Below are 115343 nucleotides of genomic sequence, written 5' to 3'. Positions count from 1 at the left end.
CGCGGCACGGTGCACCTGGTCACGCCGTCGGACGCGCTCGCGTGGCGCCCCATCGTGCAGCCGCTCTACGACCGCTCGGTGCTCGGCAACACCCAGCACGGCCCCGACATCAAGGGCCTCGACCACCAGGAGATCGCCCGCACCGCCCGCAAGCTGCTCGGCGAGCGGCCGCTTTCGTCGGCAGGCCTCGGCGCGGAACTGGCGAAGCATTGGGAGGGCGTCGCGCCGTCGTCGCTGATGCACGTCGCGCGGGCGCTGCTGCCGCTGGTGCAGATCCCGCCGCGCGGTGTCTGGGGCAAGTCCGGGCAGCCGACGTACCAGACCACCGGGGACTGGCTGGGCGCCGAACCGGACCCCGCGCCGTCGCCGGAAGCGATGTTCCGGCGCTATCTGGCCGCGTTCGGGCCCGCCAGTGTGCAGGACGCGCAGGCGTGGGCCGGGATCACGAAACTCGGCGACGTCGCGGAACGGCTGCGGCCGGAGCTGCGAACGTTCCGCGACGAGAACGGCCGCGAACTCTTCGACCTGCCCGAAGCCTCTCGTCCCGATCCGGACACCCCCGCGCCCGCCCGGCTGCTGGGACCGTTCGACCAGACCGTCCTGTCCTACGCCGACCGCACGCGGGTGATCAGCGACGAGTACCGCAAGGTCGTCATCACGCAGAACGGCCTGGTCAAGGGCACCATCCTGGTCGGCGGCCTGGTCAAGGGCTTCTGGGAGATCAAGACGGTGAAGAAGGCGGTTTCGGTGGTGATCACGCCGTTCGAGCGCGTCCCGAAGCGCGATCTGGACACCCTGGAGAGTTCCGCGCACCGCCTGCTCGCCTGGGCCCATCCGAACGCGGAGAACCCCTCCGTGCATTTCGTCCTCTGAATGCGGAGGCGCGTGGCCGAAAATCTCGATTGAGTGGCCGCTCGTGTACTTCCACCGGCGGTGACCGCTGGGTAACTTCGATCGGTATGGGCGATACGAGCGTGCTGATCGTGGGGACGGGCTTCGGCGGGGTCGGGACGGCGATCGAGCTCAAACGCGCCGGGTTCGACGACTTCACCATCCTGGAGAGCGCCGGCGAACCCGGCGGCGTCTGGCGGGAGAACACGTATCCCGGCGCGGGCTGCGACATCCCGTCGCCGCTGTACTCGTTCTCGTACGAGCCCAATCCCGACTGGCCGAAGCGGTTCTCGCTGCAACCTGACATCCATGAGTACCTCAAACGCGTGGTACGCCGCTACGGGCTCGAACCGCACATCCGGTTCGGCGTCCGCGTCACTTCCGCGTCCTTCGACGAGGAACGCGGGCTCTGGCGGGTGGAGACCGCGGGCGGCGAGACGTACGAAGCGAAGGTGTTCGTCCCCGCCGTCGGCCAGCTTTCGCGGCCGGTCCAGCCGGACATCCCCGGCCAGGAGACCTTCGAAGGCGCCAGCTTCCACTCCGCGCGCTGGGATCACGACGTCGACCTCCGCGGCAAGAAGGTCGCGGTGATCGGCACCGGCGCGAGCGCGATCCAGTTCGTGCCCGAACTCCAGCGCCAGGCGAGCGCGCTGACGGTGTTCCAGCGCACCGCGCCCTACATCATGGCGAAACGGGACACCCGCTACCGGCGCTGGCAGCAGCGGCTGTTCCGGCATCTGCCGGCCACACAGCTGCTCGGCAGGCTGCGGATCTTCCTGCTCGCCGAGTACGCGACCTACGCGATGACAAAACATCCGTTGCTGGCCAAGGTCTTCGAGCTGCGGACGGCCCAGCTGCGCCGCCGACACATCAAGGACCCGGCGCTGCGCGAGAAGCTCACCCCGGACTACCCGCTCGGCTGCAAACGGATCCTGTTCACCAACGAGTACCTGCCCGCGCTGGCTCGGCACAACGTCGCCGTGGAGACACGGCGCATCAGCGCGATCACCCCGTCCGGTGTGCGCACCGAGGACGGTGCCGAACACGAGGCCGACGTCATCGTCTACGGGACCGGCTTCGCGGCGACCGACTTCCTCGGCGAGCTGAAGGTGGAAGGCCTCGGCGGAAAAGCGTTGTCGGACGCGTGGAAGGGCGGCGCACGGGCGTACCTCGGCATGACCGTGCCGGGTTTCCCGAACCTGTTCTGCGTCTACGGCCCCAACACGAACCTCGGCGCGGGCTCCATCATCTACATGATCGAACGGCAGGCCCGCTACATCCGCCAGGCCGTCGAACACCTCGCCAAACCCGGAGTGTCCTATATGGACGTCGTCCCGGAGGTCGAGCAGCGGTACGACGAGGAGATCCAGCGACGGCTCGGCCGCAGTGTCTGGACGAGCTGCGCCAGCTGGTACCGCCAGGAGAACGGCAGGGTGAGCACGAACTGGCCCGGTCTGGTCACCGAATACGACCGGCGGACGAAAACCCTCGACCTCGGCGACTACCGGACGGCGGGACCGCGATGAAGTGGAAAGGGCGGAGCACCGTCGCCCGCGCGACGACGGTGCCCCGCCCCGGTCTGGCGGATCATCACGGGAGGCCGGCCAGGCCCGCGCTCACCGTGTTCGACCACGCGTAGCCCTGCGAGGCGTCCCAGTTGATCGACCAGGTCATCGCGCCCCGGATCGTCGGGTACGTCGCCGAGGGTTTGAAGGAGCCGCAGTTGGTGCCCTTCGCCAGGCAGTTCAGCGCGCTGACCGTGTTGCCGGGCGCCTGGTAGCCGCCGCCCGCGGCGGAACCGGAGGCGGGCAGGCCGAGACCGACCTGGTCGGCCCGCAGCCCGCTCTGCAGCTGAATGCACGCCAGCGCGGTGAGGAAGTCGACCGTGCCCTGCGAGTAGACCTTCTGGTCGCAGCCGAGCATCGTGCCGCTGTTGTAGTACTGCATGTTGACGATGGTCAGGATGTCCTTGACGTTCAGCGCCAGCTTGAAGTACTCCGCCGCCGGGCTCTGCATGTCGATCGTCTGCGGCGCCATGGTGATGACCGTGCCGCCCGCGGCGTGGATGCTGCGCAGTGCCTGCGCCATGTACGTCGCGTTGACGCCGTTCTCGAGGTCGATGTCGACGCCGTCGAAGCCGTAGGTCGCGATGAGCGACTTCATGCTGTTGGAGAAGTTCGTCGCCGCGGCCGACGAGTCGACGCGGATCGTGCCCTTCTCACCGCCGACGGACAGGATGACCTTCTGCCCGCGTGCCTGCGCCGTCTTGATGTCGGCCTTGAACTGCGCGTCGGTGTAGCCGCCGAGCTGGCTCGACAGACCGGAATCGAGAGTGAAGCTGACCGCGCCCGGCGTGGCCGTCGCGTCGGCGAAGGACACCGCGATGATGTTGTACTTCGTCGGGACGTCGGCGAGCTTGAGCGCCTTCGCGCCGTTGTAGAAGTTCTGCCAGTAGCCGGTGATCACGTGCTTCGGCAGGTTCCCGGTCGGCGGGGTGCTCGTCGTGGTCGTCGGCGGGTCGCTGGTGGTGGTCGTCGGCGGGTTCGAAGTCGTCGGCGTGGTCGGCGTCGTGGTGGGCGAGCCGCCGGGGCCGTCGAGGTTGACGTCGTCGGCGAAGTACGCGGGCTGGCCGTACCAGCCGTGCAGGTAGATCTCGACGCTGGTGGTGGACGCACCGGTGGTGAAGCTCAGCGAGAGCTGCGACCAGCTGCCGCCGCCCGGGGTCCAGGTGTTCTTGTCACCCGTCCCGGTGCCGGTGACACCGAGGTAGGTGTAGCTGCCCTGCACCCACGCCGAAAGCGTGTACGCGGTGTTGGCCTTGACCGGCACGCTCTGCGAGCACCGGGCGTTGTCCTGCCCGGCCGGGGTGGCGCTGAGCGCGCGGCTGCCCGAATGGACCGGCGTGGTGACGACCGCGTTCGTGCCGGTGCAGGTCCAGCCGCTCGTGGTCCCGAGTTCGAAGCCCGGATTGGTCAGGATGTTGGCGGCCGAGGCGTTACCCGAGACCGCGAAAGTCACCCCCAGGCACACGGCCAGTGACGACAGCAGGGCGAGGAACGCGTGTTTCGGCTTCACTTTCACGACTGGCCTCCACGAACGGGTGATGTCGGCCACATCAAAATGGTACAGACCAATACAACTGTCAAGGGTTCGGTTAGGGGAGGCCATACGAAAGTCGGCTCGGTGCGAGCGGCAGAATGCAAGGTCCGAGAGCACCCGAGGGCGGATTTCAGGAGCGTGGGAGTGAGCGTGCAGGGCCTGCAGACAGTCGAGCAGAAGATCGCCGAAGAACTCGGCGTGCGCGAAGGGCAGGTCAAGGCGGCCGTCGACCTGCTGGACGGCGGATCGACCGTGCCGTTCATCGCCCGGTACCGCAAAGAGGTCACCGGGATGCTGGACGACACCCAGCTCCGCACCCTCGAAGAACGCCTCCGCTACCTGCGGGAACTCGGCGAGCGCAAGGTCGCGGTGCTGGAGTCGATCCGCAGCCAGGGCAAGCTGGACGAGGCGCTCGAAGCGTCGATCATGGCGGCCGACACCAAGTCCCGCCTCGAAGACATCTACCTGCCGTACAAGCCCAAGCGGCGGACGAAGGCGATGATCGCCCGCGAGGCCGGTCTGGAGCCGCTCGCCGACGGGCTGCTGAGCGATCCGAACACCGACCCGCAGGCCGCCGCCGCGGTGTTCGTCGACGCCGACAAGGGCGTCGCGGACGCACAGGCCGCGCTGGACGGCGCCCGCGCGATCCTCGTCGAGCGCTTCGCCGAGGACGCCGACCTGATCGGCGAGCTGCGCGAGAAGATGTGGACGGAAGGCCGCCTGGCCTCGAAGGTCCGCGACGGCAAGGCCGAAGAGGGCGCGAAGTTCTCCGACTACTTCGAGTTCTCCGAGCCCTACACCAAGCTCCCCTCGCACCGGATCCTCGCGATGTTCCGCGGCGAGAAGGAGGAGATCCTCGACCTGTCGATGGAGTCGGAGGAGCCCTCCGACGAACCGAAGACCGGGCCGACCGAATACGAAAACCGGATCGCGCACAAGTTCGGCATCGCCAACGAAGGCCGCCCGGCCGACAAGTGGCTCGGCGACACCGTCCGCTGGGCGTGGCGCACGAAGATCCTGCTGCACCTGGGGATCGACCTGCGGATGCGGCTGCGCCAGTCGGCCGAGGACGACGCCGTCCGCGTGTTCGCCGCGAACCTGCGCGACCTGCTGCTCGCCGCACCGGCAGGCACCCGCGCCACCATGGGCCTCGACCCGGGCTTCCGCACCGGCGTCAAGGTCGCCGTCGTCGACGCGACCGGCAAGGTCGTCGGCACCCACGTGATCTACCCGCACCAGCCCGCGAACAAATGGGACCAGTCCATCGCCGAACTCGCCGCGCTCTGCGCCCGGCACAAGGTGGACCTGATCTCGATCGGCAACGGCACCGCGTCCCGCGAGACCGACAAGCTGGCGGGCGAGCTGATCAAGAAGCACCCGGAACTGAAGCTGACGAAGGCCGTCGTCTCGGAGGCCGGCGCGTCGGTCTACTCGGCGTCGGCGTTCGCTTCGCAGGAACTGCCGGGCATGGACGTCTCGCTGCGTGGCGCGGTCTCGATCGCGCGGCGCCTGCAGGACCCGCTGGCGGAACTGGTGAAGATCGACCCGAAGTCGATCGGTGTCGGGCAGTACCAGCACGACCTGTCGGAGATCTCGCTGTCGCGTTCGCTCGACGCGGTGGTCGAAGACTGTGTGAACGCCGTCGGCGTGGACGTCAACACCGCGTCGGCGCCGCTGCTGACCCGCGTTTCGGGTATCACGACGACGCTGGCGGAGAACATCGTCGCGCACCGCGACGAGAACGGGCCGTTCAAGACCCGGAGCGGGCTCAAGGAGGTCGCGCGGCTCGGCCCGAAGGCGTTCGAGCAGTGCGCGGGCTTCCTCCGGATCCCGGACGGCGACGACCCGCTCGACTCGTCCTCGGTGCACCCTGAGGCCTATCCGGTGGTGCGGCGCATCCTGAGCTCGACCGGCACCGACATCCGCTCGCTGATCGGCAACACGCGGACCCTGCAGGCGCTGAAGCCGACGGAGTTCGTCGACGACACCTTCGGTCTCCCGACCGTGACCGACATCCTCGCCGAACTCGACAAGCCGGGCCGCGACCCGCGACCCGCGTTCAAGACCGCGACCTTCGCCGACGGCGTCGAGAAGATCGGCGACCTCAAGCCGGGTATGCGGCTGGAAGGTGTCGTGACGAACGTGGCCGCGTTCGGCGCGTTCATCGACGTCGGCGTGCACCAGGACGGCCTCGCGCACGTCTCGGCGCTGTCGAAGAACTTCGTCAAGGACCCGCGTGAGGTCGTGAAGCCGGGCGACATCGTCAAGGTGAAGGTGCTGGAGGTCGACGTGCCGCGCAAGCGGATCTCGCTGACCCTGCGGCTGGACGACGAGCCCGGCAAGCCTGCTCGCGAGCAGGGCGGTGGCGGTCGTGACCGCGGCCAGGGCGGCGGTCAGCGTCAAGGCGGTCAGCGCGGCGGCCAGGGCGGCCGTGGCGGCGGCCGGGACCGCGGCGGGAACTCCGGTGGCGGCGGCGCCATGGCGGACGCGCTCCGGAAGGCCGGCTTCGGCAAGTAGGTCTTCAGAAGTACATGAAGGCCCCCATCCTGTACCTAGGCGCAAGGATGGGGGCCTTCATGTACTTGGGTCAGGGATTCATCGCGTAGGCACCGGAGAGGTCACGCACCAGCGACCACACGTGGTCGAAGCGGTCCGCGTCGACGACCGGCTTCCGGATCGAAGCGAGCGCCAGCGCCTGCTGCGCGTCGGTCGAGGACGACTTCCCGTGCAGATCGATCGCGGCGACGCTGAAGTCCTGCACCAGCACGGCGAAGATCTGGTCGACGACCTCGGTCTCGATCCCGGTGATCTCCGCCTGTTCCAGCACCAGCTGCCCGTAGACGACCAGCGTGAACAGCTCGGTCAGCGCGAGACCGAAGTCGAGGTCCTGCTGCTGCGCCTCGTCCGGGGCCGCGTCGGTGAACAGCTTCACCAGCGCCTCGGCCTGTTCGGTGAACCGCGCGACGTTCGGGATCGCGGACGCCTTGGCGTAGGCCTCGCGCCAGTCGTGGAAGCGCACCTTCGACAGCCCGCGCGCGGGGCCCTGGCGGAACAGGAACTCGTCGTCGGCCGCGTCGGAGCGGGTCGGCACCGGCTCGTAGGCCTGCGGCGCGAACAGGTACGCGGGCACGAACTTCGCGATCAGCGCGAGGTTCACCGCCACCGTGCCCTCCAGTTTCGGCAGGCCGTCGATGTCGTTCTTGGCCATCGCGAGGTAGGTGTCGGCCTCGAAACCCTTGGCGGCCACCACATCCGCGACCAGTCCGATGACCTTCTGCGCCTCGGTGGTCACCTTCATCTTGGTGATCGGGTTGAACAGCAGGTACCGGCGGTCGTCCGCGTTCGCGCTGCGGAAGTAGTCCACGGCGCGGTCGGAGAACAGCTTCATCGCGACGAGCCGCGCGTACGCCTCGACGAATTCCCGGCGCACGTGCGGGAAATCGGTGACCTTCTTGCCGTAGAGCACCCGGTTGTGCGCGTGCGTGATCGCCTCGTACAGCGAGTGCGTTGACATCCCGATGCCGCCGAAGCACAGGTTGAACTTGCCGATGTTGACCGTGTTCAGCGCCGCGGAGAACGCCTCGCCGCCGACGTGCAGAATGTCCTCTTCGGACACCGGGTAGTCGTCGAGCTCGAACTCGGCGACGTACATCTGCGACGGCACGACGTTCTTCACCACGCGGTAGTTCGGGTGTTCCGAGTCCGCGTAGAAGAACACGTACTGGTCCGGGCCCTCGACACCGTCGATACGGCCGAACACCGATACGGTCCGCGCGCAGTTCCCGTTGCCGATGTAGTACTTCGACCCGTTCGCGCGGTAGCCGCCCGCGCCGTCCGGGGTGAGCACGAGGTCCGACGAGTAGATGTCGGCCCCGTGCTCCTTTTCGGACAGTCCGAACGCGGCGACGCCGCCGGCCGCGAGCGAGTCCGCCGCGCGTTTGCGGGCGGCCTCGTTCGCGCTCTGCCACACCGGGCCCAGGCCGAGGATGGTGACCTGCCACGGGTACCAGTAGTTCAAGCCGTAGAAGCCGAGGATCTCCGACAGGGCCGCGACCCGCGCGGTGTCCCAGCGCTTGTCGGGGTTCCCCTCGGCGTTGGCGCCAGGTGTGAGGAAGGTCGAGAACACGCCTTCCTTGCCCGCGAACTCGATGAAGTCCGCGTAGAACGTCCGGTCGTGGTAGTCCTCGACGAGCTTGCGCTTGCCACGCTGTTCGAACCACTCGATGGTGGCACGCAACAGGCGACGCGTCTCCGGGTCGAACTGCTGGGGGTCGTACCCACCCGGGTTCAGCAACAACGCGGTCGCCTTTTCGCTCATGGTCACTCCTGGTCAGCCGAAGTTACTACCCGGTAACCGTAGCGCCTCGCTTCGCCGTCCGGCCACCGAACTCGACCGAAGTCACCCGTCCACGCTCGTCGCGCAGGAACCGCGCGGTGGGCTTGCGGGTGTCCGCGGCCGGGGCGATCGCGTCTCCGCCGACGAAAACGGCCTCGAACGGCGGAGGCGACGGGAAGTCCTCGATTTCGGCGACCAGCTGGGCCCAGAGGGCACCGTCCCGGTCGCTGATCACGAACGCCAGGTCACCGGTCTGGTAGCGGCCCAGGTACTCGGCGATATCCGGCTGCGGCACCGGCGGCGGGGTCGCGAGCGGCGGCAGGCCGGCCACGTGCTCCAGGCACCAGTCGACGATCTTGGCGCCCAGCGCGGACCCGCCCGCGCTGTTGGTCAGCACCGTGACGGCGAAATCCTCCTCCGGCAAGGTCACGAACTCCGAGAGCTGCAGGTTGCTCACGTTGCCGCCGTGCCGGACCAGCCGGGCCGCGCCGTGGGTCGTGTGCAGCCAGCTCAGCCCGACCTCCTCGAACCGCAACGCGGCCTTGCGCTGCGGCGCGCGCATGAGATCGCGGGTGGCCTCGCCAAGCGGCGCCTCGCCCTCGGCCTCGCCGGTCAGGAAGAACCGCGCCCACTTCAGCTGGTCGCCCGCCGTGGACCACAGTCCGCCGCTCGCGCTGTCCGCGCGGGTCAGGCCCACGGTGTGCTCGACCGCGGGTCCGCCGTCCCGCAGTAGGTGACCGACGGCGTGACGGCGGGTGAGCACCTCCCACGGCAGGTAATACGACTCGGTCATGCCGAGCGGTTCGAGCAGCCGGGTGCGGACGACGTCCTCGAAGGTCTTGCCGGTCGCCACCTCGACGACCCGCCCGGCCAGCTGGAACCCGGCGTTGCAGTAGGAGAACACCTCACCGGGCGCGAAGTTCTGCGGGAGGTCGCCGAACTTCGCGATCGCGAGGGCCAGCGCGTCGTCGCCCCAGCCGGTGGTGAAGTCCACGTCGCCGAGGAACCCGGCCGAATGCGTGAGCAGATGGCGCAGGGTCACCGTCTTCCGCGCCACCGGATCCGCCAGCGGAAGCTCGGGGAGGTGCTCGACGACGGGCCTGTCCAGGTCCAGCACGCCGTCTTCGACCAGTGCCAGCACGGCGGCCGCGGCGAATGTCTTGCTGGTGGAGCCGATCATGAACAACGTGCCGGGATCGACCGGGAGCCCGGTGTCCACACTGGACACTCCGGTGGCGAACACCGACTCCTCGCCCCGATGCGTCAGCCCCACCACGGCTCCGGGGACGCTCGCGCGACGCGCCTCCTCGTCGAGCGCCCCTTGCAGTTCCTGAACCTTCGACACCCGTGTCCCCTTTCGTCCGGTCAGGCCAGCGTTTCACCGCGACGACGCGTCCGGCTCGTCCGAACCGACGAACATCACCGGGCCGGTGCGGGCGATATCACGTAGCCCGGGAGATCACGACCCAGTACACTGGACGACGCGGTCCGCTCAGTTCTGCCTCGGGCCGCGTTTCGTTGTCGAAGACCACGCGCCGCGGCCCCCCGAGGTCTGCGCCGGGCAGGACAACCCTTTCTATCCTTACGGAGACACCAGGGCGCCCCGCGCCCACACGCTTATGAGCACACCTACTTTCACCGAACTCGGCCTGCCCAAGACGATCGTCGACGCGCTCGCCGAACAGGGCGTCACCAGCCCGTTCCCGATCCAGGCCGCCACGCTGCCGCATTCGCTGGCCGGCCGGGACGTCCTCGGCCGCGGCCGCACCGGCTCCGGCAAGACGTACGGCTTCGTGCTGCCCGTCCTCGCCCGGCTGGCCGACGGCCCGACCCGCCGCCGCCCCGGCCGCCCGCGCGCGCTGGTACTGGCGCCGACCCGCGAGCTGGCGACCCAGATCGAGGCGTCGTTCCTGCCGCTGGCCAAACCGCTCGGCCTCAAGGTCACCACCATCTTCGGCGGGGTCAGCCCGAACCCGCAGATCACCCGCCTGCGTGACGGCGTCGACATCGTCGTCGCCTGCCCCGGCAGGCTCGCCGACCACATGCGCTCGGGCGAGGCGAAACTCGACCACGTCGAGATCACCGTGCTGGACGAGGCCGACCACATGGCCGACCTCGGCTTCCTGCCCGACGTCCGGCGCATCATGGCCGAGACCCCGGAGCGCGGGCAGCGGCTGCTGTTCTCCGCGACCCTCGACGCGGGCGTCGACGTGCTGGTCAAGCGCTTCATGCACGACCCGGTGACGCACAGCGTCGACTCGGCCCAGTCGCCGGTCTCGACCATGAAGCACCACGTGCTGCACCTGGAGGAGACCCACCGGCTGCCGGTGCTGATCGACCTCACCGCCGCCCCGGGCCGCACGCTGGTGTTCACCCGCACGAAGCACCGCGCCAAGCAGCTGACGCGCAAGCTCATGGCCTCCGGCGTGCCGGCGGTCGAACTGCACGGCAACCTCGGCCAGACGGCGCGGACCCGCAACCTGGAGGCGTTCGCGTCCGGCGCGGCGAAGACGCTGGTCGCGACCGACATCGCCGCGCGCGGTATCCACGTCGACGACGTCACGCTGGTCATCCACGCCGACCCGCCGGTCGAGCACAAGGCGTACCTGCACCGGTCCGGCCGGACGGCGCGGGCCGGGGCGTCCGGCACCGTCGTCACGCTGATGACCGACGCGCAGGTCGGCGACGTCCGCGACCTCACCCGCAAGGCGGGTATCAAGCCGACCACGACGCAGCTCGGCCCCGGCCACCCGCTGCTGTCGGAGCTGGCGCCAGGTGAGCGTTCGTTCACCGCGTCGCCGCGGCGGCCGATCGTGGACACGCGGCCGAAGAAGGTCACCGCGTCCGGCGAGGCCATCCCGGCCAAGGGCGACGACGAAGAGCGTCCCGCCGGTCGCGGAAGCGGCGGCCGCGGTGCCCGTGGCGGTCGTGGCCGTGGTCCCTCGGCCGGTGGCCGGGGTGCTTCCGGCGGACGTCGCGGCAGCTCCTCGGACGGTCGTTCGCGTCAGCCTCGCACCGAGGGCGACCGTCGCGGCGCTTCCGCGGGCCAGGGCCGCCGTGGTGCGGCCGAGTCCACCGGACGTCGCGAAGGCGCGCCCAAGGGCGGCCAAGGTCGTCGCGCTTCCGCCGAATCGCAGCCGCGCCGGGGTTCCGGTGCCGCCAAGTCCCAGTCCTCGCGGAACCAGTCCGGCGGCGCTCCGGCCCGCCGTGGCGGTGCCGCCGCGTTCTCCTCGGGGACCCGGGCCGGCTCGCGCCGCTCGCGCTGACCCGTGATCAGACAGACGACACCTGTGATCAGACGGACGACACGCGTGTCGTCCGTCTGATCACGCGTGACGTCCGGCCAGTCACACTCGATCGCTGTCTGATCACGCGTGACGGGCGGCGGAACGGGCTTCGGCAGCCGCACGACGCTCTTCGAAGCGCGACGCCTGGGTGTCGAGGGCCTTCAGGAACTGATCGAGTTCGTCCCGCGCCTTCTCCCCCACCTCGCCGAGCCCTTCGAGCTCGAAGATCTTCCACTGGCGCAGCAACGGCCAGATCACCTCGTCGTGATGGATCCGCAGGTCGTAGATGCCCGCCTTCGCGATCAGCGCGGCCTTCCGCACGAAGCTCGGGATCACCGCGCCCGGCATCTGGAACTGGACGACCTCGTCGGTGATGGCGCGCATCATCGCGTCGGGTGAAAGCTCCAGCGACGCCTGCACCAGGTTCCGGTAGAAGAGCATGTGCAGGTTCTCGTCCATCGCGACCCGCGCGAGCAGCTTCTCGCACAGCGGATCCTGCGTGTACTTCCCGGTGTTGCGGTGCGAGATCCGCGTCGCCAGCTCCTGGAACGACACGTACGCGAAGACGTTCAGCAGCGCCTTGTCGCCACTGTCGTAACCGGCCTCCATGGTCTGCATGCGCGAGCGCTCCAGCTCGACCGGATCGACCGCGCGCGTCACCAGCAGGTAGTCGCGGATGCAGATGCCGTGGCGGCCCTCTTCGGCGGTCCAGCGGTGCACCCACGTGCCCCACGCGCCGTCGCGGCCGAAGGCGCGCTCGATCTCGCGGTGGTAGCTCGGCAGGTTGTCCTCGGTGAGGAGGTTGACCTCCAGGGACGTCCGCGCGATCGGCGACACCCGCGACTGCTCGGGATCCCACGCTTCACCGCCGAGATCGGCGAAGTTCCGGCCCTCGTCCCACGGCACGTACTCGTGCGGCATCCATTCCTTGGCGACCGAGAGATGCCGGTTGAGGTTCTCCTCGACCGTCCCTTCGAGCTCGAGCATCAGCCGGGTGGTTTCGGGGACCGTCATGCGTTTCGTCCTTCCAGGGTACGGAAAACGCTACCTACGACACCGTAACTTACGGTCTCGTAGGTTAGCCACCCGCGGAAGGTGAACCGGGTCTCGCGAGCACTCTGGCCGGACGGCACCTAAAGCGAAGCCGTCAGCCCCCGCGCCCGCAGGACCGAACGTTCCAGCGGACGGAACACCAGCAGCTCGATGCCGACGCCGACCAGCAGGATCAGGAAGATCGCCGAGATCACGGCCTCCATGCTGTTGAACGACGAGCCCTCGTTGAGGTACGCGCCGAGCCCTTTGCCCAGGGCCGGGGACAGCGCGATCAGCTCGGCGGCCATCAGCGAACGCCACGAAAACGCCCAGCCCTGTTTGAGCCCCGCCAGGAAACCGGGCAACGCGGCCGGCAGCAGGATGTGCCGGGCCGACGAGAGCCGGTTCGCCCCCATGACCTGTCCGACACGCGGCAGGATCGGCGGGATCTGGTCGATGCCCGAGACGAGACCGTTCGCGATCGAAGGCACCGAACCCAGCAACACCACGAAGTAGATCGAGGCGTCGTTCAGCCCGAACCACAGGATCGCGGCCGGCACCCACGCCACCGACGGAAGGCTTTGCAGCCCGGTCAGGAACGGCCCGACCGCGGCGCGCACGATGCGGACCTTCGCCACCAGCAGGCCGAGCGGGGTCCCGATGACCACGCCGATCAGGAAGCCCAGCGCCGCCCGGTGCACCGACGTCCAGACGAATTCGAGGATCTCGCCGTCGACGGTGATGCCGACGAGTTCGTCCCATACCGCGAGCGGCGCGGGCAGCATCGCCTCCGGCCAGAACGCGGCGGCCCACAGTGCCTGCCACAGGGCGATCAGCAACGCCAGGAAGACCACCGGCGGCACGAAACCGCGCAGGAACCGCTTGCCCCGGCTTTCCCGGCGTTCCCCGGCCGGGGTGTCGAGCGAGTCGAGCCCCGCGCCGACGGCCTCGTCGGCGTCCACCACCGCGGTTTCGGGGCGGTCAAGCCGCGGCATGGGTACTGATCACCTCCCGGAGGTGACCGGTGATCTCCAGGGTGAGCTCTTCGGCGTCGGAGGCCTGGACGTCGCGCCATTCCCGCACGACCCGGCCCGGCCGCGACGAGAGCAGCACGACCCGCTGGCCCAGCCGGACGGCCTCGCGGACGTCGTGGGTCACGAACAGCACCGAGGTGCCGGTGCTGCGGTAGACGCGCAGCAGCTCACCCTGCAGGACGTCGCGGGTGATGGCGTCGAGCGCGGCGAACGGCTCGTCCATCAGCAGCAGCGACTGCTCCGGGTCGCCGCCGACACGCAGGGTCGCGGCCAGCGCCCTGGCGAGCGCGACACGCTGCCGCATCCCGCCGGACAGCTCGTGCGGCCGTTTGTCGCCCGCGCCGCCGAGGCGGACGAGTTCGAGCAGTTCGGCCGCCTTCTCGCGGCGCTCGGCCCGGCCGAAACCGGCGAGCCGCAGCGGCAGTTCCACGTTGCGGGCCGCGGTCAGCCACGGCATCAGCGCGGCCTCCTGGAACATGACCGCTGGCCGGGAGGTCTCAAGCGTGATCGAGCCCGACGTCGGCCGGTCGAGACCGGCGACCAGGTTCAGCAGGGTGCTCTTGCCACAACCGGAGGCGCCGAGGAGACAGACGAACTCGCCGGGCGCGACCGTCAGGTCCATCCCGTCGAGGGCCACGACGGCGCGGCCGGTCGGCCCGAACGCCTTCCGCACCCCGTCGAGCCGCACGGCGACATCGGTGGACAAGCCGGGCTCCAAGGTGGTCGTCATCGCTGATCCCCTCCGGTCACTTCGTCAGTCCGGGCGCGTTCACGCCGGGCTTGCCCTGCTCGGCGAGCACGGCGTTGAGCGGGCCGAAATCGGCGAACCCCTTGAGATCCACCGCGGACTTCACCACGCCCGCGGTCACCGAGTCCTGCGCGAGCTGGGTGAAGGTCGACGCCACCGGATCGATGCCGAGTTCGATACCGGAGAACGCGCGGTCGAGAACGGCCTCGCTCAGTGTGCTGCCCGCGAGCGCCTTGAGTTCTCCGTTGACCACCTTCTTCGCCTCGGCGGGGTTGGTCTTCGCCCACTCGATCGCGGCGAGTTCACCCTTGAGGATGGCGGTGACGGTCTCCGGGTGCTGCTGCAGGAACTCGCTGCGGACGATCACGACCGTGGTCGGGAACTTGCCCTCCGGCCAGAGGTTCTTCTCGTCCAGCAGTACCTTCGCGCCCGCGTCCAGCACGAGGCGCGAGGACCACGGTTCGGGCAGCCAGCCGCCGTCGAGTTCACCCTTCTTGAAGGCGTCGAAGGTCTTCGGGTTCTCGAGGTTGGTGATCTTGACGTCGGGCAGCTTCTTCTCGGCGATGAACTTCTTGAGCGCGACGTCCTGGGTGTTCGCCAGCGACGGTGTCGCGATGTTCTTGCCGGTGAGCTGCTCGGGAGCGGTGATCTCGGGCTTCACCACCAGCTGCGCTCCGCCGGTGACCGCGCCGGAGACCAGCTGGATCGCGCCCTTGGACTTGGTGAAGGCGTTGATCGCGGGCCCGGAACCGATGAAGGCGATGTCGAGCGAGTTGCCGAGCAGCGCGTTGACCTCTTCGGGTCCGGCGTTGAACGTCTGCGTAGTGAGCTTCGTCGAACCGATTTCCTTGGCGAAGAAGCCGTTTTTGGCGCCGATCAGCGCGGGCGCGTGCGTCACGTTGGGGAAGTAGCCGACACGCACCTCGGCCGCGGCGCCCTGGCTCTTCTGCTCCGCCGGGGCCTTGCCGCTGTCCGCACGTGAACACCCCGCGATCCCGCCGGCCAAGGTCAAGGCGGCGAAGGCCGCGGCCAGCAGACGGGTTCTGTGGTGGGTGCTCACGGAAGGTCGCCTTTCGGAGGGTACGACTCGGCTCGGGTGATGGCGCGAGAGTCGCATGTTCACCCACGTGCCTGCATCGCCATCCGCATGACGGGAAAGATGCTGAGAAAGCTTGACACCTGGCGGAACAGTTGTTCCACATGTCAGGACCGGTGTAACGGTCCGGGCCGAACGGACGAATCACGCTTAGTGGTGACGCACCCTCGGACCGTCGCGATGGCGGGCGTGCTGACCGCCGGGATCGGCATGGGCGTCGTCGCGACGACCCTCAAGATCGCCGACGGCGGGCACACCGTGCTCGACACCACCCTGTCGTCCACGACGGGGTTCCTCTTCCTCCTCGCCGGCGCCGTCGCGCACGTACGCCGCGCCTCGAACCCCATCGGCCTGCTCATCGCCCTGGTCGGGCTCGCGTTGTTCACAGAGGACCTCCAGTTCGCCGACGAGCCGCTCACGCACACCGCCGGCCTGGCGCTGGCGGCCGCGTCCAGCCCGGTGATCGCGCATCTCGTGCTCGCCTTCCCCCACGGGAAACTCCGGTCCCGCGGGGAGCGGGTGCTCGCGTTCTCCGCGTACGCCGTGGTCTTCTCCTCGGCCGTCCTCGGTCTGCTGGTCAACGACGATCCGCGGAACCTCGCCGCGGTCGTCGCTTCGCCGGAGGCCGAACAGCTGGTCAAACGGCTGCTGGAGCTGGTCGGCGCGCTGATCGGCGGCGGGGTCGTGGTGGTACTGCTCTACCGCTGGCTCACCGGGCGGCTTCCGCAGCGGCGGCTGCTCTCCCCCGTCCTCGCGATCGCCGTGGTCGGCGCGGTAAGCACCACGGTCGGCAGCGCGCTCGGCTCCGGGCACCCGCTCTCCGAACCGCTGCTGGACGTGTACCGGATCTCGTTCTGCCTGTGGCCGTTGACGTTCCTGATCGGGGTGCTGCGGGCGCGGGTCGGCAACGCGGAGATGATCCGGCTCCTGCTGGAACGCGACGGCTCCGGGCTGGCCGCGCTCGTGCAGGACGACGAGGTGTGGAAGGACAGCCGGTCGATCGACGCACTCAACGCCGCGGCCGGGCTGGTACTGGACAACCAGCGGCTGGCCGCGGAACTGGAGGAGCGGCTCGTCGAGGTCCAGGCCTCCCGCGCCCGGATCGTGGCCGCCGCCGACGACGAGCGGCGGCGGGTCGAGCGCGACCTGCACGACGGGGCGCAGCAACGCCTGGTCAGTGTCGTGCTGCTGCTGCGGATGGCGGAACGACGGCTCGGGGACGACCTCACCCCCGCCGTGGCGACCCTGCTGAGGAGCACGGTCGACGAACTGCAGGCCACCGTCACCGAACTGCGCGAACTCGCGCGCGGGCTCCGGCCGCCGATCCTCACCGAAGCCGGGCTGATCCCCGCGGTCCGGTCGCTGCTGGACCGGGTCCCGATCGCCGTCGGCCTCGATGGGGCGGACGTGCCCCGGCTCAGCGGCGCGGTCGAGGCGACGGCGTACTTCGTCGTCTCCGAAGCGGTCACCAACGCCTTGAAACACGCGCGGGCCGAGCAGGTCCGGGTGCGCATCCGCGTCGAGGAGGACGGGCTGCGGGTGGACGTCCACGACGACGGCATCGGCACGGCCGACATCGGCGGCGGTTCCGGGCTGCACGGTCTCCGTGACCGGGTCCGCGCGCTCGGCGGCGAACTGACCGTCGCGAGCGAACCCGGCTCGGGCACCACGGTTTCGGCCGTCATCCCGACGGACGGCTAAGCACCTGCCGCGGTCCGGTGTGCCCGCGGTGCGTGTCTGCGGGGACGGCACTGGTGATCAGATGGACGACACGCGTGACTGGATGGACGACACGCGCGCTCGGCCGGGGCCGCCGCGAGTCGTCCACCTGGACACGCGTGTCGTCCATCCGATCACGCGTGTCGTCCCCGCAGTCACGCGAAATGCCCGATCGCAGGTACCCGGGCCACGGCTCCAGACCGAATCGCGCTGACGACCGACTGCGCTAGGCGAGTCCGCGGATCGCGCGCGCGGGCGGGCGTACCCCCTGGATCGACGCGACCATCTCCAGTACCTGCCGGGTGCGCCGCACCTCGTGCACCCGGAACACCTTCGCCCCCTCGGCCGCCGCCCAGGCCGTCGCGGCGAGGGTGCCGTCGACCCGCTCCGCGAGCTCCACGCCGAGCGTCTCGCCGACGAAGTCCTTATTGGACAGTGCCATCAGCACGGGCCAGCCGGTGTCCGCCAGCTCCCGCGCGTGCCGCAGGAGCGCCAGGCTGTGCCACGTGTTCTTGCCGAAGTCGTGCGTCGGGTCGATCAGCACCCCTTCGCGCGGGACACCGAGCGCCACGACGGCTTCGGCGTGGGCCGTCGTCTCCTCGACGACGTCCGCGACGATGTCCGGGTAGCGCACCCGGAACGGGCGAGTACGCGGGACGGCGTTCCCGGTGTGCGAGCAGACGTAGCCGGTGCCGAACTCCGCGGCGACCTCGGCCAGTTTCGGATCGGCTCCCGCCCAGGTGTCGTTGATCAGGTCCGCGCCGGCCTCCGCCGCCCGCCTGCCCACCTCGTGGCGCCAGGTGTCGACGCTGATCACCAGGCCGGGATGCAGTTCGCGGATCCGCTCGACGAACGGGACCACCCGTCGGATCTCTTCCTCGACATCGACGTCCGCACCGGGGCCCGCCTTGACCCCGCCGATGTCGACGATGTCGGCACCCTCCGCCACCACCTTGTCGACGGCGGCGAGCGCGTCCGGATCCGAGAAGGTCGCGCCCTTGTCGTAGAAGGAATCGGGGGTCCGGTTGACGATCGCCATGACCAGGGCGCGGTCCCGGGCGACGCGGCGCCCGCGGAAGGTCAGCTCGTTCACGCAGCGATCGTAGGCGAGCGGACGCCGCGGAAGGAGAAGTGCCGCCCAGCGGGACCGTCCCGGGGACCGGGAGCGCCCATTCGGGTGGCATATCTGATATATGACGTAAGAGATCGGATCTCTCTTGACTCGCCGTCGCGCGGACGAGTAGACGTTGTCCCGCAAGGAAGTTCAGCCCGGCGACCCAGTCGCCCCCACGACTGGCCGGGATGTCGACGGACGGCGGATCGGCATCCCGGCCACCCACTCCCCTGGTTTCCCGGCGCAGGAAGGACCTCGAATGTCACCGGATCCTCTTCGCGCGGCACGGCTCTCCCGGCGCACGATGCTGGCGGGAACCGCGGGCGCCCTCGGCGCGCTCGCCCTGCCCGGCGTGGCCACCGCGGCCCCGGTGGACTGGTCTCGGGCGGTCGTCGACTCGACGATGAAACGCCACACCCCGGCCACCCTCGGCGGCTGGGGCTACACCCGCGGCCTCTACCTCTACGGCCAGTACCTGGTGTACCGGCGCACCGGCGAGAAGTCCTACCTCGACTTCATCCTCGCCTGGTACGACCGGTTCGTCACCGACAGCGGTATCTCCAACGGGTTCACCAACCTGGACGCCATGCGCTCCGGGCAGATGTTCCCCTTGCTGTACACCGAAACCGGGCAGGCGAAGTACAAGAAGGCGGCGGAGCAGCTGCGCGGCCGCTTCCCGTCCTATCCTCGGACGTCCGACGGCGGGATGTTCCACGCCACGAGCAAGACCGGGCAGCTGTGGGCGGACGGCGTGTACATGGCGCAGCCGTTCCTCGCCCTGTACGGCAAGACCTTCGGGGATGCAGGCTACTGCTACGAGGAAGCCGCGAAGAACGTCAGCGTCTACTTCGACCACCTCAAGGAGCCTGCCAAGGGGCTGCTTTACCACGCCTACGACGAAGACGGCTCGGAACCGTGGGCTTCGGGCGCCGGCCGGCATTCGAAGTACCACTGGGGGCGGGCGATCGGCTGGCTCGGGATGACGGCGATCGACCTCCTCGAAGTCCTCCCCCAGGACCATCCGCGACGACGGCGTCTCGTGGACGTCGTCAAATTCCTCGCGGCCGGCTACACGCGCTGGCAGGACCGGGCTTCCGGCCGCTGGTTCCAGGTCGTCGACCGGGGCGGCGACAAGGACAACTGGCTGGAGACCTCGGCTTCGGCGATGTACACCTTCCTGCTCTCCCGCGCGGTGCAACGCGGCTACGTCGGCCCGGAGTACGGACCAGTGGCCGCGAAGGGCTATCGCGGGGTTCTGTCCCAGGTTTCGACCGGTTCCGACGGATTGACCGATATCAAGAACATTTCCGAAGGCACCAACGTCGGCGACACGGCGTATTACTACGCGCGTAAACGCAACACCAACGATTTCCACGGTCTCGGCGCGTTCCTCATCATGAATGAGCAACTCGCCCGCTGAGGTCGCCGCACCGGCCGAAGGGCGCCTTCCCCGCTTCCGACCTGGGGAAAGCGCCCTTCGGTCGTTTTCGGGGCGGGTGCCGGGTATTGACCGGAGGCGCTAACATCGCGTGCTGCGACGCCCACTCCCAGGAGGGACGACCGGATGCGCGAGACGCCGCCCCCGGCTTCTTATACCCGGCTCGAACTCGGTGACACCAGCACGATTCCGGTCGGTGTGACGGTTTCACCGCACATCTCGTTGGTTTCGATGCTCGTCGAGGTCGTCGGCGGGTACGACCGCGGACTGCCCGCCGCCTGCCGCCGTCAGGTGGGCTCGGCGATCCCCGAGCAGGGATACCGCGCGGCGAGCGCGCTCGCCCGCCGCGGCACCTCGGTGCAGCCGGACTTCATCGTCCCGATCAGCCCCGGTGCGGACTCGTCCGCCGCCGCCCAGGCGGAGATGCTGCGCGAACTGTCGGAATCCGACGTCCTGAAAGGCCTGGAAGAGGTCTTCGGCGACCGGTTGCCCGCGCAGTGGCGGCAGGCCGCCGACCATCCGAGACGCTGGGTCGCCTCGCTCGCGGACGCCTTCACCGCGACCAGGCTGGCGACCGAAAATCTCTGGACCAAGGCCCGCCCCCTGCTCGACCGCGAGATCGAACGTATCGGCGTCGCCTCCGTCCGCGGCGGGACGGACGCGGTGCTCGGCCTGCTACGGCCCCATTTCCGGTTCAGCAACGGGTGTCTCCTGCTGCCCGACGCCGAACCGGCGCGCTACACCACCCGCGGCCGCAAGCTGATCCTCGTCCCGATGCTCGCGGGCAGCCGCTCGGTGGTGTCCAACTTCGACGAAGAGGACGCCATCTGGATCGGCTATCCGCTGCCGGGGCTCGACGGGGTGCTCGACAACGGCAGGCCCGAACCGGCTCCCGGTATCGACGGGCTCGACCTGGTGGTCGGCGCCCACCGCGCGAAACTGTTGCGGCACCTGGGAAAACCCGCCCGGATGGGCGAGATCGCGAATCTGCTGTCATGCGCCGCGAGCACCGCGACCTACCACTGCGAACAGCTCGTTTCGGCGGGTTTGATCCAGCGGCACCGCGAGGGCCAGGTCGTCCTCGTGGTCCGGACTCCTCGCGGTGACGCGCTGGTGGACCTGCTCTCCTGACTAGACCCGCTGAAGCCCCGGCTTGCCTGCCTCGACGACGTACGAACGGTCCGCGGCCAGGGTCACCTTCGAGAAGTCGTACTCGCTGGTGTCCGAAACCGTCATGAAGTCCGCCCGCATCTGCGTTTGCGACGCCGTCACCCGGACGTAGCCACGCTTTCCCCGGCAGTACTTGATGTGCGGGTTGTTCGACAGCCAGGTCGACGACGGGTCGGTCGCGGTGTCGCTGTTGCTCGTCACCGAGGTCGTCACGAGTTCCGAACCGAACACCGGGTCGCTGTGGTTGAAGTAGTCGCGGCGCAGATCGGCCGCCCAGTGCCGGTGGACGTCGCCGGTCAGCACGATCGGGTTCGGCACCTTGCGGTCAACGATGCCCTTCGCGATCCGGTCGCGCGAGGCCTCGTAGCCCTGCCAGGAATCAGGGCTTTCGCACGTCGCCTTGTTGCCGTCGCCGTCACGGGTGGCGAAGAAGACCTGCTGGCCGAGGAAGTCCCACTTCGCCGGTTGCGTCTCCAGCGCCTTCAGCAGCCACGCTTCCTGCGTCGTGCCGAGGATGCTGCGCGACGTCGACCGCATATCGGTGCAGGACGGCCCGGCGTCCCCGGAGGGGTCGGGCACCTGCGCGTTGCGGTACTGCCGGGTGTCGAGCATGTGGAACCGCGCGAGGTTGCCCCAGCCGAACTGCCGGTACAGGCGGATGGTCGAGCCGCTCGGCTTGGCGGTGGACCGGATCGGCATGTTCTCGTAGAAGGCCTGGAATCCGGCGGCCTTGCGCTCGGCCGTCGCGGGGCTGGCGGTGCCGTTCCAGTTGTTCATCACCTCGTGGTCGTCGAAGACCACGATCCACGGCGCCATCGCGTGCGCGTTCTGCAGGTCGGCGTCGGTCTTGTGCTGGGCGTGCCGGGCGCGGTACTGGGCGAGTGTCGTGACGTCCTCGGTGAAGGCCAGTCTGCGCGGATTCAGCTCGGCCGCGGCGCGGCCGGACTTCCGCTCGTACATGTAGTCACCGAGGAACAGCACCAGTTCCGGGTTGTCGGCGAGCATGCCCTTGTACGAGTGGTACCAGCCTTCCTCCCAGTGCTGACAAGAGGAGAAGCAGTACTTCAGCTGGTTCACCGCGGCACCGGCGGCGGGAGCGGTCCTGGTCCGGCCGACCGGCGAGATGTAGCCGCTGGTCTTGAACCGGTAGAAGTATTCACGTCCCGGCTCGAGGCCCGCCGGTTCGATGTGCACGCTGTGCCCGGAGGCGCGGGCCGCGGTCGCGGTGCCCCGCTGCACGATCGACGAGAACGCCTGGTCGTTCGCGAGCTCCCAGTCCACTGTGTACGAAGCGTCCGGCATACCGCCGAAACCGTCGGGGTTCAGCGGGGCGGGAGCGAGCCGCGTCCACAGCACGACACTGTCCGGCAGCGGGTCACCCGAGGCGACACCGAGCTGGAACGGATCATGGATGGCGGGCGCCGCCGCCAGCGTTCTCGCGTTCGCCCACGAAGGCACCGTCGACGACAGCGCCGCCGCCGAAACCGCCGCGGCCCCACCGAGGAGTACCGCCCGCCGATTCACCTGGCCCATGAAAATTCAACCTTTCGAAGTGGGGAAAGAACGGGGAGGGATTTCACGCGGCGTAATCGGTGATGCCGCTGCTGCAGGCTTCGAGCGTCGGATTGGCGGCGGCGTTGGCGACGCAGACCTTGTAATAGACCCACGACCCCTTCGCGACCGGCACGGCCTTGTCGACGTGGGTGCCGTTGCCGCCGGAGGCCCAGACGTAGAACGGGCCGGCGCCGCCCTTCAGCCAGTACGCGACCACGGCGGACTTGCCGTCGGCGTCCTTGTCGTAGACGAGGAAATGAGCATCCGATGAACGGAACTGCCCCTCACCCGCGCAGACGCCGGTGGAACATTCGGCGCTGCCGGAACCGACCCCGCAGTCGGGGGCGATCCGCTGATCGGAACCGGTGTAGACGTAGCTGTCGGAGATGTAGCCGCCGAGCGCGGGAACGTAGTCCCACAACGTCGTCGTGCCCAGCGGGCCGGCGACCGAGGTCCCGATCGTCTGGCAGTCGATGGTCACCGTGGCGCCGTTGGCCACCGTGCGCACCGCCGTCGAGGAGGTGCTCGGGGCGCGGCGGACGTTCAGCGGATCACCCGCCGTCTTCACCGTCCCGGTGGCCGCGGCCAGTGCGGGAGTGGCTCCGGCGAGGCCCAAGGCGCCCGCCGTCACCAGCACGAGAAAGAAACCGGCGAGCCGCCGGACACTTGAACGCTTCATGGCTGCAGCGTCGACCGGCGTCGTACACATCACGTACAAACGCCGGCCGGCCGTCTGCACATGCATGCAAATGGATCTAGCCAACCATGGCGGGACGGCAATATTATCGACAGATATGGGGCTCCTGCCGTATTGGCGGTTTAGGTGACTATTCTCGGGTTTCGCGTTCTCGGTCCGCTCGAAGTGGCGGTGGACGGGCAGGTGGTGCCGCTCGGCGGCCCCAAACCACGTCTGCTGCTGGCCGCTCTCCTGCTCCAGCCCAACGTCGTCGTCTCCACCGAACTACTGATCGAGGTCCTGTGGCCTTCGTCGGCTCCCCGTTCGGCGGCCGCGAACATCCGCACCTACGTCCATTCACTCCGCAAACGCCTCGCCGACCACGACCCCGCGCTCGGGGAACGCATCGGGAGCCGGGCGTCCGGATACATCCTCAAGGCCACGCCGGAGGAGATCGACCACATCCGCTTCGGCGAATTGGCCGCCCGCGCGCAGGACGCGCTCGGCGGCGGCGAAGCCGAAACCGCTCTCGGCCTGCTGGATCAAGCCGAAGCGCTGTGGCGTGGAGAAGTACTCGAAGGTCTCCCCCACGACCACGGCTGGGGCGCGACCGTGGCACGGCTGTCGGAACTGCGGCTGGCGGTGCAGGAACAGCGGCTGCGGGCGAGGATCGAACTCGGCCGGACCGCCGAGGCCGTCGCCGAACTGCGCGGCCTGGTCACCGAGCATCCCCTGCGCGAGGAGCTCTGGCAGCAGCTGATCGTCGCGCTGCGGGCGGACGGTCGCACGGCCGACGCGATAGAGGCCTACGAAACGGCCGAGAAGGTGCTGGCCGAGGAGCTCGGCACCGGACCGGGCGCGCGGCTGAGGGAACTACGGGCCTCGCTGGTCCTCACGCCGTCCGCGGCCCAGGACGCGGTGTCCGCCGCTCTCACCCGGCCGATGGCGCCGGTCTGCCAGCTTCCGCTGGACCTGCCGGACTTCACCGGCCGCGACGACGTGGTCGGCGAGCTCGTCGGCCTCTTCCGCGAGCGCCGCGAACAGGGGAAACCGGCGATCGCGGTGCTTTCGGGGGCGCCGGGGATCGGCAAGTCCTCCGTCGCGATCCGGGTGGCGCACGCCGTCCGCGACGACTTCCCGGACGGCCAGCTGCACGTCGACCTCGCCGGGACGTCGTCTTCGCCCCGGCCCCCGATGACCGTGCTCGCCGAGCTGCTCCGCGCGCTGGGCGTCCCCGACGCGGGACTGCCGCGTGATCTTCCCGAACGCGCGGCGCTGCTGCGGTCCCGGCTGGCGACCATGCGGATGTGCGTGGTCCTCGACGACGCCGGCAGCGCGGCGCAGGTCCGGCCACTGCTGCCCGGCGCGGGTTCGTGCGCGGTGCTGATCACCAGCCGGATCCGGATGCCGGATCTGGCCGGGGCCACCCCGGTCGACGTCGAACTCCTGCCCGAGGCCGAGGCCGCGAAGCTGCTCGAAGGCATCGTCGGTACCGAGAGGGTCGCCGCGGAACCGGAGTGCGCGACCGCGATCCTGCGTCACTGCGGGTATCTCCCGCTGGCGATCCGGGTCGCCGGGGCGAAGCTGACGCACCGGCCGGGCTGGACGTTGCGCGTGCTGGCGGACCGGCTGCGGGACGAAAGACGAAGATTGGACGAACTCCGCGTCGGCGATCTCGCCGTGCGCGCGAGTGTCACCCTCAGCTACGACCTCCTGCCCATGTCCGCGGCGACCGCGTTCCGTGGCCTCGGCGGGCTCGGCTCGGTGCAGTTCCCCGGCTGGGTGGTCGCGGCCCTGCTCGGCCGCGAGCACGGGGACGACGTCCTCGACGTGCTGGTGGACGCTCATCTGGTCGAGCTCAGCGGCTCGGACACCGCCGGCGAGCCTCGCTACCGCCTGCACGACCTGTTGCGGTGTTACGCCCTCGAACTCCGCGCGCAGGACATCCCGGCGAAGGCGCACGACGCCACGAAACGGGTGTTGGAGGGCTACCTCGCGCTCGCGCTCGAGTCCGCGGACCGGCTGCCGATCCACTTCTTCGGCCTCTACCGGGACGACACCGCGGCCCAGCCCGCCCTCCCTCGGGGAACCGCGCACCTGATCGAGGATCCGGCCGCGTGGTTCGCCGCCGAGCGGCATACCTGTGTCGCCGCCGTCTCGCTGGCCGCCGACCTCGGCTTCGACTCGCTGGCCTGGCGGCTCGCCGCCGCGCTGGCGCCGTACTTCGACCAGCGCGGCCACCAGGACGACTGGCTGCACACGCACGCCGTCGCACTGGCCGCCGCCCGCCGGTCCGGCGAGATCCGCGGCGAGGCGATCATCCAGCGCAACCTCGGGCAGATCCAGCTGTACCAGGACAGCTACGCCGAAGCCCTGGTCGCCTTCGAGCAGTCGCAACTGCTGTTCGACAAGGTCGGCGACGCGCAGGGCGCGGCGATCGCGCTGGCCGGGCTCGGCACCGTGCTGCGGATCAAGGGCGAGATCACCGTCGCGATGGAGCATTGTCACGCGGCGCTCGACCAGTTCTCGGCGGCCGGTGACCCGCACGGCGAGGCCGTCGCGCGGATCGCGATCGGCGCGGTGTGGCTGGCGCGACACCGGTTCGCCGAAGCGGAACGCTGGTTCACCGAAGCGCTCGAACAGTCCGCCCGGATCGGGGACCGGCATCGGGAGGCGCACGCGTTGAAGCGGCTCGCGATGCTCCGGCAGCATCAGGGCGACCTCGCGGGCGCGCGGGAGGGGGTCGACCGCGCCATCGCCATCTTCAACGAGCTCGGCGACGACCACTGCGTCGGCTACGCGAACCAGAATCTCGGCGAGCTGTACCTGCACAGCGGCGACCTGGCGCACGCGCAACTGCTGCTGGTCAATTCGCTGAGCGTGCACCGGCGCAACGGGGACCGCCGGTCCGAGGCCGAGGTGTCGCAGTTGCTCGGGGAACTGCACGAAGCGCTGAGCCAGCCAGAGCGATCGCGGACCTATTCGGAACGCGCGCTGGCGTTGTGGCGGGAACTCTCCGCGCGGCCACAGGAATCCGCTCTCGCTTCGCGCCTTCAGGAGTCGGCCGAAGCGTCCTACAACGACTCCGCGAGCGCCTGACCTTTTCGCCTTTCGGCACCTGATCGCGGTGTTCACGCACCGCGATCAGGTGCCGACTTGCGTTTGTATCGATCGTGTACAGCCCCCGGCGAAGCTCCCTTCGTAGCAACCGAGAGTGCTCGAAGGGAGACCGGAATGGTCCGGACCGTGAAGGCCCGCCGGGTGATGGCGGCCGTGCTGGCCATGGGGGCGGTCACCGCGCTCGCCGCCAGCCCCGCGAACGCCGCGCCCGAAGGAAGCTGGCGCGCCGACCTGTCCACTGTGGACGGCGATGACGTCAACGTCCGCAGCGACGGCGGAGTACTGAGCCTGGAAAACGCCGCCTGGCACAGAAAACCCGACTCCATCGGCAGCCAGGGTTACCTCCTGCTGGCCGAGCGGCAGCTCGGGAAACAGGTCAACCGCGTCACCGCCCAGGTGACCGCCGACGCGCCGAAGGGCACCGAGGTCGAGGTCGACGTCCGCGGCAAGCTCAACGCCAACGACTGGACCGAATGGACGCCTGCCGAAGGCGGCGCCGCCCAGCTGTCCGCTTCGGTCTCCACGGTCCAGGTCCGCATCGGACTGCGTACGGTGAAGGACGGCGTGACCGCGAAGGTCAGCGACGTCACCCTCCAGGGTGATCTCAGCCCGCAGGTCAACGCGATCGGCGCGGCGGCGGCCCCGCTGACGTACAAGGTCTACGGCACCCGCGAAGGCCTCGTGGGCGGCACCACCGCCAACGGGCACGTGATCAAATCCCGCGACCACTTCGTCGCGCTCCCCTCGGGCCGCGGCCTGGCGCCCAAGAACACCGGCAACTACACCGTCCGCATCTGCCGCACCGACAACAGCCGCTGCGAATACGCGCCGGTGTGGGACGTCGGCCCGTGGAACACCAAGGACGACTACTGGAACCCGTCGGCCACCCGTCAGATGTGGAAGGACCTGCCGCAGGGCAAGCCCGAGGCGCAGGCGGCGTACCAGGACGGCTACAACGGCGGCAAGGACGAGTTCGGCCGCAGGGTGGCCAATCCGGCGGGTATCGACCTCGCGGACGGCACCTTCTGGGACGGCCTGAAGATGACCGACAACGGCTGGGTCAACGTCTCCTACCTGTGGACCGGCTCCGGCCCGACCGGCGTCGTCAGCACGGCGGGCGACCCGATGAACGTCCGCGCGTCGGCGAGCACCTCGGCGGCGATCAAGGGCCTCGCGGCGAACTACGCGAAGGTCAACATCGAATGCTACGTCGAGGGCGAGACCGTCACCGGCAAATTCGGCACCAGCAACATCTGGGACCGGATCGGCCCGGGGCACTACATCTCCGACACCTACCTGCAGACCGGATCGGACCTGCCGGTGGCACCCAAGTGCTGACGCACTCCTGATCGCGAAGGCCCGGCGTACCCCATAGCGCCGGGCCTTCGCCCTTTCGTCCGCCCTTTCGTCCGCCCTTTCTTCCGCTCGTGAGGACCTTGAGCCGGGGCTTCCGCCATCGAGACTTGCGGTAGCCACGACCTGAGGGGGTCCCATGAACACGCACGAAACGGCCACGCTGCGCGAAAAACTTTCCGGCAGGGTGGTCACCGCCGCCGATCCGGGCTACGACGCCGCCCGCGCCGTGTGGAACGGCGACATCGACCGGCGCCCGGCAGTGGTCGCCGAATGCGCCACGCGCGAAGACGTCGTCACCGCGCTGGCCTTCGGCCGCGAAAGGGGCCTCGAAATCACCGTGCGCGGCGGCGGGCACAGTTTCAGCGGTTCCGCCGTGGTCGACGACGGCCTGGTGATCGACCTCGGCGGGCTGCGCCGGATCACCGTCGATCCCGGCGCCCGCACCGCGCTGGTCGGGGGCGGCGCCGTCTGGGCCGACGTCGACGAAACGACCCAGCGGTACGGGCTCGCGACGGTCGGCGGCACGGTGAGCGACACCGGCGTCGGCGGCCTCACCCTCGGTGGCGGTTTCGGCTGGCTGACGGCGAAACACGGGCTCACGATCGACAATCTGCTTTCGGCGGAGGTCGTGACGGCCGACGGCCGGATCCTGCGAGCCTCCGAAGCGGAGCATCCGGACCTGTTCTGGGCCTTGCGCGGCGGTGGCGGGAACTTCGGCGTGGTCACGGAATTCGAGTTCCGGCTGCACCGGGTCGGCCTCGCCGAGGTCGGGCTGTTCTTCTGGACGCTGGCCGACGCGCCCGGCGCGATGCGTTTCGCGAAGGACGTCATCGCGACCCTTCCGCCGGGCACCGGTTCCATGATCGTCGGGATCACCGCGCCGCCCGCGCCGTTCGTCCCGCCGGAGCATCACTTCGCGCCGGGGCTCGCGCTGGTCGTCGCCGGCTTCGACGGCCCCGAGCGGCACGCCAGGCTCGTCGAGCGGATCCGGGGCGGGCTGCCCGCGGCGTTCGACCTGGTCACGCCGATGCCGTACGTGGATCTCCAGAAGCTGCTCGACCCGACAGCGCCACGGGGCATCCTCGCCTACGAGAAGTCGCTTTACGTCTCCTCACTGTCCGAAAAGGTCATCGACGTGATCGCCGCGCGCCTGCCGGACAAGGCGTCGCCGACGACCGTGATGCCGATCGTGCCGCTGCAGGACACGTTCTCGACGGTGCCCGACGACGCGACCGCGTTCGGCGGGCCGCGGACGCCCGGTTTCGTCATCGGCCTCGCGGCGACCGCGCCGGCACCGGAACTCCTGGCCGCCGACCGGGTCTGGGTGCGGGCACTGTGGGAAGAACTCCTGCCGCATTCCAGCAACCACGGCGGCTATCTGAACTTCATGAACGAATACGACGAAGATCGCGTGCGCACGGCGTTCGGCGCGGCGAAGTACGCGCGGCTGGCCGCCATCAAGGCCGTGTACGACCCGGACAACGTGTTCCGGTACAACGCGAACATCCGTCCCGCTGAGTGACGCATTTATTCACAACCATGAATGGACTTCACAAGTCCGTAATCGTCGTGCGAAACTCCCGTGACGCATTCCCACTGACGAATGGCGGGCATTGTGAGCGTTTCCCGGCGAACCCTCTTGACCACCGCGGCCGGTGCCGCCGTCGCGGCGACGACGATCACCCCGGCCGCCAGTGCGGCCGGGGAAGAAGCCGACAGGCTAAGGACTTTCCGCCGAACGGCCGATTACGCGGTGGCCAAGCTGCGAGCCGTCGCACCCGGCGTCACGGCCTTTCCGGAGATCACTCGATTCGAGAAATGGACCTATTCGCAGAACGGTGGCTGGATCGGCGGATTCTGGCCGGGCACTTTGTGGCTCGCCTCGATCCACAGCGGTGATCCGCTATTCCGCACGCTCGCCATGGCGTCGGCGGAAAAGCTCGCGCCACGCCAATACGAGACACGGGACCACGACCTCGGATTCCTCTTCTACCCGTCGTGGGTGACCGGCTGGCGGCTCACCGGCGACGAGAAGTGGCGCACCGGCGCGCTCAACGCCGCCGCGTCGCTCATCCAGCGCTACAACGAAAAAGGGCGGTTCATCCGGGCATGGGGCGCGCTCGGCACCCCGGGCAACGCGGGCCGGGTCATCATCGACACGATGATGAACCTGGACCTGCTGACCTTCGCGAGCAAGCAGACCGGAGACCCGAAGTACCTCGACATCGCCGTCTCCCACGCGAAGACCACCGAGCGGGTTTTCGTGCGCCCCGACGGTTCGACGCCGCACGTGTTCGACTTCGATCCGGACACCGGCACCGAGATCGGTCCGAACACCGTGCAGGGCTACAGCCCGACGTCCTGCTGGTCCCGCGGCCAGGCTTGGGGGATCTACGGATTCACCACGATGTACCGGCGCTCAGGCGACCCGCTGTTCCTGCGGACCGCGCAACGCCTGGCCGACTTCGCGCTGCGCGCGTTGACTCCGGACAACGTGCCCGTGTGGGATTACCTCGCACCGCAGGCGCCGCACGACATCAAGGACTCCTCCGCCGGCGCCGTGATGGCGTGCGGCCTGCTCGACCTGGCGAAGGTCGCGAACCGGCCGCACTACCGCGAGGCGGCGATCCGGATCCTCACCGCGTTGTGCGACACGTGCCTGACCACGAAATCCACACGCGCCGAGGCGATCGTGGCGCGGGGCACGCGCAACCGCCGGGCCGAGGACGGCGTCGAGGTTTCGTTGCCCTACGGCGACTACTACCTGCTGGAGGGCATTCTGCGGGTGCTGATGCCCCAGGAGATCGACCAGGCCATCGATCTGTCGAGCGGCTGAACCGGACGGGCTTCTCGCGACCGCCCGCACACCTCCGCGCGTGCCAGGAACGGTCCTTTCCTTGCAAAATTTGCCAGGAAAGGACCGTTCCTAGCAGTTTGATACTTATCTGTAAGGTTTTCGACCGGGTCGCGGGCCGGGTCCGTGAAGGCCCCCTTCCCTCGGCTCAGCCGAGGAAACTCGACCTTCACACCATCCCAAGTACATGAAGGCCCCCATCCTTGCGCCTAGGTACAGGAAGGGGGCCTTCATGTACAACCCGGCTCACGACCCCTGAGTGCTCAGTGACCACTGTGGTGCGCGTGGACCTTCGCGTGCCCCAGCCCGCGCCCGATCATCCACTTGTTCACCGGCACCGTCAGCACGAACGCGACAGCCAGCGAGAACGCCAGCGCACCCCAGAACAGCAGGCTCCCGAGCCCGGCCTCCATGGCGCCCGGCACCACCAGCATGACCGCGTTGTCGACGATCTCCATGACCGCGATCGACACGGTGTCGGCGGCCAGAGCCACCTTGAGCGCGGCACCGAACCGCAGGCCCGATTTCAGGACGCCGCGCATGGTCAGCGCGTAGCCGAAGACGAAGGCGAGCGCCACCGCGAGGACGATCGTCGCCAGGTTGCCGAGACCGAGCGCCGTGCCGACGACCATGCCGAGTACCTCACCGATCGCACAGCCGGTGAGGCAGTGCAGGGTCGCCGACGCCGCCATCGACCAGCTTGCTCCGTGCCGTGTGCCGTCCATGCGGGCACCATACCCCCTACCCGTATTAAGCGCGCGACGAGTCGCGACACATGGTCGCTCACCGTCACCCCCGAGGGCCGACTGGGTAATCGGCCCAGGTCGATGAACTCACTTCCGTAACCCTTTGCGCTCATCCGGTTGACCGGGGTAACCGGAGAGCCCTAGTTTCGCCGGAGGTCTCCACCGCGCGTAGACCGAACGGCTGGTTCAGATGGTTCCGTGACTATGGGGTGGAGATGCGAGGGCCGACGAAGACGCTCGTCGTTGCCACTGTGCTCGCTTTGAGCATGGTGTTCGGACTGGCGGGCTGCGAAGGCGAAGAACCGGCGGAAACGGCGGCCAAGCCGATCCGGATCGCGTTCGTGCCGAAGGTCGCGGGTATCCCGTACTTCGAGGCGATGAACACCGGCGGGCAGGCCGCGGCCAAGCAGCTCGGTGTCGAATGGACCTCGACCGGTCCGGTCACAGTGGATCCCGCGGCGCAGGTCTCGATCGTGCGCAACCTCGTCGACCAGCGGGTTGACGTCATCGCGATCGCGCCGAACGACCCCAGGGCGATCGCGCCCGCGATCACCGACGCGCGGGCCAAGGGCGTCCACGTGATCACTTCGGACACCGACGCGCCCGGCACCGATCGCGAACTCTTCGTCAATCAGGCGACCCCGGACGGCGTCGGCAAGGCGCTCACCGACGCGCTGATGAAGAAGATGGGGAACGCAGGCAAGTACGCGATCGTCTCCTGTGGCGAGACCGCCGAGAACCTCAACGCGTGGATCGCCGTCCAACGTGCGTATACCGCTACCGCGTACCCCCATGCCCAGCTCGTCGAGACGGTCTACGCCGGCGAGGACAAGGACAACGCCGCCGCGCTGGCCAAACAGCTGATGACCAAGTACCCGGACCTCACCGGCCTGGTCGGCGAATGCACGACGTCCGCGCCCGGCGTCGCCGAAGCGGTCCGCTCGCAGCAGAAGATCGGCCGCGTCTTCACCGTCGGCGTCGGGACACCCCAGGCGATCAAGCCGTACCTGCTGGACGGTTCCGCGTCGCTCTCGGTGCTGTGGAACGTGGAATCGCTCGGCTACCTCACCGCCTGGGCAGGCAAGCAGATCGCCGAGGGCAAACAGCCCGGCCCGTCGAACAAGGTCAACCTCGAACTCCCCGCGATCAAGTACGAGAAGGACACGAAGACGCTGCTGCTGGGCGATCCGCTCCTGATCACGCGCGAGAACGTGGACCAGTTCAAGTACTGACTCATCGGGCCCGCCGGACGGCACCGGCCGCCGCGCCACCGCCGAGGATCAGGACCAGCGCGGTCAGCCCCCAGCGCCGCTTCTCCTTCGTGCGGGCGTGCGAATCCACCGCCGCCGCCTCCTCCTTCTTCCGCTCCCTTGGCGACGCCGAACGAGACGGCTTCGGCACGGAAACGGACGGCGGCGGCACCACCTGGGGAGCGGAAGTGGGCGCCGGGCTCGACGACGGCGAGGGCGACGGCGAGGAAGTCGGCGTCGGGCTCGGCGAAGAAGACGGACTGGGCGACGGCGGCGTAGATGTAGGAGAAGGCGTGGGTGTCGGCGTCGGCTTGGGTGGTTCAGGCTTGGGCGGTTCGGGCTTGGGCGGTTCCGGTTTCGGCGGCTCGGGCGCGGTGAGACAGCCCGCGGCGTCCGAACCCGCCAGCGGCGGTCCCGAAAGCACCACGGTCACCTGTCCGCTCCGGTCCAGGCGGTAGAGCACGCTGCGCCCGCCGATCCGGTTCGCCGTGGCGTACAGCGCACCGTCGCGGCCGAGCACGACCGAGCCGTAGACGTCGGCGGGCGGGAAACGCGCGTCTTCGGCTTCACGGACCTTTCCGGACTCCGGGTCGATCGTGATCACGGCGCCCTTTCCGCGCCAGGTGGTGGAAACGCCGTAGAGCAGTCCGTTGTGGTACGCGAAATCGTTGACGTCGTGGGCGAGCGTGATCGGCCGCAGGAACACCGTCGCGATCACTCGCAGGTACCGCTCTCCCGGCGTCAAGTCCACTGTGTACAGTGTGCCATTCCTGAGCAGGTACCAGGAATTCCCGCCGATCGCGCCGGCGGTCACCCCCGCGACGGGACTCCACAGCGGCAGCCGGTTCCCGGCGCGGGTGATCGGGCCGAGGTCCAGGGTCTTCCCGTCTCGATCGATCGTCACCGCGTGCGCGCCCCGGCTGAGTCCTTCGGCGACACCGAAGACCAGGTTCCGTGTCGCGGAGTAGCCGAGCGCGTTGAGCCGGTAGCCCGGTTCGGTCACCCGTGACGTGGTGCCCGAGCCGACGTCGAGCCAGCGCAGCTTCGACTTCCCGTACGACCCGGTCTCCGCCTGCACCACCAGACAGGACTCGGCGGCCCGCGCGGCCATCGGCGCCAGGAGCGCCGACGCGCCCACCAGCCCGGCGACGGCCACCGTCGCCGCCGTCCGGGTCACCCCGTCCACAGTGCTCACCGGCTCAAGAGATCCTCGCCAGCGCGGCGGTGAAGGCGTCCGGAGGTATCCGCACGCCACCGCCGAACGGGTTCTGCAACTGGTAGATCGCGAACAACAGCAACGTGACCGTGCCGGCCAGAGTGGACACGATCACCAGATGCGCGGCCAGCCGGGTACCGCCGAACAGGTTGGGCAACAGCGCCGAGACGAGGCTGCCGAGAATGAGCGCGAACCAGACGACGCCGCCGACCCGGGAACCGGCGACCGCGTTGAGCCGATCCTGCCGCGCCTCGTAGACCTGCCAAAGCTGGGTGGACGCCTCGGCCTTGCGCTCGCGGAGCCAATCATCGTCCGACGGGGCCTTGTCCACCGCCTTGCGCAACCGGTCGAGCTGCGTCCAGCCGAGATCGGGGATGCTCGTCTGCCCCTCGGCCATCAGCGGCCATTCCTTCCGCTCGACCGTGGTGACGTACTCGGCGCTGAGCTTCCGCACCTCGTCCTTGACCTCGGGCCCCAGTGAATCGGCGGCCCAGACGGCGGCGACCAGGCTGTCCGCCTCGTGATACGAGCCTTCGCGCGCCGCACTCGCGGAGTCGAAGAGGGAGATGAGGATGAACGCCACCAGGACGGCGTGCAGCCCGCCGACGATGGTGAACACCTGGCCGGCGGCGTCGTTGTTGTCGGGCCGTCCCTCGTCCCAGCCGAACCTGCGGACGAGGTAGCCGATGAATCCCGCGAGGACCGCGGCACCGACGACCCAGGCGATACCGGTCAGGTAAATACCCATTCGAGTCCTTCCAGGCGGAGACTGCTGAAACTAGTTCACGCTTCACCGAACGGAAAAGACCGGTTGAATCAATTCATACAAGCGGCGGACGGAGACCAGTCGATCATCACCGGCTCGGCCCAATTTCTCACGACTCGAAACAATTTCCGATACACGCAGGAAAGGCCCGTCACCGGTCGGAGAGCGCGGCTTCACGACCGAGTGAGCGGCCACCACGAGACGTCACCGACCTTGCCGCGTACCGGCATTTCGCGCAGTGATGACACCCGATCGGCCGCATGAGGCCGCGCGTCCGGCCCAATCCGGCAAACAGGTGAACCTCTCCGTGAACCCGATCGAGCTGTTTGACCGGGCATTACGCCTTGCTATGTTGACGTTGCGCCCGCCCACTCGAATGGGTATCCGAGAATTGCGAAAAACTGCAGTTCACCGGGTCGACTGAAAGGGAGTCCGTTGACGACCATCGAGACCCATACCGGCGCCCGGCCCGCTGGGGAAGTACTGACCTGGAGCCGGAATCTTCTCGACCCGGCGCTGCGTGATGCCGTCGACGGATTGCCCGAGTCGATGCGGCTCATCGCCGGTTACCACTTCGGCTGGTGGGACGAACACGGCCGTCCGTCCACTTCGGACAGTGGGAAGGCGCTGCGACCCGCGCTGGCGCTGTTGTCGGCGCAGGCCGTCGGCGGTGACGCCGAAATCGCCGTCCCGGTGGGCGTCGCGGTGGAGCTGGTGCACAACTTCTCCCTGCTGCACGACGACGTGATGGACTCCGACACCACGCGGCGGCACCGCCCGACCGCCTGGACCGTTTTCGGCACCGGCGCGGCGATCCTCGCCGGGGACGCCCTGCTGTGCCGGGCCTTCGAGGTGCTGTCGCCCTTCGGGCAGACCGCGCTGCGGGTGCTCAGCACCGCCGTGATCGACCTGCTGGAAGGACAAAGCGCGGATCTGAAGTTCGAGGAACTCGGTGACGTCGACACCGCCGAATGCGTCCGCATGGCAGAGGGGAAGACCGGCGCGTTGCTCGGGGCGTCGTGCACGCTCGGGGCGCTCGCCGGGGAAGGGAGGGAGGATCAGGTCGACCGGCTGACCGAGTACGGGAGGGCACTCGGGCTGGCGTTCCAGCACATCGACGATCTCCTCGGGATCTGGGGTGATCCGGCGGTGACCGGGAAACCGGTCCACTCGGATCTTTCCAACCGGAAGAAATCCCTGCCGGTGGTGGCCGCGCTCCACTCTGGGACGGAAGCCGGGCGAGAGCTGGATGCCTTGTACCGCAAGGAAAACCTCGACGCCGCGGAATTGCCCCACGCGGCGGAACTGGTGGAACGGGCGGGCGGCCGGACGTGGAGCCAGGAGCAGGCCGACGCGCTCCTGACCGGCGCGCTGCACCATCTCGCCGTCTCGAACCCGGTGCCCCGCCCAGGCGCCGAGCTCGCGGCCCTCGCGAAACTGGTGGTGCGGCGACGATATTGAAGGCGGGCGCGGTAAGGCAGGGGTGGGCGGGGACGAGCCCACCCCTGTCCTTCTCAGGTCAGCGGCCGGGGCGGGTCAAGCCCTGGTCGCCGGCACCGCGGCTGAGAACGACCTCGTCGGTGGCCTTGAGCGCTTCCGCCCCGGCGTTCCCGGCCTGTCCCGCGGTCAGGTCGAGCAGCCGGATCGGCGGGCCGAGCTGGACCAGCGTCGGAACGTATTCGGCCTTGTCGACCTTCCAGCGTTCGCCGTCCCGCACGAACCGGAACCGCGCCGCGGCGCCCTGTTCGGTCGAGCCCTTCGGCTCCGAATGCCGGGCGACGCTGTTGCCGAGGCCGTAGGCGACCCATTTGCCGTTGATCTGCTCGAAGGGCTGCACGACGTGCGCGTGGTGGCCGATGATCAGGTCGATCGAGTCGTCGCCGAGGAGTTTCTTCGCCAGTGTGCGCTGTTCGGCGGTCGGGTCGTGCTGATACTCGGTGCCCCAGTGCAGGCTCGCGAGGACGACCTGGGCGCCGGCCTTCCGCGCGGCCTTGGCCTCGGCGATCACGTCTTCGGCGTCGATCTGGTTGACCAGCCAGGGTTTGCCCGCGGGCACCTTGATCCCGTTGAACCCGTAGGCGAAGGAGATCTGGGCGACCTTGACGCCGTTGACGTCGACGATCAGCGGCTTCTTCGCCTCTTCGGCCGAACGCGCCGAACCGGTGTGCTTGATCCCCGCCTCGTCGAGCTTGTCGAGGGTACGGGTCGCGCCGTCCACGCCCTGGTCGATCGTGTGGTTCGACGCCGTCGAGCAGTTGTCGTACCCGGTGTCCTTGAGCGCGTCGACGATTTCGGGCGGCGCGCTGAACGACGGGTAACCGCTGTACGGCCCGCCTTTGGGCGCGAGCGGGGTCTCAAGGTGGCAGATGCCGAGGTCGGCCCCGGAGATCAGCGGTTTGATCCCGGCCAGCAGCGGCCGGTAGTCGATCTTGCCGCCGCCGTCCTCCTTCGCCTGCTCGGTCAGCGCGGGATGGATCAGCACGTCGCCGGTGGCGACCACGGTGAACGACCCTTCCGGCGCCTGGCTCGCGCGCGGCGCTTCGGACGCGGCGGGCGGCGGCTGTTGCCCAGGGGTGCCGCTGCACGCGGAGAGCAGGACGGCGGCGCCGAGGAGGGCGGCGGTCTGACGGACGCGGGAGCTGAACATCGATTCCCTCGATCGGGTGACAGTCCCCACCATCCTGCCTTACGGGCAGTAGGCGCGACACTCAACCAAAGCCAACAAGAACGATCGGACAAACTTCGGACAAGTTCCACAGGATCGCTCGCGCTGCCGACCGGCGATTAGTACGACCAGAGTCGATGGTCGTGACCGGATCGCGCCTTGACGTCACCCGGAAGAGTGATTAGTAATACAAGTCACACTCTTTCGCCTCGCCCTGGGAGCATTCGATGTCCACAGCTTCGCACAGATCCCTGCCCTGGCGCATTGTTGGTTCTTGTTTGATTGCCGGTGTCGTACTGACCGGCTGCTCCTCCGGCAAAGAGGCCGCCGCACCACCGCAGCAGGCACCCGCGAGCGGCAAGGTCACCCTGTTCTACCTGCAGAAACAGGGCGACCAGCAGTACTTCGTCGAGCAGGCGCAGGGAGCGCAGGAGAAGGCGAAGGAACTCGGCGTCGAGCTCAAGGTCGTCAACCTCGGGCAGGACGCCAACAAGGCGATCACCGAACTCGACGCCGCGGTCGCCCAGGGCGCCAACGGCATCGCGATCGTCGTCCCGGACCAGGCCATCGGCCCGCAGGTGCTCGACAAGGCGAAGAGCGCGGGCATCCCGATCATCGCCTCCGACGACGTGATCAAGGACGGTGGTGGGACGAAGTCGCCGTTCGTGGGCTTCAACGGCTCCCAGATGGGCGACTCGGTCGGCAAGGAGGCCGCGAAGCTGTTCAAGGCGGCGGGCTGGACGGCCGCGGACACCAAGATCATCAGCGCCTACAAACAGGATCTGACGGTCTGCTCCGACCGCGTCACCGCCGCCAAAGCCGCCTTCGACAAGGACGCTGGAGCCCAGGTGCCGGTGATCGAGGTCGGCACCGACAACACCCCGGTCGACGCTCAGAACCGCACCGGCGCGGTGATCGGCTCGAACCCGGGCGTCAAGCATTGGGTCGTCTGGGGCTGCAACGACGAGAACGAGACCGGCGCCGTCACCGCGCTCGCGAACTCCGGCGTCCCCGCGGCCGACATCATCGGCGTCGGCCTCGGCGCCTACCTGACCTGCAAGGACTGGGCCGCGGGCAAGGACACCGGGAACAAGGCGGCACTGTTCATCTCCGGTGCCGAGGTCGGCCGCACGGCGATCCAGCTGCTCGTGGACAAGGTGAAGAACTCCAAGGAGCTTCCCCCGGAGACGATCGCGAAGACCCAGATCGTCACCAAGGACAACTACAAGCAGGCCGGCGTCAACTGCATCTGATCCCGCGTGGAGGCGGTTCCATGGCCACATCCGAACCCACGGCGGTGCTGACCGCCGAAGGGATCAGCAAACGGTTCTCCGGGGTGACCGCGCTCGACGGCGTCACCCTGGACTTCCGGCCCGGCGAGGTGCTCGCGCTGATGGGCGAGAACGGCGCCGGCAAGTCCACCCTGCTCCGGGTGCTCTCCGGCGACCAAGGCCCTGACGACGGGCACCTGCTGATCGGCGGCGCTCCGGTGACGTTCGACAGCCCGCGGGCCGCGATGGCCGCCGGGGTCCGGGTGATCTACCAGGAGCCGGAGATCATCCCGCACGTTTCGGTGGCGGAGAACGTCTTCGTCGGCGAACTGCCCGCGCGGGGACGGCTGGTCAACCGCCGGACCCTGCACCGGATGACGCAGGAAGCGTTGCGGGAGTATGGATTCGAAGGGGTGTTGCGGCCGGAGACGCTCGGAAACAGGCTGTCGCCCGCGCAACGCCAGCTGGTCGAGATCCTGCGGGTGCTCACCGCCTCGTCGCCACCGAAGCTCATCGCGTTCGACGAGCCGACGTCGTCGCTGTCCGAGCACGAGGTCGACGCGTTGTTCGCGCTGATCCGGCGGCTGCGCGACAGCGGGGTCGCAGTCGTCTACGTCTCCCACCGGATGAAGGAGATCTTCCAGCTCGCCGACCGGGTCGCCGTACTGCGTGACGGCGGCCTGATCGGCGTCGAGGACGCCGCCTCCACCGACGAGAACCGCTTGGTGCGCATGATGATCGGCCGCGATCTGTCCACTTTGGAGCGAAGGACCACGCAGGAGACCGGCCGCGTGGTGCTGCGGCTCGACCGGGTCAGCACCGACGACGTCACGGACATCTCACTGGAGGTCCGCGCCGGTGAGGTCGTCTGCCTCGCCGGGCTGGTCGGCGCCGGGCGTTCGGAACTCGCGCACGCGATCGTCGGCGATCTCCCGGTGCGCTCGGGAACCGTCGAACTCGACGGGAAACCGTTGCGTGCCCGCACTCCCGGTGACGCGGTCAAGGCGGGGATCGGGTTCGCGCCGGAGGAGCGCAAGACCGACGCGTTGCTGATGCAGCGATCGGTGCGGGACAACGTCTCCATCGCCGTACTGGACCGGCTGCGCCGGTTCCGGGTGGTGCGGCGGGCCAAGGAACGCGAACTCGTCGCCGAATACGTGCGCGAACTTCGGGTGCGGACGCCGTCGATGGAGCAGGAGGTCCGCAAGCTCTCCGGCGGCAACCAGCAGAAGACAGTGCTCGCGCGCTGGCTCGCGCGGCGCCCGAAGCTGCTGATCCTCGACGAGCCCACCCGCGGTGTCGACGTCGGCGCGAAGGCCGAGATCTACCGGATCATCGACGGCCTCGCCGCCGAAGGCATCGCGCTGCTGGTGATCTCGTCGGATCTGCCCGAGGTGCTGACCCTCGCCGACCGGATCGTCGTCCTGCGCGCGGGCCGGGTCGCCGGCGCCCTCGACCGGGACGACGCGACCGAAGAAGCCGTGCTGACCCTGGCCATCCCCGCCACCGAAGACACTGAGGAGATCGCCTCGTGACCACCATCGCCCAACCGGTGTCGCCGTTCCGCCGGACGGTGACCGCGATCGGCGTGCAGAACTCGAGCCTGCTGCTCACCCTGATCGCGCTGGTGATCCTGATGAGCTCGCTGAACGAGAACTTCTTCCGCACCAACAATCTGCTGCTGATCGGCAGCGCGATCACCATCATGGGCCTGCTGTCGCTGGTGCAGACCCTGGTGATCATCCTCGGCGCGCTGGATATCTCGGTCGGTTCGATGGCCGGGCTCGCGTCGGTGGTGTCGGCGATGGTGTTCACCTCGACCGGGAGTTCCGCGGTCGGCACCCTCGCCGCGATCGGCGTCGGTGTGGTGTGCGGCCTGGTCAACGGCATGATCATCATCTTCGGCCGGGTGAACCCGGTGGTCGCGACGCTGGCGATGCTGGCGACGTACAAGGGCATCGCGCAGGTGATCTCGGACGGCAAGGCGCAGGGCTACACCGGCGCCGACGACCTGTTCATCTTCCTCGCCAAGGGTTCGATCGCGGGACTGCCGACGCTGGTGTGGGTGTTCCTGCTCGTCGCGGCGGTGCTGCACTTCCTGTTGCGCTACACCGACATCGGCCGCAACATCTACGCCATCGGCGGCAACGACACCGCCGCGCGCCTCGCGGGGATCAACATCAACCGCTACATCATCGGCGTCTACGCCCTGGTCGGCGTCGTCGCGGCGATCGCCGGGCTGCTGATCACCGCGCGCACCGGCTCCGGGCAGCCGACGTCCGGCTCCGAAGGGCTCGAACTGCTGGCCGTCACCGGCGCCGCGCTCGGCGGCACGATGCTCAAGGGCGGCAAGGGATCCATCGTCAGCACCGTGCTGGCGGTGATCATCCTGGGCGTGCTCAACAACGGGATGTCCGGCCTCGGCGTCAACCCCTTCTGGCAGAACATGGCCACCGGGACACTGCTCGTCGTCGCCGTCGTGCTCCAGCAGGTCCGTAGCGGGGAACGCCGGGTCGGTCTGCCCGTATGACCCGGCATGCCCGGATCGTCGACGAGCTGGGCAGGCTGATCGTTTCCGGGGTTTTCGAGGTGGGGCGGCAGATCGTCCCCGAAGACATCGGGCGCCGGTTCTCCGCGTCGCGCACGGTGGTACGGGAAGCGTTGCGAGTACTGGAATCCAAGGGTTTGGTCGCGGCACGGCCACGGGTCGGCACCTGGACGCGGCCGCCGGAACAGTGGGACGCGATCGATTCGGACGTCATCGCCTGGCGGGCCGATGGCCCCGAACGCTCCCGTCAGCTCGCGGAACTGCGCGAACTGCGGTGGGCGATCGAACCGCGGGCCGCGAGGATGGCGGCGTGGCATCGCCGCCCGGTCGAACTCGCGGCCCTCGTCGCGGCGTACGGGTTGATGCGGGACGCCGCCGACGTCCGCGCTTTCCGGGAGGCCGACAGCGCCTTCCACACGGCCCTGCTGCGCGCGTCCGGCAATCCCTTGATCGCGCGCCTGCACGTCCCGGTCGTGGCGGCGCTGGACGAGGTCCCCGGTGACGACGTGCTGTCCGCGCATTCGCACGTCCTGGCCGCGGTGCTCGGGAAGGACGCCGACGGGGCGGAATCGGCGTCGCGGCGCTTACTGGACATCGTCACACCCGAGCCGGACGATCTCGCGTGCTTGAACGCCGAACTCACGTGATCAGAGACGGATCTCGCGTGCTTGGAAGCCGCACACGCGAGATCGGCTTCCAAGCACGCGAGTTCCGCCTTCAAGCACACGAGTTCGGCGTCTGAGCACGGCCCCTCAGGCCAGGCAGTCGCCGGGTTCTCCCCGGCGCAGCGCCGGATCCTCCTGCGGGAACGTCCGCGCCACCCCCGGCCCGCTGGATCGCGTCTCGAACCGGACGGTCACCCGGCCATGCCCGGCGCCCTGCACCCAGCCGGTGCCGAACTCGTCGTGCACGACGTCGTCCCCGGGCCGCCAGCTCGACGAGACCGCGGCGGCCACCGGCGCGGGCGCCCGCTCGACCACCGGCACGTCCGGTGCCGGGACCGAGAGCGTGAACAGCGGATCCTGATGCGGCACCGAGAGCCCGGACAACGCGACGCCGGCCAGCCGCACGCCGCCGAATTCGGCCGGGTCGATCAGCAGCCGTTCCGCCATCGCGGCGAGCTGGTCGAATTCGTCGGTGGGCGAGGCCATCGTCTCCGAACGTGTCACCGTGCTGAAGTCGGTGTGCCGCAGTTTCACCACCACCGTCCGCGCGACCCGGCCGGCGTTGACGAGCCGCCGGTGCGCGTGCACGGCGAGGTCGCGGACCTCGCGCCGCAGGCTCGGCAGGTCGATCAGGTCCCGGTCGAAGGTCGTCTCCGCACTGACCTGCTTGAGCTCCGCGCGGTCGGACACCGGCCGGTCGTCGACGCCGGTCGCGAGCCGCCGCAGGTCCCGCCCGACCACACTGCCCAAAGTGGACACCGCGTCGGCGTCGGAGAGCGCGGTCAGCTGCCCCAGGGTCCGGACGCCGATCGCCCGCAGTTTCCCCTCCGCCACCGGGCCGATCCCCCACAGCACCCTGGTCGGCAGCGGGGCGAGGAAGTCGCGTTCGGTGCCCTGGTCGACGACGAGCAGCCCGTCCGGTTTCGCCAGATCCGACGCGACCTTCGCGACCTGTTTCCCCGACGCCGCCCCGATCGACGCCACCAGGCCGATATCGGACCGGATGTGCTCCCGCAGGCGCGCACCGAACTCCCGCACGTCGTCCGACGACGCACCGGCCAGGGACGGCGGCTCCGCGAAGGCCTCGTCGAGAGAGATCCGTTCCAGCACGGGCGCGTACGTGGCGACGAGGTCGAACACGCGGGTACTCAGCAGTTCGTACAGTTTGAACCGCGGCGGCAGGATGACGCCGTTGGGCGGCAGCAACCGCCGGGCCTGCGACATCGGCATCGCCGATTTGATCCCGTGTTCGCGCGCCTGGTAACTCGCCCCGGCGACCACACCGCGCGGGCCCGCGCCGCCGACCAGTACCGGACGCTTGCCCAGGGTCGGCCTGGTCAGCTGTTCACAGGAGGCGTAGAACGCGTCCATGTCGAGGTGGATGACCCACCGGTCATGCCCGCCCATCGCCCGGCACTTCGAGAAGACGGTGCAGGGCCTTCGTGTACTCCTCGAACGCGGCCCGGCCACGGGTGGTCAGCTCGACCAGCGTCACCGGCGTGCGATGTTCGAAGGCCTTGGTGATCTCGACGTAGCCGGCGTCCTCGAGTTTGCGCAGATGTGTCGACAGGTTGCCCGGTGTCATGTCCAGCAGTTGCTGCAACCGCGGGAAGGTGATGCTGTCCCCCGGCCCCAGGCTCGACAGGGCCACCGTGACCCGCAGCCGCGCCTGCGCGTGGATCACCGGGTCGAGCTGGGGCAACCCGTCTTCGCTCATCGCGCCCGCACCAGGAAGACCAGCGACGCCACCAGGAAGCCACCGCCGCCCGCGAGGCTCAGTACGAGGAAGTTGTACGGTCCCCCGGCCAGCACGCTCGCCGCGCCGCACGCGATGATCCACCCGCCGAGGCCGTACTGCAGCTTGCTCTGCCACAGCATTCCGCCGGCGAGGTACATTAGGCCGGTCAGGACGAGCGAGGTCCCGGACCACAGCAACGGGACCAGGTCGGCGTCGAGGCCGAGCCGGATCAGCGCGGTGTTCACCACGGTCAGCCCGCCGAACGCGATCATCCAGCTCCACCCGTACATCGCCCCGACGAGCCGGGACGGGCCGCGGACGCCGCGGCCCGCGCGGATGCCGTAGATCGCCGAGTACGCCACGGCCCCGGCGAAGCCGGCGACGGTGATCACGGCGGCGACCCACATCGGCATCAGGGCGGTCGGCGGGGCGGAGACGTAGATCAGCCCGAAACCGAACAGCCACACCAGACCCCAGACGGCGAGCAGCACGGCCGGATTCGGCCCGATCTCGCGCCGGGTCCGCTCCGACTGCGTGGCGATGAGCGCGAGCGACTCCTCGGGCGTCATCGGCCGCTCGTCGCCGTCCCGTTCATCCTCCACCACTTGGGAAAACTAACACGGGTTCACAGTCTCGCCGTGTCGAGCCGGAACCTCGCCATCACCACGAGCGCGGGTACCACCAGCCACGCCGCGAGCACTCCGACGGCGGTCGGCATGCCCGAGCCGCCGAGCACCGGCGCGCGGCCGATCTCGCCGAGCCAGTACGTCGGCATGAGGTGCCCGGCGGTGTTCATCCAGCCGGGCAGGACCTGCAGCGGGATCCACAACCCGCCGAACATGCCCAGCGGCAGCATCAGCGCGCCGGTCACGGCCTGGACGGTGTCGCCCTTGCCGAACAGGCCGATCATCAGGCCCAGCACGGCGAAGGGCAGCGTCCCGAGCCACAGCGTGCCGAAGATCGTGAGCCACTGGCCGGTTTCGAGCCGGATGCCGCGGATCATCCCGGCCGCGAAGATCACCAGCAGGACGGGCAAGGCGACGAACAGTCCGGCCGACACCTTGACCATCAGGTAGCCGGGCGCCCGCATCGGCGTCAGCCGCAGGGTGCGCTGCCAGCCGTCGGTGCGCTCGGTGGCGACGCGGGTGCCGGTGAACAGCGCGGCGGTCATGGCGCCGTACGCGGCCATGTTCACCATGGTCACCGTCGCGGTCGAGATGCCAGGAGCGATCTCGCGGGCGCCGAAGATCCCGCCGAACAGCAGGAACATAGCCAACGGCATACCGATGGTGAACAACGCGAACTGCGGGCTGCGGACGATGCGCTTGATCTCCAGCGCGAGGTAGTTCAGGTTCATTTCAAGGCTCCTTCGGCCGCATCGGCGGTCAGCGCGATGAAGGCTTCTTCCAGTCCCACAGCGGTGATTTCGATGTTCGCGGCGAGCGGGAACTCCCGCAGCAGGCCGCGGATGGCGGCGTCGGAGTCGGCGCAGTTCAGTTCCGCGTGCCCGGCGCGCAGCACGGCTCGCGAGACCCCGGGCAACGCGGCGAGCGCGGCTTGGGTGGCATCCGGGACGACGGCACGCAGCACCCGCCCGGCGACCGCGGCCCGCACCTCGCCGACGGGACCGTCCGCGACGACCCGGCCGTGCCGCATGAGCACGACGCGGTCCGCGTAATCCTCGGCCTCGGCGAGGTAATGCGTCGCGAAGAGGACGGTGCGGCCCGTCTCGGTGTACTCGCGCATCGACGCCCAGAACCGGCGCCGACCGTCGACGTCCATGGCCGCGGTGGGTTCGTCGAGCACCAGCAGATCCGGATCGCCGACCAGCGCGAGCGCGAACCGGACCCGCTGCTGCTCGCCGCCGGAGAGCTTCCCGCAGCGGCGGTTCGCGTACTCGGTGACACCCGCCCGTTTGAGCACGTCGCGGACCGGCAGCGGATTCCGGTGCAGCGAAGCGAACAGGCCGACGAGTTCGGCGACCGTGGCGTCCCGCAGCAACGTCCCGTTCTGCGCCATCGCGCCGACCATCCCCCGGTCCATCGCCTCGGCCGCGCCGAGCCCGGCGACCCGGACCTGGCCGGCGTCCGGCCTGCTCAGCCCCAGCAGCATGTCGATGGTGGTCGACTTGCCCGCACCGTTCGGCCCGAGCAGCGCCACCACCTCCCCCGGCGCGACCCGCATACTGACGTCTTCTACGGCCAGGACGTCACCGAAGCGTTTGACCAGCCCTTCGAGGCTGAACGCGTCCCCCATGACTTTCCCCCTTCGAGCACTCTGAACTACAAAGCTCACTCGCACTTTGTAACACAAAGTCCCCTGCTCTGAAAACCCCATAGCGCGTGAAGGCCCCCTTCCCTCGGCTGAGCCGAGGGAAGGGGGCCTTCACGCGCATCCTTTAGGCGGGCACCCGGGAGGTGGCGGCCTGAGGAACCGAAGCGGGTGCCGGAGGCGGCACCGGGAGCGGCAGCGGCGCGCATTCGACGTCGGCCGTGCGCCCCGGCTTGCGGTCGGGCAGTGCCCCGGTCGCCAGGTAGTCGGCGATCCGGTTGTCGACGCAAGCGTTTCCGCGCGGGGTGATGGCGTGGCTCGTGCCACCCGGCTCACCGATCAGGCGAGCGCCGGGGAACCGGCTACGCACCTCGAGGCTGCCCTCGTACGGCGTCGCCGCGTCGAGCGTCTCACCGATCATCAGCACACTCGGCACCTTCGAGCCGTCGACCTTGACCGGCTTGGCGGGTTTCGCGGGCCAGTACAGGCAGGGCGCGTTGAACCAGGCGTTCTGCCACGTGAAGTACGGCGCCTTCCCATACGTCCGCCAGTTGTCGCGCTTCCACTGCTGCCAGCTCGGCGGCCACTTCACGTCCGTGCACTGGACGGCGAGGTAGACGGCGTATCCGTTGTCGTCGCCACGTCCGCCGAAGGCCTCGAACAGGCCCTTCATCGTCTGCCAATCGCCCTGGTTGACGAACTTCGCGAGCGCGTCGCCGAGCAGCGTCCAGCGCAGCTGGTAGTACGACGCCTGCTGGAAGACGTCGAGGAGTTCGTCCGGCCCGATGAAACCGCCCGCCGGGACGGCGGCCACCTTCTTCAGCTGCTCGTCGAAGACCTGCTTCACCGCGGCCTGTGTCTTGCCGAGGTGGTAGACGTCGTCGTGCTGAGCGACCCAGCCGAACCAGATGTTCAGGTTGACGTCGAAGGCCACGTCCTGGTTGAGGTTCGCCTGGTACCAGACGTTGCGGGGGTCCACAGTGGAGTCGAGGACCATCCGCCGGACGTGCTGCGGGAACAGCGTCCCGTAGACCTGGCCGAGATAGGTGCCGTAGGAGTACCCGTAGAAGTTCAGCTTCTCCACGCGGAGCGCCTTGCGGATACTCTCCATGTCCTTGACCGTGTCGGTCGTCTTGATGTTCTCCAGCAGCGCGCGGCTGTTCTTCTCCGCGCACGCGTCGGCGTAGGACTTCGAGCGCTGCAGCCAGGTCTTCTCCAGCTGCCGCGTCGTCGGCACGTAGTTCGGCCGGTTGTAGTCCATGTAGTCCGGGATGCACGAAAGCGCGGGCTTGCTGGAGCCGACGCCGCGCGGGTCGAAGCCGACCCAGTCGTAGGCGTCGCCGGCGTGGTTCGGCACACGCGTGCCGCGGGTGGCGAGCAGCAGCCCGGAACCGCCCGGACCGCCGGGGTTGGTGAGCATGACACCCTGGTACTGCGCCTCGGGTGTCTTGTGCTTGACGCGGCTGAGCGCGAGCTGGATCTTCTCGCCGCTCGGCCTCGAATAGTCCAGCGGAACGGACAGGTAACCGCATTCGGCGCCGGCCTTGATCAACGTCGGGTCGGTGCACGCTCCCCAGGTGATCGTCTCGACGGGCTGCGCCGCCTCCGCCGCGACTGCGGGCGCGGTCACCGCGACCGACGCGAGCGTGGCCGCGGTCAGCGCGGTGATGAGAACACGTCTCAAGGTTTCTCCCTTTCCCTCCAAAGGTGAAAGCCCCGAAACCCTATCCACGTCCATGACCTGCGGAAGCCTTCCGGCGAAGGTCCCTACCAACGGCGGGTCCCGATCGCGGCAAACCGGGCAACCGGTTAATCGGTTGGGAGGCCGCGCGGGGCTCGCTAGGCTGTCGATCATGATCTACTTCATCCGCCTGCGCACCGCCTGAGACGGCGTGACCGCAGGGCCGCCCGCGATCGGGAGGCCCCTTTTCTGCACGCCGTCTGACGTTCCTCCACGGATTCAGACAGGACATCATGCAGAAGCACATCGCCATGATCGGCTCCACCGCGCCGAGTCACATCTATCCCTCGTTGGCGATCATCCGTGAGCTGGTCGCTCGCGGGCATCGGGTCAGCTACGCCGTGGGCGAGCCGCTCACCGGGTTGATCGAACCGACCGGGGCCGAGGTCGTCGCGCACCCTTCGATCCTCCCGCTCGGCGATCAATCGGCGTGGCCGGAGGACCCGGCGTCGCAGATGCGGGTCTTCCTCGACGAGGGCATCCAGGCGATGCCGGTGCTCACCGATTTCTACGACGACAACCGCCCGGACCTGCTGCTGTACGACATCGGCGGGCTGCCGGCGCCGCTGCTGGCCAGGCGTTACGGTGTTCCGGCGGTCCAGCTTTCCCCGACCTACGTCGCTTGGGAAGGCTACGAGGAGGACATGGGCGAGATCATCACCGCGATCCGGACCTCACCGTCCGGAAAGGACTATTTCGCCACTTTCACCCGCTGGCTGAACGAGAACGGCATCGAGGCCGACGCCTGGGACTGGATCTCCCATCCGCCCCAGGTGCTCGCACTGCTGCCGAGGGCGATGCAGCCGAACGTCGAACGCGTGCCGTCGACGGTCCGGTTCGTCGGCCCGGCACTGGACCCGGAACGCCTCGCCGACCGGAGCTGGACCCCGCCGTCGAACGGACGGAAAGTCCTCCTGATGTCGCTCGGCACGGCGTTCACCGACCAGCTCGACCTGTTCCGCGCCTGTGTGGACGGGTTCCGCGACTCGGACTGGCACGTGGTCATCTCGATCGGCCAGACCGATCCGGCCGCGCTCGGGCCACTGCCGGAGCATATCGAGGTCCATCGGTTCGTGCCGCAGCTCGCGGTGCTGGAGGCCGCGTCGGCGTTCATCACGCACGCCGGTATGGGCGGCAGCACGGAATCGCTGTGGTACGGCGTGCCTGCCGTCGCGATCCCGCTGGCCACCGACGGCTTCGGCAACGCGGCGAAACTGGCCGAGCTCGGCGTCGGTGAACAGCTCCCGGCCGACGAGGTGACGGCCTCGACGCTGCGCGCCGCTGTCGAGCGGGTGGCCGGTTCGCCCTCGGTGGCCGCGCGGCTCGCCGAGGTGCGGGCCGAGACCCGGGGGAACGGCGGGATCGATCGCGCCGCGGACGCCGTGGAGTCCTTCCTCGCGTAGTCCCTTTGGGATGCTATGAACGGTCCGTTCCTTGCAAATTTTGCAAGGAACGGACCGTTCATGGCACGCGCGTCAGGTGCCCCGGATCTCGTTCAGGTAGTTGTAGATCGTGTACCGCGTGACGTCGAGTTCCCCGGCGAGGTGGTCCACCGAGTCCTTGATGAGGAAGAACCCCGCCTCGTCCAGTTCCCGGACCACGGCCGCCTTGTGCCGTTTCTTCATCAGGTCCACCGGGATCCCGGCCTTGGCCACCGCGCGCCCGACCAGGAACCGCTGCAGGCTGTCGACGTCGGGCGGGAACGTCTCGGGTTCGTGCCCGTTGGCCTTCGGCGCGCCGTCGGACAGCCGGTTGACGCACAGGCAGCCGATCGCGACCCCGTCGGCGTCCCGCAGGAACAACGTCGACGAGCGGATCGCGCGCCCGTCGGGGCCGTGGGTCTCGTAGTTCGTCAGATCCTGCGTGGTGCCTCGGCGAACGAGCCCCAGCAGCAGATCCGTCATCGGCCCGCCGACCGTCCGGCCGGTGAGGTCGCCCGCGATGGCGACGATCGAGTCCGGCAGCCTGCTCAGATCGTGCAGCAGGACTTCGTTGCCCGGCCCCAGCATCGCCGCGAGCGCGTGCACCGCCGGGACGAGCGCGGTGAGCAGATCCACGGAGGCCGCCGTCGCGACGACGGGTGTCTCGAAGACCCGAGCCGGTTTCTTCAGCCGCTCCAACGCCGAACGCACCTGGTCCGCCGCGCTCGCCGGAGTGGACGCGTGCGGCGACAGCCGGACGTGTTCCGGCCGCACGGTCGCCGCGATCCCGGCGTTCGCCAGCGCGGCACCCACCTGTTCGGCCGCGTGCCCCGGCAGCGTGAAGGCGAGGATCCCGGCCCGTCGCTCGACGGCCGAAACCACTTCACCACCGACGGATTTCACGACCTCTTCGAGTTCGCCGACCCGTTCGGCGATCCGGCCGGCGATGGCGCCGACGCCCGCTTCCTCGACCAGTTCCAGCGCGGCCGCGAACGCGCCCGAGGTGATCGGGCTCAGGTTCGAGATCGACCACGCGGCCGCGGTGTCGTCGGCCGGATGGATCTCGTCGTCGAACAGGCCGGGGTCGCGGGCTCCGGTCCAGCCGGAAAGGATCGGCTCCATCCGCTCCAGCGCGCGGTCGGACAGCACGGCGAAACCGGTGCCCCAGCCCGCCCGCAGCCACTTCTGCCCGCCGACGACGAGCACGTCCGCGACCTCCCACGGCGCCTCGGTCACGCCGAAGCCCTGGATCCCGTCGACCACGAGGAGCCTGTCCCCCACCACCTCGCGGATGGCCGCCAGGTCGGCGCGGTACCCGGTGCGGAAGTCGACCGCGCTCACGCTCACCAGCGACGTGTCCGGGGTCAGCGCCGCCTTGACCGCGTCCGCCGTGACGTTGCCCAGCGGCAGCCGCCGCACGGTCAGCCGTCCCGCCTGTTCCGCGCGCGCCCACGGGTAGGTGTTGGCCGGGAACTCCGCCGCCGACACCAGCGCTTCACCGCCCGGCGCGTTGAACGCGGCCTGGAACAGGCCGAGACTGGTGTGCGGCAACAGCACCGTGTGGTCGGTGTCGCTGCCGGACAGCCGCGCGGCGGCGGCCTTCGCCCTGGTCTCCTGCCGCATCAGGTCGTCCACAGTGGACGGACTGGCCTTGGTGGCGGCGTCGAGCAGGCTCGCCGTCGTGTCGAGCACGGCGTGCGACGGCGGGCCGAACCGGGCGAAGTCGAGGTACCCGGCGGGTTCGCCGAACTGCAGCAGGTACCGCGGCGAGATCCGCGTCATGCGAGGACCCTGGCCAGGAACTGCTTGGTCCGCTCGTGCTTCGGGGAGCTCAGGAGCTCCCCCGGCGGGCCGGTCTCGACGACCGTGCCGTCGGCCATGAACACCACCTCGTCCGCGGCCTCGGCCGCGAACCCCATCTCGTGCGTCACCACGACCATCGTCATCCCCTCCGCGGCCAACGTACCCATCACCGCCAGCACCTCGCCCACGAGTTCCGGGTCGAGCGCCGACGTCGGCTCGTCGAACAGCATCAGCTTCGGTTTCATCGCGAGCGACCGGGCGATCGCGACCCGCTGCTGCTGCCCGCCCGAAAGCTGCGCCGGGTACGCGTCGGCGCGGTGCGCGAGACCGACCCTGTCGAGCAGGTCGAGCGCCTGCTCCCGGGCTTCCTCCATGGGGACGCCGAGCACCCGCACCGGCCCCTCGACGACGTTCTGCAGCGCCGTCCGGTGGCCGAACAGATTGAACCGCTGGAACACCATGCCGATGTCGCGCCGCTGCCGGGCGACCTCGCGTTCCTTCAGCTCGTACAGCTTGCCGTCGCGCAGCCGGAACCCGATCGGCTCGCCGTCGACCCAGACCTGCCCGGCGTCGATCGTCTCCAGATGGTTGACACAGCGCAGGAAGGTGCTCTTTCCCGCACCGGATGGGCCGAGCAGGCAGACGACCTGTCCTTTGTGGACTTCGAGGTCGATTCCGCCCAGCACCTCCGTATGACCGTAGCTCTTGCGGACGCCGACGGCTTTGAGCAGCGGCTCAGACACGTTCACTCCTCACCAGCGGCGCGGTGCGCAGGGCCTTGGCGGCGCGGGAGAACGCGCTCCGCGACCGGTCTTCGGAGTCGAAGGCGCGCTCCAGGTAGTGCTGCCCCACCCCGGCGACGGTCACCACGACCATGTACCAGACCGCGGCGGCCAGCAGGGTCTCCATCACCAGCAGGTTGTTGGACGAGATGTTGTTGGCGGCGTGGATCAGTTCGGTCACGCCGATCACCGACGCCATCGACGTCCCCTTGAGCATGTTGATGAAGTCGTTGCCGGTCGGCGGGATGATCACCCGCATCGCCTGCGGCAGCACCACGCGGCGCAGTGTCGCGCCCGGCGACATCCCGATCGACTTGGCCGCCTCGGTCTGTCCACTGTCGACACTGTTCAGCCCGGCGCGGACGATCTCCGCCATGTACGCGCTCTCGTTGAGCGCCAAGCCGAGCAGCGCGGCGGTGAACGCGGTGATCAGCACGTTGGTCTGCTCGTGCAGCAGATAGCCGCCGAAGGGCAACGGGATCGAGATGAACTCGAAGACCAGCGCCAGGTTGTACCAGATCAAGATCTGCAACAGCACCGGAAGGCCGCGGAACAGCCAGATGTAGCCCGCCGCGAACCAGCGCGCCACCGGATTCGCCGAACGGCGCATCAGCGCGATCACGATCCCGATGACGATCGCCGCCCCCTGCGCGATCACCGCGAGCAGCACGGTGTTGAGCAGGCCGACCGCCATCACGCGGTACCAGAGGAACTCGGGGACCGAATCCCACTGGATCTGCGCGTTGCCCAGCGCGATCCCGAGCAGGACCAGCAGCACCAGGATGATCGCGGCACTGACCCAGCGGCCCCAGTGTTTGCGCCGGACGATCGGCAGCGGCTCAGCTTCCGCCATTGAGCTTCGCCTCCTTGAGCGCGCCCTGCTCGACGCCCCAGGCCTGGAGGATCTTGCCGTAGCCGCCGTCGGCGATCAGGGACTGCAGCGCCTTTTGGATCGACTCGGCGAGCGGCTTGTTCTCCTTGTTGACGCCGATCCCGTACGGTCCGCCGTTGATCGGCTCACCGGGGACGACCTCGAAGAACTTGCCCTCGCCCGCGGTCCGGGAGATGTACACCGCGCTGGGCAGGTCGTTGAGGATGGCGGCGACCCGGCCGGTGCGGAGCTGGTTCTGGTTCTGGGTGTCGGAATCGGTCGCGGTCACGGTCAGCGCGGGCTTGCCCGCCTGCGCGCATTTGCCGTTCTGCTCTTCGGCGAACTTCTGGTGGCTCGTCCCTTGCACCACCGCGACGTTCTTGCCGCACAACGTGTCCGCGCCGGAGATCTGGTCGGGGTTGCCCTTGCGGACCATGATCGTGATACCGGACGAGAAGTAGTCGACGAAATCGATCTGCGCCTGCCGGGTCTTCGTGTCGTTCATCGCGGCCATCGTGAGGTCGACACGGCCGGACTGGAGGCTCGTGATCAGCGAACCGAACGCCATGTCCTGGTGGTGCACGGTGACGCCGAGTTTCTTGCCGATGGCCTTGGCGAGATCGACCTCGTAGCCGATCGGGGTCTTGCCGTCGGCGGCGTAGAAGTTGTTGGGCGCGGACTGCAGGTTCGAAGCCAGGTGCAGCATCCCGGCCTGCGCGTACTTCGCGGGCAGGGTGCCGGCGACGGCGGCGTCCTTCTGGACGGCTTCGATCAGCGCGGTCGTGTCCGGGATCGCGGCGGGTGCGCCTCCCGACGCGGGTTCCTGGCCGCCGGCGCCGTCGGGCCCGCCTCCGCAGGCCGCGGTGACGAGCGCGGCCAGGCCGGTGAGCACGGCCAAGCGCCAGGTTCGGTTCAGGGTGAGCGGCGTCGACGGCATGACGGACCTCCACGGTGCCTCGGGTGGTCGCCGACGCTACAACTGGCTGTTGAAGAGGTCAACTACGTGTTGAAATCTTGTCCGGTCAGATGTCATGAAAGGGTCGTTCAGGACAAAAGATGTCCTGAACGACCCTTTCCTGACACTTCAGCGAGCGGGATCAGACCGCGACGTAGTTCCCCGAGAGGATGAGCAGGACCTGCACGGTGATGCCGGTGCCGTAGTAGTCCTTGGCATTCGGCGACCAGGTGGTGATCGAGGTCCACAGCTTGTCCAGCCAGGCCTGGCTGCCCGGGTCGTTCATCGCCGCGATGGCGAACGACGCGGTGAAGCACGGGTGCTGCCCCGTCTCGCCCGGAAGCTTGGCCCCGGACAGCGTGTAGCCGGTGGTGATCTTGGCCGGGTTGCCGCCGGTGTTCTGCTGGATCCAGGTGTTCATCTTCCGCACCTGCCCCTGCGCGGGACTGCCCGAGACGGTGATCCCGTCGACGCCGAGCCGCCACGGGTCACGGCAGGCGTTGTAGGCGTAGTGCGGGTCCTGCTTCTCGAGGAAGCCGTCCGGAGCGGGCTTCGGCGTGGCGTTGGTGTTGACGACGAAGTCCGGGATCAGGCCGGTCTTCGGCGCGTACTTCTCCTGCAGCTGCGTGACAGCCTTCTCCTGCCGGGCCCGCACCTGCCCCCAGAACGAGTCCCCGGTGGCCTTCTCGAACGCGCGAAGGTGCCCCGGCATCCAGTCCGAGGAGCGCGAGCCGTTGACGTACTTGCCGCTGTCGGCCCAGTCCGCCAGCCGCATGAACTTGGTGTCGGGGTTGACCTCGCTGCGCTTGATCGCCTTGATGATCCGCAGCGCCTCGGCCTTGTAGTCGACCGAACCCCCGCTGCCCCAGACCTTGTCGGCGATGAGCAGGCCGTAGGCGATCTCGAGATCGCCATCGGTCGCCGAGTCGCTGCCGTTGACGCTCTTGCAGTTCGAGTCCTGTTCGGCGGCGTGCAGGTCCTTGTCGATCACGGACGGGTGCGCCTTCACGAACTTGAGGATGCCGTCGAAGACCGTGCGCGCCTGCGGATCCTTGGCGCCCATCATGGCCGCGATGGTCATGCCGTAGCCCTGACCTTCGGCCACGAAGGCATGGTCGGCGTCCGGCGCCTTGACCGCGTAAGTGCCCGTGCCGCACTTGGTGGTCAGGAAGTTCTTCTTCCAGTAGTCGTAGTACTTGGCCAGCGCCGCGTCCTGCACGGACTGGGCCACCGAAGGACGCAGAACGCCTGGCAGGTAAGGGGTTCCCTGAGTGGTCGCCGCGGTGGCGGGGGCGGTCGTGGCGACCAGCCCGGCGGTCAGCGCGGCCGCGGCCAGCACTGTCCGAACGGTCTTTCTCATGGTTCCTCCGGAAACGTCGTTGGTGGCGGCGGCGCGTTCCGAGAGTGACATCCGGATCGGGCAAAAACAAGAGAGTTAAGAAAGTTTCCTTACTATTACCTCAAATGACGCCTCTGTGAACAGTGCCCTAGCGTTGGCACCATGAAGATCGACCTGAGCGAACGCGGCGAAGCCTTCCGGGAATTCTGGACCGAGCGGCATCTCGCCACCCTGACCACCGTCCGCCCGGACGGAACCCCGCACGTCGTCGCGGTCGGGGTCACGGTGGACTTCGAGGCCGGGATCGCCCGGGTGATCACGTTCCGCTCGTCCAAGAAGGCCCGCCTGGTCAAGGAAGCGGGCGAAAACGGCATTCCGGTCGCCGCCTGCCAGCTCGACGGGCCCCGGTGGTCCACTTTGGAGGGACGCGCCGTGCTGCGCGAAGACCCGGAGTCCGTGCGCGACGCCGAGAATCGCTACGCCGCGCGCTACCGGCAGCCCAAGCCGAACCCGGAACGCGTGGTCATCGAGATCACCGTTGCCCGGGTGCTCGGCAACGCCTGACCTGACGAGCGTTCTGGTGGACCGGTATTCGCCTACCTGCTGGGCTTGACCTCGTCCCGCTGTCGTGGTGGAGCCGATGTCGGCGAGTGGGGAGGATTGGGGACGTTCAGTGTCCCTAATCCTCCCCACTCGGCAGCGAACCAGGCCGTACGAGCTTCCCCTCGACGACCGCCGAAACGTCACATTCGCCCTGCTCAGACCCCACCCGGCCTTGACTTGACCTTCGGCCCCCACTAGCCGGCGAGCACCAGCCGCGTGTATTCGTCCAGGATCTCGCCGAGGTCGGTGAAATCGCCCGCCGAGGCCACCTGCTGGTAGCCCACCAGCATCGCCAGTCCGAGCGAGGTCACGACCTCCGCGCGACGCCGGTCGGGGATCAGCTCGGCCACCACCCGCCCGACCGTCTTGACCCGGGCGTCGTCGACGCGTTTCTGCGCCACACGAACGGTTTCGTCGTTCGCCGCCCAGGCACGGATCGCCGCCTCCGCGCGATGGCGGAGCCCGCGCGTCAGGCTCATCAGCGCGGCGAAATCCGCCTCGGGGCCGCCGGAACCGAAGTCCAGTTCCCGCAGGATCCGCACCTGCCGCTGCGCCCAGAAGTCGAGCAGGGCAGCGACGAAACCGGGCCAGCCGCCGAAATGGTGGTAGAACGATCCGCTGGTGACGCCGAGGCGTCTGCCGAGCGCGCCGATGTTGAGCCCGGCGAACCCGGACTCGGCGAGGATTTCCAGCGCCGCGTCGAAGTACTTCTCGCGGCTGACAGAAGGCGACATCAGACGGTGCGCTCCCGCCCCTCCCAGTACGGGCGCCGCAGGGTGCGTTTGAGGATCTTGCCGGTCGCGTTGCGCGGCAACGCCTCCACGATCTCGACCGTGCGGGGGCATTTGTAGTGCGCCAAGCGTTCCCGGCAGTACTCGACGAGCTCTTCGGCGTCGACCCGCTCTCCCGGGGCCGGGGCGACCACGGCCTTGATCTGCTCTCCCCAGTGATCGTCGGGGATCCCGATCACGGCGACCTCGCCGACCGCGGGGTGTTCGGCGACGACCCGCTCCACCTCGGGCGAGTAGACGTTCTCGCCGCCGGTGATGATCATGTCCTTCACGCGGTCTTCGATGAAGACGAAACCGCCGTCGTCGACCCTGCCGACATCGCCGCTGCGGACCCAGCCGTCGACGATCGTCTCGGCGGTCGCCTCGGGTTTGCCCAGATAGCCCGCCATCGCCTGATCGGTACGGAACCACAGCTCGCCAGGGGTCCCCAGTTCGGTGTCTTCGAGGGTCGCCGGATCGACGACCCGCATCCCCACCCCGGGCAGCACCGTGCCCGCCGACGCCAGCCGTTCCGGCCGGGCGGGGTCGCGATGCGCGTCCGGACCGAGCGCCGTCACCACCCCGGACAGCTCGGTCATGCCGTAGACCTGCACGAACCGGGTGTCCGGCCAGGCCGCGAGCGCGTTGCGCAGCAACGGGAGCGGCATCGGCGAAGCGCCGTAGCCCAGATACTTCAACCGCGCGAACGCGGCGACGGCCTGCTCCCCCGCCTGCATGATCCCGGCGACCACCGCGGGCACCAGGAACGCGTGCGTGACACCTTCGGCCAGCGCGCCCAGCAACGATGCGCCGTCGGGCTCGCGCGTCATCGTCGTCGGCTGCCCGTAGTGGAAACCGATGATCGCGTAACAACTCCCGCCGACGTGGAACAGCGGCATCGCGACCAGGTTGCGGTCGCCGTCGGCCATCGGGAACCGGGCGCCGGCGTTCCGGCTGTGCGCCAGCAGGTTCCGGTGGGTCAGGACGGCGCCCTTGGGGAAACCGGTGGTACCGCTGGTGTAGATGATCAGCGCGCCGTCGTGTTCGTCGACCTCGGCTGACATCCCGGCAGGCGTCGCCTCGGCCAGGAAGTCCTCGTACTGGTCGTCTTCTCCACCGACGACGATCACGCGCTCGACCGACGGCAGCCGATCGCGCAGCGCCTCGACGGCGGGCAACAGTTCCGGACCGGCGAACACGACCCGCGCGCCACTGTCACCGAGGACGTACGCCAGTTCTTCCGGAGCGAGACGCCAGTTGACGACCGCGTTCGCCGCCCCGAGCGACGACGCGCCGAAGGTCACCTCCAGGCAGGCGGGCGTGTTCTTGTCGACGAAAGCGACCCTGTCGCCTCTGCCGATTCCGGCGGCCGCGAGCGCCCCGGTGACGCGCCTCGCCCGGTCGTCGAATTCGGCCCAGGTGAGCCGCCGATCCTGGAACGAAAGAGCCTCCCGCTCTGGGATCGTCTTCGCCCAATGCGCGAAGAGTTCACCGAGAAGCCGCACATCCGGACGCGCGTCGTCGGGCATGCCGGACCCCTTTCACCAGGTCAGAGCCGCCATAGAGTGCTCTATGGTGACTCTTCACCGGTATGACGTCAAGCCACTGAGCGGGACATTTGATTGACCGGGTGAGCGCTACATCACATCCTGTACATGATGTATGACGCGGCGAAGGAGAGACCATGGCTGGTTCACGGCGGGACTTCCTGAAGACGGCGGGGCTGACCGGCGGGCTCCTCGCCTCCGGCGCGGCCTTCGGTCCGGCGGCGGCCTTCGCGGATCCGTGGGACCAGGTCCCGGAGATCCTCGCCCGGATCGTCCCGCCGAAGTTTCCCGACCGGGTCTTCGACCTCCGTTCGTTCGGCGCCGTCGGCGACGGCAAGAAGGACAACACGAAGGCGTTCGCCGCCGCCATCGCGGCCTGCACCACGGCCGGCGGCGGACGCGTACTGGTCGCCGGCGGCGAGTACCGCACCGGCGCGATTCATCTCCGGTCCAATGTGGACCTCCATGTCGCCGCCGGGGCGACGATCAAGTTCTCCAGCAGCGCTTCCGCGTTTCCGGCGGTCTACACCCGTTGGCAGGGCATCGAATGTGTCAACTTCTCCCCCTTCATCTATGCCCGCGGCCAGACGAATCTGGCACTGACCGGGGCCGGCACGATCGACGGGAACGCTCAGGCCGGGCCGTGGTTCGACTACGACGGCAAGCGCGGGCCGGACTGGGATCGGCTACAGCAGATGGCCGTCGACGGCGTTCCGGTGACGAAGCGGAAGTTCGGTGCCGGGCATTACCTCAAACCGAACATGATCCAGTTCTATGCCTGCCGCGACATCCTGGTCGAAGGGCTGTCACTGCGGAATCCGGCGATGTGGACGGTGCATCCGGTGTTGTCCAAGAACGTCACGGTACGCAACGTCAAGATCCACAGCCGCGGCGCGATGGTCGACGGCGTCGACCCCGAAAGCAGCGCGGACGTGCACATCCACCACTGTTCCTTCGACACCGGTGACGACGGCACGGTGATCAAGTCCGGTCGCGACACCGACGGGCGCCGGGTCGGCGTGCCGAGCGAGAGCATCGTCATCGAGGACAACGACTACTACGGCCGCTGGGGCGCGATCACCGTCGGCTCCGAGATGTCCGGCGGGGTGCGCGACGTTTTCGCGCAACGCAACCGGATCCACGCCGGCTCGTCCTACAAGGCGTTCTACGGCCTGTATCTCAAGACGAACAAACGCCGCGGCGGCGTGATCGAGAACATCAACGTGCGGGACCTGAGCGGCGGACCGGTCGACCGCGGCGCGATCTTCGTCGACATGAACTACAGCCTGACCGGGCCGGGGTTCGGGGATATCGTGCATCCGGTGATCCGGAACATCGACGCTCGCGACATCCGGCTCGACGACTCGCCGTTCGCGCTGAAGATCGCGGGTTCGGAAGAGAGCCCGCTCACCGGCTTCCGGCTCGCGGACTCGGCGTTCACGAATATCGACACCCCGAAACCGCAGATAAGCAACGCCAAGAACGTCGTCATCAGCAAGGTCACGGTGAACGGGAAACCGATCTGAGGCGGTCAGGCGACGAACAGGCTGAGCAGTCCCTCGACCGAGCGCACGATCACCCGGGCGGCGGCGCGTTCGGCGTGCGCGGCGTCGGCTCGTTCCGCCTCGTGCCGCCAGCGGACGAGCGCGCTTTCGGCTTCCGCGTGGATCTCGGCCGGATCCGCGTCGGGTTCGAGACCGAGCCGCTCGGTGGGTGCGAGCCCCTGCGCGCCGAGCAGCCGGACGGCCTCCTCCGCGCTCTCCCCGGACAACGCCGTACGGCCACCGCGGATACCCGCGATGAGCCGCAACTCCCGGAAGTCGTGCGCGGCCGCGGCGAAACGTTCCACGCGGGCGGCGAGCCGGTCACCGTGCGGGAGCGGTTCCGCGGCGAGAAGGCCTTCCACACGCAGCACCGCCGTGCGTGCCTTCAACGCTTCGGCCCTCGCGACGAAGCACCCCGCGAGCGTGTCCCTCAGGTCGCCGAGACCGCTGCGGTGCACGAGTTCGGCCGAGAGTTTCAGCCTGCTCTCGCAGCCGGTGCGGATCAGGGTGATCGCCAGCCGGACCCCGTAGAGCCCGAACCGCGACACCAGGTGTTTCCTCGATTCCGGCGAGACCCGCACCGGGAACGGATCGTCCACAAAGGAATCGACGGACAGGAGATACCGTTCCAGTTCCGGCCGGGAGATCGACGCCAGCGCGCGCAGCACCTCGAATTCGTCGTCCCGCAGCGCGCGTCCCGCGTAGCCCAGTTGCCCGGCGACCGCGATGACTCCTTGGAACCCCGCGCACTCCGGGTTCTCCCGCCAGGCCCGCCGGGCCAGCTGTTTCGCGGTGAGCAAGGCGTCGATCCGGCCCGCGCCGACCTCGTCCGCCCTGCCGAGCACGAGTACGGAGTTCACCGCCGTCTGCCGCGCGAACGCCGAACCGCCCACCGGCCGGGCGCCGGCGAGTTCGTCGGGTTCGAGATGGCGCACCAGGCGCACCGTCGCGTCGACATGTTCGGCGAAGGCCGGAGTGTCGAACAGATCGATCTCGCGCAAGGCCCGCGTCGGCCATTCCGCCAGCGCGGAGACCAAAGTGGACTTTCCGGTTCCCGGTGTGCCGATGAAGCCGACGCGCAGCGGTTCGTCCAGCCGCTCCAGGCATTCCCGCAGCATCGCCACCGCGTGCGGGCGGTCCCGGTAGTGCGCCGCGGCCTCGTTCAGCAGCTCCCGGACATCAAGAGCGGTCACGCCGACAGCTCCCGGCGCGGCGTGGCGCCGGTGCCGAGTGCCCCCGCCTTCCGGTGCAGGGTGGCCAGCCGGTCGATCTCCTTCTTGACCCGCTGGGTACGCCGGTCCCGTTCGGCGGAGCCGGCGATGATCAATTCCCGTTGCCGCGTCAGCTCTTCCGAGAGCTGGTCGGACAGCGCGGCGAAATGGTCGCGCAGGCGCCGCTGCACCTGACGGACCTCGTCCTTGATCTCCTTGCTGAACCGGATGAACACGTCGTCGACATGGCGCTGCGCCGCGGCCTTCGCCAGCGCCTGGCGGCGCTGCAACCGCATCCCGCCTTCGTCGCGCACGCTCTTGGTGGCGAACGCGACACCGGCGCCGAGCGACACCGGGTTGATCAACGGCAGCCCGGCGAGGCTGGTGACCAGGCCGAACATCAGCACGCCGCCGTAGGAACCGCGCAAGCCGGTGAAGAGTTTCTGCCCGACCTTGAACCGCTCGATCTTGGGGGTGCCGACCTCGGGGATCGAGTCCACTCCGGACCCGGTCAGCGGCAGTTCCGGGGCGTGGCCGTAATGCGGCCCGAAAGTCGACGCGACCGCTTGCGCGATCCACTCCGACCGGTCGGACACCCAGTTGTAGTTCGTCTCGACGGCCTCGGCGAGGTTTTCTTCCAGCCAGGTCTGGAAATCCGGCCAGATCTGCACCGGGTCGCCTTCGTCGAAGGTGCGGTCGACATGCCGCACGATCACCCGGGTCCGCTCGCGCAGATCGTATTCGGCGTCGGAGATCAGATCGGTGATCTCGTCGGACAACATGTTCTGCCAGCGGACGTTCTGCCGCCGCAGCTCCTCGGTGCGCCGTTGTGCCTGGTGCAGCAGGGTGACCTGATCGACGCCGTTGTCCTGGGAGACGGCGTTCAGCCGGGTCTGCAGCGTCTCGACCAGTTCGACCGCCGCCGCGCGCACACTCACCGCGGCGGCGAGCGCCCGGGTGCGCTCGATCGGGCGCGCGGCCTGTTCTCCCACCCAGTTCAGGAGTTCCGGGAAGCCGGACCGGCCGTTGAGACCGGCGTCACCGGCCTTCGCGGCGGCTTGACGCACCGTCGCGGACACGGGGAAGACGTCGGCGACGACACCGGTCTCCGACAGCGCGGCGCGGTTGCGGGCGGCGAGGTCCCGCCAGTCCGGGCTCACGTCGATCTTGGTCAGCGCCAGCACCAGCGCCGGGCACCAGGTCCGGATATGCCTCGCCAGCGCGAGTTCGGCGGGCTGGAGTTCCTGTGTCGCGTCGGAGACGAGGATCACCGCGTGCGCGTCGGCGAGGACGTCGAGGGCGGCCGCCGTACGCGGGGACCGGGGATCCCCGATCGCCGGGGTGTCCACCAGCACCAGGCCCGTGCCGAGGAGTTCGCGTGGCAGGCCGACTTCGACCCGGCGCAGCGAACCGGGCGGCCGGACCTCGAGTTCCTTGGCGAGGTCGCCGACCGGCACGTTCTCCCTGGCGTGCCCGACCAGGACGGCGGCGGGGTCGGCGGCGTACCCGATCTCCGTGGGCACGGCGGGCGTACTCGCGTCCCCGACCGCGCAGACCGGTGCGTTCAGCAGCGCGTTGAGCAGGTAACCCTTGCCCTGTTTGGGAAAACCGACCACCGCGATCCGGGTGCCCGGCGCCCGGTGGTCCCGTCTGCGCCGGAGTCGTTCGGCCAGGTCGGCGCGACCGTGGGCGGCACAGGCGTCCAAGGTCTCGTTGAGCACGTCGAGCCAGGCTGGGGCTGTCACGGGGATGCAGTGTTCCCTTAACCAAGCGCGGAATCAATGTGGCATGGGCCAACATGCCGTGCGGGCCCCGCGACCTGGTGCGGTCGCGGGGCCCTGGCACAAATATGAAAGAACTTCAGGTCAGCCGATGTGGATGTCGTTGCCCGAACCGATGTCACCGGTGCCGATGTTGACGTCACCGATGTTGCCGATGTTGTGGCCGATGTTGTTGCCGATCTCGGACACCGTGTCGTGGACCTCGGTGACGCCCGCGACGTTGCCGACCTCGTTGGCCACGTTGGTGGTCACGTCGCCGGCGTGGTGGCCGACGTTGTTGGCGATGTCACCGTTGCCGTAGTTGTTCGCGACGTCGTGCACCTTGGTGGTGACGTCCGCGACGTCGAGGTGACCGATGGTGCTGGTCAGGTCGCCGACCTCGGCGAGGAAGTTCGGGGCGTCGCCCGAGCCACCGTCGGCGCGCGGCAGGTCGCCGGCCAGGTCGCCGACGGCCGGGACCGAGTCGACGGCGGGCAGAGCGGCGGTGTCCACGGCCGGGATGCCGTGGGCCAGGTCGGTCGCGGTGTCGACGGCGCCGGTGGCGAGGTCGCCGGCCTGGCCGACGGAAGCGGCGTCGAGGCCACGCGAAAGGTCGTCGGTCAGCCCGAAGCTGCCGACGGTGTTCTGCGCGAGGGCGGTCACGCCGGCGGCGGCGTTCGACACGTCGGTCACGTCGGAGACGGCCGGGACACCGGGGAGGCCCGGGACGTCGATCGGCAGGTCGCCCACGGCGGGGACGGCCGGGACGGCGGGCAGGTCGCCGAGCTCGGGCAGGCCGCCGAGCTCCGGCAGACCCGGCACGGCCGGGAGACCCGGCACGGCCGGAAGACCGGCCTCGGGCAGGCCCGGCAGGGCGCCGGCACCGGGGACCGCGACCGGCAGACCGGCGGTCAGCGCGGTGAGCTGGTCGATCGCGCCCTGGACGCCGTCGGCGCACTCGCCGTCGGAGCCGTTGACGGCGTTCGTGATGCCGCCGAAGCCCGCCAGGTTGTCAGCGGTGGCCGCGGTGTTCCCGGTGAGGTCGGTGGCGGTGCCGACCGGGACGAAGTCGAGCACCAGCGGGACGACCTCGTGCACGTCGGCGGCGTTGATGTCGCCGAGGCCGGCGTCGGCCAGCACCTGCTGCGGGTCGTTGGCGAACGCCGCGCGGGCCGCGGTGTCGTTCAGCAGGTTCAGCGTGAAGTCGTGCAGGGTCTGGACGGAACCCATGAAAGGACTCTCCTGGGGGTCTAGGTCGGTGGGGCGCGCCCGGCGGCCGGAGGGCACGGCTGAGCGCAGGTCACCGAAGTTAGTGAGCCGGTGCCTATGGGCACATCGGGGATCACTCCTGGTCGTCGCTCACTCAGCCAATAGGGGATCGGTATGCCATCGTTAGGGCGTTAGGGGCTTAACCGAGACGCAGTCGGTTGGGTTTAATGCCAACTCTCACCCGGATGGGTCAAGCCATTCAGGTGAGTGGCCCTATTTGGTCCTTAGGGGCTGGTCAGCGAAGGAGGATGCTCGTTGCCCTACGTCCTCGGCATCGATATCGCCTCGACCCGCACCACCGCCGCCACCTGCGTGAACTCCGGCGACGGCTGGAGCGTGCCCGAGCCGTCGTGGCTCGGCGCGCGCGGCCCGGCGGCGGCGTCGGCGGTGTTCCTCGACGACGACGGCTACCTGCTCACCGGGGACGCCGCGGTCGAGGCGGGCCGGTCCGCGCCCGCCCGCCTGCTCACCGGGTTCCACGAACGGGTCGGCGACGACGTCCCCGTGATCGTCGGCGGTGAGCGGTTCCCGGCCGAATCCCTCAGCGCGGTCCTCGTCGACGCGGCGGTGGACCAAGCTGCCGAACGCTTCGGTGAGAAACCGCACCACATCGTCCTCACGCACCCCGTCGGCTGGGGTCCGTTCCGCCGCGACCTGCTGCGCCGGGCGCTGGCCGAGGCCGGCTTCCCCCGTGCCGCACTGGTGGCGGCGCCCATCGCCGCGCTGCACGCCTACCTCGCGCCGCACGGGGACGTCACCGCCGGTGTCTGCGAATTCGGCCCGGACGGCGCGGTCGTCACGATCGCCGCCGCCGGCGTCAACGGCTGGCAGCCGGTCAAGACGCTGGAAGGCGTCGACCCCGCCGAGGCCGTCGGCAAGGCCTTCGAACTCGCGCACGGCGCCGGGGTCCCGCCTCAGGCGCTGGCCGGCATCGTGCTCTGCGGCGAGGCGCCGCCGGTCCCCGGCCGGACACCGTGCCCCGTCTTCGCGTCGAGCGACCCGGTGCTGACGGTGGCGACCGGCGCGGCCAACATCGCCGCGCGACGTGACCTTCCTCAACCCGGCGGGGCGGGATCGCGCGCCGTCGCGACCATCGAAACCACCCTGCTTCCCAGGGTGGACACGCCGGAAGAGCTCACCGAGCGACCCGAACGGCCGCCGGTCGACATCACCCCGTTCCCCTTGCCAGAACGCACCGGGGCGGCGAAACTGCTCAGCCGACGGAAGCCCCTCGTCGCCGGCGCCGCGGTCGTGGTGCTGGCCGCGACCACCCTGCTGCTCACCCTGACCACTCGAGAAGCCACCGCGGACAAGGGTCCCGAAGCCCCTCCCACCACTTCGAGCTCGTGCGCGCCGCCCACCCCCGGTGCCTCCTCATCCACAGAAGGTCGCTGTTGAACGCACTGCTCGACCAGCCCGGCATCATCCATCCGGGTGCCCGGCGCCTGCTCGACGAGGTGACCACCGCCCCGGAAGTCCCGGTGCGGGTCACCGTCGTCGCCCCCGGCGGGCACGGCAAGACCCATCTGCTCGGCCTGCTGGGGCGTCGCTACGCCGACGCCGGCGTCGAGGCGCTGCTGGTCGACGACGCCGACCAGCTCGACGAGGACGAGATCGCGAAGATCAAGGCGCGGGCGGAGGAAACGACGACGCCCGTCGTCCTGGCCTTCCGGACCGCGGCGCGCACGAAAGCCCTGCGCGCGCTCGCCGATTCCTTCGGCAGATCCGTGTCCTTGGGCGCTTTCGGCGTCGACGACGTCCGGCGGCTCGTCGAGCGCTCCGGCGGCGACGCGGCCACCGCGGCGGAGGTCCACGTCAGAACCGGTGGTGTGCCGGGACTCGTGGTGCGCGCGGTCACCGGACGGCTCGCGGACTTCCGCGGCGAACTGGAGCAGCTGGACGACGACGTGCACCGCTACCTGATCGCGGCGGAGGCTGGCGCGGGGCGGAACCTCGATCTACTGGCCGCGCTTCTGAACCGCGATCGCGAAGGTCTGCCCGAGGTCTTCGACAGTGCCAGGGCGACCGGTCTCCTCGGCGAGGACGACGTCCTGCTGCCGATCGCGGCCGAAGCCATCCGGGCCTGGGGTTCGCCGGGGCGACGGCTGACGGTGTTGCAGCGGCTGGTGGAACTCCAGTTACGGGACGGGCTTCCGGTGCTGGATCTCGCCCGGTCGTTGCTGGGAACGGGAAGTTCGGGCGCGAGCGCGGCGGCGGCCTTCGAAGCCGCCGCGCGCGAGGCGATGCCCGACGACACGAAACTCGCGGCGCGGTTCTACGAGGCCGCGTCCGAGGCCGGTGGGCGCGGCGCGGCGCTCACCGTCGGCTGGGCGCACGCCGCGGCGCTGGCCGGGGACCTCGACACCGCACTGCGGCTCGGCGACGGCATGCTCGGCAGCACATCGGATACGGACGCCAGGGCCGCGGGCGCCGAAGTGGCCGCGACCGTGCTGGCGCATCGCGGCGAACTGGCGCACAGCGCGGAGCTGTACCAATGGTCCGGGCGGGCCGCGTCGAAGGCGTTCGCCGCGATCGCGTTGCTGGGCACCGGAAAGCTCGAGGCCGCCCGGGGTGTGCTCGAAGCTCCCGAGGTCCCGACCCTCTTCGCCGGTGCCGCCTCGCGGATGGCGCGGGCGATCACCGGCTCGGTGTCCGGTTGCGGCGCCGAAACCTTGTCCGCTTTGCTGGGCGCGGCTTCGATGCTGGAATCGGCAGGCGCGCCGGCGCCGCTCCCGGACAGCCCGGCGGCCCTGGCGGCGTTGGTGGGCCTGCATTCCGGCGAACTCGCGCTGGCCGAGTCGGTGTTGAACCGCGCGGCGAACGGCCGGATCGGCGGTGACCTGCTCGCGAAGCGGCACCGGCTACTGCTCGGCTGGGTCGCGATGACCGCGGGCGACCTCAAGACGGCCGCCGAAGCCTTGATGCCGCCGGACGGCCTCGAAGCGCGTGACGAACTCTTCGCCGCCACCCTGCACTTGGGCCTGGCGCGGCGAGCGAGTGATCTTCCCGGCCTGCAACGGTCTTGGGACCGCGCGTATCAGGCCTCCATGCGCCAGCAGCCGGATCTGTATTCGCTGCTGCCGCTGGGAGAACTCGCGATCGCGGCCGCGCGGGGCGGCGCGAGCGCCAAACTGGCCGGGCAGCTGGAGCGGGCACACACCGTACTCGACGCGCTCGGCAACCCTCCATTGTGGACAGCCACCCTGCGCTGGCACGAACTGCACGCCGCCATCACCGTCGAGGATCACGCGTCGGCGGGGGAACATCTGGCCGCGTTGAACGATTTCGCGCCCTGCGGCCGCTATCCCGCGGCCCTCGCCGCCGCCGCGACCGGCTGGCTCGCGGTCCTGACCGGAAGCTTCGACCCGGAATCGATCACCGCGTCCGCGTCGGAACTGCACGAACTCGGGCTCTGCTGGGACGCCTCCCGGCTGGCCGGGCAGGCGGCGATCCGGACCTCCGACCGGAAGGCGATGGTCCAGCTGCTCGAAGCGGCCCGGCAGTTCCAGGGCCGGGCACCGGAACCCGTCGCGGCCACCGGGTTGAACGCCTTGAGCGAACGGGAACTGGAAGTCGCCCGCCTCGTCGTCGGTGGGCTGACGTACAAGCAGGCCGGGAGCGAGCTGTTCATCTCGGGGAAGACCGTGGAACACCACATGGCCCGGATCCGGGGGAAACTCGGGGCCGGGGACCGGCGGGAACTGCTGGCGATGCTGCGGGAGTTGCTCGCGGCAGGCGAGGGCTGACGTCTGGGATCGTGTCGCGAAAGCCACTTTCGGGACATCACACGTCGCGAAAGTGGCTTTCGCGACACGCCTGAGCCGACCAGTGGTCATGCGACTTTGCCTGGCCCTGGCGTCTGGTGCGGGTTGTTCGTTTTCCGGCTGGCTTGGCCGTTGAGCGGTGCCCGGGCAGGTTCGCTCTGTGTGCTGCGCCGGTCCGCTCGAGGCAGGAAGGTAAGGACATGGTCGCCGGCGGCCCGGCTAGCCGGCGGCTGAGCCGGCTCAGCTGGGCCGCTCCAGACTCACCACGGTCCGGACCCCGCCGCGGTGAGCCGACTCCAGGCGGAGTCCCCACCGCCTGGAGTCGGGGTGCGTCGCCCATTCCGGAGTCAGCGATCCTCGCGCTGCAGGGACTGGTAGGGCTGGCAGCCGTATGCGGTGCGGTACTGATGGGCGAAGCGACCGGGGTGGAAGAAGCCCCAGCCGGCGGCGATACCGGTGACCGTGACCCCGGTGGCGGGGTCGGCCGCCAGCAATTCCTCATGCGCGTGCTGGAGGCGGACTCGGCGGAGGTAGCTCATCGGGGTGGTACCCGCGTGCCGGCGAAAGGCGTACTGGACGGCGCGGATCGTGGTGTGTGCGGCGACGGCGACGTCCGCGACCGAGATGTCCTCGCGGACGTGGTCGTCGATGAACGCGACAGCCCGCCGGAGGGTGGCGGGGTGGGAGTCGTGGCGGTCCTCGATGGTGGGCTCGGCGAGACCGGTGTTGGGAAAGGTGGCCAGGATCGTGGCCGCCAGCAGTTGGGTGGCGGTGGAGACGATCAACGGGGAGTCCCGGATCTCCGAAGCCATGCCGACCTGGTCGCGAAGAAACGCGATGGTGTGCGACAGATGCCGGCCGGCGGCCGGGGAAATCGGCCGGTGACCGGTCAACCGGACCGGCTCGCCGGTGTCGCCGGGCGCGGTCGCGGCCACCCGGGACAGCAAGGACGGCACCACCAGGGCGCAGCTGTAGCGCGCATGGCTGACCTGACCGGCGAAGGGCCGGTCGGGCAGTGCGCCCAGGAACACCTCCCCCGGGCCGACCGGGCCGAGGCTGTCCCGCACGCCGCCGACCTCCCAGCGCGGGAAGGAGCCGGACTCCACCCCGAGCACGACGAAACGGCCCAACGGGTCGACGAGGTAGTCCACCTCGCAGCCGAAATCCACCCAGTCCAGGCTGACCGGCCCCAACGGACTCTGGGTGACCCGGACCCGATGCGGCTTTTCCTGGCGGCCGCTGAACCGCGACGATGCATAACTGGCGCTGCAGAACTCCTGGATCTCTTCCAGGTCGCGGCTTTCGAAGTCCATGGTCATGGTTTCCCCGCATCCCGGGCCCGGCCGCGGACGCCACCGGGAGACCGCTAGCTTGTCCCCGCCGGCACGAGGACAACAGATCCGACCGAGTGACCCTCTGTCGGAGCACAGACCCAAGCGATGCGAACGGTCGCCCTCATCCTTTTCGTGGTAGACGCCCGATCACGGGGCGCGTAGGAACGAAGAATGGCTGAGGAAAGGTCCAGACGAGTTTTCCTGTCCACATCGGCGGCGCTCTCAGCGGCCGCCCTGTCCTCCACCGGAACCCCCGCCGTCGCCGAAGAACCGGTCGATCGAGGCCCCGGCGAACGCCTCTTCCCACAACGACCCGACGCGGAACTCCGGGCGATCCTCCGGGAGATAGACGAACATCGCATCGAGGCCACCGTACGGAGGCTCGCGGCCTTCGGAACCCGGCACACGTTGTCCTCGCAGACCGACCCTGTCCGGGGAATCGGCGCCGCCCGCGACTGGATCCTCGCGGAGATGTCGAAATCCGCGGAGAGATCGGGCGGCCGCATGACCGTCCAGGCACAGTCGTATCTGCAACAGCCCGCTCCGCCCCGGATCCCGGTCGCGACCACCATCACCAACGTCGTCGCCACCTTGCGCGGCTCCACCACCCCGGAGCGGGTCTACGTCGTGTCAGGCCACTACGACTCGCGGTGTTCGGATCCGCTCGACGCGACGAAGGACGCGCCGGGCGCCGACGACGACGCCTCCGGAGTGGCCGTCGCGATGGAGCTCGCCCGGGTGCTCGCCACCCGCCGTCCGGCCGCGACCATCGTGTTCGCCGCGGTCGCCGGTGAGGAGCAAGGCCTGTTCGGCGCACGGCATATGGCCACGTTGTTCAAGACGGCGGGCACGAACGTGCAGGCGATGTTCACCAACGACATCGTCGGTTCGAGCCGGGCGGACGACGGGACACGGGACCCGCGCACGATCCGGTTGTTCGCCGAGGGCGTGCCGACGTCGGAAACCCCGGCGCAGGCCGACATCCGGCGCGCGGTCGGCGGGGAGAACGACTCGCCCTCCCGCCAGCTGGCGCGGTTCGTGCGCTCGGTCGCGGAGAACGAAGCGACCGGCATGACCGTACGGGTGATCCACCGGCGCGACCGCTACCTCCGGGGCGGCGACCACATCTCGTTCCTGGAGCAGGGATATCCGGCCGCGCGGTTCACCGAACCGCATGAGGACTACGCCCATCAGCACCAGGACGTCCGGGTGGAGAACGGCAAGCGGTTCGGCGATCTGCCCGAGTTCTGCGACTTCCCGTTCATCGCCAGGGTCGCGCGGGTGAACGCCGCGACGATGTGGTCGCTGGCGACCGCACCCGGTACGCCCGAAGACGTCCGGATCCGGACGAACCGGCTGACGAACGAAACGGATCTGGTGTGGCGGCGCGGAACGGACCCGGACCTCGCCGGCTACGAGGTCGTCTGGCGGGAGACGACGGCGGCCGATTGGACGCACGTCGTCAGGGTCGGCGACACGACCGAGGCTAAGGTGGATCTGTCGAAGGACAACGTGTTCTTCGGTGTCCGCGCGGTCGGGAAGAACGGCCGCCGCGGTCCGGTCGCGTTTCCGACGCCCTTGAGTTGAGGTCGCTGAGCTGATGACCGTCACCCCCGGCGACCTCGACGCCGCGATCACGAGCGTGACCGGCGACCTGCGCCAGGCGTCGGGCCGTGACTGGTCGTCGGCGCCGGGCACCGGCGAGCTGAACGCCTGGCGGACGGCCGAACACCTCGGCGACTGCCTCATCTCCTATGCGGGCCTGCTGATCGCGCGGCCGTCGACACCGCGTTTCGTCTGCTTCGAATCCGTCGCCGACCAGGCCGCGACCCCGTCGGAGATGCTGGAGTTCATCACGGTCGCCGGTGGCATCCTGGGCGCCACGCTCCGCACGGTGGCCCCGGACGTCCGCGCGTACCACCCGAGCGGCCGTGCCGACCTCGAAGGTTTCGCCGGGATGGGCTGTGTCGAAGTCCTGGTCCACGGCGAGGACATGGCCAGGGGGCTCCAAGTCACCCTCGATCCGCCGCGCGACGTCTGTTCGCGGGTGCTCGCGCGGATGTTCCCGGAAGTGGACGTCACCGGCGTCGATCCCTGGACGGCGTTGCTGTGGGCGACGGACCGGACGGAGCTGCCCGGGCGGCCGTCGCGCGCCGGGTGGCAATGGCGGGGCACACCGCTCGACGCTCCGTTCAGCGAGGCGTGAAGGCCACCACAGCGGCCTGAGCGCCGTTCCGCCATGCCACGGCGGGCTCGTCGACCGGCCCGGCCTTCAAGGCCCGCAGGTGCCATGCGGCGGGAGGGTGCCATTCCGCCGAGGTCGAGTCGCCGAACAGCCGGGCCCGTTCCACCACGGCCGGGCCCAGCACCGGATCCGCCGCGACCTGATCCCACCAGACCTCCCAGGAGCCGTCGTCGCTCCCGGACGGCACGGCTCCCTCTTCCGGCATGTCGTCCACATTGGCCACGAATCCACCCGCCCGCACCAGCCCGGCGAGTTCGGCGTACAACGCGGTCAGCCGATCCGGTGGCAGGTAGTGCAACGCCATGATCGCCACGACGGCGTCGTAGCCGCTGTGCGGCAACAGGCCGGTCCAGCCCGGATCACGCAGATCGGCCCGGACCGCCGACACCGAGGACGGCAGCGCCGCGCCGGCGATCGCCAGCATCACCGGGTCGAGATCGACCAGGGTGACCTCCGCCTCGGGGATACGCGCGAGCAGACGGGAACAGAGAGTGCCCGTGCCGCCACCCACGTCCAGCACTCGCGGTGCCGGACCGTCACAGCGCGCCGCGATCAGGTCGATCATCCGCTCGATCGCCTGCTCACGTCCTGGCTGATATCTCGCCATGAGGCGTTCCCAGCCGTCGTTCCAGTCCCCAGTAGTCATAACGACAATGATAATCGATATCACTAGATGCGGCCGATCGGCGCAATTTTGTCACTGACACGTTTGCCACCATGGAGCCCGGGAACTTTTCCGGTATGTCCAGATGGCGAACCACCAGTAGGAGCGACACCGCCGTACGCGTCATCACCGGCATCGGCGCGCTGTTCGCTTTCATCGAGCTGCTGTACATGGTGTTGGTGCTCGCGGGAGCCAACGCGGGCAACGGCTTCTTCATCTTCGTCCAGGCGCTGGCCAGGCCGCTGGCGTTGTTCTGGCCGGGCCTCTTCCCGGTGAGTGACCCGAATCTCGCGGTCATCCTCGACTATGGCCTGGCCGCGGCGTTCTGGGTGATCCTGACGGGCGTGATCGCCCGTTTCGCGGCCCGCTGACCCCCCTGCGGCGACAATCGGTGTCCCGTTCGGCGACACTGGACGGATGAGCGACGGCAGATGGTTCGACCTGAACCCGCTTCCCGAGCTGTTCGGCCTGGCCGCCGCCGGGCGGGCGCTGTTGCCGAACGTGCCCGTGACCCCGGCCGCGCTCCTGAAGACCGTGACCGAGCAGCTGGTCGGGCGAAGGTTGACGACCAAGGTGGACGGGCACGACGTCGGCCTCACCCTGACCGGGCTCGACTACCAGGCCGACAGTCTCAGCCTGGCCGCCACGGGCCGGGTCGGCGACGTCCGCATCGTCGTCGAGGACGTCGATTGGCCGGAAACCCCGCTGGAACGCATCACCGTACTGGCGTCGAACGTCCGCCTCCGCTCGCTCCCGTCCCCGGCCGCCATCCCCGAACAGGTGAAGATGGCCATCCGGGTCTCGCCGGAAGTCCTCCAGGCACGGGTGGCCGAAGTCCGGCCGGGCATCATCGTGACCCCCGGCGAGGACGGGCATTTCCACATCCGCTGGGAAAAGCGGCCACGCTGGGGGCATCTCGCCCTGGAGTCCACTGTGGAGCACGATACCGTCGTGCTCCGGCCGATGTCCGTCCACATCGGACGCCGCCGGTTCGGCCCGCCGTCCCGGCTCAAACCGATCGTGCTGCCGCTACCCGAGCTCCCGCAAGGGATCCGGCTCACGGCGGTCGAGGCGCACGACGGTCACTTGGTCCTGCACACGCTGGCCGAGGAATGGCCGGAGAAGCTGTCCACCATCCCGCTCGGCGATCTGCTCGGCTGGGTGACGACGGCGGTGACCACGTTGACCCTGCCGAAACTCGGCGGACGTTGACGGCCCCGTCGGCGATCGTGTCGCGAAAGCCACTTTCGGGACATTAGATGTCGCGAAAGTGGCTTTCGCGACACACGCCGCGTCTGCCTTTACCCTTCCAGAATCCGATCGCCACTCACGACCGCATCAGCTGTGCAGCGGTCCCTCGGCGACACGCACCGCGGGTACCGGCGGCACCGACGCAGCGGCGGTTTCCACCTCTGCGAGGGCGGACGACCGCACGAGACCGGCCGACTTCCCGCACACCTTCTTCTTCTCCTCCGAAGTCATCTTCTTGCCGACGGTCCTGGTCTGGCCCACGACACCGGGCGCCGGGCCCTCACCGCTGAAATTCCAGACGTACCACTGGTGGTGGCCCCATCGGCGTTTGTCGTACCACATGTCGTACGAACCGCTGGCCACCTTCATCACCGGTGAGCGGTCCAGGCCTGCCCAATAGCCCGGGTTGACCTCGATCCGGGTCTCGACGCTCTCGCTGGTCTCCCAGCCCCATTCCTGGCCCCAGGTGCGCTTGTAGGCGACCGTCCACTGGACGAGGAACTCGAATCCCGCGCTCACACTGAGCTCGTTCGACACCGTGTTCTTCCCGCTGCGGGTGTCCCGCTTGCCGATCACCTGGGTGATCTTGTTGGAGCTGCAGTTGAACACCGTGTCCACGCGGCCCCAGCTACCGTAGAAGTCCTGACCGCGCTGGTCGACGTGGGCGTTGCAGGTCTTGGTGGCGCGACCGCAGTCCTTGAGCAGTTCGGCACGGGACGGCCCGCGCGAGTACACGACGGAGCTGCCGAGGTCGTTCATGTTCGACCCGTAGTTGGCGCTGTCGTTGGCGTACCACTCCTGGCTGGCGCCCTGGTATTCGGCGTGCTCGTACATCGTGATGTAGCAGTTGTTGAAGGTCTGGAACGAGGAGATCTTGTCGTTCCAGCCACCGAGGAAGCCGATGGTCTGGTTCGTCCCCTCGACGCACGGCGATCCGGTGACGGCGACGCTCGCGCCGCCGAAGTTCGCGTGTTCGTAGAGCACGCTGATCACCGTCGCGGACGCGCCGACCTCGCCCGCCGACGCCGCGGCGAGGGACTCGGCGACGCTGTCGAAGCACCGGAACGCTCCGGTGGCCGTGTCGGCGACGCAGTGTTCGTCGCGCTCTCCTGCGTTCGCCGGGACGCCGCCGGCGAGACACATCACCACAGCGGCCAGGAAGGCCGCTCCGAATCTGTACTTGTGCACGTCTGAACTCCCTGGAGAAGACGGAATACCGACCACGACCGGATCGGCGTCACGAGTCCACCACGGGAAAACCGGTTTGCCCATGCAGAAAGACCGGCAGACTGTTTTTCGCTTGCCGCTGAACGGGACGGCTAGCCGGATTCGCCGCGCTCACGCAGATATCGCGTATGGTCGGCCTGCCGATGAACGTCGCCGGCATAAAAGCGTTCCGCTATGCGGTGCACTTCGGTCTCCAACAACGCAAGTTGCGTGAGGAGTTCGTCGGCCGCGCTCGCCTCTCCGGCTGCCCGCCGTTTGGCGGCGAACCACCACGGCAGATTCAGGTAGGTCTCCACCGAAAGCGGCAGATCCGTTCGCGCCAGCCGGGTGACGGCATGCTGGACGTCCGGGTTCGCCGCCCATCGCTCCGGCCGCGAAAGCAGGTCGTCGAGCACCTCGGCGATCCGCCGCACACCGTCCACAGAGGACTCGGGCATCCGCTGTGCCCGCTCGGTCACCTTGCCCACCAACGATTCGAGGTCCGCCCGGAGCTGCCCGGCCTCGGCGGCGGCGTCCGCCGGGACCAGCCGGACCCGCTCGGGCGGCGCGAGCAGGGCGAACACCGCGTACAGCCCCGCGACGACCAGCGGCCACAACCCGCCGACGACACCGGTCAGGTACAGCGCCAGCCCGATCAGCCCGCCGACGCAGCCGGCGAGATTCTTCGTGGAGCCGAGGTACCCGATCACTGGTACCCGCGGATTTCCTGGAACACCTTGGGCAGCACGTCGCCTCGCGCGTCGAACACGTTGCCACCGGTGCGTTTCGCGACCTCGCCGAGTTCGGCGGAATCACCTTCGCCGAAGATCACGGTGAACACCGGGATCTGCCGCATCGCCTCCGGCAACGACGGGAACCTCAGCTGGAAGTCCGAGAACTTGGCGCCGTTCGCGTTCTGCCCGTCGGTCATCAGCACGATCGAGTTGAAGCGATCGGGGTCTCGCGCGACCAAAGGACCCATGATTTCGTACGCGCGCTGAAGGCTGTCGTAGATCGCCGTGCCGCCGTTCGCGTCGAGGCCCTCGGCGAAACGCTTGATCTTGTCCAACGCGGGTTGTGGATCGCCCTCCGGGACGGTGAACGTCTCCGGATTGCCGGGAACGGTGTCGAACGGCAGCATCGTGACCTCTTCGCGGCTGCGGAACCGGCGGTACCGCCCGGTCAGCGAACCGTCGGCGCCGGTCAGCCCGATCAGCGCGGCGCGCAGCGACTCGATCCGGTCTCCCGACATGGAACCGGAGGTGTCGAGCACGTACAGCGTCCGCGACGGCCGCCGGATCTTGTCGAAGTAGGCGCCCAGCAACGCGTCGACCGCTTGCTGCGTCGCGGGGAACGGCAGCTCGACGAGATCCTTCCGCGCGAACTGCTGCCCCAGCTGGACACCCGGCACGACCGGACGGCGCTGCGTGGTCTCCATGATCTTGCGCTGGGTGTCCGGCGTCCGCAGCCGTTCGGCCAGCTTGCGGTGCGCGTCCCGCGCGTCGGAGTTCGCGCTCTGCAACAACGTCAGCGGGTAGTCCGCGGTCACCACACCATCGGAGGGATACACCAGTGTCAACGGTTCGGGGAGCTTCCCGCTCGCGTTCATCGACAGCAGGACGGACTCGTAGTTGATCAGGCCGTCGACCTTCTTGCCGGGATCCTCACCGGTCGCCCGTCGTTGGTAGGCCTCGGAAAGCCAGCCCGACGAGCCCGCCGACATCGCCTGCGCGCTGAAGAACTCGGTCAGTTTCTGGGTGACAGCGGCGATCTGCCGCGCGTCGATCGCGTTGCCCGCCCCCGCGAGCGCCGACGCCACCCCGACGAGCGCCGAGAAACCGGAGTTCGACGCGGACGGATCGGTCATGCCGTAGGTGAAGGCCTTCTTCCCGGCCTGTTCGGCGATCTCGCCCCAGCCCACCGGCCGCCCGGTCCAGCCGAGCCGCTGCGCCGCCGACGCGGACAGCCCGAGCACCACCGGCGAGCTCATGACCTTCACCTGCTCGCCGAGCCGTTTCGCGGCCTCCGGAACCGCCGCCGGATAACGGTTCGACGAGAACCAGACGGCGTCGTACTGGCCGTCCACCTTGCCGTTCGCCAGTGACTCGGTACCTTCCAGCGTCCCGGTGAACTGGAACTTGACCTTGACGCCGGTCGCCGCCGCCTCTTGTTCCAGCAGTGGCTGCAGGTCGGCCAGTTCGCTGCCCGCGAGCACCCGCAAGGTGCCGGCTTCGGCCTCCCCCAGACCCGTCCCGCCTTCGCTCGAATCGCAGGAAACCAGTGACAGCGCGCAGATCGCCGCCACCGTGAGCACTGCCCAGCGTTTCACGATGTCCCCTCGGCCGCCGCCGTCTCGTGAGACCGGCGCAGATGGTCTTCGGCCCGCCGGATCTCCCCGGACAGCGCCTCGACGGTCGCCGCCATCGTCGAGACGGCCCCCGCCTTGAACTCGTCGATCGCGTCGATGCTCCGGTAGATCCGCTCGAACGACTCGCGGATCGTCGCCACCGCCACCGCGGGATCGCTTCCCGCGCGCTGGATCTCGGCGCTGCGCAGTTCCAGCATTTCCGCGTTGGCCCTGATCAGCCCGTCGGTGGTCGCCTGCACCGCCTGGACCTCGTCGAGGACGTCACGCTGCCCGGCGAGCGCCCCGCTCACCACCAACGCGACCCGCAGCGCCGCGACCGTGGTCGACACCGCCCGCTCGATCCCGCGGATCAGCTCGTCGTTGTTGCGCCGCACCAGGTCCAGCGCGAGGTATCCCTGCGCGCTGACGGCGAGCTGGGTCAGCAGGTCCTGGTGCCGCTGCCGGATCGGATACAGCGCGTCCGCCCGCAAGGCCTTGGCCCGCGCGGGGTCGGTGAAGTCGAAGATCCCGGCCTGACGGTCGACGGCCGTGTCGACGGCCTCGGCGAACGCGGCCGCTTCCGACAGCTTGCCGAGCGTCGCCCACAGACGTTCTCGCTCGCCCTTGAGCGCGGCGTTGTCCCGTCGCAGGAGGTCTTGCCGCGCGCGCAGGTCCAGTACCAGCGCGTTCACCGGCTCGTTGGCCGCGCGGTAGCGGTCCAGTGCCTTCTTCGCGCTGCCCGCGACCGGGATCAGCCCCATCAGCTTGCGGCCGGTGATCGGCAGCTTCGCCGGATCGATCTCCGCCACGGCCCGCCGCAGCCCCGCGAGGCTCACCGTCGCCTGGTGTTGCGGTGACCCGATTTCCGCCAGCGCCCGCGTCGACCGGTCCAGCAGCGCGCCGGCGACGGTCGCCGCCGCGCGCATTTCGGACTCGCCGACCGCGAGCAGTTCGTCCAGGACGCGCGTGAAGTCCGGCGACCGGACGTCGAGCGCTTCGAGGCGCCGGGCGAAATCTTCCGCGCGCTTCGCGATCTCGGCGTGCACCTCCGGCGCGAGGGTGACCAGGCCCGCCGCCCGCTCGGCCGGGATCGCCTCCACCGGTTCGGGTGGAGTGAGCGTGAAGTCGTCCATCAGTACTGCTTCTTCACCGCGTCGAGCAGACGCTCCAGCGTTTCGTACGACGGCGGCTCGACGGCGTCCACCAGATCGGCGGGCACCGGTGCCTTGGCCGCGGCGACCACGTCGGCGAACAGGCGCGGGTCCCCGGTGCGGAAACCGAAGGTGGCGGCGAGTTTCCCCAGTTCCGGGTCGGTCGCGAGCAGCCTGCCCACCTGGTCGCCGTTCGGTTTCAGCGGTACGAGCGTGTGCTTGGAGTACACCGTCGGCGCCGTGTAGAGCAGGCGCATGTCCGGCCGGATCGAACCGTCGGCGCGGACCAGCCTGTCGACGAACTGCGACTCGTAGATCAGCGCCATCGGCGTCTTGCCCATCCCGGCGGCGAGGTAATCCTCGAACGGGCCTTCGGTGCTGTTCTGCGTGTAACCCTGGTCGATGAACAGCTTCGACACCTCGGGCAGCACCTTCGCCTCGGCTTCCGGCGTGCTGACCACGTTGTTCCCGTTGGCGACGAAGGAAACGATCGACAGGTACATCGCCGCCGAGTTCGATTCGCGCGGGTCCGTGGTCGTGACCAGCACGTTCTTGCGAGCGGGGAACGCCGTGTTGCCGGGAAGCTGATCCCAGCGCGTGCCCTTTCGCGCGGCTTCGAGGTACTTCGCGATGTCGAGCACCTGGTACTCGCCGGCGCCCTTGCGCACGATCCCGTTGGCGCTCAGGAGGTTCACGATCGGCTCGAAGGTCGCGACCGCCATCGGCGACTGGAACGGCGTGTGCACACCGGTCACCTGGTGGTCGCGCTGGATCCGCTGCGCGGCGGGCGACGAGGACGGGAACGCGAACTCGTACTTCCCGAGGTCCATGCTCGCGATCTGACGCGAGCCCGCGGTGTCGGCCTCGACCTTCAGCCCGTGCTTGGCGAACGCGTCCGCCACCCGCTTGTCGGAGAAGAAGGCGAGCTTCTCCGAACCGATGACCCCGCGCACCGTGGTCAGATCCCCGCCCCGCGCGGTGTTCTCGTCACCGTCGCGGCCCCAGATGATCACCGCGGCCACGGCCAGCAGCAGCACCACGGCCAGGCCGATCGACAGACGGCGTTTCACCGGCCCACCCCCTCGTTCACAGGCTCGATCTTTCAGCCCGTTCGACTCTTTTGACGCGCGGGCGAGCCATTTCGAAGTGAACGATCGATGAACGGAAGCCGTCGGTAGTTTCTGGCGAAACGCTGGGGGATAAGGGAAATCAGATCACGGACTGCTCCGAGACCGGCAGGCACACGGTGAAGCGCGTGTCACCCGGCGCCGAGTCGACCCGCAGATCGCCCTGATGCCGTTCGACGACGATGCGCCAGGAGATGTCCAGGCCGAGGCCGGTCCCCTGCCCCACCGGTTTCGTGGTGAAGAACGGCTCGAAGATCCGCTGCCGCACCTCCGCCGGGATACCGGGCCCGGTATCGCCGATCTCGACGTGCACGTGGTCGTCCACCCTGGCCGTCCGCAGGGTCAGCGTGCCCTCGGCCCCCATGGCGCCGAGCGCGTTGTCGATGACGTTCGTCCACACCTGGTTCAGCTCGCCCGCGTACGCCGGGATCCTCGGGATCGTGTGGTCGTACTCCTTCACGACGCGGATCCCCGGCGCGATCTTGCCCGCCAGCATCACGAGGGTCGAGTCGAGCCCTTCGTGGACGTCGATCCACTGGTGCGGGGCGCGGTCCATCTGCGAGTACTGCTTGGCCTTGCCGACCAGCACCGAGATCCGGGTCGTCGAATCCTCGATCTCGCCCATCAGCATCTCGGTCTCGAGCGCGTACGCGAGCCAGCGGACGGCGCCGTCGAGGAAGGTCTCGCCGACCGCGTCGAGCAGCCGGTCGAGATCCGGCACCGTCAGCCCGGCACGGACGTAGATGTCGGCGAGATCCCAGCCCTGGTCGATACCGTGGTCGTCGAACCAGTCGCCGATCTCGTCCTCGCGGTCGGCCTGCTGCATCGCGGTCAGCTTCGGCGCCGACGCGACCTGTTTGACCAGCTGTTCCTGGATGTCGAGCAACTGCTCCAGCAGCGTCGGGTCGACGTTCTTCTTCGCCAGCATCGCGAGCTTGTGCCGCATCCCGGCGACCCGCTCCCGCAGCGACGCCGTCGCGCGGACGGCGGCGGCCGCCGGATTGTTGAGTTCGTGGGTCAGCCCGGCGGAAAGCTCGCCGAGCGCCAGCAGCCGCCGCCGCGAACCGATGACGGTGTCGCTGTTGCGCCAGCCGAGGTACATACCCTCCAGCAGATGCGTCGCCATCGGGAACCAGCGGCGGAATTCGGTGGCGAACTCCGCCGCGGGCAGCGTCAGGAAGGTGAGGTCGCTGACCGCGTGCACCGAAGCGCCGTAGGTGTGTTCGGTCTCCTGGTGCACGAAGAACTGCGTCGCGCCGCAGTAGGCGCCGCGCTGATCGGACCGGATCGTCTCGACCTCGGTGCCGCCGACGAGCCGCGTCATCCGCAGCGCGCCCGACAGCAGGAGATAGAAGCAGGTGGCCGGTTCACCCTCGCGCATGACCGTGGTGCCGCCGGTGTACTGCTCCAGCACGGCGTGCTCGTCGATCCAGTCGAGCTGCTCCTCGCTGAGGTGCTCGAAGAGGAAGAGCCCGCGCAGTTCTTCCCTGGGCAGAACGCTCATTGTTCCTCCAGATACCTGTGGACCAGGGTGACCGCCATGGCGCCTTCGCCGACGGCCGACGCGACGCGTTTCACCGACGCGGCCCGCACATCACCCGCCACGAAAACCCCCGGGATGGACGACTCCAGGTAGTGCGGGTCGCGGTCCAAGGGCCAGCCCGGCGGCGGACCGCCGTCGGTGAGCAGATCGGGCCCCGTCCGCACGAAACCGTGGTCGTCCCGCTGGATCTCCGTGCCGAGCCAGTCGGTGCGCGGTGCCGCGCCGATGAAGATGAACAGATGTCCGGTGGGCACGGTCTCGGTCGCGCCGCCGTTCTCGCACAGGGTCAGCCGTTCGAGGTGATCGTCGCCGTGCGCCTCGACCACGGTGGTCCGGGTGCGGACGTGGATGTTCTCGATCCCGGCGATCTGCTCGATCAGGTAGTGCGACATCGACGCTTCGAGCGACTGGCCGCGGACGAGGATGGTGACGTCGGCGGCGTGCTTGGAGAAGAACACCGCCGCCTGGCCCGCCGAGTTCGCGCCGCCGACGATGTAGACGTGCTCGCCCTTGCACTCGGGCGCCTCGGTCGCGGCCGAGCCGTAGTACACGCCGCGGCCGGCGAGCTCGGCGACGCCGGGAGCCTCCAGCGCCCGGTACGTGACGCCGCTGGCCAGCACCACGGAATGCGCGGAGATCTCGGTCCCGTCGCCGAACATGACCACGCGCGCGGAGCCGCGTGCCTCCAGGCCCACGACGTCGCGGGCGGTGAGCACCTCGGCGCCGAACTTGAGCGCCTGCCGCCGGGCGCGATCGGTGAGCTGGGCGCCGGAGACACCGTCCGGGAAGCCGAGGTAGTTCTCGATCCGGGAGCTGGTGCCCGCCTGCCCGCCGGTCGCCTTGCGCTCGACGATGACGGTCCGCAGTCCTTCGGACGCGCCGTAGACGGCCGCCCCGAGCCCGGCGGGCCCGCCGCCGATCACGATCAGGTCGTAGAACTCCTGGGTGGGCCGGGTGGAGAGGCCGACGGCGTCGGCGAGTTCCGGCCCCGACGGCTGGCGCAGCACCGTGCCGCCCGGGGTGACCAGCACCGGGATGTCGTGCGGCGCCGCGTCGGCCGCCTCCAGGATCCGGCGGCCCTCGTCGTCGTCGACGGAGTACCAGCGGTACGGCACGGCGTTGCGCGCCAGGAAGTCGCGCAGGTGGAACGACGGCGAGGAGTACCGGTGGCCGATGAGCTTGATCTCGTCGACCGGCCGCTCCCCCACCGCACGCCACGTCTCCACCAGCGCGTCGACGACCGGATAGAGCTTCTCCTCCGGCGGGTCCCACGGTTTGAGGAGGTAATGGTCGACGTCGACGACGTTGATCGCCTGGATCGCGGCGTCGGTGTCGGCGTAGGCGGTCAGCAGCGCGCGGCGCGCGTTCGGGAACAGGTCCATCGCCTTCTCGAGGAAGACGATGCCGTCCATCTGCGGCATCCGGTAGTCGGCGAGGATCGCGGCCACGGCGTCGCCGCGCAGCTTGATCTCGCGCAACGCGTCGAGGGCGTCGGCACCGGAATCGGCCCGGATGATCCGGTAGTCCTTTCCGTACCTTCGGCGCAGGTCACGGGCGACCGAGCGGGACACGGCGGGATCGTCGTCGACGGTCAACAGGATCGGCTGGCTCACCGGATCAGCCTATTACGTTGAGGCCATGCTGACCGAAGCCGAAGAAGTGATCCACGCCCGTGCCGCCGTCGCGTGCGAGGCGGCCACCGCGGCGGGGCTTCCCGGCCGCTTCGAGGCTTGGCGTGAAGACGGTCTGCTGGCGGTTCTGGCCACGGCGCCGGACCTGCGGTTTCTGCGCACGATCACCGGGGTCACCGAAGAGAACCTGCCGCGGGCCGTCCGGCTGGCCGGGGCGTCGTGCTGGGACGGCGCCGCGCCGACGCTGGTGCTGCCGGAGGGCTTGATCCCTCACGGCACCGGACTCGTGCCCGCCGGTGTCCGTCCGATCGCGACCCTTCCGCTCACCGATCTCGCGGCAACGGAGCCGGACGTCGACGACTCTCCCGACATCGACGTCTTCCTCCGCGTCCTGCTCGACGGATACGAAAGCGGAGACGCCGTGACGGCGTTCATGGCCGCCGAGCACGCCGACCCGCGGATCCGCCGGTCGCTGCTGACCGAAGACGGTGTGCCGATCTCCGCCGCGGCCCTGAGTTCGCACGGGCCCGGCGTCCTCCTCGGCGGCTCGGCCACGCCACGAGCGCACCGCGGCAAGGGCGCGCAGGCCCGGCTGCTGCTCCACGGACTGGCAGCGGCCGCCCGCGAAGGTCACCGGTTCGCCGTCGCGACCGCGGTGGAAGGCTCGCCGAGCCTGTCGAATCTGCGCCGCGCCGGAGCGCGGGTCCACTCGCGGCGGGCTTTCAGGCTTGGGTGAGTTTCCGCAGCCGGAAGGCCAGTACGAGCAGCATCACGCCGTACAGCAGGGCGTAGATCCCGATCAGCAGGGCGATCCCGTACGCGCCGGCGATCGGGTTGAACACGATCACGATGCCCGCGATCAGGGAGAGCGCGCCCGCCGCGATGAGGAACGCCTCGCCCTCGATCTGCTTGCGCAACCGGATCGCCGCGACGATCTCGACGATGCCCGTGAAGATCGCCCAGAAGCCGACCAGGAGGGCCAGTACCAGCACCGTGATCCCTGGCCAGATCAGGACGAGGACACCGGCGATGATCCCGAACGCGCCGAGGACTCCATAAGCGGCACGATGAGCGGCGTCGCCCGGCCGGAAGGCCTGCATGATGCCGCCGATGCCGTCGAAGATGGCGTAGATGCCGTAGAGGATCGCGAGGGCCAGGACGGTCGTTCCCGGCCAGATCAACGCGAGAATGCCGAACAGGATGGCGAAAACCCCGCGCACGGCGGCGAGCGGCCAGGCCAGGCGGGGTTCGACGACGGTGAGACCGACGAGAGGCATGTCCCGAGTATCGGAGCGCCCGCGCGGGAGCGCGCGGCACGCCACCCGTTGGGGTGAGGCCGGTGCGCGCCGCGACCGCCATCACGGCGCGCACCGGGGTCATCAGGGATAAGCGACCAGATTGGCCACGTTCGATCCGGAGTTGGCAGGCCCACCGCGGTCGTTGATCACCCGGGCGATGGTCCCGTTCCCGCCGAGGGAGACGGCGACCATGCTGCGGAACCGGACGTTCGGGTTGTTCGGCACCTCGATCGCGCGATCCGCCACCACGCTCGGATTCACGTTGAAGTAGCAGTAGCTGCCGAGCCCGTAGGCCTCGTGATTCGTCACCGAGTTCGCCACCTTGTAGGCCGCGTAACCCCGCGTCGAGCCGTTCATCCAGGCGGCCTGATTCGGTGGGTCGTAAGGCATTTCGTTCTGGTAGAAGTACGTCCGGCCGCGTTCGCCGTTCCAGATCGTCTGGTACTTCTGGTAATGCTCGACGAACAGGCCGTACGTAGTGACGTCGTCGCCGTTGACGATCAGGCCGGTGTCGGCGGTGTTGGTGTTCCATCCGACGCCGCTTCCGTGGTCGGCGCGCCAGATCCACAGGTGATCGCCGATGACGTCGTCGCTGTTGACCACGAGGCTGTTCGTGGCCTTGCCGACGCCCGCCCCGCCGATGCGGAAGAACACGTCGTGCAGCGAAGTCGGGTTGGCCGCGTGGTCCTGCGCGGAGTTCGCCGGGCCGACCTCCATGAGCGTGTTCGAGTTCGTGGTGCCCGCGTCGATCAGCACTCCGGCGACCTTGACACCGTCGACGTCGGCCACCGTCATCGCGGTGATGCCGTTGTCCGGGATCAGCGTCGCCAGGCCGAGGCCGAGCACGACGGTGTCCGGCCGGGTGACCCGCAGCGTCTCGTTGAGGTGGTAGACGCCCGGCGTGATCAGGAGGTCCTTGCCTTCTGCGAGGGCCGCGTTGATCTGCGAAGCCGTCGTGCCGGGCTTCGCGATGAAGAACCGGCTGATCGGCAGCGAAGCCCCTGGCTGGCCGGCGCCCCACGTGATCCCGGACGCGTTGGTGCGCTTGGAAGGCACGAAGACCTGGTACGCGCCCGCGGCGTCGACGTAGAGGAACGGCTTCTCCCGCACGACCGGTGTCGTGTTCACCGTGGTGTACGGCGGGTTCGGGAAACTGGTCGACGGCGCGCCGCCGACTCCGGCGAACACCATGTTCCAGTTGGAGCCGCTCCAGCTCCCGAACTGCGAGTTGCGCGAGATCCACTGCTGCTGCGAGCCGGACCGGACCTGACCGTCGACCTTCACGTCGGACATCCACCCGCCGCTGGACCAGCCGCCGTCGTCGAGTTGCAGGTTGCCGCGGACATGCATGCGGCGGTACGGCGCGGCCTGCGAAACGGCCCACCGATCGGTGCCGCCGCTGGGGTTCACGGACAGGTTTTCCGCGCCACGCCAGAAGTTCTGTGTCGCGTTGCCCTGGAACCAGTCGGCCTCCGCGTGCACCGCGCCGTTGATCGTCACGTTATCGGGAGAGAGGCCGAGCCCCAGCACCTGCGTGTAGAACCCGACGTTCACGTCGACGTTGTACGAGCCCGGCTTGAACAGCAACGCCTTCCGGTTCGAGCCGAACTGACTGGTCTCCTGCTGCGAGAACACGCTGTTCACTTGGGACTGGATCGCCGACTGCGGCATGCCCGGATCGAAGACGAGCACGTTCGGCCCGAGGTCGGGGTTCGCGGCGCCGGAGACCGGGGTGAGCCGGAAGGACTGGGCGCCGGTGCCGTTGCAGGCGTACTGCTGGAGCTGGGTGCTGTCCTGGGTCGAGAGACCGGGGATGTCCAGGCACTTGCCACTGTTGCGGCTCACGAAGTGGTACGCCCCGCCCGATTCCTCGACCGGCTGCCACTGCTGGTTGTTCCCGCCGCCGTAGGCCCACAGGTGGATCAGCCCACCGTCGGCCGTCGACACCTCGGCGACGTCCCACACCTGCGCCGGGGCGTTGCGCGTGTTGACCCGGTAGTAGCCGTCCGAAGTGGGCTGGAACTGCCACTGCTGGGAAAAGGTCTGGTTGCAGGCGTACTGCTGGACGACCGTCCCGTTCGCCGTCCCGGCGGCCCGCGCGTCCACGCATTTCCCGCCGGCGGTGAACACGGTGTACCAGGTATCGGGAACGATGGCCGCTTGCGCTGCCGGAGCGACCACCAACAGTGCTCCGACCAGGGAAAACAGGGCTATCAGGGCTGCTCTGGCCCTCATCAGGATCTCCTCCGCGTCATTCGGGCAGGGCGAGCTGAGGCGGAGCCCAGTGGAGACGCGGCGTAGCGGGCGGGGACCTCGGCGTCACGATGCCCGAAAACGTAACGGCGGTCACACGCGGAGTCAATACACGGCTAAAAATAAGTCACAAAGATGCAGGTCAACGGCGTTTGCCGGGTCCACGGCCGCATAGAGTGACCCCCGCGTGAACCGCCTTCGCGGGCGGTGTAATGTATGGACACACGAGATGCGGAGAACAAATCCGCTCCGGGGCTATGGCGCAGCTGGTAGCGCACCTCACTGGCAGTGAGGGGGTCAGGGGTTCGAGTCCCCTTAGCTCCACAGCACGAAACACCGCCCACCTGGCAAGCTTGCCGAGGTAGGGCGGTTTTTTTCGTTCCTGCTCGCCTTGAGAATCGACTCACCGAACGTCCATTACGTCTGCTTGAGCGAAGTACCCGACCGGATAGCGCTGCCTTGCCACGCCGCGGATTCGCCGGTTGTTGATTCCACGTTGATGCCGGCGAGCGAGCCTGGCCAGTGCGCCATTACGTGCATTGGCGTACGAGGCTGCCCGGAAACGGTGTCGCTGCCCCACCGCCGGGGCGAGAACAGAGCTGAGCAACGCGACGTGGGCGGATCGGTGCGTCGGACAGGAATGAGGGGAAACCGTGACTGTGGTCAACTGCCGTGCTGGGCGGGCGAGGTGGAAGGCGGGAATGGCGGCGGGGTTACTCGTCGCCGGGGCGGCCATGGCGGGATGTTCATCGGACACCGGCGCCACGACCGGCCAGGCGGCGCAGGCGAATCCGGCGGAAGCGGGCAAGGAGTACAGGCCCTCCGGCCCGCTGAAGGCGGACACCGGGTTCCGGCCCGACAAGGATGGCTTCGGGTTCCAGAACTACGGGAACGAGGACGGGATCACGAACCTGACCTCGAACGAGATGCGCAGGTTGTTCGGCGACAAGGTCTGTGCCGACGCCGCGGTGGGCAAGTGTGATCTCACGCCGGAAGCCCAGATGTGGATGGAACAACAGAACATCGGGATGAACGGCGGGCACTGCTACGGCTTCTCGGTAGCCAGTCAGCTGTGGTGGAAGAAGACGCTGAACCCGGCGGACCTCGGTGGCCTGCCGACGGTCGAGGTGGCAAGGGACAGCGCGTCGGCTCAGAAAGAGATCGCGTACACCTTTGTGCATCAGTTCATGCCTTCGGTGTTGCAGGGCAGGGTGACGGGCACACCCAACGACATCGTCGATCGGCTGCTCAAGGAACTGAGGCCGGACAACCCGGAGACCTGGACGATCGGGATCTTCAAGCGGGATGGCAGTGGCGGGCACGCGGTGACCCCGTACGCGGTCGAGGACAAGGGCGACGGGACGGCCCAGATCCTCATTTACGACAACAATTTCCCCAAGACCGCGCAGCGCATCGAAGTCGACCGCAAGGCCAACACCTGGAAGTACACCACCGCGGCCAACCCCAACGATCCGGCCGAGACCTACGACGGTGACGCGAGCACGAACACCCTGTGGATGAATCCGAGCAATCCCGGTCTGCAACCGCAGCCGTTCCCGCCGGTGCCTCCCAGCGGAATCGGCGGTACCGGGGCGTCCCCCGACGGGCAGCAAGCCGGCGGCGAGGCGATCGAGATCTTCCTCAACGGTAACCCGCGTGACCACGGCCACCTGCTGATCACCGACGACGCCGGCCGCCGCACCGGGTATGTCGATGGCAAGCTGGTCAACGAGATCCCCGGCGCGCAGGTCCTCACCAGACTGGCGGCGACTTGGGACGAGAACCTTGAGCCCAACTACTTCCTGCCCAAGGGAATCCGCTTCAAGATCACGCTCGACGGCTCGGCCCTGAAGTCCGAGGACGAAGAGTCCATCGCCATCATCGGGTCCACCTTCGACATGGCGGTGGAGGGAATCCGCCTCAAACCCGGCGAGAAGGACACCATCACGCCTGACGAAAAGACCGGCGATCTGACCTACACCCCGGGTGAAGCGCAATCCCCCACTCTTGTCCTCGGGGCGACCTACCCGAACTCCTTTTACAGCTTCACGCTGGAGAACACCGCGGTCGGCGGTAATGGCACCATCAGGGCGCAGCTGCCGCCCGAGGGCGGTCCGTTCACCGTGGACGCCGGCCGGGCGAAGGCCAAGAGCTCGTACACGGTCGACGTGCAACGAGAAGACGATCACGGCGTCCGCAACTTCCTACGCCGCGGCGTCGCGATGGAAGCGGGTAGTACCGCGATCTTCGACTACAATTCCTGGGACAGCGGCGGGCAGACGATCAGCCTCACCCGCACTCGGCAAGGCGCCACCAGTACCGAGAACCTGGCGTCCGAATAGGACTCCGCAGGCGTTGGCGATTCGTTGATCGAGCATTGATCAACCGCGACCAGACTGCGTATCGCCAATCGTGAACAACTGCCATGGAGGAATTTCGTGAGGAAGCATTCCGGCGTCCTGGTCGCCGCGGCTTCACTGGCCACACTGGTCATGACGTCCGCCTGCTCGGGACAGTCCGACTCGTGCCGGAACGCGGTGGAGACGATCAACAGCTATGTGAAGAACGTCGGGGAAAAGACCGACCAGGCCGTGCTGGCCACCGAATACCTTGCCATGACCGAAAAGCTGAAGGCCATCGCGGGCAGCGCGTCGGACGCCAAGGAGAAGGAAGCGATCTCCGGGCTGGCCGGCACCGACGAGAAGTCGGTCGGCGGCGCGATCGACAAAGTCAAGTCGGTGTGCAAGGCGTAGCGGTAACCGGCTGAAGGGGCGGCTGTTTTCGAACAGCCGCCCCTTCTTCAGTTCAGCCCGATCGGATGGTCGAAACGGGCCGGGGTTTCGAGCTCCTGGCGGCGGCGCGGGGCGACCGTGTCCCGGCTCGCCGCGACCTCGGTCAGCCTGTCCAGCGCGGCGGTGTCCTCGCCACCACCCGCACCGGCGACCTCGCGCAGCAGCACCCGCCCTTCGGTCACCGCAAGCACCTTGAAACAGGTCTCCGGCGGGAAGATCACACACTGCTGCTCGGGACCCTCACCTCCGGTCAGGAACCCGGTGCGCCGCGCGGTCAGCGCCAGCACGAAGAACTCCACCGTGCCGGGCAGCTCGACGAACGGGGTGGCCAGCGCGTGCAGCAGGCCGCGTTCGGTCAGCACCTCGCCGACGCGGTACCGCTCCCACTGCGCATCGTCCAGTGTGGCGGAGGTCAGCACCGGGCCACGGTAGGTGGGCAGGCGCCGGAGACCGGACACGATGCACCCGGCATAGGGCCGGAACGCGCCGAGATGGCCGGAGCGCAACGCCTGATCAAAGCCCTGCGAAGCGCCTTCCGCGTAGGCACGGACCGCGACCAGGTCGGCGATCACCGCTTCCGAGAAACGCGCCGTGTGCGCGGTCTCCTCTCCCCCGCTCAGCCCTGGCCGCTGCGCGAGCAGCCTGGCCACCGCGCTGGCGTAACTGTCGAACCGGCTCCCCAGGGTCCGGCGCAGCCATTCGTGTTCCGCCGGCCCGCTGCGGTGGTCCGGGGCGATCCGGTCGTCGCCGGGAACCTCCTTGGGCTCCTCCTCCGGTTCGGTCTCCACCCGCAGCCACTGCGTGACGGGTTCTTCTTCCTCGAGCGGGGGCTCGGCGAAGACCAGCTGGGCGGCCTGCCGCGCGGCTGGTTCGAGCCGTTCGAGGAGTCCGGCCGCCGCGTCGGCGAGCGTTCGAGACGGAGGCGCACCGGGTTCGCCGACGGTGACCCGCAGCCGGCGCGGATCCAGCGGCACCGCCCTGATCTCGCCGCCGTTCATCGGCTCGGTGCCGCCGCGCACCCACAGTCCTGATTGGACGATCTCGACGGTGATGTCGTCGCTGAGCCGGAAAACCCCGGGATGCGGCTCGGCGAGGCCGGGCAGCGGCGCACGGTACCGCACCACCTTGGGCACGGCGGGCATCGGGACCCGGCGCGGCCAGTAGCTGAGCACGGTGGCGAACGCCCATCTGGTCAGTCCGGTGTGGACGGTGACCGGCGCGCCGGACGCGTCCGCGACCAGCTGGCCGACCGGTTCCCCGGCACGCTCGTGGGTGCCGTGCGGAATCAGCCGCACCCGCGTGCGGGCCTGCTCCGGGAGCGCGGCCAGCAACCGGCAGATCTCCGGCACCGGCACCGACGGCTCGGGCACCACGGTCAGCATCTCGGCCTGGCACGGCAAACCGAACACCGGCGCGGGATCGGGGTGGGACTCGGGCCGCAGCCACAACCCGGCCGGGATCGGTTCGACCACCAGACCGGGGCCGGGGGCCAGCCGTCGCAGCGGGGTGCCCGGTTCCCAGACGGGTACCGGATAGCGGAGCCCGGCCTGCCGCGGCGGACCGCCCGGCCGGAACCGCAGCCAGCCCGCACCACCCACGGCGAAGGCGAACCCGCCCGCCACTGGGCGCACCACCCCGTCCGGCGCGATCACCTCGGTCTGCTTGCGCTCGGCCAGCGCGTGCGCGAGCGAGCCCGGCCCGCCGGAACCGGCACGCGAGAGCACCAGCCGCAGCGGACGGCGGTCCGGCAGCAGCGCGGCGAGTTCCTCGACCAGTGCTGGGCCCCCGAGCTCGGGCGGATCGACGACGACCACCGTGTGCCCGGGTTCCGGCGGCAGCGTCCTGGCCAGTTCGACGGCCGTCGCCACCGGTCCTTCCGGCGAATGCACCAGCAGCACGGCGCCGATCGGGCGGCACACCAGCCCGGTGCCCATCCGCGGTGAGCTGATCTTCATGCCGGTCCGCTTCGCTGGGTCCTGGCCGCCTCCGGGTCGAGCGCGGGCCCGGTCGGCAGGAAGGCGAGCACGGTGGTGGGCACCGGGACCGGTTTGGCGTCGCCGTAGCCGAGTGCCGCGGCCACTTCGGAGCTCGGCAGCGGGAACTTCATGCCGACATCGGTGATCAGGAACCTGGTGCCGTTCTCCACGCCCGGCGCGGGCTGCCCGATGACCAGGGTGCCGGAACCGCCCGGCACCCGGACCTGGTCGGCGACGCGGTCGTCGTCGTGGACGCCGCGTGGGCGCGGGCCGGACACCCGGAGCTGGTCGGTCGCGACCGTGACGAGCGAGCCGGTCGCGCCGAGATCAGCGGAGAACCCGAGGCGCACGCACACCGATCGTCCGTCCGCGGCGTCCGGCGGGCGGGGTGGTTCCTTCGGCAGCCCGGTGACCGCCGTGGTCCCCGACTTCGGCGCGGCGGCCGCCGCGGCCGCGGTCAGCGGGATCGTCCGCACCTCGCCCTGGTCGTACGCACCGGCGGTGGCCGGGTCGGCCAGGAACAACGCGAGCTCGGTACGCGAGATCGGCACCAGCCCGTCCGCGCGCATCAGGTAGTAGGCCCCGGTGCCGCCCGCGACCTGCACCTCGAACAGCTGACCGACCTTGGTGGACCGTCCGGCCAGCGGCGGACCGGACCGCCCGCGGTCCGGCAGCGGGGGCGGTCCGAGGCCGGGCCCCGCCGGGAGCGCGTTCAGCCACGCGGTGCTCACCGGCACCGGTTCGAAACCACCGAAGCCGAACGTGATCAGCAGCGCCTTGTCCTCGACGCCCATCCGCTGCCCGCGCCACACCAGGAAGGTGGCCCCGTCCGGAGTGGTCACCGGCATCGCCCGGTCCTCGGGCACCGGCGCGGACCGCCATCCGTCGCCGACCGAGAGCGCGACACCCGGCCGCCGCGGGCCGTCGGTCTCGCCGACCGTGGCCGCACACACCAGCCAGGGGTCGGTGTTCAGGCGTTTCGGGTCCGGCAGCGCGTCCGGCGCGTCCGGGATGCCGATCGGCAGGCCGTGCGGCACACCGTCCAAAGAGGACTTCGATGTGGTGCGCACCTCGGCGTTCCCGCCGCCGGCGGCCAGCCGGGCGGAAGCGTAGTTCAGCACCGGCCGCAAAGTGCCGTCCAGGAACAGGTACCGGTTGCCGGTCTCCTTCTCGACGATGATCGATCCAGGTTTGCGCCATCCGCCGTCGCCACCGCCCGCGACCAGGCCGATCACCCAGAACGCGGCAGCGGCCACCACCGCGATCAGCACCCCGATCACCGCACCGACGCTCGCCCGCCGCATCGGCGTCTCCGGCGCGTCCGGATCGCCGGTCACCAGCGCTGACACCAGCCTGCCGACGCCGAAGAGGTGGGCGTGCAAATGGTCCCGTTTGTTCTGCATGTCAGCCGGCCAAGGAACGGAAGAAGGAATACACGTCCAGCACCGCGAGCATCATCGGCACCACGGCGATCGCGAACAGTGTCTCGCCGATATCCGCGGCCCTGCCCCAGTACGGCAGCAGCCTGCGGCCGGGAAGTCTTGCCGCGCCGAGGAAAAGCAACCCGGCCACCACGACGAGACCGGCCAGCGCACCGGTACGCGCGATCGGGTCGAGCGCGACGGCGAGCGCGATCGCCTGCAGCGCCAGGCCCGCCGCTCCACCGGCCACCCCGGCGCTCCGCTGCCAGATGTTCACCAGCACCCGGGAGCGCAGCAGCATCCCGAGCGACACCACGGCCACGAAGACCTGCGCGGCCCAGCCGTGGTCGAACGCGAGCAGCGTGAAACTTCCCGTGCAGATCACCGATATCGCCACGAAGATCGCGGACAGGAACCGATCCGCACTGGCCGCCCTGGCCAACGCGACCCGTTCCGGCACCGGATCGGTGTCGGAGCTCAGGTCCGCGGCGCCGGTCGGCAACTGGGGCAGCCGGATCCGGACCAGCCTGGCGGACAGCGAGGGCGCGGCCACCCCGGTCAGATAGGCGACTCCGGCGACCAGCGCGGACGCCTGCGGTCCGGTCAGGTCCGTGCACAGCACCAACAGGCCGCCGATGGCCGCCGCGGCGCAGGACAGCACCGCGCCGAGGAAGAGCGCGGGCACGGCACCGGCCACGAACAACGCGATCACCCCGGCCGCGGTCGCCAGCGCTCCCCCGGCCAGCACACCGGTGCCGCCGAGTGGCGTGGCGCCACCCGCGACGGCCGCGGGCAGCAGCAGTCCCGCCACCAGCGCCATCGGGATCGCCGCGACGCCGAGTATCGCGCCGAGCACGTGGTCACCCCACGAACGCGAGGTGAGCGCGGAAAAACCGAGCAGCAGCACGGCGAACACCCCGGCTACGAGGGACCGGACCCACTCCGTGCCGCCGATCAGCCCGACCGCGGCCAGCGCGGCGGCCAGCGCCACGCCGCCGAGCACCAGGAACAGCCGCCGGGTCAGTTCCGGGCGCCAGCGGTCACCGCGTCGCCGGATCGCGGTGCTCACCCCGTCGACCACGTCGTCGAAGTCGATCGGCGGCATCGGCGCCTCGCGCCGTCGGAGATAGAGCACCTCCCCGTCGCGCAGGCCCAGCGATTCCGGCGTGCCCTCCTCGTCGAGCGGTTCCTCGCCGAGCCGTTGCAGCACCCAGTGGCCGCGCCCGGCCGACGCGGGGTCCGGATCCGCGCGTCGGCTCAGCAGCGGCAGCAGGTCGAAGACCGCGGTACGCACCGGCACCGCGAAATCAGCGCGGCCGGCCGGGGCCAGCACGGTCAACCGGCACAGATCACTCACCGGCGTTCCTTTCTACGAATCCACTTTGGACAAGTCGGACGCTGCGCCGGGTGACCAGCTGCGCGCGACCGGGCGGGAGCTGCCTCGGCGCGGCCTCGCCGAGGAACTTGCCTTCTTCGCGTGGGTAGGACAGCAGCAGGCCGGGGCAGCCGAGTTCCCACATCCGGCGCAGCAGGGGGTCCATCAGCGCCCGCATCGCCCCGGAACTGCTGCGCGCGATCACCAGATGCAGCCCGATGTCCGCGCCCTGCGCCAGCAGTTCCGCCAGCGGCTCGAGCGGGCCGCCGATCCCGTGGGTGAGCAGGTCGTAGTCGTCCACCAGCACGAACAGCCGCGGCCCGCTCCACCAGTCCCGCAACCGCAACCGGTCCGGGGTGATCTCCGGCCCCGGCGACCGGCGGCGCATCGACACCGCCGCGTTGGCGGCCAGCTCGGCCAGTGTCTCGGTGGCCACCGAGTAGCCGACCCGGTATTCCTCCGGTACCAACGGGAACAGCTGCCGCCTCGGGTCGGCGAGCAGGATCTTCGCCTCGTCCGGGGCATAGCGGTCCAGCACGCCCCTGGCCACCAGGCGGAGCAGGTTGGTCTTGCCGGTCTCGCCGTCCCCGAACACCATGAGATGTGGCGCCTGCCCGAAATCGTGCCAGACCGGTTGCAGACGCTCCTCGTCCAGCCCGAGCGCGACCCGGAAGTCCCCTTCGGCGGCGGGAAGCCGTTCGACGGGCAGCCGCGACGGCAGCAGCCGCACCGGCGGCGCGTCCTCTCCCGGCCAGAACGCGGCGATCTCCTCGACCAGATTCTTGGTCGCGGTACCGAGTTCCTCCGGTGCGCCACCGCCGTCCAGCCGCGGCAACGCGCTGAGGAAGTGCCTGCCCTCCGGGGTCAGCCCGCGACCGGGCAGCGCCGGGACCTCGGCCGCCGTGCGGCTGCTGATCTCGGATTCCAGCGGATCCCCCAGCCGCAACTCGTACCGGGTGCCGAGCAGGTCCCGCAACCACGGCCGGATCTCCGACCATCGGGTGGCCGCGACCACGACGTGGACGCCGAAACCGAGCCCCCGTGAGGCGAGTTCGGAGATCACCGGCTCCAGGTCCTCGAAGTCCTGCCGGATCGTGGCCCATCCGTCGACCACCAGGAACACGTCGCCGTACGGATCGTCCACCGCTCCGTCCCGGCGGAGCCTGCGGTACGCGGCCATCGATTCCACGCCCAGTCCGGCGAACGTCGTCTCACGCCATTCCAGCAGCCCGGTCAGCTCGGCGACGGTCCGCTTGACCCGGTCGGGGTCCAGCCGCGCGGCCACCGATCCGGTGTGCGGCAACCCGGAGATCGCGCCCAGCGTGCCCCCACCGAAGTCGAGGCAGTAGAACTGCACCTCCGCCGGGGTGTAGGTGAGCGCGAGGGCGAACAGCAGGGTGCGCAGCATGGTGCTCTTACCGGTCTGCGGCGCGCCCACCACGCCGACATGCCCGGCGGCCCCGCCGAGATCGGCGAGCAACAGATCGCGGCGCTGCTCGAACGGGCGATCCACCACGCCGACCGGCACCCGCAGCGCCCCCGCCGCCGGTTTGTCCACAGTGGACAGCCCGCGATCCGGATCGGGCACCACCCCCGGCAGCAGGACATCCAGGCTGGGTGCCTCGGCCAGTGGTGGCAGCCAGACCTGCCGGGCGGGTGGCCCCTGACCGAGCAGCCGTTCCAGCAGCGCCTCCATCAGGGTCCCCGCATCCGAGTCCTCGCCGTGGGTGGCGGGTTGCTCCCGCTCGGGCTGGGCCGGCTCGCCCAGTGGCTGGAACAGCGGGCCGAAACCGACCACCTCCCGTCCGGCAGGCGCCTCTTCCACCGGCGCGTCCGGTTCCCCGGCCACCGCCGTGATCGGGCCGGACACGTAACCGGCCTTGAATCGCACCAAGCTGGTGGTGTCCTTCTTCAGGTATCCGTGGCCGGGGCCTGACGGCAGTTCGTAGGCGTCGGCCGCCCCGATCACGCTGCGGCTTTCCATCGCGGAGAAGGTCCGCAGCGCGATCCGGTAGGACAGATGGCTTTCCAGCGCGTGAATGCGGCCCTCGTCCAGCCGCTGGGAAGCGAGCAGCAGGTGCACGCCGAGGCTGCGGCCGAGCCGCCCGATCATCACGAACAGATCCATGAACTCCGGTTTGGTCGACAGCAGCTCGCTGAACTCGTCGCAGACGATGAACAGGGTCGGGAACGGGCTCAGCGGCGCGCCCTGCGCGCGGGCCTTCTCGTACTCCAGCCGCGAGCTGTATCCGGCCTGGCGAAGGAGTTCCTGCCGCCGCGTCAGTTCACCGTGCAGGGCGTCCCGCATGCGGTCGACCAACGGCAGCTCGTCGGCGAGGTTGGTGATCACCGCCGAGGTGTGCGGTAGGTCCTCCATCCCCATGAAGGTCGCGCCGCCCTTGAAGTCGACCAAGACGAGGTTGAGCACCTCGGAGGAATGCGTCGCGGCCAGCCCGACCACCAAGGTGCGCAGCAGCTCGCTCTTCCCGGAACCGGTCGCGCCGATGAGCACACCGTGCGGTCCCATCCCGCCCTGCGCGGACTCCTTGATGTCCAGCTCGATCACCGAACCGTCCGCGCCGAGCCCGATCGGCACCCGAAGCTGGGCAGGTAGTTCCGCCCGCGGTCGCCACAGCTCGTGCACCGGGTAGCCGCGCACGTCACGGATGCCGAGCAGGCGGGCCAGGTCGAAATCGGCGGCGAGTGGTTCGTCCGCGTCGGCGGCCCCCGCGGTCCGAAGCGGCGACACCATCCTGGCCAGCGATTCGCAGCGGGCGAGGCTCAGCCGGTCCGGGGTGGCCAGCGGCGGCGCGGAGCGGGCGTCGGTGCGGTCGATCCGGTCGGCGCTCACGGTGAGGCCGAGCCGCTGCGGGCCCTCGTGGCCGCTGCCGCCCCCGACGTCGAGCAGCAGCACGTTGCGCAGTCCGCCCGCGGCCAGTGGTGAGTACTCCGGCAGCGTCACGCCGTCGCAGACGATCACGGTGTACGGCTCGCCGCGGTCGATCGGCGCGTCCGCTTCGAACGCGGGGCGCCTGCCGAACGCGGGCCCGAGCCTGGCGAGCAGTTCGTCGTGTTCGGTGGCGAACAGCCGGGCCGGTCCCGCCGCGTCGGTTTCGTGGCCGCTTTCGTTGTGCGGCAACCATTTCGTCCACTGCCAGGCACCGATCCGGTCCCGGGCGGTGAGCACCGCGACCCGCAGGTCCTCCGGGGCGTGGAAGGTGACCAGCTGCGCCACCATCGCCCTGGCCAGCCCGTACACCGTGTCCGGGTCCCCGGTCAGCTCGAGCCCGGAGTAGCCGCGCAGGTGCAGCGCACTGGCCACCTCGGACACCGTGGAATAGGCCGCGATGAACCGCCGCAACGCACCGGCGCACAACGGTTCCAGATCCTCGACCGGTTTGGTCTGCGCGGGGACGAGCCGAAGTGACGCGCGCTGGATGCCGGTGCCGATCCGCACCTCGGCGAAATCCTCGTGGTTCGGCCTGCGTTCCCACAGCCGGGGACTGGACGCGATGGTCCACAGCCGCGCCGGATCGGGGCTGTCCCAGTCCACCGCGGCGCGCTGCTCGTTCATCGCCTTGCGGACCTGCTTGCGAACCTGGCCGAGGTAGCGCAGGTAATCCCGCCGCTCGCCCTTGAGCTTCCGCTTGCGCTCGCCGGACGCCCTGCCGAGCTGGCCGAACATCATGCCGACCGTGGACACCGCCATCAGCCCGGACGCCACGTACATCCCGCCGCCCGTGCCGGGGTTCGCGAACATCATCACGGTCGCCCCGGAACCGAGGCCCATCGGCAGATAGGTCAGCACCGAGGACATGTCGGCGCCTTGGACCTCCGGCAGGTCCGGCGGTTCCTGCAGTTCCAGCTCACCGTGCGGCAGCGGCGGTCCGGCCTGGCGCGGCGGACGGCTGATGACGATCGTGCTCACTTGACTCCTCCCGGACGTCTGCCCCGCACCGCGCCGCGCAGTACCCAGGCCATCCCGATCACCAGTACCGCCCCCGCCGCGGCGAACACCGCCGCCAGCCGGGCCGGATCGTCCGGCGCGGCCAGGTCCGGTGGCGGCACCACCACCGGCCGGGAATCCACAGTGGACCGTCCGGCGGACTCCTCCGGCAGTACCGCGGTGACCGCCGCGTACGGGTTGACCACACCCCAGCCGACCTGCGGATCGGGCACGTTCGTCCCGGGCCGGTCCGCGGTGGCCTCGATGCGGTGCTTGACCTGCCCGGCGGTCAGCTTCGGATAGCGGGCCCGGACCAGCGCGGCGGTACCGGCGACGAACGGGCTGGCGAAGCTGGTGCCCTGGGCCACCACATGCCCGGTCCCGGCGGCGCTCAGCCCGACCACGTCCACCCCGGGCGCGGCCAGATCCACGAAGTCCCCGGTCTCGGAGAACTTGCCGCGCGAACCGTCCGCGGCGATCGCGCTCACCGCGATCACGTCCGGATACGCGGCGGGATAGGCGGTGGGGTTGCCGTTCTCGGCCTCGTTGGCGGCCGAGGCCACGATCACCACGTCCCGCTGGCTCGCGTAGCGCACCGCGGCCTCCAGATCCTGGCTGGGATGGAACGACGTCGCCGAAATGTTGATCACGCGCGCGCCCGCGTCCACCCCCTCCACGATCGCCTTGGCCATGGCCGAGGCCGAGCCGACCCCCGAATCGGTCTGCCGCAGCGGCAGGATCGTCGCGCCGGGAGCCACCCCGGCGAACCCGGTGCCCTCCCGTGGTTGTGCGGCGATCAGGCTCGCGACGAACGTGCCGTGCCCGACGCAGTCAGGCTCCCCACTGGACGGGGACACGATGTTCACCACCGGCCGCACCCGCCCGGCGAGCTGCGGCACCGCGTCCACCCCGGAGTCGACCACCGCGACGAGCTGGCCCTCACCCGTGGTGAGCGGCCACACCCGCGCGGGCGCGAGGCGTTTCTGCGGCCACGGGGTACCGGGGAACAGCGTGTTCGACGGCGCCGCGCACTTGCCGCCGCCGGAAACCTGTTCCAGTGGCGGCACCGTGGGATCGGCCGACGCCGCGGGCCCGGCACCCAGCAGCAGGACGGCCGTCAGCGTGCCGGCCCGCACGAGAGACGAACTCAGCACTTCACGCCCTGCCCTCCGGCCGCGCGATCGACGGCGGCGGGGTGATCCGGACATCGCTTTCGTCGTCTTCCTCATCCGTCGTGCTGCTGGCCTTCATCGCGAGCTTCAGTGCCTCCACAGTGGACAGAGCGGACCAGTGCCGCCCTGCCTCGTCCGGCTCCCTCGGCGGCTCGCGATCGACCGGTGCTTCGGGTTCGGCGGCGGGCCGCCGCGCCGGTGGCTGCCCGGGCAGGGGCAGCTTCACCCGTTCCGCCTCGGCCTTGGGCACCAGGAAGTACACCCCGTCCGGCACGGTCACCACGCGGTGCCTGGTCCCGGTGCCGAACCGGCGGTCGAGCACGTTTCCCTGCTCGCGTGCCACCGAAAGGTCGTACCGGGCGGTCGCCCGGTACCGGTAGTAGGTTCCGCTGTGGGTCACGGTTTCTTCCCGGTTTCCGGTGCCGGTGGTCTGCGCGGCCGTGCTCTTCTTCGCGGTCGCGGCGATGCCGGGGGTACCGCCGGTGGTACCGGGGCCGGTGGCGCCCTGCACGGTCCCGCCGAGCGAGAGGTTGCCGGTCGTGGTGGCCTGGTTCGCGGTACCGGTCTCGGTCGTGATCTTCGTAGCCTGCTCGGTGGTCAGCTCCACCGCGCCGAGCAACTCCGGCGAAACCACCTCGAGTCTCATCCCGAACCGGTAGCCGGTCGTGGTGGCCAGGTCGTTGTCGACGACCGTCTGGCCGATACCGTCGAGCAACCGGCCGAAGTTGCCGATCCGCAGGTCCTCGTCGGTGAACACGGCCGTCTTCTGCCCGCCGTGCCCGCCTTCGGCCACCAGTTTCGTGATCCCGCCGGCGCGGAAGAAGGCGACGTCGTTCGCCGAATCGGTGATCAGGCGCCGCAGTTCGGCGGCCAGTTCGGGGCCACCGGGCATCGCCTGCGCGAGCACCTTCGCACCGCGCAGGTCGACGGCGCCGGGGTGGCTCACCACGGCGTCGGCCGCCTCGGTGGTGGGACAGAGCTCCTCAGGCACCAGCAGCGAGGCCGTACCGTCACGCAGGGTCGTGCCGTCCACCCGTTTGCCGTCGCGGAAGATCTCCACGAGGTATTCGACCGGCACCTCGAACCGGACGGACCGGCCGCCGCCCTTGATCTTGTCCGTGTTCTTGACCGTGTGGCTCGTGCTGTCGGTACCGCTGGTCTGTGCCCCGGCGAGCAGGCCGCCCGCGGGCACGCCGCCGACCGCCGAAGCCGGGTCGGCCTGCACCTTCGGCGCCATCGCGTCGAGGGTGGCGGCGATGATCGAGTTCTTGGTCTTCGAGGTGGCGTGCGCGGACGAGCCCTCGGCCGCGCTGTCGGTGGTGATCCGCTCCGACCCGGTCGACCGCGCGTTCGCGGTGTCCAGTCTCGCCCCGACCCGGATCTCCAGTTGCCGCAGGCCCCGCCAGGTGGAGCGGTGCACGACCACCGACTGCCCGGCCGCCGCCGCCCGGCGCAGCGCGGCCTTGACGTCACTCGGCGAGAACGCCGCCCGCAGCACGGGGATCGCTCCTGTCGGCGCCCCGGTCTCCCGCGAGTACGGGGCGAACTCCGGTGCGTGCAGGTTCAGCAGCCGTTGTGCCTCGGGCAGGATCCGGGTGGCCGGGCTCACCTCGTCCACCGCGGCGTTCCCGAGCGATTTCCCGGCGGCCAGGTGCTCAGGGAGATACCAGACCTTGCTGTCCACAGTGGACACGGATGGCCCTGGAACCGGGAGGTTCGCTTTTTCCGCGCGGTCCTTCGGCATCCAGTACTCGACGCCTTCCGGAAGCACGACCGCGATCCGGTGGGTCGCCGGGTGGCCGTCCGCGCCGAGGCCGTCCTGCCAGGAGTACGCGGTGACCTGGTACACCGCGTCCGCACGGTACTTCAGATGCGTTCCGGACCGCTTGATCGTCGACGTGTTCTTCCCGCTGACACTGTCCGAACCGCTGTCCTCGCCGCCGGCACCCTTACGCACGCCCGCGGACACGCCCACCCCGGCCTGCGCGTAGCCCTCGACGCCCCAGGACTTGGTGTGCCCGGATTCGGTGCCTGCCGACGAGGTGTGCCGCGTTTCCGAGGTGACGCCCTCGCCGTCGCCGACCAGTTTCGGGTGGCGCAACTCCAGTTCCACCCGCACCGCGTCGGTCCGCCGGTGCACCGCGCCCGGCGCGAGCAGCTGGAGATCGAGGCCACCGTTGAGCATCCGGTCGAACCGCGCCTGTGCCACCGACCTCGGCAACGTGAGCTCGGTCAGCCCGCGCCGCGCGCCGGCCCCCTTCCTGGCCACCGCGAGTGCCTGCGCGATCGCGGCGTCGACCTGGCCCACGTGGTCCAGCCTGCCGGGCAGCGCACTGCCCGGCGGCAGGCTGACCGCGCCGGTCGGGGACAGCGTGTCACTCGCGGCGGGGATCGCGGTGAAGGTCAATGGCAGGCAGTCCGATTCGGGAAGCACCATGCGGACCGCGCCGGGGACGTACTCGCCTTTGGCGCGACCCCCTTCGGCCAGCGCGACCTCGAAGGTGGCCGGGTAGGTCACCGCCACGCCTGGTCCGGAGTAGATGAGCTTGTGTACCGAGCCGGCCGCGGCCGAGTTCGCCGAACTGTCGGCGTCCTGCCACTTGGCCGCGCCACCGAGGGTGAGCCCGGCGAGCAGACCGGGTTTGTCGCGGTCCAACCCGATCTTGACGGCGGCTTCCAGCCCGGCTCCGCGATTGCTGCTCTTGGTGTCCTTGCTCTCCACGGAACCGGTGCTGCCGGTGCTGCTCGCGATCTCGACGGTGCCGACCCGGCGGGCGACCGGGCGTTCGCGGAGGTAGGCCTTGACGGTCAGGGTCAGGTTCCGCCCGGCGACCGAGATCGGCACCCGCAGACCGTCGTGCAGCTGTTCGTAGGAGTCACGCAGGTTCACCACGGACAGCGCCTCGGCGAGCTGGGCCTTGACAGTGCCGAGCGGTGTCTTCCGGTCCACGAAGAAGTCGTCGAGCAGCTCGGTCGCCTTACCGGCGACTTGCCCCAGCCCCGTCACACTGTCCACAGCGGACAGTGCGACCGCGGTGCCGCCGTCCGGCGCGGCCGGCGGGTCGAGCGGCTTGGTCTCCGATACGACAGCGGCGTCTTCGCCACGTAGCGAGGCTTCGAATTCAGCGGCCTGCCACGACGGCACCCGGACGTAAACCTGGCCTTGATGCGTTTCCCGGTAGTCGAGTCCGGTGCCTTCGACGGCGTATTCGGTGTCCACCCGGTACAGCACGGTGTCGCCGTCGTATTTCAGCGTGGTCTTCGCCGTTCCCTCGATCGCCGCCGCGGTGGTGAGGCTCCTGGCCGGGCCGGCGGAGGCGGACGCGGAGGCGGCGATCTTCACCTCTCCCGACGGGATCTTCACTCCTGGCGCGCCGTAGGAAACGGCCACGCCGACCTCCGCGCCGAACGCGCCGGCGTGTGCCGTCTTGTCCTTGTGGGTGCCGCCCACGCTCTGTTCCAAGGTCAGCACCCCGGTCCCGACACGCTGGAAATGCGTGGGCCTGGACCGCACCGCGACCCCTGCGATGCCGTCGGTCGCGGTGAGCACTCCGCCGAGCAGCTGCCCGCCGTGCGTGGCCGGGGTGTCCACGGAGAACCGGTCGGTGATCGCCCGGTGCAGCGGTGATCCGGGAACGATCCCGGGCTGGTCCAGCAATGCGTCCCGGATCGCGGTGAGCCCGACGGCGTCCTCCACCACACCGAAGACGTGGTGTATCGCGTCCGGGGCGGTGACGGCCTGGCGGTCCGCGGTCACCGATGACGCCTCGCCCGGATAACGCACTCGCAGCGCCGACGGCAGTTCGGTCGGGTGAGTCCGGCCTTCGACCGAGATGTCGAGCACGGCGTCCACGTCGAAGCCCGTTCCCCCGGTGCCGGTGACGGATCGCGCGATCTCGGTGGTGTGGGTGGTGGCCTGTTGGCCGGTCCGTTCGTCGATCGGCTTCAGCGTGGGCTTGACGGTGAGGAAATGCCCGTCCGCCACCGCCGAGGTCACCGCCACCGCCGCGGAAAGCGGGTTGACGACGCTGGTGGCCGACGTGGTGGCGGTCGTGCTGACGGTGCCTGTCACGGCGGCCGTCGGTGCCTCGGCCCCGACCGGGGCGGCCTGGGTACCGGTGACCCGAAGGCGCATCCGCGCCGGAGTGTCGCCGACGGCAAGCTGCTCGCCCGCCAGGATTCTGCGCATCGCTCCGGCCGGTCCGTGCTGCTCGACCAGGGTCACGATCGCTTGGCGGGCCTGCTTTTCCACGGCCGACGGCAGGCCGTCGGCCATCGCGTCGAGAAGTGCGGCGGTGATGGCGTCCGGATCGCTCACCGGGTGGCCGAGAACCCGTTCGACGTGGCCTGTCCCGAGCAGTCCCTGGTTCAGGTAATCCGGCGCCGAGGCGGGCCGTGTATCCGATACCGGCGCCTGCGGTGTTTCGGCGGCCGGTGCCTGCCCGGCCTCGGTGGCCCAGAAGTGGGCGGCCTTCCTCTCGTTCACGGTGCGGACGAGCACCACCTCGTCGCCGTCGCCGATCGAGGTGACCGAACCATCCCCGTTGACCAGCGACAGCCGCAACCCGTACCGGTCGGCCACGGCCTGCACGGCGAGGTCACCGACGACCGAGGTGTAGTAGCCGGAATCGGTCCGAATGGCCGTCGCCGCCTCGGCCAGGGTCATCGCGGTCTGCCCTTCGTCCGGGGTCAGCAGCAACCGGTAGCGGTCCGCTTCGGGATCGGTCGCGTTTTCCACCCGGTCGGCGATCTCGTGCCGGATCCGCTCCGAGGTCGCGCCACCGAGCCGCTCGGCCGCGGTCACCTCGAGCGCGTGGAAGAGACATCTCCCGTCGGCCGGAACCCAGCGTTCCCGGCGGCCGAGGCGACCGAGTTCCGTGTGCTGCCTCTCGCTGAGCTCGTAGCCGGTCTTCTGTGGCGCGGGACGGGCGGCGGGCAGTCGGTATCCGTCCAGGAAGTCCAGGTACCGCGCAATCGTGTCGCGGGCGGCGAGGATCGACTTCGCCTCCGCGTCGGTGAGGACGTAGACGTGGTCCGGTTTGGCGGGACTACCGGCGAACAGCGCGGAGATCCGGCTGGTCAGCGGCGCGGGAAGCCGGGCCTCGTCGTTCTCCCTTCCGTAGTGGGCATGCAGTTTCTGGCGGAGCCCCTGCACGGTGTCGAACGCGGTGCGCAGCTCGGCGGCCTGATCGCGCTTCAGCACACCGAGATCGCCAAGGGTCCGCAGCCGGTCGGCGGTGTTCGACCGGCCGAGCTGGCCCTCACTCGCGCCGAGCCAGCGGGTACCGAGGGTGAGCGGGCGCAGCAAGGCTTCCTTGACGTCGAACTTGCCCTTGATGTCCATTGTGGACTTCGCGGATGGGATGAGATCACCGAGAGCCTGCTGCGCCTTGCCGGGGGACAACCTCTCGTGCGGCTCGCGGAACCGGTCGAACACCGAGGCGTCGGTGCCGGGCAGGTCGACCGGAACCATCCTGGCGTCGAAGCCGATGCCGAAGTTCGGCAGACCGGGCTCAGCGGTGACCAGTGAGTGCTCCGCCAGCCATTCCGGACGGGCCGATTTGTGCGTCGGCAGCCACAGCGGGTCGGCCTGGAACAGCACCGGCTCGGTGCCGGGCGGCAGGGACGCGTTCAGGCGCTCCCTGGCCAGGTTGAGGACATCGCAGGTCAGGTTCTGCAGCAGGTGCAGCCGATGGTGGCCCGGCGAGTCGTCCTCGACGTCACCGATGATCGCGAAATCGAGATCGCTCGCGGGCGCCAGTTCCTTACGGCCGTACCCGCCGAGGGCGACCACGGCCCACGGGTGCGCGGGCGCCCCGGCGATCCGGACGGCGGTGGCCAGTGCCTTGTGCACCACCTCGTCCGCATGGGCGACGATCAGCCCGGTGATATCGGCGGGGGCTACCCGCTGCGCCTGCCATCGGGCCACCGTCTCCCGCAGCGACGCCAGGTTCCCGGCGAGCTCGACGGCCACCGTGGGAATCTCGGAGACGATCCGGTCGGCGAGCGCGGGGTCGGTGGCGATCTCCTCCGGGAGCCCGTCGACGATGCGCCTTAGGACCTCGCGCTCCCCACTGGAGAACGTGTGGCCCCGCGCCATTCGGTCCAGCAGGACCTGCCCGTCCCGGTTCGGGCGGGCGGGTGGCACGGGTCCCAGCGATTCCTCCGGTGACCGGAACCCGTGCTTCGGCAGGTCCAGCGGGGTCTGCACCGGGGATTTCGGATCGGTCAGTACCGAGTGGCTCCCGTCGGGCAGGTGTACCTGGCTGGTCATCGTCTGCTCGATCCGCCACAGGTGCCGGGGCAGCAGCGTCGGCGCGTGGTGCACCTGCTGCCCCATCAGCCCGGCGTCCTCGATCACCGCGTTCAGCGGTTCGCGCCCGCCCGGCAACGGTTTGCCGTCGCTGTTGAAGATTCGTTTCCAGCGCCCGGAGTCCCGGTACTCGTCCGGCAGGCCGAAGTAGTGCGCGATCTCGTGTGCCAGCACGTTCTTCGGCGTTGCGGTGCCCCATTCCACCTGGTTGGCGTTCTCGGTTCCGGTCAGTTTCACCGTGGTGTGCGCGTCGGTCTCGGTGAATTCCACCCGGACATGGAACTGGTCGCCCGATGGAAGGCGATATCCCTTGTTCAGCAAGGAATCCACACCCGCAAGCGCCTTCGCCCGCGCGTCCGCCAGTGCCTGGGGCGAGATCCCGTCTCCCGGTGCGAGGTGGACCTTGAGCGTGTACTCCTGGACCCAGCGGCCCGGCTCGACCTCCATCCGCCGCACGTCGTAGCGGACCAGGCCGGGAATGAAGTCCAGCTTCTTCGGGGTGCTGGACCGGAGGATGTCCCGCGCCTCGTAGTCCACCGTGCGGACCGGAGCCCTGTCTCGCAGCGACTCCCAGAGCGAAGGTGGAAGCGGATTCTTCGGCTGGGCCCAGTCCGCGGTGGCCGACTCGCTGTGTTGCCAGGACATGTCGTTCCTTGGCGGAGCCGACCGGCCCTGCGGGGCCTGCTCGTCGAACATTTTCGCGAGTTCGTCGAGTTTGGCTTGGTACTCGGCGGAGTACCGGAAATGACGGCCGTCCTCGCTACGGGCCAGTTGACCCTCGTGCGCGGTGAAATGCCGGTTGAAATGCGGTGGGCCGGACTTGGTTTCCCCGTTCTTGTCGCGGAACCCGCTGAATTCCGTGTACGAGGAGAAATCCGCCTGGTAGTACTGGTGGAACTCTTCGAACAGCTTCCGGGCGTGACCCGGCGGGCGCTCGGGATCGAGCTCGTCGGCCAGATCGGAGATGAACCGGAACGCCTCCTCGCGGGCGCGTTCGACGTCCTCCTGCTTGTTCGCCTTGAAATAGGCGCCGAACGGATCCGAATCGACGATCCGCCGGGCGGCCAGGAAATCCCGGTCGCTGTGCCACAGCCCCCGGTACCGGTCCATCATTTCCACGGCCAGCTTGTGCTCGGGCTCCCGGTCGTGCCGGGCCTTGCTGTTGCCGAACTGGTTCTTCGAGTTGTTCTTCTCGATATCGTGGAACAGGATCGCCTTCGCCAGCGCGTCCACCGGGATGAATCGTTCGTCGTGGTTCTCCCGCTCGGTGAGTTCCAGGTACTGGCCGAGCACCATCTGCGCGTGCTCGTAGAAGGTGTTGACCCCCTTCTTGCCCGCATCCGTCGCGCTCCGGTTCGGTTCCAGCTGCGGCTGGGTGCAGACCTCGTCGAACTTGCGGCCCAGTTCCGGGAACTCGCTGAGCAACTGGTCGACCAGGACGGCACTGTGATTCCCGCGCCGCAGGGTTTCCGAGAGCCTCAGCCCGGCCTCCTGCTGCCGGAGCCGGTTCGCTTCGCGTTCGGCGTTCCACCGGTGGAAATCGTTGGGAAACGGAGTGTCGCCGATATTGAAATCGATCTTCATCCGGGCGTAGTCGGCGGCGAGCAGGCCGCCGATCGCAGCCTGGGTGGCGACGTCCGGAACCTTCGCCATCAATGCGGCCACCGCGCCCGGGTCCACCGGGGTGAAGGTGAAGCCCGCCAGCGCTTCCCTTGCCCGGCTACCGACCTCGGTCGCCACGGAGTCCGCCAGATTCGCCCGCGCGTCCGCGTCGACCACGGCCAGCATCGGATGGTCGCGCAGCACCGACCGGTACGAGTTCTCCAGTTGCGGCAGAACCTCTTCGTCGATCTTCCGCCGCAGCGCGTCCGGGCCGACGGTGAGCAGATCCTGTGTGGTGAAGGCACGGGAAGCGGGTTCGATGATGGCGTCGAGTGCCTTCCCGGTCAGCACCTCGTGCAAGCCGTGCCTATCGATCTTCAGCGTGCTCGCCGACACCGCGTCCGGTATCGCGGTGCGAAGTCGCCCCCGCAACTCGCCCGGCAGCGTGGCCAGCCGCTCCCAGAACTCGCCGTGCTTACCGGCCAGATCACCGGCGTGACCGGCGAGGGCACCCATGCGCTTCTCGATTTCACGCACGAGTTCCTGCCGGAGCTTCCCGGCCAGTTCCTCGCGAGAAGTTCTGTCCAGCACCTGCAGATCGGGGTGCCCGGCCACCGCCTTGGCGAAGTCCTCGCCGACCGTGTGGAGTACCACCTCCCCGAGCTTCTTCTTCCCCTTCTTGCTCATCGCCTCGTTGGACAGCAGGCTTTTCAGTACCTCGGGCTTCTTGGCTTGGTTGAACTCCCCGTTGAACGCCTTCTTAAGCGAGTTGAACGCTTTCGAGGTGGCGGATTCGAGCGTCCCGTCCAGCGCCAGCCGAACGCCGGGGACGTCGGCGGCGAAGTGCGGCGCGGCGCCCAGGTGTTCTTCGAGCAGTGGCCCGCCGGTGCGCAGGATCTCGTCGTCGACGCGCTTGACCGTGGCGGACATCGGCTCGCGGGAGTTGAGGAACTGGTTGAGCCGCTTCTTGCGTTCCTCGAAACCGGTGTCGCGGTCCGGATGGCCCTGGCTGCCGGGCAACCCCTCGATATCCGGGTCGATCAGCGCGGTACCACCGTCTTTCCCGGAGAGCTGGCTCCAGGTGAGGTGGAACTCGCGTAGTTCGTCGGCCATTCTGAGCAGGGCCGGGGCGCTGTTCTGGAACCCGGCGCCCCCGCCGGCCTTGTTCCAGGTGAACCACGGGTCGTAGTCCCGGCCGAGCACATCGGTGTCCGCCATCGGCATGCCGAGCCGCTCGTACAGCTTGCCGACCGGCTTGAGCCTGCCACCCTCGCTCGCCGGCACCGGGGCGATGCTCTCCGGATCGGTCACATAGGTGACCAGGGAACCGTCGACCGCCGCGTTCGCGAGTTCGAGCAGGTGCCCTCGGCCGTCCGTGCCCACCCGGATGCCGAACTGGTTGGCGTCGCCGGTCCAGTCCACGTTCGTCGATTTCGTGGGGTCCGCTTTTCCGGTGTCCTCGTGCAGCGCGCCCTCGGTGACCTGCCGGTAGGTGTCGAGCGGCACCAGATAGGACCGCAGCATCGGCTGGTGCCCGGCGTTGGCGGGGTCCAGTTCGTACTTCTTCAGCCACTGGATCGCCCGCAGCGGGCGGCCCGCCCCGGTCCACATCGGGGCCAGGTTGCCTTCCTTGTTAAGGCCCGGCGACATGGTGATCTTGCCGTTCGCGTCCTGCCGGACGTCCTTGTAATCGGACCTTCCCAGAGCCTGCCCGTCGGTCACCTCGACCGCGCTCGGATTGACGACCGCGGTGTACACCCGCACGAAGTGTTCGCCCGCGATCGTCTCGATCTCGAACTCGCCGCGGTGGATCGGGTCCGGCCGGGCATAGTCGGGTACCGGTTTCCGGCTCGGTCCCGGATACGCGACACCCGGTCGTCCAATGTGGACATCCTCGCGGGTCGCCAGGAACCGGCCGTCCGCGGTCCGCACCACGTGCACCGGTTCGCCGGCGATCGGGCCGTGCGCGGTGAACTCCCCGTTCGGTTGCAGCACATGGACCCTGGCGTTGGCGGCGTTGGCGATCTCCTCCAGCGAATCCCCGTGCGGCAGGGTGCTTTCCCCGGAGGTCGGGACGAGCGTCTGCGCGACGGCGTGCCGGAACCTCGTCAACGAGTCGTCACCGGGCACGTGAACCGTAACCGCGCCGTGGATGTCCAGCTTCTCCTGCTGGACCTTCGGCAGTGCCTCCACCGGCGAGGGCGCGGAACGCGCGGGCGGCGGCGGGGCCCAGAGCAGCGGATCGGTGTTCTCGGTTCCGTCCTTCGTCCCGTGCACGTAGTCGGCCAGCGGGAAGTCATCCAGGAGCCGGGCGCGAACGCTCTCCGGAATACGGACCTCGACCGCCTGCGCGTTCTTGATCTCGACGGCGGAGATCGCCTGTACGGAGTTCCTTTCCACGTCCGTGACCAGGTCGAGCGTCGCATGCCAGGCCGCCTCCCGCTGCGGTTCCGGCAGCCGGTTGATCGTCCGCGCGGCCGGCGCCAGGAGCAGGTAGCCCGGCCGCGCCGCGAGCTCGCGGTGCAGGCTGGTCACCGCGCCCTTGACCGCGTCCAGCACGGTCCGCTCGTCGAACGCGGCCCCCCTTGCCGACCCACCGAGCCAGCTCTGCGACGACTCCACGTGCACGACCGTGTCCGGCACCTGGGGGAACCGGTCCTTGGTGATACCCAGCTGATGGGCGAGTTCGGTGTAGGTGAACATATGCGGACCGGTCCGGAAGATCGTGTCGTCCTTGACGTTCTCCTTCAGGTTGACCCGATGTTTCGTCGCGTCCGACGCGTTCTCGAGCCCGAACAGTTCCAGCCTGCTCTTGCCGAGGTTGGCGCCGATGAGGTCGAGGTACCGGCGCACCGCGGTGGTACCGGCCGCGGCCACCAGCGCGGAGTTGGTGATCCGGCCGTCCCGGTCCCTGGACAGGCCGAAGCCCAGCTTGTCGTCGGCGATCTGCTCGACATTGGCGGACAGCGGGGACCGCTCGCCGGGTTTCGGCGGCTGGACGGTGTTGTCGCCATCGGTGTAGATCCCGCCGAAGCGGTTCAGAATCTCCAGCCGGATCAGGTCACTCGCACTCGCCCAGCCCGCAGGGTTGCCTCTGGCGCGCTCGGTGCGAACCTCGGCGTCGAACAGCATCGGGTTGTGCGCGTTGAACACCTCGTCCAGGTTCACCAGGCGGACGTTGTGCTGCCCGGCCCAGTGCGCCATTTCGGCCACGTCGCGCTGGCGCGGAGTCCGATCCGCTTCCGCTGTGTTCCGCGCCTGTTCGATGTCCTGGCGCGAGACGTCCGTCCACACCACGAAATCGAAGTCCGGGTGGTGCCGTGCCGACGACGCGATGTTCTCCCGGAACTCCCGCCGCGCGCCGCCGTCGTCGAACAGCGCACCGCCCATCCAGATGCTGTGCACCAGATGCGGCACCTTCTGGTTTTTGACTCCCCATCCGCTGTTCCGGCCGACCCGCGCACCCTCGGTCACCCGGCCCTGGTGCTCGGTCAGCCGATCGGGCCGCATGGCCGACCTGTCCGGCTCCGGTTCGAGCAGATCCAGCTTCCGGAAGAAATCGACGCGTTTACCCGCATGCAGCTTCGTGTAGTCGTACTTGCCGAGGAATTCCGGCGCCTCGGGCGCCCGGCGAACGCCGAACGGGTCCTTGCCCAGCTTCGGGTGGTCCGGTGTGGGCTGCTTGCCGAGGGCTTCGGTGATCTCCTGCGCCGAGAGCGCCGGGCCCGAGCGGGGGCCGTAGTTCGACGGCGGCGGCGTGGCGGGCGGCGGAGCGGGGCGGGCCGACGGCAGCACCGTTGGCGAGTACTGCTGGTGGTTCGATGAGGAGACGGTCGGGTGATAGGTGACCGACCGGTTGTTCTCACCGGTGGTCGTCGCCGGCGGGAGCAGGCCGACCAGTTCGGCGGTCCGCTGCGCCCAGATCCGGTACCCGGTGATCTGGCTGGGGTCGGTGACCTGGGTAGGCGGTTTCTTGGTGCTCGGCCGCTGCCCACCGGGCACGTCCGCCATGCTGCGCCACTCGAAGGTCACCGCACGGCCCGGGTCGGTGGCCTTGGGCATCTTGCCGATCGCTTCCCCGGTCAGCGTGGAGACCAGGTCCTTGCCGTGCTCGCGTACCTCAGCGAGGATCATGTCCACTTTGGACTTTCCGGTCTCGGACAGGTGCTGCTTGGCCGCCTCCACCTCGGCGCCGAGAATGTCCTTGCCCAACTTGATCTTCTTGAGCAGATCGGTGACCGTCTCGTCCGGACGCGTTTTCTTCCCGTTGAGGTCTTCCAGGACCGCTTTCCTGACCTGATCGACCCACGGGGTGGCGTTCTCGTCCAGCTTGGCGTTCGGGAACAGCACCGTGGACGGGTCCGCGATCGAATCCAGCCAGGCGTGCGCGGTCAGCCGGTTCGATTCCTTGAAGTTGCCGGGATACAACGGCCTATCGGCCGGAATGGACGCCTTGAGATCAGCCACATGCTGCTTCCACAGGTCCTTTTCCGAGGCGGAAAGCCCCTGCCACAGGCCGTGGAAATCCCGGCGGACCATGAAGTGGTGATACGGCTTCTGCTGCACCGTGCCCGGCGGGAGCAGCCCGAAACCCTGTTCGTCCAGGGTCAGGTAGAGATGCGCGAGGCCGGCCAGCCCCTTCACATTCCCCTTGGTGTCACCGGGGATCACGATCCCGTCGAATTCGGCGATCCGCGCCTTGAGATCGGCTTGCAGGTCGTGCGTACCTTTCCTGACCTCCCTGCCGAAACCGGTGTTCGCGATCTCCTTGAGCACGTCCGGCAACGCGGACAGCGAGCTGTCGAAGGTGGCCTGCGGCCGCACCTGGAAGGCGATATCGATCGATTCGTTCGGCTTGCCGACCTTGAGGGCAGGCTGATCGGGCTTGTCCGCGATCGGCCTCGGCTTCCCGGCGCTCTTCAGCTGATCCCGGTAGGTGTCCCACACCGTGGTGATGTCGACCTGGCCGCCGCCGCGGACCAGCTGGTCCGCGAGGATCGTGGTGAACGTGGTGATGCGATCCAGCACGGCCTGGTGGTTGTGTGTGCCGACCGGCTGGGTCACGTATTCCAGCACGGTGGACTGGCCGATCGCGTTGCCGTCGGTGCCCAGCCATTTCGTCGACGCCGCGTCTCGGTTGTCGACGGTGAGCTCCCACAGGATGTGGTCTCTGCCGTCGCTGCCCCGGACGACGTCCTTCAGCACGGTGGTCTTCGGCTTCGCGTCGCCGGTGCCGGTGTGCACCGAAAGGAAGGTCTGGAATTCGAGGCCGACCCCGGGTTTCGTCCAGTCCGGGGCGAGCGTGTCCAGCGCCTGGGTGGTAACGATATCGATCGTCGGCACCGGTGTGGGGTTGACGGGCGCCGATTCGGTACTCGTGGCCGGTGGCGTGTTGTGGCTCGACGGGCCGGAGTGTGCCACCACGGTGGGCTGGTGGCTGGTTTCCCGCGGTGACGGCGGGGCCGGCCGGCTCATCGGCGGCACGGACCTCGGGATCGGTGTGTCCGATGTGGACGGAGCGATCGGCGGCGGTGTGGTGGTGGTAGTGGCGGTGGTGGACACCGGCACCGGAGTCGGCTGCGGAGCCGGGTGGCCGGACTGCGGTTCGACGAACACCGGCGGCGGCGTGACCGCGGGCACGGGCGTAGACGCGGCCAGCTGCGAGCCATGCGACGGGCTCTGCGGACCGGCCTTGTCGGGACCGTCCAGCGCCGGGATGCCCAGCGGGGCAGGCTGCGTTGCGGGCTGGCTGGTCGCCACGGGTTGCGCGGTGGCCGGGGTGTGCGTGTTCGAAGCGGACGTCGTAGCCGTCGAGGCCGGTGTGACCGGCTGCGCGGGTTCCGCATGCTGAGTACGGACCGGCTGCGGAACCGGTTCAGTCCGCGCGTGGGTGACCGGGGACTGCGCGGGCTGATGGCCCGGCTGTGATTGCGTTGTCGGCGACTGGACCGGCTGAGGCTTGGCCGAGGAGGCCTGCTGCTGGGGCTCGGGCTGCGGGACCGTCGGCTTCGGCTGCACGGCCTTGGCCGGCTCTGGTGTCACTACGGGCTTGACCGGTTCCGTGGACACCGGCTGAGTCTTCGGCTGGCCGGCCTTCGGCGGCGCCGGTGCGGGCTCGCTCTTCGAGGAGGCCGGCCGCTCGGCCTGCTTCGGTGCTGTCGAAGGCGTCGTGACCGGTTGTACCGGCGCCGGTGGTGGCGTGGTGGTGGTGGTGGTGTCCGCCTTACCGCCTTGGTCCGATGTGGACTGGACTGGCTGCGCGCTCGCCGTCCGGGTGACGGGATCCCTGGTCGGCTTCCCGTCGGCTTCGGCCACCGGCGAGTCGGTCATCGACGGCATCTTCGACAGGTCCAGGTGGTCGACACCGTCGATCTGCGTGGCGGCGATCTTGTTCGTCCCTGCCTGCGTGCCGCCACCCTTTTTCTTCCTCCCGCCTGCCCCGTCGACCGCGCCCTCGATCGCGCCCGCGGACGCGGCGGCCGGGTTGAGGCCGTTCCAATTCCCCTGCACGACCCCGCTGACCTGCTCGGTCAGCCATTCGTGGAGGCCGCCCTTCACCATCTCGCCCGGGATCGACCGGGCGAACTTCGGCGCGAACTTGCTCGCGGCCGCGCCGAGGCCGAAACCGATCACCCCACCGATGGCGCCGGTGATCGCGGCACCCTTGGTCAGGTCGGTATCCCATTTCGTACGATCGCCCTTGAGCATCTGGATGCCCTGGATCGCCGCGTCCATCCCGACCTGGAAGACGATGCCGAACAGCACCGCCTTGATCAGGTTCTTCAGCACGGCCTGCACGGAGATCCGGGCCGCGGCCTGCATCGCGGGAATGGTGGCGGTGGACGCGCCGAAGGTCCAGAACGCGTTCGCGAGCGCCCAGACGATCTGCATCGCCAGCATGATCAGTGTCCCGATGATCATGTACTTGGCGTATTCGACCTGGAGCGCGGTCTCCCTGGCCAGGTCACCGAGCTGCTTCGCGGTGGCCGCGACGTCCGGCACCTGCTGTTTGAAGGCTTCGGTGAACTTCCGGAACTCCTCGGACGCGGTGCCCTGCAACGCGCCGAGCACCGCGGCGGTGACCGAGTCGACCTCGTTCCGCACCGCGGTGAGTTCCCTCGACGCCTCATCCCAGGCGACGGCCAGAACGCGGAGCTTGTCCTCGTCGCCCTGCGGCCACTCGTCACCGCAGACGATCTGCACCAGCCAGTGCAGCTCCGAGGGGATCTGGACACCCATCAGGCCCCCCTGGCCCGTTTCGTCACCTGTTCCGCCGATGCCACGGCGCCCTGTTCGGTACGCCGGAACCCCTTGGCCATGGTGTTCACCCCATCCCCCATGCTGCGAACGACCTCCCCCATTTCCCTCATGGCCCGCAGGACGTCCTTGCTGTTCTTGTCGTAGTTCTTCTCGAACGCCTTACCGGTTTCGTCGGCGCCCCAGCAGTTCCCGGCCGACAACGTGGCGTTGTGCAGGGTGTTGTAGATCCGGTCCAACCGGGCGGCCAGGCTCTCCGCGTCGCTCGCGGTCTTGCCAAGCCGTTCGGTGTCGACACCGAACGGCCCGCTCATCACCACCACCGCTTTTCGCCGTCGGCCCGCTCGCGCTCGCTTCGTTCGTCCGTCTCCTGTGGACGGACGAACCGCGGATCGTCCTCGACCAGCTTGCGCACGTCCTCGGTCATCGGCGGGTGCTCCGGCAGCGCGCCGACGGCGAGGTCCCGGAACTCCTTGGGCAGGTGCGGTTTCAGCACCGTTTCCCGTTCCGCCGCCGCCCGCTGCCGCGCGTCGGCGATGGTGGCGAGCAGGACGGTGGCCAGCTCGGCGGGCGCCATCCGCCGGTACGCCGTGGTGGGGAAGCCGAGGTCGGTGATCTCACCCTGCGCGCCGACGGTCACCGCGACCGCGCGGCCGGGCGCGGTGGCGGTCACCGAAATCTCCTTGAGCTTGCGCTGCATCTCGGACAGCTGGTCGCGCTGACGCCGGTAGTCGGCGAGCAGGTCGCCGATCCGTTCGTCGTAGGACGAAGTCATGAAATCTCCTTGACGGCACGGGAAGGAAGGTCCCGGCGCTGTCGGCTGCTGGTTCCGGCCGGCGCTTGCAATGGCCGGGGTCGTGAGTGATGGAGAGCGTTGGAACGGGCCGGTATTTGCCTACCCAGGTCCGAGCAGGGCGAATGTGACGTGTCGTCGAGGGGGCGCTCGGGTCCCGGAGCTTGATCAACGGAGGATTAGGGACACTCAACGTCCCCGATCCTCCGTTGATCAAGCTCGTACGGCCCGGTTTGCTGCCGAGTGGGGAAGATTCCGGACACTGAACGTCCCAAATCCTCCCCACTCGCCGCCATCGGCTCCATCTGATGTCCTTTATGGACCCCCGCGGCCGGTTCCACCGCCTTCGCCTTACCCCTCAACAGCTCCGGCGGGTCGCTTGACGGTCCGCTCTAGTCGCGCCGTCCGATCACGCCCGGTGGGGCATCCGGGTTGGCGCCCCACACGTCCTCGTCCTCCCGCAGCCAGGTGGTCCGCTCCCGTTCCCGCTCACCCTGCCCGGCCGCACCCGGCGCTCCGCCCATCGGCATCCCGCCGACACCGGATCCGCCCTTGCCGGTACCCGCCCCCGCCTTACCGCCCTGATCGTGGGCACCGGCACCGGAAGCTCCGGCACCGTAGGGTTTGACACCGGCGCCACTCAGCGACGCTCCCCCGGCGCCGTACGGTTTGACGCCACCGGCGCCCTTGCCGCCGGGATAGGGCGACAGACCGCCGCCTTTTCCACCCGCGTAAGGCGTCAGACCGACCGGCATCCCGCCGGGCACAGGACCGCCGCCGCCACCAGGCTGGTACGGCGCGAGCCCACCGCCGAGCGGCGTGGTCGCTCCGCCACCGGGATGGATGGCAGGGGCCGCACCGGCGAGGCCGGTGCCCGGGTCGTACGGATCCGGTTTGAGCCCGAGGTCACGGGGGCTCAACGGGGCGGGCAGGCCACCGGCGCCACCACCGGGATACGGGCTGGGCCCGTCGGCACCCGGATACGGGGCCGGTCCGCCGCCGCCGGGGAACGGACTGGGCCCGTCACCGGGGCCGCCGCCGAAACCGGGGAAATTCTGCGGATTTCCTCCGCCACCCGGCATCGGAGGAAGTGACGGCGGGGTGATCCCGTCGGGGCCGCCTCCTGGCGGGGGCTTGATCTCGTCGGGTGACTTGGGCACCGGGGCTTCGAAGTCCCGGACCTTGACCGAGTATTCCCCGGCCAAATCCTTGATCACCTTCCGCATGTCCTGGTCGAGCAGCTTGACGACCTCGGGCTTCGCGGACACCTGGATCAGCCCGTTCGCCATTTTCGGCGCGCCGAGCTTGACCGCCTGCTCGGCGTACCACAGGTCGATCTTTTCGAGCTGGTACTGCGCGGCGTTCAGCTTGTTACCGGCATCCACAATGGACTGGGGCAGGGATCCGGAGCCGCCGAACGGCGGCTTGTTCACCCGCTCGACATGGGCGTCGAAGACCTTGCCGTAGTAGTCCATGGCATTGCGGAAGCCCTCTGCGGCCGGGCCCTTCCACGGTCCGTCCGGCCCGGCGATGGCCTTCGAGTGCACCTGCACGGTATCCCGGCACAACTCGAACACCCGAGCCAGCTTGGCGAACTTGTTCCCCG

General features: G+C 69.2%; 79 protein-coding genes and 1 tRNA gene (2 of these 80 cut by a window edge). 30 read left to right on the top strand and 50 right to left on the bottom strand.

Going from position 1 to position 115343, the window contains the following annotated elements; genetic code table 11:
• Positions 1 to 873, top strand: the 3' portion of a protein-coding gene (locus tag ACIBTM_RS23545) for a winged helix DNA-binding domain-containing protein (RefSeq protein ID WP_395879226.1). It extends 231 nt beyond the left edge of the window; only the last 873 of its 1104 coding nucleotides appear in the window; its start codon lies beyond the left edge, outside the window; the stop codon is at positions 871 to 873.
• 86 nt (positions 874 to 959) lie between these two features.
• Entirely contained in the window at positions 960 to 2417 is a 1458-nt protein-coding gene (locus ACIBTM_RS23540; protein WP_395879225.1) for a flavin-containing monooxygenase, read from the top strand.
• Between the two features lie 64 nt (positions 2418 to 2481).
• Here the strand turns inward: ACIBTM_RS23540 and ACIBTM_RS23535 are convergent, their stop codons facing one another.
• A complete protein-coding gene (locus tag ACIBTM_RS23535; RefSeq protein ID WP_395879224.1) occupies positions 2482 to 3972 on the bottom strand; it encodes a chitinase in 1491 nt (496 codons plus the stop codon).
• Between the two features lie 162 nt (positions 3973 to 4134).
• Between ACIBTM_RS23535 and ACIBTM_RS23530 the strand changes: the two genes are divergently transcribed.
• Positions 4135 to 6507: a Tex family protein gene (locus tag ACIBTM_RS23530; protein ID WP_395879223.1), complete on the top strand. Its 2373-nt coding sequence runs from the start codon at positions 4135 to 4137 to the stop codon at positions 6505 to 6507.
• A gap of 70 nt (positions 6508 to 6577) precedes the next feature.
• On the opposite strand, the gene ACIBTM_RS23525 is transcribed toward ACIBTM_RS23530, so the two are convergent.
• Together ACIBTM_RS23525 and ACIBTM_RS23520 are read right to left on the bottom strand one after the other, a co-directional pair.
• Positions 6578 to 8308 carry an acyl-CoA dehydrogenase gene (locus ACIBTM_RS23525; protein WP_395879222.1) on the bottom strand — a complete coding sequence of 577 codons (1731 nt, stop codon included), beginning with the start codon at positions 8306 to 8308 and terminating at the stop codon, positions 6578 to 6580.
• A 25-nt stretch (positions 8309 to 8333) separates the two neighbouring features.
• Positions 8334 to 9671 carry a serine hydrolase domain-containing protein gene (locus tag ACIBTM_RS23520; protein WP_395879221.1) on the bottom strand — a complete coding sequence of 446 codons (1338 nt, stop codon included), beginning with the start codon at positions 9669 to 9671 and terminating at the stop codon, positions 8334 to 8336.
• 274 nt (positions 9672 to 9945) lie between these two features.
• Here ACIBTM_RS23520 and ACIBTM_RS23515 point away from each other — a divergent pair, with 274 nt between their 5' ends.
• Complete coding sequence (locus tag ACIBTM_RS23515; RefSeq protein WP_395879220.1) at positions 9946 to 11592, top strand: DEAD/DEAH box helicase; 1647 nt, start codon at positions 9946 to 9948, stop codon at positions 11590 to 11592.
• Between the two features lie 102 nt (positions 11593 to 11694).
• On the opposite strand, the gene ACIBTM_RS23510 is transcribed toward ACIBTM_RS23515, so the two are convergent.
• From ACIBTM_RS23510 to ACIBTM_RS23495, 4 genes are all read right to left on the bottom strand, one after another.
• Positions 11695 to 12627, bottom strand: a complete 933-nt coding sequence (locus ACIBTM_RS23510; protein WP_395879219.1) for an acyl-ACP desaturase — start codon at positions 12625 to 12627, stop codon at positions 11695 to 11697.
• 119 nt (positions 12628 to 12746) lie between these two features.
• Positions 12747 to 13640, bottom strand: coding sequence for an ABC transporter permease (locus tag ACIBTM_RS23505; protein WP_395879217.1), 894 nt, complete (start codon positions 13638 to 13640; stop codon positions 12747 to 12749).
• Complete coding sequence (locus tag ACIBTM_RS23500) at positions 13627 to 14409, bottom strand: ABC transporter ATP-binding protein (RefSeq protein ID WP_395879216.1); 783 nt, start codon at positions 14407 to 14409, stop codon at positions 13627 to 13629. The genes ACIBTM_RS23505 and ACIBTM_RS23500 overlap by 14 nt, the downstream gene beginning before the upstream one ends.
• Before the next feature lie 16 nt (positions 14410 to 14425).
• Positions 14426 to 15487, bottom strand: a complete 1062-nt coding sequence (locus ACIBTM_RS23495) for an ABC transporter substrate-binding protein (RefSeq protein ID WP_395879215.1) — start codon at positions 15485 to 15487, stop codon at positions 14426 to 14428.
• A gap of 216 nt (positions 15488 to 15703) precedes the next feature.
• Between ACIBTM_RS23495 and ACIBTM_RS23490 the strand changes: the two genes are divergently transcribed.
• Positions 15704 to 17224: a sensor histidine kinase gene (locus ACIBTM_RS23490; RefSeq protein WP_395879408.1), complete on the top strand. Its 1521-nt coding sequence runs from the start codon at positions 15704 to 15706 to the stop codon at positions 17222 to 17224.
• Between the two features lie 244 nt (positions 17225 to 17468).
• On the opposite strand, the gene folP is transcribed toward ACIBTM_RS23490, so the two are convergent.
• Entirely contained in the window at positions 17469 to 18335 is an 867-nt protein-coding gene (gene folP, locus ACIBTM_RS23485; protein ID WP_395879214.1) for a dihydropteroate synthase, read from the bottom strand.
• A 280-nt stretch (positions 18336 to 18615) separates the two neighbouring features.
• On the opposite strand from folP, the gene ACIBTM_RS23480 reads away from it, so the two are divergent.
• Together ACIBTM_RS23480 and ACIBTM_RS23475 are read left to right on the top strand one after the other, a co-directional pair.
• On the top strand, positions 18616 to 19776 hold the full coding sequence (locus ACIBTM_RS23480; RefSeq protein ID WP_395879213.1) for a glycoside hydrolase family 105 protein: 1161 nt from the start codon (positions 18616 to 18618) through the stop codon (positions 19774 to 19776).
• A gap of 144 nt (positions 19777 to 19920) precedes the next feature.
• Positions 19921 to 20925, top strand: coding sequence for a winged helix-turn-helix domain-containing protein (locus ACIBTM_RS23475; RefSeq protein WP_395879211.1), 1005 nt, complete (start codon positions 19921 to 19923; stop codon positions 20923 to 20925).
• On the opposite strand, the gene ACIBTM_RS23470 is transcribed toward ACIBTM_RS23475, so the two are convergent.
• Both ACIBTM_RS23470 and ACIBTM_RS23465 read right to left on the bottom strand, forming a co-directional pair.
• The gene (locus ACIBTM_RS23470; protein ID WP_395879210.1) at positions 20926 to 22497 is read right to left on the bottom strand and encodes an alkaline phosphatase D family protein; all 1572 of its coding nucleotides are present in this window, start codon (positions 22495 to 22497) and stop codon (positions 20926 to 20928) included.
• 43 nt (positions 22498 to 22540) lie between these two features.
• Positions 22541 to 23197 (bottom strand): hypothetical protein, encoded by a 657-nt coding sequence (locus tag ACIBTM_RS23465; protein WP_395879209.1) that lies wholly within the window; start codon positions 23195 to 23197, stop codon positions 22541 to 22543.
• Between the two features lie 144 nt (positions 23198 to 23341).
• On the opposite strand from ACIBTM_RS23465, the gene ACIBTM_RS23460 reads away from it, so the two are divergent.
• The 4 genes from ACIBTM_RS23460 to ACIBTM_RS23445 all read left to right on the top strand — a co-directional run bounded on the left by ACIBTM_RS23460 (position 23342) and on the right by ACIBTM_RS23445 (position 30506).
• Positions 23342 to 26293, top strand: coding sequence for a BTAD domain-containing putative transcriptional regulator (locus ACIBTM_RS23460; protein WP_395879208.1), 2952 nt, complete (start codon positions 23342 to 23344; stop codon positions 26291 to 26293).
• A 135-nt stretch (positions 26294 to 26428) separates the two neighbouring features.
• Positions 26429 to 27652, top strand: coding sequence for a hypothetical protein (locus ACIBTM_RS23455; RefSeq protein ID WP_395879207.1), 1224 nt, complete (start codon positions 26429 to 26431; stop codon positions 27650 to 27652).
• A gap of 154 nt (positions 27653 to 27806) precedes the next feature.
• Positions 27807 to 29192, top strand: coding sequence for an FAD-binding oxidoreductase (locus tag ACIBTM_RS23450; protein ID WP_395879206.1), 1386 nt, complete (start codon positions 27807 to 27809; stop codon positions 29190 to 29192).
• A gap of 93 nt (positions 29193 to 29285) precedes the next feature.
• Complete coding sequence (locus ACIBTM_RS23445; RefSeq protein ID WP_395879205.1) at positions 29286 to 30506, top strand: glycoside hydrolase family 88 protein; 1221 nt, start codon at positions 29286 to 29288, stop codon at positions 30504 to 30506.
• Positions 30507 to 30787: 281 nt separating this feature from the next.
• Here ACIBTM_RS23445 and ACIBTM_RS23440 read toward each other — a convergent pair whose 3' ends face one another.
• On the bottom strand, positions 30788 to 31216 hold the full coding sequence (locus tag ACIBTM_RS23440) for a DUF4396 domain-containing protein (protein ID WP_395879407.1): 429 nt from the start codon (positions 31214 to 31216) through the stop codon (positions 30788 to 30790).
• A 269-nt stretch (positions 31217 to 31485) separates the two neighbouring features.
• Between ACIBTM_RS23440 and ACIBTM_RS23435 the strand changes: the two genes are divergently transcribed.
• Positions 31486 to 32502, top strand: a complete 1017-nt coding sequence (locus ACIBTM_RS23435) for an autoinducer 2 ABC transporter substrate-binding protein (RefSeq protein WP_395879204.1) — start codon at positions 31486 to 31488, stop codon at positions 32500 to 32502.
• Position 32503: 1 nt separating this feature from the next.
• Here ACIBTM_RS23435 and ACIBTM_RS23430 read toward each other — a convergent pair whose 3' ends face one another.
• Positions 32504 to 33715: a DUF6923 family protein gene (locus ACIBTM_RS23430; RefSeq protein ID WP_395879203.1), complete on the bottom strand. Its 1212-nt coding sequence runs from the start codon at positions 33713 to 33715 to the stop codon at positions 32504 to 32506.
• A 4-nt stretch (positions 33716 to 33719) separates the two neighbouring features.
• Positions 33720 to 34484: a hypothetical protein gene (locus ACIBTM_RS23425; protein ID WP_395879202.1), complete on the bottom strand. Its 765-nt coding sequence runs from the start codon at positions 34482 to 34484 to the stop codon at positions 33720 to 33722.
• Between the two features lie 453 nt (positions 34485 to 34937).
• On the opposite strand from ACIBTM_RS23425, the gene ACIBTM_RS23420 reads away from it, so the two are divergent.
• Positions 34938 to 35963: a family 2 encapsulin nanocompartment cargo protein polyprenyl transferase gene (locus tag ACIBTM_RS23420; RefSeq protein WP_395879201.1), complete on the top strand. Its 1026-nt coding sequence runs from the start codon at positions 34938 to 34940 to the stop codon at positions 35961 to 35963.
• Positions 35964 to 36021: 58 nt separating this feature from the next.
• On the opposite strand, the gene ACIBTM_RS23415 is transcribed toward ACIBTM_RS23420, so the two are convergent.
• Positions 36022 to 37149, bottom strand: a complete 1128-nt coding sequence (locus ACIBTM_RS23415; RefSeq protein WP_395879200.1) for a CapA family protein — start codon at positions 37147 to 37149, stop codon at positions 36022 to 36024.
• Positions 37150 to 37445: 296 nt separating this feature from the next.
• Between ACIBTM_RS23415 and ACIBTM_RS23410 the strand changes: the two genes are divergently transcribed.
• Genes ACIBTM_RS23410 through ACIBTM_RS23395 form a run of 4 tightly spaced genes read left to right on the top strand, consistent with a single transcriptional unit; the run spans position 37446 to position 41633 of the window.
• A complete protein-coding gene (locus tag ACIBTM_RS23410; RefSeq protein ID WP_395879199.1) occupies positions 37446 to 38420 on the top strand; it encodes a substrate-binding domain-containing protein in 975 nt (324 codons plus the stop codon).
• A gap of 20 nt (positions 38421 to 38440) precedes the next feature.
• Positions 38441 to 39973 (top strand): sugar ABC transporter ATP-binding protein, encoded by a 1533-nt coding sequence (locus tag ACIBTM_RS23405; protein ID WP_395879198.1) that lies wholly within the window; start codon positions 38441 to 38443, stop codon positions 39971 to 39973.
• The gene (locus ACIBTM_RS23400) at positions 39970 to 40968 is read left to right on the top strand and encodes an ABC transporter permease (protein ID WP_395879197.1); all 999 of its coding nucleotides are present in this window, start codon (positions 39970 to 39972) and stop codon (positions 40966 to 40968) included. Before ACIBTM_RS23405 ends, ACIBTM_RS23400 begins: the two co-directional genes overlap by 4 nt.
• Positions 40965 to 41633: a FadR/GntR family transcriptional regulator gene (locus ACIBTM_RS23395; protein ID WP_395879196.1), complete on the top strand. Its 669-nt coding sequence runs from the start codon at positions 40965 to 40967 to the stop codon at positions 41631 to 41633. The genes ACIBTM_RS23400 and ACIBTM_RS23395 overlap by 4 nt, the downstream gene beginning before the upstream one ends.
• 105 nt (positions 41634 to 41738) lie before the next feature.
• On the opposite strand, the gene ACIBTM_RS23390 is transcribed toward ACIBTM_RS23395, so the two are convergent.
• From ACIBTM_RS23390 to ACIBTM_RS23365, 6 genes are all read right to left on the bottom strand, one after another.
• Complete coding sequence (locus tag ACIBTM_RS23390) at positions 41739 to 43058, bottom strand: DNA polymerase IV (RefSeq protein WP_395879195.1); 1320 nt, start codon at positions 43056 to 43058, stop codon at positions 41739 to 41741.
• Positions 43045 to 43368, bottom strand: a complete 324-nt coding sequence (locus tag ACIBTM_RS23385) for a transcriptional regulator (RefSeq protein ID WP_034320046.1) — start codon at positions 43366 to 43368, stop codon at positions 43045 to 43047. The genes ACIBTM_RS23390 and ACIBTM_RS23385 overlap by 14 nt, the downstream gene beginning before the upstream one ends.
• On the bottom strand, positions 43365 to 43994 hold the full coding sequence (locus ACIBTM_RS23380) for a hypothetical protein (RefSeq protein ID WP_395879194.1): 630 nt from the start codon (positions 43992 to 43994) through the stop codon (positions 43365 to 43367). Before ACIBTM_RS23380 ends, ACIBTM_RS23385 begins: the two co-directional genes overlap by 4 nt.
• 20 nt (positions 43995 to 44014) lie before the next feature.
• On the bottom strand, positions 44015 to 44746 hold the full coding sequence (locus ACIBTM_RS23375) for an ABC transporter permease (RefSeq protein ID WP_395879193.1): 732 nt from the start codon (positions 44744 to 44746) through the stop codon (positions 44015 to 44017).
• Positions 44743 to 45645, bottom strand: coding sequence for an ABC transporter ATP-binding protein (locus tag ACIBTM_RS23370; RefSeq protein ID WP_395879192.1), 903 nt, complete (start codon positions 45643 to 45645; stop codon positions 44743 to 44745). Before ACIBTM_RS23370 ends, ACIBTM_RS23375 begins: the two co-directional genes overlap by 4 nt.
• Positions 45646 to 45787: 142 nt before the next feature.
• Complete coding sequence (locus ACIBTM_RS23365) at positions 45788 to 47344, bottom strand: alpha/beta hydrolase (RefSeq protein ID WP_395879191.1); 1557 nt, start codon at positions 47342 to 47344, stop codon at positions 45788 to 45790.
• A gap of 290 nt (positions 47345 to 47634) precedes the next feature.
• On the opposite strand from ACIBTM_RS23365, the gene ACIBTM_RS23360 reads away from it, so the two are divergent.
• Positions 47635 to 48804: a macrolide family glycosyltransferase gene (locus tag ACIBTM_RS23360; RefSeq protein ID WP_395879190.1), complete on the top strand. Its 1170-nt coding sequence runs from the start codon at positions 47635 to 47637 to the stop codon at positions 48802 to 48804.
• 72 nt (positions 48805 to 48876) lie between these two features.
• Here the strand turns inward: ACIBTM_RS23360 and ACIBTM_RS23355 are convergent, their stop codons facing one another.
• From ACIBTM_RS23355 to ACIBTM_RS23335, 5 genes are all read right to left on the bottom strand, one after another.
• Positions 48877 to 50604 (bottom strand): aminotransferase class V-fold PLP-dependent enzyme, encoded by a 1728-nt coding sequence (locus ACIBTM_RS23355; RefSeq protein WP_395879189.1) that lies wholly within the window; start codon positions 50602 to 50604, stop codon positions 48877 to 48879.
• The gene (locus ACIBTM_RS23350; RefSeq protein WP_038518001.1) at positions 50601 to 51368 is read right to left on the bottom strand and encodes an amino acid ABC transporter ATP-binding protein; all 768 of its coding nucleotides are present in this window, start codon (positions 51366 to 51368) and stop codon (positions 50601 to 50603) included. Before ACIBTM_RS23350 ends, ACIBTM_RS23355 begins: the two co-directional genes overlap by 4 nt.
• Positions 51361 to 52260, bottom strand: a complete 900-nt coding sequence (locus ACIBTM_RS23345) for an amino acid ABC transporter permease (RefSeq protein WP_395879188.1) — start codon at positions 52258 to 52260, stop codon at positions 51361 to 51363. Before ACIBTM_RS23345 ends, ACIBTM_RS23350 begins: the two co-directional genes overlap by 8 nt.
• Positions 52247 to 53215, bottom strand: coding sequence for an ABC transporter substrate-binding protein (locus ACIBTM_RS23340; protein WP_395879187.1), 969 nt, complete (start codon positions 53213 to 53215; stop codon positions 52247 to 52249). The genes ACIBTM_RS23345 and ACIBTM_RS23340 overlap by 14 nt, the downstream gene beginning before the upstream one ends.
• Positions 53216 to 53375: 160 nt before the next feature.
• Complete coding sequence (locus ACIBTM_RS23335) at positions 53376 to 54593, bottom strand: glycosyl hydrolase family 8 (protein WP_395879186.1); 1218 nt, start codon at positions 54591 to 54593, stop codon at positions 53376 to 53378.
• A 141-nt stretch (positions 54594 to 54734) separates the two neighbouring features.
• On the opposite strand from ACIBTM_RS23335, the gene ACIBTM_RS23330 reads away from it, so the two are divergent.
• Positions 54735 to 55136, top strand: a complete 402-nt coding sequence (locus ACIBTM_RS23330) for a PPOX class F420-dependent oxidoreductase (protein WP_395879185.1) — start codon at positions 54735 to 54737, stop codon at positions 55134 to 55136.
• 233 nt (positions 55137 to 55369) lie between these two features.
• Here ACIBTM_RS23330 and ACIBTM_RS23325 read toward each other — a convergent pair whose 3' ends face one another.
• Both ACIBTM_RS23325 and ACIBTM_RS23320 read right to left on the bottom strand, forming a co-directional pair.
• A complete protein-coding gene (locus ACIBTM_RS23325; RefSeq protein WP_395879184.1) occupies positions 55370 to 55909 on the bottom strand; it encodes a TetR/AcrR family transcriptional regulator in 540 nt (179 codons plus the stop codon).
• Positions 55909 to 57474: a long-chain-fatty-acid--CoA ligase gene (locus ACIBTM_RS23320; protein ID WP_395879183.1), complete on the bottom strand. Its 1566-nt coding sequence runs from the start codon at positions 57472 to 57474 to the stop codon at positions 55909 to 55911. Before ACIBTM_RS23320 ends, ACIBTM_RS23325 begins: the two co-directional genes overlap by 1 nt.
• A 155-nt stretch (positions 57475 to 57629) precedes the next feature.
• On the opposite strand from ACIBTM_RS23320, the gene ACIBTM_RS23315 reads away from it, so the two are divergent.
• Positions 57630 to 59018 (top strand): glycoside hydrolase family 28 protein, encoded by a 1389-nt coding sequence (locus ACIBTM_RS23315; RefSeq protein WP_395879182.1) that lies wholly within the window; start codon positions 57630 to 57632, stop codon positions 59016 to 59018.
• A 5-nt stretch (positions 59019 to 59023) separates the two neighbouring features.
• On the opposite strand, the gene ACIBTM_RS23310 is transcribed toward ACIBTM_RS23315, so the two are convergent.
• From ACIBTM_RS23310 to ACIBTM_RS23300, 3 genes are all read right to left on the bottom strand, one after another.
• Positions 59024 to 60229: a GTPase gene (locus tag ACIBTM_RS23310; protein WP_395879181.1), complete on the bottom strand. Its 1206-nt coding sequence runs from the start codon at positions 60227 to 60229 to the stop codon at positions 59024 to 59026.
• Positions 60226 to 61992: a dynamin family protein gene (locus ACIBTM_RS23305; RefSeq protein ID WP_395879180.1), complete on the bottom strand. Its 1767-nt coding sequence runs from the start codon at positions 61990 to 61992 to the stop codon at positions 60226 to 60228. Before ACIBTM_RS23305 ends, ACIBTM_RS23310 begins: the two co-directional genes overlap by 4 nt.
• A gap of 120 nt (positions 61993 to 62112) precedes the next feature.
• A complete protein-coding gene (locus tag ACIBTM_RS23300) occupies positions 62113 to 63237 on the bottom strand; it encodes an IniB N-terminal domain-containing protein (protein ID WP_395879179.1) in 1125 nt (374 codons plus the stop codon).
• A 294-nt stretch (positions 63238 to 63531) separates the two neighbouring features.
• On the opposite strand from ACIBTM_RS23300, the gene ACIBTM_RS23295 reads away from it, so the two are divergent.
• Both ACIBTM_RS23295 and ACIBTM_RS23290 read left to right on the top strand, forming a co-directional pair.
• Positions 63532 to 64674 carry a molecular chaperone DnaK gene (locus ACIBTM_RS23295; RefSeq protein ID WP_395879178.1) on the top strand — a complete coding sequence of 381 codons (1143 nt, stop codon included), beginning with the start codon at positions 63532 to 63534 and terminating at the stop codon, positions 64672 to 64674.
• Entirely contained in the window at positions 64671 to 67022 is a 2352-nt protein-coding gene (locus tag ACIBTM_RS23290; RefSeq protein ID WP_395879177.1) for a LuxR C-terminal-related transcriptional regulator, read from the top strand. Before ACIBTM_RS23295 ends, ACIBTM_RS23290 begins: the two co-directional genes overlap by 4 nt.
• A 365-nt stretch (positions 67023 to 67387) precedes the next feature.
• Here the strand turns inward: ACIBTM_RS23290 and ACIBTM_RS23285 are convergent, their stop codons facing one another.
• Positions 67388 to 68359, bottom strand: a complete 972-nt coding sequence (locus tag ACIBTM_RS23285) for a helix-turn-helix domain-containing protein (RefSeq protein ID WP_395879176.1) — start codon at positions 68357 to 68359, stop codon at positions 67388 to 67390.
• A gap of 186 nt (positions 68360 to 68545) precedes the next feature.
• Here ACIBTM_RS23285 and ACIBTM_RS23280 point away from each other — a divergent pair, with 186 nt between their 5' ends.
• Complete coding sequence (locus ACIBTM_RS23280; protein WP_395879175.1) at positions 68546 to 69961, top strand: M20/M25/M40 family metallo-hydrolase; 1416 nt, start codon at positions 68546 to 68548, stop codon at positions 69959 to 69961.
• 13 nt (positions 69962 to 69974) lie between these two features.
• Positions 69975 to 70580: a hypothetical protein gene (locus ACIBTM_RS23275; protein ID WP_395879174.1), complete on the top strand. Its 606-nt coding sequence runs from the start codon at positions 69975 to 69977 to the stop codon at positions 70578 to 70580.
• Here ACIBTM_RS23275 and ACIBTM_RS23270 read toward each other — a convergent pair.
• The gene (locus ACIBTM_RS23270; RefSeq protein WP_395879173.1) at positions 70567 to 71265 is read right to left on the bottom strand and encodes a class I SAM-dependent methyltransferase; all 699 of its coding nucleotides are present in this window, start codon (positions 71263 to 71265) and stop codon (positions 70567 to 70569) included. The two genes, ACIBTM_RS23275 and ACIBTM_RS23270, sit on opposite strands and share 14 nt — an antisense overlap.
• Positions 71266 to 71360: 95 nt before the next feature.
• Here ACIBTM_RS23270 and ACIBTM_RS23265 point away from each other — a divergent pair, with 95 nt between their 5' ends.
• Positions 71361 to 71654 carry a hypothetical protein gene (locus tag ACIBTM_RS23265; RefSeq protein WP_395879172.1) on the top strand — a complete coding sequence of 98 codons (294 nt, stop codon included), beginning with the start codon at positions 71361 to 71363 and terminating at the stop codon, positions 71652 to 71654.
• Between the two features lie 46 nt (positions 71655 to 71700).
• Positions 71701 to 72495 (top strand): LmeA family phospholipid-binding protein, encoded by a 795-nt coding sequence (locus ACIBTM_RS23260; protein ID WP_395879171.1) that lies wholly within the window; start codon positions 71701 to 71703, stop codon positions 72493 to 72495.
• A 126-nt stretch (positions 72496 to 72621) separates the two neighbouring features.
• On the opposite strand, the gene ACIBTM_RS23255 is transcribed toward ACIBTM_RS23260, so the two are convergent.
• From ACIBTM_RS23255 to ACIBTM_RS23225, 7 genes are all read right to left on the bottom strand, one after another.
• Positions 72622 to 73722 carry a peptidase inhibitor family I36 protein gene (locus ACIBTM_RS23255; RefSeq protein WP_395879170.1) on the bottom strand — a complete coding sequence of 367 codons (1101 nt, stop codon included), beginning with the start codon at positions 73720 to 73722 and terminating at the stop codon, positions 72622 to 72624.
• Positions 73723 to 73853: 131 nt separating this feature from the next.
• A complete protein-coding gene (locus ACIBTM_RS23250) occupies positions 73854 to 74450 on the bottom strand; it encodes a hypothetical protein (RefSeq protein ID WP_395879169.1) in 597 nt (198 codons plus the stop codon).
• Positions 74447 to 76069, bottom strand: a complete 1623-nt coding sequence (locus ACIBTM_RS23245; RefSeq protein ID WP_395879168.1) for a VWA domain-containing protein — start codon at positions 76067 to 76069, stop codon at positions 74447 to 74449. Before ACIBTM_RS23245 ends, ACIBTM_RS23250 begins: the two co-directional genes overlap by 4 nt.
• Positions 76066 to 77220: a toxic anion resistance protein gene (locus ACIBTM_RS23240; RefSeq protein WP_395879167.1), complete on the bottom strand. Its 1155-nt coding sequence runs from the start codon at positions 77218 to 77220 to the stop codon at positions 76066 to 76068. The genes ACIBTM_RS23245 and ACIBTM_RS23240 overlap by 4 nt, the downstream gene beginning before the upstream one ends.
• Positions 77220 to 78308, bottom strand: coding sequence for a hypothetical protein (locus ACIBTM_RS23235; protein WP_395879166.1), 1089 nt, complete (start codon positions 78306 to 78308; stop codon positions 77220 to 77222). Before ACIBTM_RS23235 ends, ACIBTM_RS23240 begins: the two co-directional genes overlap by 1 nt.
• A 139-nt stretch (positions 78309 to 78447) precedes the next feature.
• Positions 78448 to 79869 carry an ATP-binding protein gene (locus ACIBTM_RS23230; protein WP_395879165.1) on the bottom strand — a complete coding sequence of 474 codons (1422 nt, stop codon included), beginning with the start codon at positions 79867 to 79869 and terminating at the stop codon, positions 78448 to 78450.
• Positions 79866 to 81521 carry an FAD-dependent oxidoreductase gene (locus ACIBTM_RS23225; protein WP_350577687.1) on the bottom strand — a complete coding sequence of 552 codons (1656 nt, stop codon included), beginning with the start codon at positions 81519 to 81521 and terminating at the stop codon, positions 79866 to 79868. Before ACIBTM_RS23225 ends, ACIBTM_RS23230 begins: the two co-directional genes overlap by 4 nt.
• 25 nt (positions 81522 to 81546) lie before the next feature.
• Here ACIBTM_RS23225 and ACIBTM_RS23220 point away from each other — a divergent pair, with 25 nt between their 5' ends.
• Positions 81547 to 82275, top strand: a complete 729-nt coding sequence (locus tag ACIBTM_RS23220; protein ID WP_395879164.1) for a hypothetical protein — start codon at positions 81547 to 81549, stop codon at positions 82273 to 82275.
• Here ACIBTM_RS23220 and ACIBTM_RS23215 read toward each other — a convergent pair.
• Together ACIBTM_RS23215 and ACIBTM_RS23210 are read right to left on the bottom strand one after the other, a co-directional pair.
• Complete coding sequence (locus ACIBTM_RS23215; RefSeq protein WP_395879163.1) at positions 82262 to 82816, bottom strand: HdeD family acid-resistance protein; 555 nt, start codon at positions 82814 to 82816, stop codon at positions 82262 to 82264. The two genes, ACIBTM_RS23220 and ACIBTM_RS23215, sit on opposite strands and share 14 nt — an antisense overlap.
• Positions 82817 to 82918: 102 nt before the next feature.
• Positions 82919 to 85072, bottom strand: a complete 2154-nt coding sequence (locus ACIBTM_RS23210; protein WP_395879162.1) for an RICIN domain-containing protein — start codon at positions 85070 to 85072, stop codon at positions 82919 to 82921.
• A 269-nt stretch (positions 85073 to 85341) separates the two neighbouring features.
• On the opposite strand from ACIBTM_RS23210, the gene ACIBTM_RS23205 reads away from it, so the two are divergent.
• From ACIBTM_RS23205 to ACIBTM_RS23195, 3 genes are all read left to right on the top strand, one after another.
• Positions 85342 to 85414: transfer RNA gene (locus ACIBTM_RS23205), tRNA-Ala, on the top strand.
• A 329-nt stretch (positions 85415 to 85743) separates the two neighbouring features.
• Positions 85744 to 87432, top strand: coding sequence for a hypothetical protein (locus ACIBTM_RS23200; RefSeq protein WP_395879161.1), 1689 nt, complete (start codon positions 85744 to 85746; stop codon positions 87430 to 87432).
• A 96-nt stretch (positions 87433 to 87528) separates the two neighbouring features.
• The gene (locus ACIBTM_RS23195) at positions 87529 to 87843 is read left to right on the top strand and encodes a hypothetical protein (protein WP_395879160.1); all 315 of its coding nucleotides are present in this window, start codon (positions 87529 to 87531) and stop codon (positions 87841 to 87843) included.
• A 47-nt stretch (positions 87844 to 87890) separates the two neighbouring features.
• Here the strand turns inward: ACIBTM_RS23195 and ACIBTM_RS23190 are convergent, their stop codons facing one another.
• From ACIBTM_RS23190 to ACIBTM_RS23150, 9 genes are all read right to left on the bottom strand, one after another.
• Positions 87891 to 89837 carry a hypothetical protein gene (locus tag ACIBTM_RS23190; protein WP_395879159.1) on the bottom strand — a complete coding sequence of 649 codons (1947 nt, stop codon included), beginning with the start codon at positions 89835 to 89837 and terminating at the stop codon, positions 87891 to 87893.
• A complete protein-coding gene (gene eccB, locus ACIBTM_RS23185; protein ID WP_395879158.1) occupies positions 89834 to 91261 on the bottom strand; it encodes a type VII secretion protein EccB in 1428 nt (475 codons plus the stop codon). The genes ACIBTM_RS23190 and eccB overlap by 4 nt, the downstream gene beginning before the upstream one ends.
• Position 91262: 1 nt before the next feature.
• The gene (eccD, locus tag ACIBTM_RS23180) at positions 91263 to 92636 is read right to left on the bottom strand and encodes a type VII secretion integral membrane protein EccD (protein ID WP_395879157.1); all 1374 of its coding nucleotides are present in this window, start codon (positions 92634 to 92636) and stop codon (positions 91263 to 91265) included.
• Complete coding sequence (gene eccCa, locus ACIBTM_RS23175) at positions 92629 to 96582, bottom strand: type VII secretion protein EccCa (protein WP_395879156.1); 3954 nt, start codon at positions 96580 to 96582, stop codon at positions 92629 to 92631. Before eccCa ends, eccD begins: the two co-directional genes overlap by 8 nt.
• On the bottom strand, positions 96579 to 97754 hold the full coding sequence (mycP, locus tag ACIBTM_RS23170) for a type VII secretion-associated serine protease mycosin (RefSeq protein WP_395879155.1): 1176 nt from the start codon (positions 97752 to 97754) through the stop codon (positions 96579 to 96581). Before mycP ends, eccCa begins: the two co-directional genes overlap by 4 nt.
• A gap of 1 nt (position 97755) precedes the next feature.
• A complete protein-coding gene (locus ACIBTM_RS23165; protein WP_395879154.1) occupies positions 97756 to 112926 on the bottom strand; it encodes a putative nucleotidyltransferase substrate binding domain-containing protein in 15171 nt (5056 codons plus the stop codon).
• Positions 112926 to 113258 (bottom strand): WXG100 family type VII secretion target, encoded by a 333-nt coding sequence (locus ACIBTM_RS23160; RefSeq protein WP_395879153.1) that lies wholly within the window; start codon positions 113256 to 113258, stop codon positions 112926 to 112928. Before ACIBTM_RS23160 ends, ACIBTM_RS23165 begins: the two co-directional genes overlap by 1 nt.
• Positions 113258 to 113719 (bottom strand): YbaB/EbfC family nucleoid-associated protein, encoded by a 462-nt coding sequence (locus tag ACIBTM_RS23155; protein ID WP_395879152.1) that lies wholly within the window; start codon positions 113717 to 113719, stop codon positions 113258 to 113260. Before ACIBTM_RS23155 ends, ACIBTM_RS23160 begins: the two co-directional genes overlap by 1 nt.
• A 410-nt stretch (positions 113720 to 114129) precedes the next feature.
• Positions 114130 to 115343, bottom strand: partial view of a hypothetical protein gene (locus ACIBTM_RS23150; RefSeq protein ID WP_395879151.1) — the 3' portion only. The gene runs 148 nt beyond the window's last position; 1214 of the gene's 1362 nt are visible here — the last part of the coding sequence; the start codon falls outside the window, past its right edge; its stop codon occupies positions 114130 to 114132.

It is taken from the genome of Amycolatopsis sp. NPDC049868, from assembly GCF_044461365.1.
In the GTDB taxonomy this organism is placed as follows: domain Bacteria; phylum Actinomycetota; class Actinomycetes; order Mycobacteriales; family Pseudonocardiaceae; genus Amycolatopsis.
Note: the sequence above shows the minus strand (reverse complement) of the source record. Positions and strands in the feature narration are given on the sequence as shown.

Coding starts and splice junctions, on each gene's coding strand:
- ACIBTM_RS23540 (WP_395879225.1), top strand. CDS start 960: ATGGGCGATACGAGCGTGCTGATCGTGGGGACGGGCTTCGGCGGGGTC.
- ACIBTM_RS23525 (WP_395879222.1), bottom strand. CDS start 8,308: ATGAGCGAAAAGGCGACCGCGTTGTTGCTGAACCCGGGTGGGTACGAC.
- ACIBTM_RS23515 (WP_395879220.1), top strand. CDS start 9,946: ATGAGCACACCTACTTTCACCGAACTCGGCCTGCCCAAGACGATCGTC.
- ACIBTM_RS23510 (WP_395879219.1), bottom strand. CDS start 12,627: ATGACGGTCCCCGAAACCACCCGGCTGATGCTCGAGCTCGAAGGGACG.
- ACIBTM_RS23505 (WP_395879217.1), bottom strand. CDS start 13,640: ATGCCGCGGCTTGACCGCCCCGAAACCGCGGTGGTGGACGCCGACGAG.
- ACIBTM_RS23500 (WP_395879216.1), bottom strand. CDS start 14,409: ATGACGACCACCTTGGAGCCCGGCTTGTCCACCGATGTCGCCGTGCGG.
- ACIBTM_RS23490 (WP_395879408.1), top strand. CDS start 15,704: ATGGCGGGCGTGCTGACCGCCGGGATCGGCATGGGCGTCGTCGCGACG.
- ACIBTM_RS23480 (WP_395879213.1), top strand. CDS start 18,616: ATGTCACCGGATCCTCTTCGCGCGGCACGGCTCTCCCGGCGCACGATG.
- ACIBTM_RS23475 (WP_395879211.1), top strand. CDS start 19,921: ATGCGCGAGACGCCGCCCCCGGCTTCTTATACCCGGCTCGAACTCGGT.
- ACIBTM_RS23470 (WP_395879210.1), bottom strand. CDS start 22,497: ATGGGCCAGGTGAATCGGCGGGCGGTACTCCTCGGTGGGGCCGCGGCG.
- ACIBTM_RS23465 (WP_395879209.1), bottom strand. CDS start 23,197: ATGAAGCGTTCAAGTGTCCGGCGGCTCGCCGGTTTCTTTCTCGTGCTG.
- ACIBTM_RS23455 (WP_395879207.1), top strand. CDS start 26,429: ATGGTCCGGACCGTGAAGGCCCGCCGGGTGATGGCGGCCGTGCTGGCC.
- ACIBTM_RS23450 (WP_395879206.1), top strand. CDS start 27,807: ATGAACACGCACGAAACGGCCACGCTGCGCGAAAAACTTTCCGGCAGG.
- ACIBTM_RS23440 (WP_395879407.1), bottom strand. CDS start 31,216: ATGGCGGCGTCGGCGACCCTGCACTGCCTCACCGGCTGTGCGATCGGT.
- ACIBTM_RS23435 (WP_395879204.1), top strand. CDS start 31,486: ATGCGAGGGCCGACGAAGACGCTCGTCGTTGCCACTGTGCTCGCTTTG.
- ACIBTM_RS23425 (WP_395879202.1), bottom strand. CDS start 34,484: ATGGGTATTTACCTGACCGGTATCGCCTGGGTCGTCGGTGCCGCGGTC.
- ACIBTM_RS23415 (WP_395879200.1), bottom strand. CDS start 37,149: ATGTTCAGCTCCCGCGTCCGTCAGACCGCCGCCCTCCTCGGCGCCGCC.
- ACIBTM_RS23405 (WP_395879198.1), top strand. CDS start 38,441: ATGGCCACATCCGAACCCACGGCGGTGCTGACCGCCGAAGGGATCAGC.
- ACIBTM_RS23395 (WP_395879196.1), top strand. CDS start 40,965: ATGACCCGGCATGCCCGGATCGTCGACGAGCTGGGCAGGCTGATCGTT.
- ACIBTM_RS23390 (WP_395879195.1), bottom strand. CDS start 43,058: ATGGGCGGGCATGACCGGTGGGTCATCCACCTCGACATGGACGCGTTC.
- ACIBTM_RS23385 (WP_034320046.1), bottom strand. CDS start 43,368: ATGAGCGAAGACGGGTTGCCCCAGCTCGACCCGGTGATCCACGCGCAG.
- ACIBTM_RS23375 (WP_395879193.1), bottom strand. CDS start 44,746: ATGAACCTGAACTACCTCGCGCTGGAGATCAAGCGCATCGTCCGCAGC.
- ACIBTM_RS23370 (WP_395879192.1), bottom strand. CDS start 45,645: ATGGGGGACGCGTTCAGCCTCGAAGGGCTGGTCAAACGCTTCGGTGAC.
- ACIBTM_RS23360 (WP_395879190.1), top strand. CDS start 47,635: ATGCAGAAGCACATCGCCATGATCGGCTCCACCGCGCCGAGTCACATC.
- ACIBTM_RS23355 (WP_395879189.1), bottom strand. CDS start 50,604: ATGACGCGGATCTCGCCGCGGTACCTGCTGCAGTTCGGCGAACCCGCC.
- ACIBTM_RS23345 (WP_395879188.1), bottom strand. CDS start 52,260: ATGGCGGAAGCTGAGCCGCTGCCGATCGTCCGGCGCAAACACTGGGGC.
- ACIBTM_RS23340 (WP_395879187.1), bottom strand. CDS start 53,215: ATGCCGTCGACGCCGCTCACCCTGAACCGAACCTGGCGCTTGGCCGTG.
- ACIBTM_RS23335 (WP_395879186.1), bottom strand. CDS start 54,593: ATGAGAAAGACCGTTCGGACAGTGCTGGCCGCGGCCGCGCTGACCGCC.
- ACIBTM_RS23330 (WP_395879185.1), top strand. CDS start 54,735: ATGAAGATCGACCTGAGCGAACGCGGCGAAGCCTTCCGGGAATTCTGG.
- ACIBTM_RS23325 (WP_395879184.1), bottom strand. CDS start 55,909: ATGTCGCCTTCTGTCAGCCGCGAGAAGTACTTCGACGCGGCGCTGGAA.
- ACIBTM_RS23320 (WP_395879183.1), bottom strand. CDS start 57,474: ATGCCCGACGACGCGCGTCCGGATGTGCGGCTTCTCGGTGAACTCTTC.
- ACIBTM_RS23315 (WP_395879182.1), top strand. CDS start 57,630: ATGGCTGGTTCACGGCGGGACTTCCTGAAGACGGCGGGGCTGACCGGC.
- ACIBTM_RS23300 (WP_395879179.1), bottom strand. CDS start 63,237: ATGGGTTCCGTCCAGACCCTGCACGACTTCACGCTGAACCTGCTGAAC.
- ACIBTM_RS23285 (WP_395879176.1), bottom strand. CDS start 68,359: ATGACCATGGACTTCGAAAGCCGCGACCTGGAAGAGATCCAGGAGTTC.
- ACIBTM_RS23280 (WP_395879175.1), top strand. CDS start 68,546: ATGGCTGAGGAAAGGTCCAGACGAGTTTTCCTGTCCACATCGGCGGCG.
- ACIBTM_RS23275 (WP_395879174.1), top strand. CDS start 69,975: ATGACCGTCACCCCCGGCGACCTCGACGCCGCGATCACGAGCGTGACC.
- ACIBTM_RS23270 (WP_395879173.1), bottom strand. CDS start 71,265: ATGACTACTGGGGACTGGAACGACGGCTGGGAACGCCTCATGGCGAGA.
- ACIBTM_RS23265 (WP_395879172.1), top strand. CDS start 71,361: ATGTCCAGATGGCGAACCACCAGTAGGAGCGACACCGCCGTACGCGTC.
- ACIBTM_RS23260 (WP_395879171.1), top strand. CDS start 71,701: ATGAGCGACGGCAGATGGTTCGACCTGAACCCGCTTCCCGAGCTGTTC.
- ACIBTM_RS23240 (WP_395879167.1), bottom strand. CDS start 77,220: ATGGACGACTTCACGCTCACTCCACCCGAACCGGTGGAGGCGATCCCG.
- ACIBTM_RS23230 (WP_395879165.1), bottom strand. CDS start 79,869: ATGAGCGTTCTGCCCAGGGAAGAACTGCGCGGGCTCTTCCTCTTCGAG.
- ACIBTM_RS23220 (WP_395879164.1), top strand. CDS start 81,547: ATGCTGACCGAAGCCGAAGAAGTGATCCACGCCCGTGCCGCCGTCGCG.
- ACIBTM_RS23215 (WP_395879163.1), bottom strand. CDS start 82,816: ATGCCTCTCGTCGGTCTCACCGTCGTCGAACCCCGCCTGGCCTGGCCG.
- ACIBTM_RS23210 (WP_395879162.1), bottom strand. CDS start 85,072: ATGAGGGCCAGAGCAGCCCTGATAGCCCTGTTTTCCCTGGTCGGAGCA.
- ACIBTM_RS23190 (WP_395879159.1), bottom strand. CDS start 89,837: ATGAAGATCAGCTCACCGCGGATGGGCACCGGGCTGGTGTGCCGCCCG.
- eccB (WP_395879158.1), bottom strand. CDS start 91,261: ATGCAGAACAAACGGGACCATTTGCACGCCCACCTCTTCGGCGTCGGC.
- ACIBTM_RS23165 (WP_395879154.1), bottom strand. CDS start 112,926: ATGGGTGTCCAGATCCCCTCGGAGCTGCACTGGCTGGTGCAGATCGTC.
- ACIBTM_RS23160 (WP_395879153.1), bottom strand. CDS start 113,258: ATGAGCGGGCCGTTCGGTGTCGACACCGAACGGCTTGGCAAGACCGCG.
- ACIBTM_RS23155 (WP_395879152.1), bottom strand. CDS start 113,719: ATGACTTCGTCCTACGACGAACGGATCGGCGACCTGCTCGCCGACTAC.